We start from the raw sequence: 112276 nt of genomic DNA on the forward strand, positions 1-112276 counted from the left end.
ACGGCGGTGGCGCCTAGGCCGGCGTCCTACGTAGATGACAGCCGTGTCCGACAAGCAGCCTGCCCGGGGGACTATCCCGGCGCACTCGCGTCGCTCCGATAGTCCGGCCACGGCCCGGGTGGGCCGCAGCCAACAAGGAGCACAACCATGCTGAACAAACCCGTCCTGACCCTCGCCCTGGCCTCCGCACTCGTCGCCACGCTGGCGGCCACCAGCGGCTGCGCCGTCACACGCAACCAGGAAACCGTCGGCGCCTACGTTGACGACGCTGCGCTGACGACGCGCGTCAAGGCCAAGTTCGCTGCCGACCCGACGGTCAGCGCCATGTCCATCAGCGTCGAAACGCTCAAGGGCACCGTGCAGCTGTCGGGCTTCGCCAAGAACGCCGACGAGAAGGCCGTGGCCGAAAAGCTGGCCCGCGAGACCTCCGGCGTCGTCGCAGTGCGCAACGACATCGCCGTGCGTCCGTGACGGGCGCGGGCCTGGCGTCTCGGCGCCGGGCCCGGCATTCCGCCTAGGACAATTCCTACAGCGCAACGGCTTGCCCGCGCTGCCGGGCAGAGGCCGAAGCAGTTCATACTTGACCCCATCACGCCATACCGCTGCCGTCGGGCCATGCCAGTACTGAAAGCCTTCATCGTCGAGGACAGCCCGGTAATCCTGGAGAACCTGGTCGCCACGCTTGAAGAGCTGGCGCAGGTGGAGGTGGTGGGCTCCGTGGCCGACGAGGCCGGCGCAGTGCGCTGGATGAGCCGCGACCCCGACGCCAACGCAGACTTGTTCATCGTGGACGTCTTCCTGCGCTCCGGGACCGGGTTGGGCGTGCTGCAGGCCGCGCAGAAGCTCGGCGTGCGCGCGCGCCGCGTCGTCCTGACCAACTATGCGACCGAGGAGATGCGCCGGCGCTGCGCCAGCCTCGGTGCCGAACGCGTGTTCGACAAGAGCCGCGAGCTGGACGACCTCATCACCTACTGCGCCGAGCTGGCTGACGATGGCACTGCTCAACAGCCCGCTGCCGCAGCCAGCTGAGCGGCCTACGGTGCTGCGTCATCTGGACCCCTGGCTTGAAGGAGCCGCCCGCAACCGTGGCGTCGCCGTCGTGCTGGCGGCGGTGGCCGCCGCCGCCGTCATGGGCGTCAGCGAGGCCGCCTTCTGGGGCGCCGACCAGGCGCTCGCTCAGTCACAGGCCCGCCACGTCGCACGGGATGAAGGGCTGCGCCTGCGCGAGCTGCTGACCAACGCCGAGACCGCACAGCGCGGCTTCCTGCTGACAGGGCGCGACGACTACCTTGCCCCCGTCAAGCTGGCCGAGCGCGAACTGCCCGCCGTGTTGAAGAGCCTGCGCGGCCAGTACGAAAGCAGCGACTGGGCCGCGCTGGTGCAGGACGCCAGCCTGCGCGCCAACGAGAAGCTGTCGGAGCTGCAGTTGGTCATCAAGCTCTACCGCGAGGGCAACACGCCGGCCTGGCAGGGGCTGGTGGAAAGCGACATCGGCCGCGAGAAGATGCAGGCCGTGCGCGACGCGGTCGCCCAGCTGGACCGCCATGAGCTCGCGCAGATCGCGCAGGAACGGGACGCCGTCTACCGCTCGCTGACCTGGGGCCGCCTGGGCGTCCATGGGCTCACGCTGCTCAGCCTGTTCGGCCTGGCCATCTTCCTGCGCCGCAACGAGGCGCTGCACAAGGCGCGCCGCCAGCACGCCGACGAGCTGGCGCTGGAGCGCGACCGGCTGGACCGCGAGGTGGCCCGCCGCACCGCCGAGCTGACCGAGCTGGCCCGCCACCTGCAGACGGTGCGCGAGGACGAGCGCGCCCGCCTGGCGCGGGAGCTGCATGACGAGCTCGGTGCGCTGCTGACGGCCGCCAAGCTGGACGTGGCCCGTATCCGCCGCATGACGAAGACAGCCGTCGACATCGACGAGCGACTCAAGCACATGAGCGAGCTGTTGGACCAGGGCATCGCGCTGAAGCGCCGCATCATCGAGGACCTGCGCCCTTCGGCGCTGTCCAACCTGGGGCTGGTACCGGCGCTGGAGATCTTGACGCAGGAGTTCGAGCAGCGCTCGGGCCTGCAGCTCAGCCTGGAGCTCAACGACGCCCCGAGCGACGAGGCCGACCGGCTGGCGCTATACCGCCTCGTGCAGGAGGCGCTGACGAACATCCTGCGCCATGCCAAGGCCAGGCATGTCCGCGTGTCGCTGGGCGAGGCCGATGGCTGGCTGCAGCTGCACATCCGCGACGACGGCCAGGGCTTCAACCCCGAGGCCGTCGGCGCTGGACACCATGGCCTGCTGGGCATGCGCTACCGCATCGAGAGCCTGGGCGGCACGCTGCAGTTGCTGTCCGCGCCGGGCCGCGGCACGCTGGTGCTGGCCCGCCTGCCCTACCGGGCGCCACCGCCGGCCGAAGCCGCGGCCGCGCCCGACGCCGACACGCCCGCCTGAGCTCCTACACGCCGAGGCTGCTGGCGCCGACAGGCCGCCGCTAGGGCCGCCCTCACACTGGCGCACCGGGCCCGAGAGGGCGGCCCGGACCGTGAGCAAGGAGGGCCCCATGCAATTTCCGAAATCGCTGCACGCGGAGGGCTGGCATGCCCACATGCCGCATCTGCGCCTGTTCCACGCCCAGGGTGACGTCCGCTCCCCCCGCGAGCGCCACCGCTTGCGCCTGGTGCTGGCTGTCATCGCCGCGGGTGCACTGCTGGCCAGCGCCGGCGTGGCCGCCATCGACGATCCCCGACCGCTGGACCAGCAACTGAGCCTGGCCATGCAGGACGCCGGCGAGACGCTGCACGGTTGGCAGGATCAACTCTCTCGCGGCCTGCAGGTGTCGCTGCGGGCGGTAGCCGACGGCCGCGAGACGCCGGCGGTCTCCGAGCCAGACACCGCCCCCGTCGCGTTGCTGGCGGGCCCGTCCGCGAGCGCGGACCAGCAGCCGGCCCCCAGGGGCCGCTGAGCCGGGAGTCCGGCGAACGGGCCGCTCAGGCCGACGCCGACTCGTGCATCGCCAGCAGCGCCGCGACCGGCTCGGGCCGGTGCAGCAGGAAGCCCTGCACCTCGCCGACACCCAGCCGCACCAACTCCAGCAGCACGTCGGGCGTCTCGACGCATTCCGCCACCGTGGTCAGCCCCAGCGTCTGTGCCACGTCGACGAAGCTGCGCACGGCCACCTGGTCCAGCGGGTCGGTCATCAGCGCACGGACGAACTGGCCATCGATCTTCAGCAGGTCCACCGGCAGCGCCTTGAGGTAGCTGTACGAAGACGCCCCGGCGCCGAAGTCGTCCAGCGCCACGCGCGCGCCGAGTGCGCGCATCTGCGTGATGAAACGTGCCGCATCCGCCAGCCGCGTGATGACGGCCGTCTCGGTGATTTCCAGGCACAGCGCCGACGCGCGCTCGCGGCCCAGCTGCTGCAGCAGCGACCGGGCCTCGTCATGGAAGGCGGCGTCCTGCAGCGTCAGCCCCGACACGTTGACGGCCAGCGACGCGATCTCCACCGGCCCCTCGCGCTGTAGCAGCGTCACGGCCTGGCGCAGCACCCATCGGTCCAGCCGCGGCGCGATGTGGAAGCGCTCGGCGGCCGGCATGAAGGCGCCGGGCGGCACGCGCGTGCCGTCACGCTCGCGCAGCCGCAGCAACAGCTCGCCGCGCAGCCGGCCGTCGTCCTCGTCGCCCTGCGCCGGCATGACACGCTGCAGGTCCAGCTCGAAACGGTCCTCGTCCAGCGCCTGCTGCAGCCGCGTCGCCCAGCGGTGTTCGCTGCGGTGGGCGCGCAGCGTCGCATCGTCCTGCGACCACGCGCGCACCCGGTTGCGGCCCTGCTCCTTGGCCAGCATGCAGCAGGCATCCGCCTCGCGCAGCGCAGCCTCGGCCGACGGCCACCGGCCGTCCAACGGCGCCACGCCGATGCTGGCGCCAATGCGGAAGCTCTGAGCGCCGTCGCTGTAGCGATACTGGTCCAGCGCATCGCAGAGCTTCTGCGCGACATGCAGCGCCTCATCCGGCGAGCAGTTCTCCAGGATGGCGGCGAACTCGTCGCCGCCCAGCCGCGCCACCGTGTCGCGGCCGCGTACGCCAGCCTCCAGCCGCTGCGCGACCTGGCGCAGCACCTCGTCGCCGGCGGCGTGGCCACAGTGATCGTTGACAAGCTTGAAGCGGTCCAGGTCGAACGCCAGCACCGCGTGATGGCTGCCATCGCGCTTGGCTCGCTCAAAGGTGCGCGCCAGGCGCTGCCCGAACTCGACCCGGTTGACGAGACCCGTGAGGCCGTCGTGGCTGGCCCGCCAGCGGATCTCGTCGAACTGCCGACGCTGCTGCGTCACGTCGCGGAAGACGAGCACGGCGCCCAGTACCTGGCCCGCCTTGCCGCGGATGGGCGCGACTGAGTCGTCCACCGCGCGCAGCTCGCCTTCGCGGCTCAGCAGCATCGCGCCGGCCGGCAACTGCGCGGGCTGGCCGCTGGCCAGGCAGGCCTGCACCGGGTCGGGCAGCACGTCGCCATCGTCCTCGCGCCGCGGCACGAACACGAGGCCGGCCGGCTCGCCGCGAGCCTCGTCGGCCGACCAGCCGGTCAGCCGCTGCGCGACCGGGTTCAGCCAGGTGACTCGACCCTGCGCGTCAGTCGTCAGCACGGCGTCGGCAATGGATTGCAGCGTCACCTCCAGCAACTCGTGCTGCTCCTCCAGCTGCTGCTGCAGCCGGCGCTCCTCGCTGACGTCCCAGCAGACACCGGACAGACGCAGCGCCTGGCCATCGCCGTTGCGCAGCGCCCGGCCAGAACCGCGCATCACGTGGACCGTGCCATCGGGCCAGTCGATGCGCCATTCACCTTCGAACGGCGCACCGTCCCGCAGGGCGCCGCGCAGCACGCGCAGCGTCGCATGACGGTCCGCGTGATGCAGGCGCCGCCTCCAGCCGGCCACCGTCGCCCGCTGGCCGCGCGGCACCTCGCCGTGCAGGCGCCACATGGCATCGTCCCACGCCAGTTGACCGGTCGCGACATCGAGGTCCCACACGCCGATACCGCCGCCATGCGTCGCCAGCGCCAGTCGCTCCAGCGTGCGCTCCAGGTCTGCACGCAGGCCGGCGGCCTCGGTGATGTCCTGCATCACGACGTCGACACGGCGTGCGCCGCCGTCCCACTCACCGGCCACGCGCAACACCCGCGGCCCCTGCTCGTCGGCGTCACACGGCAATTCAACTTCCCAGCCCTGCCCCTCGGTGGCCGCAAGATGCAGCGCCGCGTCCAGCATGGCCGCCCCGTCCGGGCCGAAGCGCGCCAGCACGGCAGCCAGCGTCGGCACACGGCCAGCAGGCAACCCCAGCAGCTCGCAGGCCGAGTCCGACAACACCAGCGCGCCGGTGTCGACCTGCCATTCCCAGGCCCCGACGCCGGCCAGCCGGCTGCAGCGGTCCAGGAAACGCGCGTTCTGGGCCAGGGCCTGCTCGATGGCGGCCACGGGCTGGGGGTCGCTCATCGAAATACTCCAGGCCAAAGGTCGGCGACAGCTTGCCGGCTCGCCCCCCGCCGGTCGTGTAGGACGAGACCGCCTCTGCGATTTGTTACCGCGCGGGTGCCAACGACGACGGGGAGACCACGTTCAATTCACACCCATGACAACAAGGGGTCCCGCATGAACCGCCACCACACGTTCACCAGCCGCTGCATCGTCACCGCACTGCTCGGGTTGGCCACCCTGCCCGCGGCCCGTGCGGCCGACGTGGCCGTATCCATCGGCTTCAGCCAGCCAGGCGTCTACGGCCGCGTGGACATCGGCCGCTACCCGCAGCCGGTGCTGGTGGCGCAGCAGCCGGTCGTCATCGGCCGGCCCGTCTATCGCGAGCCGGTCTACCTTTGGGTGCCACCGGGCCACCGCCGCGACTGGCGCCACCAGTGCCAGCGCTACGGCGCCTGCGGTGCGCCGGTGTATTTCGTCGACGACGGCTGGTACCAGCGCAACGTCGTCGTACGCGCTGAACCCGGCTGGCGGGACGAGCCCGGGCGACATGGGCACGGGCACGGGCATGAACGCGACCACGGGCCCGGCCCGGGGCGTGGTCACGGGCATCACCATCACGACGACTGAACGGCGGACGCCAAGGCCGAACGAGGTCGTCCAGCAGCGCCGAAACGGCTAACGCTTGGGCAGCGGGTAGCTCGCCAGGCCCGCATAGCCCTTTTTTGACACCGCCTGCACGCCGAACACGACGTTGTCCTTGGAGATCGGCAACGTCGCCCGCGTGACGCGACCGACGTCCTTCGACTGCTGCCACGTGGCGGCGTCGGTATCGCGCCAGACGATGCGGTAGCCCGCCACCTCCGGGTCGTCGCTGGCGGTCCACTCCAGCGTCGAGTCGTTGGTGAGCCCGCTGGCGTCCAGCCGTACGCCCTTCGGCGGCGCAGGCGCCCAGGCCAGCGTGGCCAGGCCCGCGAGATTCGCTCGGGCCACGTCGGCCACATAGGCGAAGTCGACGAATTCGGGCAGGTCGCCGTAGACGGTGCCGCCTTCAGTCCTCGGGTTCTGATGCTGGTGCGCGAAGTTCTCGAACGGTTCGCTGAAACGCACCGCCGCGTAGCCGCGCTCCAGGAAGGGGATGTGATCGCCGCCGCGCAGGTAGCGGTCGCGGCGCTGGATAAGCTGCACCGTAAAGCCAGGCATCGCCGCCTCGGCCGCGGCCTTCAGGTGGCGGCCGAGTTGGTGCGTCGGCAGGTCCTCGTTGCCGCCGGCCTGCAACAGCGGCAGCAGCTCGGCCTGCATGGCGGCCAGCGTCTTCGCGTCAGCCGTGGGCCGGTTGGCCTGGGCCTGGGTCAGCAGGCGCACCAGCGGGTCGAGCCCGTCGGCGAACAGGCGCAGCCGCCTGGCGTCGTGCTGACCGGCATCGCCGCGCGAGCTGCCGATGATGTCGTTGGTGATCATGGCCTCGACATTGACGCCGGCCGCGCGCGCCTCGCGCGCCCATTGCGCGGCGCCGAGCAGGCCCTGCTCCTCGCCGGGCACGGCCATGAAGACGAGCGTCGCGTCGAACTGCCGGCCGGCCATCACGCAGGCCAGCTCCATGACCGCGGCAGTGCCGGAGGCATCATCGTTGGCGCCGGGCGCTTCGCCGAGCGAATCCATGACATCGCTGTTGCGCGAGTCGTAATGGCCACTGACGACCAGCGTGCGGGCCTTGCCGGCGCCGCGGCCGGGCAGCGTCGCGACGACGTTGACCAGCTCGGTGGCCTGCGGCACGCGCGGACCGGCAGGCTCGATGAAGCTCTGCTCCTCGACCTGCAGCCGGCCGCCGGAGGCCTTGGCGCATGCCTGCAGCTCGCTCGTGATCCAGCGCCGCGCGGCGCCGATGCCGCGAGTGTCGGACGCAATGTCGGACAGCGTGTGCCGCGTGCCGAACGACACCAGCTTGCGGATGCGCGCCTCGATGCGCGCGGGGCTGACCTCGGTCAGCATGGCCTGCAGGTCGTCGGGCTGGGCCCGGCTGGTGGTGGTGGCAAGCAGGGCGAGAAGGGCGCAGGCGAGGCGTTGCATGCGGATGATTCTGCCCTTGCTGGACACGGCGCAGTCCTCTACGCTGGCCACCTGCCACGAGGAGCGTCCGATGAGCGCTGCGAGCCTGGATTCACGAGTGGGCGCGATCCGCACGGTCGCGCTGGTCGGCCCGGCCGGCGCCGGCAAGACGTTGCTGTTGGAAGCCCTGCTGGCCCATGCCGGCGCCATCGCGCAGCCCGGCAGCATCGAGCGCGGCAGCACGGTCAGCGACCACGACCCGCTGGAAAGGCGCGTGGGCCATTCGCTGCAGTCCAGCCTCGCGCACTTCACGCACGGCGGCATCCGCGTGCACGCCATCGACACGCCAGGCGCGCCGGACTTCGTCGGCCAAGCCTTGCCGGCACTGGAGGCGGCGGACACGGCGCTGGTCGTCATCAACGCGCAGCACGGCATCGAGCTGATGGCGCAGCGCATGCTGACGGCGGCGGCCGGGCGCGGGTTGGCGCGACTCATCGTTGTCAACCGCATCGACGCCCCCGACTCCGACCTGCCCGGCCTGCTTGCGCAGATCCGCAACGTGTTCGGCAGGGAATGTCTGCCGCTGAACCTGCCGGCCGACAGCGCGCGGCGCGTGGCCGACTGCTTCTTCGCAGCGTCGGGGGCGGCTGATTTCTCGTCGGTGGCTGAAGCGCACCGCGCGCTGGTCGAGCAGGTTGTCGAGGTGGACGCTGGCTTCGTCGATCGCTACCTCAGCGAAGGCGACATCGACCCGCGCGAGCTGCACGCGCCGCTGGAGCAGGCGCTGCGCGAAGGCCATCTGGTGCCGGTGTGCTTCTGCTCGGCCAGGACGGGCGCCGGCATCGGCGAGCTGCTGGCGGTCATCGAGGCGCTGATGCCCAACCCGGCCGAGGGCAACCCGCCGCCGTTCCTGGAGGGCAAGGGCAGCGAGCCGCGGCCCTACCCCGCGCAGCCGGACCCTGCGCGCCATGTGCTGGCCCATCTCTTCAAGGTCGTCGCCGACCCCTACCTCGGCAAGATGGGTGTCATGCGCGTGCACCAGGGGCGCGTGGCCAAGGGCGGGCTGCTGTACGTGGGCCATGCACGCAAGCCGATCCGCGTGACGCATCTGTTCATGCTGCAGGGCGGCAAGCACGTGGACGTGGACGAAGCGCTGCCCGGCGACCTCTGCGCGATCGCCAAGGTGGACGACCTCGCCTTCGACGCCGTGCTGCACGACGCGCAGGAGGACGAGCACATTTATCTGAAGCCGCTGGACTTCCCCACACCGGTGCACGGCCTGGCACTGAGCCCCGCGCGGCGCGGCGACGAGCAGAAGCTGTGGGAGGTGCTGGCGCGGCTCGTCGACGAAGACCCCTGCCTGCGCATCGAGCAGGCAGGCGAGACTCATCAAACGCTGGTCTACGGCCTCGGCGAGCTGCACCTGCGCCTGCTGCTGGAGCGCGTAAAGGAGCTCTACAAGGGCGAGGTCGTCACCGAGCCCCCGCGCATCGCCTACCGTGAGACAGTTTCTCAAGCCGCCGAAGGCCATTACCGCCACAAGAAGCAGAGCGGCGGCGCCGGCCAGTTCGGCGAGGTCTACCTACGCGTGGAGCCGCTGCCGCGCGGTTCGGGCTTCGAATTCGTCGACGCGGTCAAGGGCGGCACCATCCCGGGCGCCTTCATGCCTGCCGTCGAGAAGGGCGTGCGACAGGCCTGCGCGCGCGGTGTCGTCGCGGGCCATCCGGTGACGGACCTGCGCGTGGTCGTCTACGACGGCAAGCACCACTCGGTGGACAGCAAGGAGATCGCCTTCGTCACCGCCGGCCGCCGCGCGCTGACCGAGGCGGTGCGGGCCGCGCAGCCGCTGGTGCTGGAGCCGGTGGTGCAGGTGGAGATCACCGCGCCGGAGCACAGCGTCGGCGACATCACTGGCGATCTGGCCTCGCGCCGTGGCCAGGTCAACGGCACGCGCACCGCCGTGCCCGGCAGCCTCATCGTGCAAGGCCTGGCGCCGTTGGCCGAGCTGGCGAACTACCAGACGCGGCTGAACGCGATGACCGCCGGCCACGGCCGTTACACGCTGCTGCTGTCGCACTACGAGGCCGTGCCGCCGAGCACCCAGGCCGCGCTGGTGGCCGCCTTCGGGGGCCACGACGAAGGGGACTGACCACCCCGCAGAACGGCGGGCAAGCCTCATTTATCATCGCCGTCCATGCCTGCCGCCCCCCGCGACGTCGCGCAGATCCGACTGGACAACGCGATGCGGCTGTTCGAAGAGTTCGTCAGCGCCACCGTCAAACACCCCGATGCCGCCACACTGCGTGGCCTGGAGCGGCGCTTTGCCGAGCGACTGCAGATCCAGCCGAGCTACTGGAGCCAGATCAAGGCCCGCTCGCGGCAGATCGGCGAACGGCTCGCGCGGCAGTTCGAGCAGCTGTGCCACAAGCCGGCCGGCTGGCTGGACCTGACGCATGATGCCCCCCTCGCCGCCCCGGCCGGCGCGGCTGCCACGGTACCTGCGGCAGAGGCGTCGCCGAGCGTTCCACAGGACGACGACGAGCGCTTCATCATCGGCCTCGTGCTGACGTATTACCGCCGCCATCCGCAGCGCGCGCGCACGCGGCTGCTGGACCTGCTCGGCGAGGTATTGACGCCCGAGCCCGCGCCGCCGCCCGCCCCCAGGCCCAAGGTGTCCGCGTCGCAGGCCGAACTGGACGAGTGGCGCAAGCTGCAGGCCGGTATCGCGCCGCTCAAGAGCAAGAAGCGCTGAAACTTGCGCGCAGCCGTCATTGGACGGCGTGCATCCTCCACCTTAGGGATGTTGGATAAAAGCCGCTTGCGCAAGAGAAACGTTTGTTTATCATTTGCGCAAGTTGTGACGCCGCAGTTCCCATCGTCGCGACGACGCCGCACCCCTGACTTCCCGACCTGCCCGGCCCGCTGGCCTCGAGCACCAGCCCCGGGCGACCTCTCTTCCACCGCAAACGCCGGCCCATCCGGGTCGAGCCGCTGCATGGCCCGCCGCCCCCGCGCGGCACTCACCGGAGCACCTCATGCCCCAGTTCACGTCCCCCCGCCCCTTGAAGCTCAACGTACGCAAACCGCGCAATCCGTTCGTCGCGCCGGCCCTGCAACGCCAGGCTGGCCGGCATCAACACCCGAGCGACGCCCACGCCCAGCGCCAGCAGGCGCGGCTCGAGTTGCGACGACTGCTGCGCGACCGCTTCCCCGACGACAGCCCCTGACACACCCGCGCCGGGCGCCCTCCCTCTGATCCATCTCATGAGGGCCGGCCGAGCGCACAAGGAGACCCTCATGAGATTGATCGAGTTGCGCGGCCCCGACGCCGCCGAAACCCACGCCGCCTGGGCCCTGCGCTGGCGGCGCATCAAGCGGGCCGCACGCGCCATCCGGCTGGTGCTGTCACCCGCCTACCGCCAGCGGGTGCGGGCACGCAGCCAGCTGGAGTTCTATGCCGAGGCCGGCGCGCCCGAAGGCGCGCTCTACATCGACGGACGGCTGACCGCCCAGCTGGACGGCATCCGCAGGCTGTGAATTGAGCCTCAAATGGGGGCCGCCTGGACAGACCAGGCGGCCCGCCTCCCTCTAGCATCGGGCCATGTCCGCCCGCCTGCGTCTGCAAACCCCGCCCGCCACGCTTGAAGCCTGGGTGAATGCCTTCGCCTCGGCCGAGATTCCTGTGCTGACGGAAACCGCCGAGTCGCTGGAGCACATGCGCGCCAGCGAGGACGACATGGACGCCCATGGGCTGGGCGAAATGATCGCGGCCGACCCGCTGATGACGCTGAAGGTGCTGGCCCACGCCAGCGAGCTGCCGCGCGGCCGTCTGATGGCCGACCCCGAGACCGTGACGGCCGCCCTGGTGCTGATGGGCATCACGCCGTTCTTCCGCGCGTTCGGCCCTCAGCCCACGCTGGAAGCCGTGCTGGCCGACCACGAAGACGCACTGCTGGGTCTGTCACGCGTCATGCAGCGCGCCGAGCGGGCCTCACGCTATGCGCTGGGCTTTGCCGCCCACCGGGCCGACCCGGATGCCGCCGTCATCCACAGCGCCGCGCTGCTGCACGACTTCGCCGAGATGCTGCTGTGGGTGCATGCGCCGGACCTGGCGCTGGCGATCGCCAACCTGCAGGACGCTGACCATGCGCTGCGCAGCGCTGCGGCACAGCGTCAGGTGCTGGGCATCGAGCTGGCCGACCTGGAACAGGCACTGATGAAGCGCTGGCATCTGCCGGACCTGCTGACGCGCATCACGAACGACAAGCATGCCAGCGACCCGCAGGTGCGCTGCGTGCACCTGGCCGTGCGCCTGGCGAGGCACACGGCCCGGGGCTGGGACGACGCCGGCGTGCCCGACGACCTGCACGAGATCGCCGAGCTGCTCAACCTCGGCGCCGAGCACACGCTGAAGCTACTTCACGAGTTCGACTGACGGCGGCGATACATCGCCACGAGGCCGAGACCGCCGAGCAGCAGTGCGGCGCTGGCCGGCTCGGGCACCGGCGTGGCGGTGAAGTTGGTGTTGTTTGGCGCGAAGTCCGAGATCGCCGCGACGCCGGCGAACGCCGTGTCCCGCGGCCACAGGTTCCAGGTGTAGTCAAGTTTGTTGGCAAAGCCGGTGCTGGGCAGCAGGCTGCCGCTCACCGTGGCGGTGATCGTCTTGCCGCTGACGACGACCGCGCCCACAGGCAGAGTGGCCTTGTCTGCAGGCAGTCCCGGCAGGCTGCCGGTGCCGTTGGGACGCAGCAGGATGACCTGGTCGAAGCGCACGCCGGCCAGGCCGAGGCTTTTCTCGAACCCGGCCGCGCCCTGGCCGCGGTTGACGCCCCAGACGTAGAGGCCGCTCTTCGTCGTGCCGACGTTGCCGTCCATCGTGGCGGTGAGCGTGAAGGTGTCGGTACCGGCGTTGTAGAACACGCTGGCGGCCAGTACGTCGAGGTCGGTGCTGGCGCTGCTGCCGGCAAAGGTGCCGAGGAAGTCGCCCTTGGCGTCGTCGATGCTGGCCAGTGCATGGCTGGCTAGCGGCGTGAGCAGGGCGAGGACGGCGGCGGAAGTCGCGAGAAGGCGCATGCGGAACTCCTGAGAATGGCGGAGGGAAGAGACGGCCCGCGGGCCGCGGTGGAAGAACCGGGACGCGGCGCCGGTGGCGCGGCGCGTCTTGACCGGTGAATCCCTCTTCCGCCAGGGAGGTTCAACGCACCCCTAGGTTGAAGGGTCCTAGACCGGTACCGCCGTCGTGTTCTTCAGCCGCTCCAGCACGAAGCTGGTCTTGCAGTCCTGCACGCTGGGGTGCATCAGCAGCGTGTCGCCGATGAAGCGGGCGTAGTGCTGCATGTCCTCGACGAGCACGCGCAGGAGGTAGTCCATCTCGCCGGTCAGCGCAGCGCATTCGACGACCTCGGGCCATGTCTGCACGGCAGCGCGGAACAGGTCGCGCGGGTTGCGCAGCGGGTTGTCGGTCTGCTTTTCCAGCCGCACATTGATGTAGGCGGTGAGGCCCAAGCCCACCCTCTGCGGCGCCACCAGCGCCACATAGCTCGTCACGACGCCGACGTCCTCCAGCCGGCGCACGCGCCGCAGCACCGCCGAGGCCGACAGGCCCACGTCGGCCGCCAGCGCGTCATAGGTGATGCGGCCGTCCTGCTGCAACGCACGCAGGATGCGGCGATCGATGGCGTCGAGATCAACCGGCTTGTCCACCTCTCGATTCTTGCAGGAATCCTGCGCTTCATGACGCAGCAGCGCCTGAGATTGCACGAAACCTGCGCCGGTCGCGCCGCAGAATTTCGCGTTCCACACCGAGGAGACTGCGCCATGGCCAAGTTCACCCCCTGGGACAACCCGATGGGCACCGACGGCTTCGAGTTCATCGAGTTCGCCGCGCCCGACCCGGCCGCGCTGGGCCGGCTGTTCGAGACCATGGGCTTTTGCGCAGTCGCGCGCCACCGGCACAAGGCGGTGACGCTGTACCGCCAGGGCGGCGTCAACTTCATCATCAACGCCGAGACGAACTCGTTCGCGCAGCGCTTCGCGCGCCTTCACGGCCCATCGATCTGCGCCATCGCCTTCCGCGTGCAGGACGCGGCGCTGGCCTACCAGCGCGCGCTGGAACTGGGTGCCTGGGGCTTCGACAACAAGGCCGGCCCGATGGAGCTGAACATCCCGGCCATCAAGGGCATCGGCGACTCGCTGATCTACTTCGTCGACCGCTGGCAGGGCAAGGGCGGCGCGACAGCCGGCGCCATCGGCAACATCAGCATCTACGACGTCGACTTCGTGCCGCTGTTGGACGCCGCCGGCCAGCCCGTGGACCCGAACCCGGTGGGCCACGGCCTGACCGAGATCGACCACCTGACGCACAACGTCTTCCGTGGTCGCATGAAGGAGTGGGCGGAGTTCTACGAGCGCTTCTTCAACTTCCGCGAGGTGCGCTACTTCGACATCGAGGGCAAGCTGACCGGCCTGAAGAGCAAGGCCATGACCAGCCCCTGCGGCAAGATCCGCATCCCGATCAACGAGAGCTCCGACGACAAGAGCCAGATCGCCGAGTACCTGGACCTGTACCACGGCGAGGGCATCCAGCACGTGGCGCTCGCCACCGGCGACATCTACGGCACCGTGCAGGGCATGAAGACGGCGGGCGTCGAGTTCCAGGACACGATCGAGACCTACTTCGACCTCATCGACAAGCGCCTGCCGCAGCATGGCGAGAAAGTGGCCGAGCTGCGCCGCCTGCGCATCCTCATCGACGGCGCGACGCACCTGGGCGCCGACAACGAGCTGCTGCTGCAGATCTTCACGAAGGAAGTGATCGGCCCGATCTTCTTCGAGCTGATCCAGCGCAAGGGCAACGAGGGCTTCGGCGAAGGCAACTTCCAGGCGCTGTTCGAGAGCATCGAGCTCGATCAGATCCGCCGCGGCGTGCTGAAGGAGGCCGCCAGCGCGGCCTGAAACAGCGTCCATACGCGCGGGTCGGCCACCAGGCCCACATGACCCACACCGTCCACGCGGTGGGCGGCCGCGCCCGGCTGCACCGCCGTCGCCGCGGGCATGACCAACTGGTCGCACGGCGTCCAGACGCAGGTCAGCCGTGGCAGCGGCGGCAACTCCGCCACCCAGTCGCCGCGATGGCGCATCTGGCGGGCATTGAAGGCCGGCGAGAACGCGGCCATCAGCGTGCCCGCGTGCGGCGTGCCGAGCGTGATGACCTGCGGCGCCTCGGCCGTGGCATGGCGCCGCCACCAGGCCCGCACCGCCAGCCCGCCCATGCTGTGGCAGACGATCAGCGGCGGCCGGCCAGTCAGCATCCGCAGCCGCTGCACCTCGGCTTCGATCGCATCGGCGTAGTCGTCGATGCTGCCGAACGGCGGCTCCAGGCTCGGCGCGATGAAAGCCACGCCGGGCTGGCCGCGTAACCGGGCCATCCAGCCATTCCAGAACGCCCGGTTGCAGCTGAAGCCATGCACCAGCAGCACGCCGGCCTCAGCGCCGGCGGGAAGGTGGTCCGGCTCGGCATGAGTGCGCCAGGGCTGCCGCCAGCCGAAGCTGCGCTCGCTGATCGCCACCTCCAGCACCCAGGCGCGCAGCAGCTCACGCCAGCGCGGACAGCCGGGCCCTCGGTTGACGCGGCGCAGCAGCGCGAACGACGGCAACAGCAGCAAGGGGTAAGCGAAGCACGCCGCCAGCCCCCAGCCCCAGCCGAAGCGCCACCCCAGCGCCAAGCCTCCAAGCCAGCGCACGAAGAACCAGATCCGTTGCAGCCTTGCATTCATCGGCCCAGTGTAGGAAGGCAGAATCGACCGGGCCGATGGACCCCGAAACCCTGCTGGCCGAATTGCGCCAGGTCGATGCCGAACGCGCCCGCCGCGCCGCTGATGCGGGCCTCGCCGAGCGCGTCCAGTCGCTGAAGGCCTACCAACAGCGGCGGTTCGCCAAGACCTACGCCGACCTGCTCGTCAGCACCCGCTATGCGGCGGCGACGCGCTTCTTCCTGCAGGAGCTCTATGGCCCTGGCGACTACCGCCAGCGCGATGCCCAGTTCGCCCGCGTCGTGCCCGCGCTGACACGGCTGTTCCCCGCCGAGGTGGTCGGCACCGTGGCGAAGCTTGCGCAGCTCCACGCGCTGTCGGAACGGCTGGACACGCGCATGGCCGAGCTGCTGGCCTCGCCGACGCTGTCTGCCGAGGTCTATGCGGCCGCCTGGAGGGCCTGCGGCGAGCCGGCGTCGCGCCAGCAGCAGATCACGCTGACGCTGGCCATCGGCACGTCGCTGGACCGGCTGACCCGCAAGCCGCTGCTGCGCCAGTCGCTGCGGCTGATGCGCGGCCCGGCCCAGGTGGCCGGCCTCGGCGCGCTGCAGGCCTTCCTCGAATCCGGCTTCGACACCTTCCGCGCGATGCACGGCGCCAGTGAGTTCCTGGCCACGGTCGGAGAGCGCGAGGAGGCACTCGCCCAGGCCCTCTTTCTCGGCGAAGTTGGGGCGTTAGGGCAACTCCCCTAGCGAGATGTAACAACGGCGACCACCATCGGGGACTTCATGTCGCGCCGCCCGGCGACACACAAGGATCTCCGATGACCGCAGTCCTCGCAGAAGCCGCGCCCGAAGCCCCGTCCTGCGCGCGCCCGTGGCTCACCAGCTACCCCGCGGGCGTGCCGGCCGGCGTGGAGCCCACCAGCTGCCCTCACCTCGTCGAGCTGCTGGAGGCGGCCTTCCGGCGGCACGCCAACCGCGACGCCGCGGTCTGCATGGGCCAGCGCCTGAGCTTTGCCGACCTGGACCGCCTCTCGGCCCGGCTCGGCGCCTGGCTGCAGGCCCAGGGGCTCAAGCCCGGCGATCGCGTGGCGCTGATGATGCCCAACATGCTGCAGTACAGCATCGCCGTCGCCGCCGTGCTGCGCGCCGGCTTCGTCGTCGTCGGCGTGAACCCGGCCTACACGCCGCGCGAGCTGGCGCACCAGCTCAAGGACTCCGGCGCGCGTGCCCTCATCGTGCTGGAGAACTTCGCGCGGACGGTCGCGGACGTCATTGACGCGACCGAGGTCCGGCACGTCATCCTGACGTCGGTCGGCGACCTGCTCGGCTGGTGGAAGGGGTCGCTTGCCAACTTCGCGCGGCGCCACGTCAGCAAGCAAGTGCCCGAGTTCCGCCTGCCCACGGGTGATGGCCGCACTGTTGTGCGCTTCAACGAGGCGCTGCGCCATGGCGAGCGCCTGCCGCTGCGCAAGCCCGCGCTACGCCCGGACGACGTCGCCTTCCTGCAGTACACCGGCGGCACGACCGGCGTGTCCAAGGGCGCAACGCTGCTACACCGCAACGTCGCCGCCAATGTGCTGCAGATCGAGGCCTGGTTCCGGCCGATGCTGGCGCGGCTGCCCGATCCGCACGCCCCGCTCACGACCGTCTGCGTGCTGCCGCTGCACCATGTGTTCGCGCTCACGGCGTGCCTGCTGCTCGGCGCACGCATGGGTCATCTCAATCTGCTGGTGCCGGACGCGGGCGACGTTCCCGGCCTCGTCGACACGCTGCGCGGCCACAAGCTGCACATCTTCCCGGGAGCCGAGGCGATATTCGGCGCGCTGCTGCAGACGCCGGGGTTCCACCGGCTGGACTTCTCCGAACTCGCCATCACCAGCGGCGGGGGCATGGCCCTGCAGCCGGCCACGGCCGAGCGATGGCTGCAGGCCACCGGCTGCCCGATCGTGGAGGGCTACGGCCTGTCGGAGACATCGCCGGCCGTGGCGATCAACCCGCTCGACCCGCGTGAGTTCAACGGCAGCGTCGGCCTGCCGCTGCCATCCACCGAGATCAGCATCCGCGACGACGACGGCCAGCAGTTGCCAGCGGGTGAGCCTGGCGAGATCTGCGTCCGCGGCCCGCAGGTCATGGCCGGCTACTGGCGGCGGCCCGAAGAGACGGCGCAGGCGCTGTGGCACGACGGCTTCTTCAAGACGGGGGACATCGGCGTCATGGACGAGCGCGGCTTCGTGCGCCTCGTCGACCGCAAGAAGGACCTGATCCTGGTCGGCGGCCTCCACGTCTATCCGAGCGAGGTCGAGCAGGTGGCCGGCCAGCATCCCGGCGTTCTGGCGTGCGCCGCCGTCGGTGTGCCGGAGCCGCGCGGCGGCGAGGCCGTCAAGCTGTTCGTCGTGCGGCGCGACGCGGCCCTCGACGAGGACGCGCTGGCCCGCCACTGCGCCCGGCAGCTGGCGGCCTACAAGCGGCCGCGGTTTATCGAGTTCTGCGCCGAATTACCAAGGAATGGCGTCGGCAAGATCCTGCGCCGCGAGCTACGGGCGCTGGATGCCTGAAACCGCCGGACCGCGTCAGAACGGGTTGTTCTTGGCGCGCGACAGGAACAGGTTGCCGATGTCCGTCTGCGCCTTCGGGCCCAGCAGCGTGTCGCCGGCCCACAGCCACTGCGACGGGATCGCGTCGGCCTTCAGCGTGTCGGTCGTGCAGTCCTGCGGCGCGACGTTGCTGAGGCAGGCGGCCTGCGTCGAATTGGAGAAGCCGAAGAGCGACGGGTAGCGCGTGTAACGCTGGATCGTCTCGTCGACCAGGGCCAGCCCGATCAAGTGGCCGTCGTTGATGATGTTCAGTCGCATCGCCGTGTTGAACGCGGCGCTGAGCTCATCGAGGAAGGCCGCGCGGTCGATGTCCGTCTGCTGCTCGCGCTCGCGCTGGCCGAAGGGCGTCTGGCCCACGTCGAAGATGGTGGCGATGACCACCCGGCCGTTGGCATTGGCGATGCGGTTGGCCTGGTCGGCCAGCTGCTTGCCGCGGGCCTTGGCCTCGTTGATGAGCGAGTCCTTGCTGACGGCCGGGTACTGGCGATACAGCTCAACGATATCGTTCACGCCAACCATGATGCCGACGATGTCCCTCGGGCCGAAACGGTCGTTGGCCAGGTGTTTGTCGATCTGGTCGCTCACGTCGACCACCTTGGCGCCGGCCGCCGCGTACATCAGGCCCTGCGGCAACGCGACGAAGGCCGAGTTGCACTGTGGGTAGACGAAGCCGAACCCGCCGGCCAGCGACTGGCTCCAGACGGGGCTCTGCGTGCAGTCGACCAGCTTGGTGGTGCTGTCCAGCCCGTTGACGGTGTACTTCTTGCCGCTGGAAAGAATGACGCCGCTCTCGTCGCCGAAGGCGATGGCGCGCGTCGGCGCGAACGGTTCGATCTGCGAGGTGCCCCCGCCGCCACAGCCGGCCAGCAGCGCGGCGGCGGCCAGCGAAGCCCAAGCGAGGCCGCGCTTCAATTTCTGGGAGACAACACGTTGCATGACGATCAACTCAGGGACAGGGAACTCAATCGGAGAAGGCGGCGGCGGCCCGGCTGAGCCGGTCGCGCACGCCATCCCATGCGGGGTCGGCCGGGGGCGCCTCGACCCAGATCTCACGGGCGCCGGCCGCGTCCATCGACCGCAGCACCGCGAACAATTCGTGGGCCGCCGCCGCCGGATCGGCCGGCAGGGCCTGCCAGCGCCAGGCCGGTAACCGGGCGCGTGAATATACCGCCACCCCCTCCAAGCCCCCGCTGGCGGCGGCGGTGGCGGAAAGTAAAGCCAGCCGGTCGGCCGTCATCAGCCGCACGCGCGCTGCCGGCGCGTAATGCGCCGCCAGCGTGCCCGACGCCTTGGGGGCGGTGGCGTCCGGCTCGGCTAGCGGCTCGCCCAACACGGCCTCGATGCGCTCGCGGCTGAGCAGCCCGGGGCGCAGCAGCGCCGGTCGCTCCCGGCTGCAGTCGACGATGCTCGACTCGATGCCCACCTCGCACGCGCCGCCGTCCAGCACCATCAGCCCGGGCCCGAACTCGTCGACGACATGCCGGGCCAGCGTCGGGCTGACGCGGCCGAAGCGGTTGGCGCTCGGTGCTGCCACGCCCGCCACGCCCAGCGCGCGCGCCGCCGCCAGCACGGCGCGGGCGACCGGGTGGGCTGGCGCACGCAGCGCGATGGTCGCCTGCCCGCCAGCGGCGCCGCTCGCCACGCCAGGGCGGCGCGGCACGATGACCGTCAGCGGCCCCGGCCAGAAGGCGTCCATCAGCCGCCGCGCGATGGCCGGCAACTGCCCGGCAAAGGGCTCGCCGCCAGCGGCGTCCAGCACGTGGACGATCAGCGGGTGGTCGCTCGGCCGGCCCTTGGCCGCGAAGATCTGCGCGACGGCGGCGTCATCGTCGGCGCGCGCCGCCAGGCCGTAGACCGTCTCCGTGGGCAGGCCCAGCAGGCCGCCCTCGGCCAGGCGCTGCGCGGCGGCCTGGATGGCGTCGGAATCGTTACCGGGCAGCAGCATCACGGCCGGTGCATCCGTGCCGCGTCAGGCCGACGATGAGCGTACAGAGCCGTCATGCCGTCAGAAGTCCACCGGAAGGCCGAGGATGGCTGCTGCCTGCCGCGCCACGTCGCGCGCCGCCTCGGCGGTGTCGGCCGTGATGTTGAGATGGCCCATCTTGCGGCCGTGCCGTGCCTCGGCCTTGCCGTACAGATGCAGATGCGTGCCGGGCAGCGCCAGCACGCGGTCCCACGGCGGCGGCGTCGGGCCGCCATCGGCGGAGAACCACAGGTCGCCCAGCAGGTTCAGCATGACGGACGGCGAATGCTGGCGAAGTTCAGGCAGCGGCAGCCCGGCCAGCGCACGCACCTGCAGTTCGAACTGCGAGGCATTGCAGCCGTTCATCGTCCAGTGGCCGGAGTTGTGCGGCCGCGGCGCCATCTCGTTGACCACCAGGCGCCCGTCGGCAAGCCAGAAGAACTCGATGCACAGCACGCCTACGTAGGCCAGCGCCTCGGCGACCTGGCGCGCGGCGGCGACGGCCTGCTGCTGGACAGCCACCGGCACGTCCGGCGCCGGCACCTGCGTGACGGCCAGGATGCCGCCGCGGTGCAGGTTCTGCTGCACCGGATAGCTGACGATCTGGCCGTCCGCGCCCCGTGCCAGCAGCACGCTCAGCTCGCGCTTCAGGGGCAGTAGCTGCTCCAGCACGCAGGGCACGCGCTTCAGGCCGTCCCAGGCCGCAGCCAGCTCAGCCTGCGTGTTGACGCGCACTTGGCCCTTGCCGTCGTAGCCCATGCGGCTGGTCTTCAGGATGCCGGGCAGCAGCGCCGGGTCCACGGCGGCCAGCTCGATGTCGTTCGTAATGACGGCATGCGGCGCGGGATAGACGCCGGACTGGGCGCCTGCGGCCTCAAAGTGCGCCTTCTCGACAGCGCGGTCCTGGCAGACGGCCACAGCCGCTGCTGCGGGCGCCACGGTGCGCATGCCCGCCAACGTCTCCAGTGCCACGGCGGGCACGTTCTCGAATTCGGTCGTGATCGCGTCACAGTCGCGCGCCAGCTGGGCCAGGCCGAAGGAATCGAGGTAGTCGGCCCGCACATGCTGCTCGGCCACGGCGCCGGCCGGGCTGATGGCGTCCGGGTCCAGCACGACGCAGCGGTAGCCCAGCGCCTGCGCGGCATGGACGAACATGCGGCCCAGCTGGCCGCCGCCCAGCACGCCCAGCGTCGCCTGACGGGACCCGCCCGGCGTCGTGGCCCCGGGGAGCAGCGCGCTCAACGCAGGTCCTCGGTCATCGCCTGCGCCACGGCCGTCTGGCGGGCGCGGAAGGCGGCCAGCTTCTGCAGCAGCGCGGCGTCGCCCGTGGCCAGCGTCGCCACGGCGAACAGCGCCGCGTTGGCCGCCCCGGCGTTGCCGATGGCGAACGTCGCGACGGGAATGCCCTTGGGCATCTGCACGATCGAATGCAGCGAATCAACACCCTGCAGATGGCGGCTGGCCACCGGCACGCCCAGCACGGGGACGGTGGTCTTGGCCGCCAGCATGCCCGGCAGATGGGCTGCGCCGCCCGCGCCGGCGATGATGGCCTTCAGGCCGCGTCCGGCCGCAGCTTCGGCGTAGGCGAACATCTCGTCGGGCATGCGGTGGGCCGACACGACCCGAGCCTCGAACGGCACGCCGAACTCGGTCAGAATCTCGGCGGCCTGCTTCATCGTTTCCCAGTCGCTGCTGGAGCCCATGACGATGCCGATGACGGCGTCGGGGTTCAAAGGGACTGACGTAGACAAGAGGCGCTCCGAGACTCAGGGAAGCCTTGAATTGTAGAAGCCGAGGCTCCAGCTACCTCCCGCCATGATCGACATCACCCTCCAGAACTTCGAAGCCGAACTCATCAACGCGTCGATGCGCCAGCCCGTGCTGCTGGACATCTGGGCGCCATGGTGCGGCCCCTGCCGCACGCTCGGTCCCATCCTGGAGAAGCTGGAGACGGCCTACGCCGGTCGCTTCGGACTGGCCAAGCTGAACAGCGACGAGGTGCCCGAGATCGCCGGCCAGCTGAGCCAGATGTTCGGCGTGCGCAGCATCCCGTTCTGCGTGATGTTCGTGGACGGCCAGCCGGTGGACGGTTTCGTCGGCGCGCTGCCCGAGTCGCAGATCCGCGAGTTCCTAGACAAGCACGTGCCCGCCGGCGAGGAGCTGGAGGCCGAGGCCGACGTGGCGGAAGCAGAAGACCTGATGGCCGAGGGCGACCTGGAAGCCGCGCTGGCCAAGCTGGCCCATGCCGTCGAGACCGACCCGGCCAACGACACCGCCCGCTTCGACTACGTGAAGGCGCTGCTGGAGCTGGGCCTGCTGGAGGATGCCCGCGCCGCGTTCGCGCCGGTGGCCGCGAAGGCGGCGGACACGATCACGCCGCACGCCCGCTTCGCCGCGCTGGCCGTCTGGCTGACCGCCATCGAAGACGCGGCAACGACCGACGCCGCCGAGCTCCAAGCCGCCATCGCCGCCAACAAGCGCGACTTCGACGCCCGCTTCACGCTGGCCCAGCACCATCTCGCCCACCAGCGTTTCACCGAAGCGATGGACGAGCTGCTGGAGATCATCATGCGCGACAAGACCTGGAACGGCGAGGCCGCACGCAAGGCCTATGTCGCCATCCTGGAGCTGCTGACGAAGCCAGCACCGAAGCCGACCACCGAGGCCAAGGGCGGCGGCACGCTGGAGATCGCCGGCAAGGCCGCCGTCGTGCAGAGCGACCCGCTGATCGACCAGTACCGCCGCAAGCTGTCGATGGCGCTGTTCTGAGCCGGCGCGGCCGAGCCGCTACGCCGCCTCGAAGAAGAACACCGCCTGGTCGCCCCGCCCCTCGCGGTTGAGCGCGCGGGCCCGGGTCCGCCATTGCTGCACCTGCTCGTCGCTGGCCTGGAACCGCGGGCCGCTGTAGCCGGGAGGCAGCAGCGTGGGGATACCGCGCCGGTATTTCTCGCTGACAAGGAACTGGTGCTCGTCCGAATCGCAGTACGACGCCACCCGCGCCAGGCCGCCCTGCTGCGCCAGACTTTGCATGCTCTTGCGCGTGTGCAGGTACAGGTGGCGCGGCGCGTCCAGCTGGAACCAGTCCACGCCGTACTCCTCCCAGGCGGCGCAGTCCGCGACCGGGATGCGCACCAGGGCCGTGCCGCCGGGCGCCAGCAGCGTCTGCAGCTTGCGGAACACCGCCCGCGGCGCCTCCATGTGCTCGAACGAGTGGTGCATCATGATCAGGTCGAACAGGCCATCGAGCGCTTCGAGGCTGCAGCGCTTGAAGCGCAGCGTGGCGTCCACCTGCCGCTCCTCGGGCAGGAAGGGGTCGATGCCCAGCAGACTGGTGAACCCGGCATTGCGCAGCCGGTACAGCAGTTGGCCGCCGCCGCAGCCCACGTCGACGATGCGGCTGCGCAGGCTGAGCCGCGGCACGCGCCGGATGGCGCTGTAGGCGGCGCGGAGCGAGGGCACCGACACCCGCAGCGGCAGCGCATCGCCGCCGGGGGCGAACAGCATGGCCTGGTCGCGCAGGCGGTTGAGCCAGTTCTTCAGGGGGTGGCGATAGGCGGCTTCATGGCCGCCGCGCAGGCTGTAGTAGTCGCCCCGGTAGTACGGACCCATGTCGGGCGGGATGGCGGCAATCTGCAGGCAGCCGCAGTTCGTGCACTGGAAATACTCGAACGGCTCGCGCAGGCCATACATCATCTCCCGCGCCACGAAGACCGGGTGGTGGCCATGGCTGTCGCAGACCCGGCAGGCATGCACGGCAGGGCCGCGCGCCGCAACGGGCGCCATGGGCGGGGAAACCAGCAAGGAATCGCCTGACGTCATACGCACCGCCGGAGGTGGAACTCCAGGGCAGTCTAGCGATCCGGGGTGACAAGGCGCTGCGGGGCACCCCCCCAATTTGTCAGCGCCCGCGGGCCGTCGCCAGGCAGCTCAGCGCAGGCTGCTGCGCTGCTCGCGGATCTCGCGCAGCTTCACACACTCGGGGTCATTGCGGAAGACTGGCTTCTCGCACTGACGGTCGATGCACCAGGCGCGCGCCAGCAGCACGCGGCCACCGCAGGCCTCGGAGGCGGTGCGGTGCTCGACGGCGGCCGGCATCGGCGCGGGCTCGGCCTGGGCGACCGGCGCCGCCGCCACCGGCTCCGGTGCGGCATAGACCGGGCTGCGCGGCACCGGGTGCGACTCGCCAGCCTTCTCGGCGCTCGCCGACCTGGCGGCTGTATCGCCGCGGCGCGCGGTGGACGCTCGCCCGGCGCCAGTGCCCGACACCGCCGTCGGCAACGGTTTGGCGGGCTGCGAAGCCGCCAGCGACACCACCGCACCGGCCGACTCGGAAGCCGCCGGTTCAGGCTCCAGCGGCACGGGCTCGACCCGGGCCGCGGACGCGGCGAGTTCGGCGGCTGATGCGGCCGACGCAGCCTCTGCGGCCGCTGCAGCAGAAGCCGCAATGGCAGCGGCCTCGGCCGCCTGCGCGTTCCGAGCCACGTTGTGGCGCCACTGCGCGATGACCAGCGCGACCAGCGCCACGCCCAGCACGGCCGCGGCCACCAGCCACACGACACCGGGCCGGCGCGAAGCGGTAGCGCCGGCCATGCGGCCTGGCAGCTCTTCCGGCGCGATCTGCACGGTGTCCGCGAATTCGATGTCCAGCTTCTCCGGCGGCGGCGGAGGCGGAGGCGGTGGAGGCGGGCGGCGGGACCGGCGCGACGCCCCCCTGGCCGGCGGCACGGTGGCGCGGCCCTCGATGGCGTCGCGCCATGCAGCAGCGTTCTGCGGACGCTGGTGCGGCGGCACGCGCAACGCCCAGTCGAGCGCCGCGAGGAACGTCGGCGAATAGCCCTCGATCGCCAGCGGTGTCAGTTCATCGGCCATAGCGCGGGCCGTGCACGGCGGCGGCGGACGGCCGATGAGCAACTCGTGCATGACCGCGGCCAGCGCATAGAAGTCGGTCCACGGGCCCTGCTTCAGGCCGTCCGCCTCGGCGTACTGCTCGATCGGCGCGAAGCTGGGCTTGAGGATGGCCGTGAAGACCTGCGTGCGATCGCTGATGGCCTGGCGCGCGGCGCCGAAGTCCAGCAGGATGGGCGAGCCGCCATCGGCCGGCAGGAAGATGTTGTCGGGCGCGACGTCGCGGTGCCAGACCTGTTGCGCATGCAGCGCCTCCAGGCCGCTGAGCACAGCGTCGAAGATGCGTCGCGTCCAGGCCTCGGGCGGCGGCGTGGCCTGCGTGTTGCGCGCCTCGCGCAGGTTCTGCCCGACCAGCCGGGGCATGGCCATGTAGGCCGTGCCGTTGGCCTCCCAGAAGCGGTAGACCTTCAGCAGCGACGGATGGTCGAACCGCGCCAGCAGACGCGCCTCGTTGACGAAGCTGCGGCGACCAAGCTCGAAGGTCTCGCGCATGGAGATGGAGCGCACCGAGACCTGGGACTGCCCGTCGCGCTGGGCGAACTGACTGGGCATGTACTCCTTGATCGCGATCTCGCGCTCCAGCGAGTGGTCAACCGCGAGGTAGACGATGCCGAAGCCGCCGACGCCCAGCGTGCCGAGGATCTCCAGCTCGCCGAAGCGCGTGCCACTGGGCAGGGCCAGCAGCGCGTGGTCGGCGGCGTCGGGGGGCACGGCGGTCATGGCGGGCGAGGGTAACGCAGCGATGGCGGGCGGACAGCCCCAAAAGCGGAACCCGGTGCGCCGGTTCGTGGAGGAAGTCTTGCCACTGCGCACCAGCTTGGGTGCGATTCGACCTTACTTTTGAGGATGCGCGAGGTCGGCGGCCCGCAGGCGCTCGGCCCAGTCGCGCCTCTGGGCAGCGTCCTGCGCCCAGGCCTCGGCGGCGGCTTCGGTCTGCGCTGCGGCCAAGGTCGCCTCACCCAGCTTGGCATACACCTGGGACAGCCGGGCGTGCAGCGTGGCGCGGTCGTCGATGTCGCAACCGGGCTGATCCTCGGCCAGCACCTCCAGCGCGGCCTGGTCAGCGAGCGCGCGGGCGCGCAGCGCCTCGCCCGTGTTGGCCCAGCACCACGCCAGGTCGGCCAGCAGGCTGCAGCCCAGCCGCGCGAGGCCCGTGGCCAGCGCCGCGGGCAACTGCGCTTCCAGCAGGCTGGCGGCCTCGGCATGGTCGCCCTGGACGGCCAGCAGCTGCGCACGCAGCAGCGGTGTGAGGTCGCCGCGGGCGGAGCCGCCGACGGCGTCGTCGTAGCGATCGATGGACTCGACGCTCAGCAGCGCGGCCGGGGCCTCGCCCGGCTCGCCCGACAGCGCGGCATGACGGATGCGCAGCGCGCGCTGCTGCGACTGGTTGTAGAGCAGCGCCGCCAGACCGGCGTCATCGCCTTCCGCAACGGCATGCTGGCGCGCCAGGGCCCACCAGGGCTGAGCGGCGGCCTCGCCCGCTGCCATGCTCCAGGCCGAGGCCAGGGCCGTCGCCACGCGGTAGGCAGCGCCGTGGTCGTCCGGCTTGAGCGCCGCCAGCGATGCCTGCGCATGGCAGATCAGGCCGTCGATGTCGCGCCCGACGAAATCCATCTGCGCGAGCCAGGCATCGGCCAGCGCCTGCAGCGACCGCAGGCCGGCGGCCCGCGCCATCACCTGCGCGCGTCGCACCCTGTCCCGTGCCCCGCCGCCGAAGCCCACGAAGTAGGCCATCAGCCCTTCGGCGAGATGCAGCCAGGCGGCCAGTTCGATGCGTGGGTGGACGAGGGTGCGGGCATGCAGCCGGTCCAGCTCCTCGCGGGCCTCGGCCTCGCGACCGTGGCGCAGCCACAGGATGGCGCGCTGCACCTGCAGCACGGCGGCACGGGCGGGCATGGCGCCGACGGCGGCGATCTCGCCGTCCAGGCGCTGGGCCAGCCGGCTGCGCAGCTTGACCGACCCGCCCGCTGCGCTCATGAGTGCACCCTCGGCGCGGCGCTCATGCCGTCAGCCGCTGCAGCGCTTCTTCGTATTTCTGCACCGTGCGGGCGATGACCTCGGGCGGCAGCGCCGGGGCGGGGGCCTTCTTGGGCCAGGGCTGGCCGTCGATGCGCACCGACTCCAGCCAGTCGCGCACGAACTGCTTGTCGTAGCTCGGCGGGTTGCTGCCCGGCGCATAGCTCTCGACGGGCCAGTAGCGCGACGAGTCGGGCGTCAGCACCTCGTCCATCAGCGTCAGTGTGCCGTCGGCGTCCAGGCCGAATTCGAACTTGGTGTCGGCAATGATGATGCCCTTGGTCAGCGCGAAGTCGGCCGCGCGCTGGTAGAGCTCGATGGAGATGTCGCGCACGCGCGTGGCGAGGTCGGCACCGATGATTTTCGCGGCCTGGTCGAACGTGATGTTCTCGTCGTGGTCGCCCATCTCGGCCTTGGTGGCGGGCGTGAAGATCGGCGCAGGCAGCTTGTCGGCATTGCGCAGGCCGGCCGGCAGCGCGACGCCGCAGACGCTCTGCGTCTTCTGGTACTCGGCCCAGCCGCTGCCCGCGAGATAACCCCGCACGACGGCCTCGATGGGCAACGGCTTCAGCCGCTTGACGAGCATCGCGCGGTCGCGCACCTGCTCGCGCTCCAGCGGCTCCAGCACGGCCAGCGGGTCCTCGCCGGTCAGATGGTTGGGCACGACGCCTTGCAGCTTGTCGAACCAGAACAGCGCCATCTTCGTCAGCAGCGCGCCCTTGCCAGGGATGGGCTCGCCCATGATGACGTCGAAGGCCGAGAGGCGGTCGCTGGCGACCATCAGGATGCGGTCGTCACCGACCGCGTAGTTCTCACGCACCTTGCCGCGGCCGAGCAGCGGCAGGGAGGTCAACTTGGATTCGTAGAGGGCTTGCGACATGGCCGCGGATTTTAGGTGCCGCCCGCGGCGAGGCAGGTCCGGACGCTTGCCGCGAAGCTGCGCACGTCGATCGGCTTGGCCAGGTAGCCGTCACAGCCGGCGGCGCGAAAGCGTTGCTCGTCGCCCTGCATCGCATAGGCGGTGAAGGCGATCAGCGGGATGCCGGCCAGGCCCGGATCGGCCTTGACGCCACGCACCAGCGTCAGCCCGTCGGTGCCAGGCAGCTGGATGTCGACGAGGACGAGCGCTGGCCGGCGAGCCCGCAGCCGTGCCCAGGCCTGCTCCACGTCGAGCGCGACGTCGACGGCGAAGCCGTCCGCCTCCAGCACGCAGCGCGCCAGCTCAAGGTTGAGCGGGTTGTCGTCGACGATGAGGACCGCTTCGCCCGCCATCGTCAGCGCCCCGGTTGCCGGCGGACGCGGCGCTGCTGGCGTGCGGCGCGCAGCAGCGCATCGCGGACCTCGGCCAGCGGCTGCGCCTCGTCGGCGCGGCCGGCGATGACCGCGGCCGAGCGCGCCAGCGCGTCGATGTCCGCAGCGCTCAGCGACAGCGCCGTCCAGACGATGACGGGCAGGTCGGCCCAGCGCGGCTGGCTGCGCAGCTCGTGCAGCACCTGGAACCCGTCCACGCCCGGCATCATCAGGTCCAGCACTATGGCGGCGGGCTCCAGCCGGGGCAGCGCGTGCAGCGCCTCGGCGCCGCCGGGCAGCGCCACGGCGTCGATGCCGCTGGCGGCCAGCGCCGCAACCATCAGCTCGCGCGAGGCGACTTCGTCGTCCACCACCAGCACCGGCCGGCCCGGCCCGAAGCGCTCGCGCAGCGGCACGAGCGCACGCGCCAGCGCCGAACGGCGCAGCGGCTTGGCCAGCACGTCGGCCACCGGGAAGGCGACGCCGCCGCCGTCCGCCGGCGTTAGCGCCAGCGCCTTGACGGCCGCGTGCATGGACGGCCCGCTGGCGCGCAGCTGGGCCAGCATCGCCAGGCCCGACGCATCGGGCAGGCCCAGGTCCAGCGCCAGCTCGGTGTAGCGCCGCACCCGTGCCAGCCGCAGCACCTCGGCGGCGCTGCCGGCTGTGTCCGCGGCGACGCCGGCATGCGACAGCTCGCGGGCCACGCCGTCACGCAACAGATGGTCGCGCATCGCGACGAGCTGCTGATGCGCCGGCCGTGGCGCGCCGGCCTCGGCATCGCCGGGTGCGCGCGGCAGCACGGCGTAGAAGCGGCTGCCCCGACCCGGCTCGCTGTAGACGCCGACGCGCCCACCCTGCGCCTCGACCAGCCGCCGCGTCAGCGCCAGGCCCAGCCCCGTGCCCTGGTGGCGTTTGGTGAGGCCGTCGTCGAGCTGCTGGAATTCGACGAACAACTGGTCCACACGGTCCGGCGGGATGCCGATGCCGCTGTCCTGCACCTCCAGCCGCCACAGCCGCGGCCCCTCGCCGAGCATGCGCAACTCGACATGGCCGCCGGCGGGCGTGAACTTGATTGCGTTGGACAGGTAGTTCAGCAGCACCTGCTTGAGCCGCGCCGGGTCCAGCACGAGACCGCGCAGCTCCGGCGCGATGGCCGACGACAGTTGCAGCCCGCGTTGCGCCGCCAGCACCGAGACCGTGGCCATCACGTCGTCGACCAACGCCGGCAGGTCCACCGGCTCGGGATGGAAGTCCATCTTGCCGGCCTCGATCTTGGAGAGGTCCAGCACGTCGTTGATCATGTTCAGCAGGTGGCGCCCGCTCGTGGCGATGTGCTGCAGCCACTGGCGCTGGCGTGGGCCGTGAGGCTCGTCGCCCATGTTCAGCAGGTCGGCGAAACCGATGATGGCGTTCAGCGGCGTGCGCAGCTCGTGCGACATGTTGGCCAGGAACAAGCTCTTGAGCCGGTTGTTCTCCTCCACGCGACGGTTCTCGGCGGCCAGCCAGACGGACTGCTGGCGGGCCTGCTCGGCGGTGCGCATGGCGGTCACGTCGGCGATGATGCCCACCAGCCGCGCCACGCCGGCGTCATCGTGCGCAACGCGGGCGTCCATGCGCAGCCAGCGGACGCCGTCGTCGGCCCCGAGGATGCGGAACTCGGCATGCCACGGCAACTGGCCCATGGCTGGGTCTTGCAAGGCGTTCAGCCCGGCCTCCACGAAGGCCCGGTCGTCGGCATGCACGGCCGCGAGCAGCCGTTCGCGGTCCCAGGGCGCGGTGGCATCGGCCAGGCCGAAGCACTGGTCGTAGCGACGTGAGCGGTGGATCAGGCCGGTGTCCAGCGCCATCTCCCAGTCGCCGATGGCAGCGGACTCCAGCGCGAAGCGCAGCCGCGCCTCGCTCTGTCGTAGCGCCGCCTCGATCTGGCGCTGGTGCGTGAGGTCGCGCGCCGAACTGATGCCACCGATGATGCGGCCCGCGGCATCGCGCAGCGGCGACACCTGGGCCGAGACCTCGATGCGCCGGCCGTCCTTGGCCACCCGTACGGTGCGGAACGGCGGCACCTGGCGGCCCTGCGCCAGGTTGGCGAGGATGCCCATCTCCTCGGCCTCGCGCTCCGGCGGGACGAGCATCTGCACCGGCTGGCCCACGGCCTCCTCGGCTGTGTAGCCGAACATCTTCTCGGCGGCCCTGTTCCAGTTCGTGATGCGCCCGTCCAGCGCCTTCACGACGATCGCATCGGCCGTCGATTCGACAACGGCCGCCAGCCGGCGTGCCTCGGCCTCGGCAGCGGTGAGCCGGCCCACGTCACGGAAGACGACCGCGATGCCGCGCGGGCGCCCGTCGGCATGCCGGGTGAGTTCGACATGGACCTCCACGGGCCGCAACACCCGGTCACGGCCGACGCACACCGCCTGCCGCTGGAAAGCGACATCCGGCGCCCCCTCGCCGACGAGCTCGACCGGATTGCGTCGCACCAGCGCCTCCGGGCGGCCCTCGTGGACGAAGACGTCCCACACCGAGCGCCCGAGGGCCTCGCCGGCCGGCCAGCCGGTGATGCGCTCGGCCACCGCGTTCATGCGCGTGACGCGGCCTTCACCGTCGGTCGTGATGTAGCCGGCGTCGATGGCACCCAGCGTCGCCGCCAGGCCCTGCTCGGCCTCCAGGCGTTCGTCCTCGGCGCTGCGGCGGCGGTGCATCTCGCGCGACAGCGCCTCGTTAGCGTCGCGCAGCTCCTGCGCCGAAGGCATGGACAGCCAGCGAGGCATCAGGCGCCAGGCGACGATGGCCGTCAGCACCGAGGCCAGCGCCGTGACGACCTTGGCCGCCGTCTGCAGCCCGTAGTCGGGCCGCCATATCGTCCAGACGTCCAGCAGATGCGTCGTTCCGCAGGCGAAGATGAACACCGCGAACAGCGTGGCCAGCCGGCCCAGGTTCACCTGCGGGCGCTGGCGCGCATAGCGGGCGATGACGAGCGGGATCGAGAAGTAGGCCGCGGCGATGGAAAGGTCGGACGCGACCATCGTCCACAACAACCCTGGCGACCATTGGAAGCAGTAGCCATGGGGCAGGAAGCCGGCCCGCGCGACAAGGCCTGTGAGCTCGTCCATGTCTCTCTCCCCCGCAAGTTCGTTGCGTTATGGAGGGATTCTGATCCTTTGGGCGCCGGCCGGCGCGTGGTTTTTCCGCCCGTCAACGCGGCGCCACCGCGCCGAACCCGGCGTAGCGGGCAATGAAGCGCGCCCGCCCCTCGCGCTCGAAGGCGTCGGCGTCCCAGTCGCCGGGGAGCAGCCGCTGGACGAAGGCCTCGCGGAAACGGTAGACCTGCGCCGGCAGCGTGCGGCCGTCGGCCAGGCTCACGACGACGTCGACGCGCTCGTACTCGTCGCCCTCGAAGGCGTCGAGCCGCTCCCAGGCCGCGGCATCCACGCCGCGGTAGAGCCGGCCGGCGACGACGCCGTCCGCCGCCGGACGCAGGCCGGGATAGTCCTGCCCACGCACCGGATGGCGGCGATGTCCGGCAAGCGACGCCGGCTCGCCAGTGAACTCACGCCCGCAGACGCGGGCCATGATGTCGGCCCACATCAGCGAGCCGTAGGTGAAGCAGGGCGCCGTGCTCACTGCACCCGTTGCGCCAGCTCGCCGCGCGCGTAGGCCGCGGCGATGTCGGCCAGCGTGCGGGCCTTGATCTTGCCGGCCTGGCCCTCACAGCCGAACTGCAGGTAACGCTCCTTGGCAATGGCTTTGGCGGCCTCGCGGGCCGGCTTGAGCCATTCGCGTGCATCGAACTTGTCGGGGTTCTCGGCGAGAAAACGTCGCACCGCGCCCGTCATCGCCAAGCGGATGTCGGTGTCGATGTTGATCTTGCGCACGCCATGCTTGATGGCCTCCTGGATCTCCTCGACCGGCACACCGAAGGTCTCCTTCATCTTGCCGCCGTACTGGTTGATGACGGCCAGCAGCTCCTGCGGCACCGACGACGAACCGTGCATCACCAGATGGGTGTTGGGGATGCGTGCGTGAATCTCCTTGACGCGGCCGATGGCCAGGATGTCGCCCGTGGGCTTGCGGCTGAACTTGTAGGCGCCGTGGCTGGTGCCGATGGCGATGGCCAGCGCGTCCAGCTGCGTGGCCTTGACGAACTGCGCCGCCTCCTCGGGGTCGGTCAGCATCTGCGCATGGCTGAGCTTGCCTTCGGCGCCGATGCCATCTTCCTCGCCGGCGTCGCCGGTCTCCAGGTTGCCCAGGCAGCCCAGCTCGCCCTCCACGGTGACGCCCACCTTGTGCGCCATCTCGACGACGGTGCGGGTCACGTCCACGTTGTAGTCGAACGAAGCGGGCGTCTTGCCGTCATCCCGCAGCGACCCGTCCATCATCACGGAGCCGAAGCCCAGGTCGATCGCGCCGGCACAGACCTTGGGACTCGTGCCATGGTCCTGGTGCATGACCAGCGGGATGTGCGGGTAGGCCTCGGTGGCGGCCAGGATGAGGTGCTTGATGAAGGGCTCGCCCGCGTATTTGCGGGCGCCGGCGCTGGCCTGCAGGATGACGGGTGCACCGACTTCATCGGCAGCGGCCATCACGGCCTGCACCTGCTCCAGGTTGTTGACGTTGAAGGCTGGGATGCCGTAGCCGTTTTCAGCGGCGTGGTCCAGCAACTGACGCATGGAGACGAGAGGCATGGGAGTTCCCCGGGAGAGTTGAAAAATGGGGCCGACTGCAGTTCCAACGTACTTGGTAACCGCTTCGTAACTGGTTGGGGATTCTATGGAGTCACGGGCATGCCCCACCCCCACGGATGAGAGTAGTCATCACAATGCGCGGTCATGACAAGACTGGTGTTCGACCACCTCACGACCTGGATCACCGCCGCCGCCGGTGAACACGCCCTCGATCTCGCCGCCCATGTCGAGGAACGCACCGGCGCCAGCCGGCGCGCCGCGATGTCTGCGCTCAAGCGCCTGGTCGATGCCGGGTGGCTGACGCGCTCGGGCACGCCGCGCCGGCCGGTATTTGCGCCTGGCGCGCTGCGCCAGGTCGTGCGCAGCTACACGCTGCACGGCCTGCAGGAGGACCTGCCATGGCAGCGTGACTTCGCGCCTCATTTCGCGCTGCCCAAACATGTCGAACGCATGGTGCAGCACGGCTTCACCGAGCTCGTCAACAACGCGGCCGACCACTCCGGCGGTACCAGCGTGACCGTGTCGCTGCGCCAGACGCCCACGCATGTGCAGCTGCTCGTCAGCGACGACGGCATCGGCGTGTTCGACAGGATCTGCACCGCCTTCAGCCTGGAAGACCCGCAGCACGCCATGCTGGAGCTGAGCAAGGGCCGGCTCACGAGCGCGCCCGACGCCCACACCGGCCGGGGCCTGTTCTTCAGCAGCCAGCTGGCCGATGTGTTCGACATCCACGCCAACAACACCGCCTACCAGCGCCGCGCCTGGGAAAGCGGCGGCTGGAAGAAGGGCCGGGCGCTGCCCCGACAGGGCAGCAGCATCTACATGGCGATCGCGCTGAACACGACGCGCACGCTGGACGGCGTCATGAACGCCTGGAGCCTGGCCGGCGACGGGATCGAATTCGACCAGACGCGTGTGCAGTTGCGCCTGCTGGTCAGCGAGGGCCAGGCACTGGACTCCCGCGCCGCGGCGCGCCGCGTCGGCTCACGCCTGACGACGTTCAAGCGCGCCGAAATCGACTTCGACGGTGTCACCGACGTTGGCCACGGCTTCACGGACGAGCTGTTCCGCGTGTTCGCCAAGGCCAACCCGGGCATCGAGCTGGTGGCGACGAACATGACGCCGCGGATCGCGGCGCTGGTGAAGAGCGCGCGCGCCGCCTAAGGCTTGCGCAGCGCCGGCACCGGCGGCACCGCGATGCGCGGGCCGACATAGCCCTTCACGACACCGAACCGCCCGCCGTCCTCGCGCGCCCAGTCCTGCGCCCAGGCGGTCATCTCGGCCGGGTCGCGGCCAACGAAGTTCCACCACAGCAGCGGCGGCGTGGCCCAAGGCTCGCCGCCGAGCAGCAGCAACCGTGCGGGGCCGGCGCTGCGCAGTTCGACAGCCTCGCAGCCCGGGCCGACGTAGAGCAGCGTGCCGGGGGCCACGGTCTCGACGACGTCATGGCCCGTCGGCGCGACGTCGATCTCGCCTTCCAGCGGCATGACGCCGTATTCGAAGCCGCGCCGCAGCCGCAGCACGGCGTCCACCGGCCCGTCGCATGCGAGGTCCACACCGAGCAGGGGCGTGAAGCTGGGCACCGGCGAGCGGCAGCCGTCCAGCTCGCCGACCAGCAGCGTCGCGTCCCAGCCGCCCAGGCCCAGGCGCGGCAGCTCGGGGAAATGCTGGAAGCTCGGCGCGCGCTCGCGCTCGGCGTCGGGCAGCGCGATCCACAGCTGCGCGAGGTGGATGCGGTCGGTCAGCGATTCCTCGCTGTGCGAGATGCCGTGGCCGGCCGTCATCAGGTTGACCTGGCCGGGCCGCAGCACCTGCTCGGAGCCCAGGCTGTCGCGGTGCAGGATCTCGCCCTCGATCATCCAGCTGAACGTGGACAGGCCCGTGTGCGGATGCGGGCCCACGTTCATGCGCTTGGTGGTCGTGGCCGGGCCGGCATGGTCGGCAAAGCACCAGGCGCCGATGGTGCGCCGCGCCTTGTTGGGCAGCGCGCGCTGGATGGGCAGGCCACCGACGTCGCCGACGTGGCTGGCGATGCGCTCGACGAACGGCGCGCTCATGCGGCCACCCGCTTCTGCACGAAGGCCGCAAAGCCCTGCATGAACTGCTGCAGCTGGCCGCGGACCTTGTCGTCGACCAGCGCGCCGTCGGCGTCGAACACCTGACCGGCATGCGACACCATCAGCCGGCCGGCCATCCAGAAGTCGCTGCCGAACGTGCGCAGCACGGACAGCAGCGCGTCCTGCGACTGCACGGTGCCGAAGCCGCCGGGCGTCGCACCGATGAGGCCGGTGGGCTTGCCGCCGAACAGCTTGGCGCCCTCGCCGCTGGGGCGGGACAGCCAGTCCAGCCCGTTCTTCAGCACGCCCGGAATGGAGTTGTTGTACTCGGGCGTGCCGATCAGCAGCGCGTCGGCGGCGCGGACGGCTTCGCGCAGCGTCGTGACGGCCTCCGGGATGCCCTGGGCCTCCACATCGCCGTCGTACAGCGGGATGCCGTGCAGCGTGCGCAGTTCCACTGAAACGCCGGCGGGCGCCAGATCGACGGCGGCGCGCAGCAGCGCCGTGTTGTAGGAGGCGCGGCGCAGCGAGCCGCTGAGGGCGATGATCTTCATGACGGCGTGGTTGAACGGGAGCTTTCCATCATGCCAGGGCGCCAGCGGCTCAGCAGCAAGGCATTGCTGACGACCGACACGCTGGACAGCGCCATCGCCGCGCCGGCCAGCACCGGCGTCAGCCCGCCAAGCGCCGCCAGCGGGATGCCGACGACGTTGTAGGCCAGCGCCCAGAACAGGTTCTGGTGGATCTTGGCGACGGTGCGGCGCGAAATGTCGAGCGCGTCGGCCACCAGCCGCGGGTCGCCGCGCATCAGCGTGATGCCGGCCGCGGCCATCGCGACTTCCGTGCCGGTGGACATCGCCAGACCCACGTCGGCCGCGGCCAGCGCTGGCGCGTCGTTGAGGCCGTCGCCGACCATGCCGACGCGGCCCTCAGCCTTCAGCCGCATGACGTGGCCAGCCTTGTCCTCGGGCAACACCTCGGCGTGGACCTCGGTGATGCCCAGCCGCCTGGCCACCGCCTCGGCCGCCGCGCGGTGGTCACCGCTGATCAAGACGGTGCGCAGGCCTAGCGCCTGCAAGCGGGACACCGCTTCGGCCGCCGCCGGCTTGATCTCGTCACCGAAGGCCAGCCAGCCCAGCACTTCGGGCCGTTCGCCCAGCCGCGCCAGCCACGACAGGCTGTGGCCTTGGCCGCGCTGCACCTCGGCAGCCGGGTCGTCCGGCAGCGTGAGGCCCAGGCTCACCAGCCACGCGGCGCTACCGAGCACGTGGGGCTGGCCGTCCACGTCGCCGCGCATGCCGCGGCCAGGCAGCGACTGCAGCGCGAGCGCTGGCGCCACGCCGGGCGCCGCGTCACGCACCGCGCGAGCCAATGGATGCTCGCTGCCAGCCTGCAAGGCAGCAGCGAGATTCAGCGGCGCGCTGTACGCGACGAGCCGTGGGCGACCCTCGGTCAACGTGCCCGTCTTGTCGAAGGCGATAAGGGCTAGGCTGCGCGCCAGCTCCAGCGCCAGCGCGTCCTTGATGAGGATGCCGTGCCGGGCCGCGGCGCCCATGCCGGCCATCAGCGCCGCTGGCGTGGCCAGGCCGAGTGCACACGGGCAGGCGATGACGAGCACGGCCACCGCGTGGATGACGGCCGCGCCCCAGTCGCCACGCGCGAGCCCCCAGCCCAGCAGCGTGACGGCGGCGATGCCGACGACCGCCGGCACGAACACGGCGGACACGCGGTCCACCAGTCGCTGGATGGGCGGCTTGGCGCCCTGGGCCTCTTCGACGAAGCGGGCGATGCGCGCCAGCCGCGACTCCGCGCCCAGCGCCGTGCAGCGCACCGTCAGCAGCCCATCGCCGTTGACGGCGCCGCCGGTGACGGCATCACCCGCGGCCTTGGGCACCGGCAGGCTTTCGCCGGTGATGAGGGACTCGTCGACCGCGCTGTGGCCCTCGGTGACGACCCCGTCCACCGGCAGCCGCTCGCCGGGGCGCACGCGGACGAGGTCGCCCATGCGCAGGGCCGAGATGGGCAGCTCCTGCTCGGCGCCATCACGCAGCACGCGGGCCGTCTCCGGCTGCAGCCGGGCCAGCGCGCGGATGGCGGCGCCGGTGGCGCGCTTGGCGCGCGCCTCCAGCCATTTGCCCAACATCACCAGCGTGATGACGACGGCGGCGGACTCGAAGTACAACGCATGCTCGCGACCTTGCAGCAGCTCGAAGATCGACAGGCCGAAGGCGGCGCTGGTGCCCAGCGCCACAAGCAGGTCCATATTGCCGGCGCCATCGCGCAGCGCACGCCAGCCACCCGCGTAAAACCGCGCGCCGAGCACGAACTGCACCGGCGCCGCCAGCATCAGCTGCCACAGGCCGGGCAGCATCGCGCCATGGCCCAGCAGCATCGGCGCCACCAGCGGCAGGCTCAGCAGCACGCCGGCCAGCACAGCCCAGCCGCTGTGGTCCCACGGCGTCGCGGTCTCGGGGGCTGCCGGGCGGTCGAGGGTCGCGGGGTAGCCGGCCTTGGCAAGGGCCGCCAACAGTGGCGCCGTGTCGGCACCGTCGGCCAGGCCGACGCGGGCCGTCTCCAGCGCCAGGTTCACCTCGGCCGACAGCACGCCCGGCTGCTTGCGCAACGTCTTCTCGACGCGACCCACGCAGCTCGCGCAGCTCATGCCAGATACCTTCAAGCTCACGGAGGACATGGGCAGATTGTCAGGACTAGGATGCTTGCCAGTGTTGATTTGCAGCAGCAACCCCACCATGCACAAGTTCACCCTGCCCGACATGAGCTGCGGCCACTGCGTCGCCGCCATCACCGAAGCGCTGAAGGACGCAGATCCGCATGCGCGCGTCGAGATCGACCTGCCGACGAAGACGGCCCAGGTGGACAGCGCGCAGGCGCGCGACAGCCTCGCGCACGTGCTGGCCGAGGCGGGCTACCCGCCCGCCCCGGCCGCCTGAACGCCGCTCAGGCGAAGCTGAACGGCAACTCGCGCTGGCGCTTGCCCGTCAGGCGCGCGACGGCATTGGCCAGCGCCGGCGCCAGCGGCGGCAGGCCGGGCTCGCCCATGCCCTTGGGCGGGTCATTGCTCGGCACGATGCTGACGGTCATGACCTTGGGCGCATCGGGCATGCGAGGCATGGCCACGTCGTAGAAGTTGCTCTGCTCAACGACACCGTCCTTGAACGTAATGCGGTGCGTGGGCATCGTCGTGGCCAGCGCCATGATGGCGGCGCCCTGCACCTGCGTCTCGACAGCGCGCGGGTTCACGCACAGGTTGCAGTGCACGCCGGCGTGCACCTCCTCCAGCACAGCCTGGCGGTCCTTGCCCCTGCCCTTCACGCTGGCGACGACGACGTAGGCGACGACGGACTCGAAGCTCTCGTGCACCGCCACGCCCCATGCCTGGCCAGCCTTCAGTTTGCGCTTGCCGTAGCCGCTCTTGTCCACCGCCGTCTGAAGTGCGAGGCGGTGACGCTCGGCCTTGGCGTTGCCGTCCATCAGCTTGAGACGATAGGCGACCGGGTCCTGCTTGGTGGCGAACGCAATCTCGTCGACCAACGTCTCCATCACGTAGGCCGTGTGCGTGGAGCCCACCGAGCGCCACCACAGCACCGGGACGTTGACGTCCGGATGGTGCACGCTGAGGTTCATCGGGATCTCGTAGGGCTCGCGCATGCCCTCAACGGTCGTGTTGTCCACACCCTTCTGGTAGCCGAAGCCCTCCAGCGGCGAGCCCTTCAGGATGCTCTGGCTGGCGATGCGGTGCTGCCAGCCGAGGATCTTGCCGGTGGCGTCGAACCCGATCTCGGCGCGGTGCACGGTCATGGGCCGGTAGTAGCCGGACTTCATGTCGTCCTCGCGGCTCCAGATCACCTTGACCGGCATGCGCTGGCCGGCCTGGGCCAGTGCCACGGCGACGGCCGCGGCCTCGCGCGGCCATTCGGTCGCCGGCGTGGCGCGCCGGCCGAAGCCGCCACCGGCCATCTGCACGTTGATCTGCACCTGCTCGGGCTTCAGGCCGACGGCCTTGGCCAGCGCCATCGCGTCCAGGCCCGGCATCTGCGACGCGAAGTAGACGTCGCAGCGGTCGGCCTTCAGGTCCACGGTGCAGGCCAGCGGCTCCATCTGCGCATGGTTCAGATAGGGCAGCACATAGTCGGCAACGATCTTCTTCGGCGCCTGGCTCCAGGCACTGACGTCGGCCTGGAATTCGGGCTTGGGCGCGGGCGTGCCGGGCGTCTTGACCAGGGCCAGGTACTGCGCCGTCAGCGCCTTCGTGTCGGGCTTGGGCACTCCGGCCAGATCCCAGTCGATCTTCAGCGCGTCGCGGCCCTTCTTGGCGGCCCAGTAGCCGCTGGCGACGACGGCGACACCCTGGCCGCCCCGGTCCAGCGTCACCGGCAGCACGGCCTTGACGCCCTTGACCTTCAGCGCCGCGCTGCTGTCGAGCTTGGCGACCTTGCCGTTGAACACCGGCGGCCGCTGGATGACGGCCACCGCCATGCCGGGCAGCTGCACGTCCATGCCGTAGGCCTGCTGGCCGGTGGACTTGGCCTGGCTGACCGTCAGCGTGGTCGGCTGGCCGATGCGCTTGAACGTCGACGGGTCCTTCAGCGTGATGGCCTCGGGCACGGGCTGCTTCATCGCCGCGTCGAAGAGCTCGCCGTAACCGGCGCTCTTGCCGCCGCCGGAGACGACGCCGTTCTCGGCCTTCAGCGCCGATGCCGGCACGCCCCAGCTCTCGCTGGCGGCAGCGATCAGCATGGCCTTGGTGCGCGCGCCCAGCTCGCGGTACTGCTGGTAGCTGTTCTTGATGGAGTTGGAGCCACCGGTCAGATGCATGCCGAACCGGGGGTCGACATATTGCGGCTTCTGGTCACCGAAGCCGGTGCGGACCTTGGACCAGTCGGTGTCCAGCTCCTCAGCGCAGATCATGGCCAGGCCGGTCTCGATGCCCTGGCCCATGTCCATGCGGTTGCACAGGATGGTGGTGGTGCCGTCGGCCGCGATGGTGACGAAGGCGACGGGCTGCTCGGTCGGCTTGCTACCGGGCTTGGCCGGCGCGCCCTGGGCCAGCGAGATGCCAGGCAGCAGCGCCAGGCCGACGGCACCGCCGACGGTGGTGGCGACGAAGCTGCGGCGGGACAGGCCGACCGGGCCCTCGGTCAGCAGCTGGTCGATGCGACGCGGGTTGAGCATGGCTGTCTTCCTCAGGCGAGCGCCGCGGCGGCGGCATGGATGGCCGCACGGATGCGGGTGTAGGTGCCGCAGCGGCACAGGTTGCCAGCCATCGCGGCATCGATCTGCGCATCGGTGGGCTTCTTGTTTCCCTTGAGCAAGGCCACGGCGCTCATGACCTGGCCGCTCTGGCAGTAGCCGCACTGCGCCACGTCATGCGCCACCCAGGCGGCCTGCACCGCTTGTCCGACCTTGTCGCTCGCGACGCCTTCGATGGTGGTCACCTGCGCACCGGCCACCGAGGAGATGGGCGTCATGCAGGCGCGCACCGGGGCGCCCGCGACGTGCATCGTGCAGGCGCCGCACTGGGCCGCGCCGCAACCGAACTTGCTGCCGGTCAGCTGCAGCTCCTCGCGCACCGCCCACAGCAGCGGCATGTCGGGGTCGGCGTCGAGCGAGACAGCGCGACCGTTAACGGTCAGATCGATCATGAGGGCCTCCTTGAAACCGCGGCGACTCTAGCGGCTGCGAACATCCCTGGCCGCCAGTCAGGCATTGGCCGGGGCCTTGGCGGGTGGTCAGGCCACCCGCGCTCACATCCGGGCATAGCGGGCCAGCGCCTGCAGCAGCGCGGCCAGGCTGAGCGGCTTGGTCAGATGGGCGTCGCAGCCGGCGGCCAGCGATTGCTGCACGTCGGTATCGAAGGCATTGGCCGTCAGCGCGACGATGGGCGTGCGCGACCGGCCCTCGGCCGCCTCGATCTCGCGCCACTCGCGCGTGGCGGTCAGGCCGTCCTTCACGGGCATCAGCATGTCCATCAGCACCAGGTCGAACTGGCCCGCACGCAGCGCCTCCACGGCCTCGCCGCCATGTCGGACCCGCGTGATGCGGTGGCCCAGCGGCTGCAGCATGCCTTCGATGACGAGCACGTTGACATCGTTGTCCTCGGCCAGCAGCAACTGCAGCGGCCGGCTCGGCGCTGGGCGTTCGGCGCGTACGTCGCCCGGCTCGGCCAGGTGGGCGTGAGGCGGCGGCGCGTCAGGCAGCGCCAGCGTGACCTCGAAGCAGCTGCCACGCCCGGGTTCGCTCCGCACGGTCACGTCACCGCCCATCAGCCGCGCGAGGCTGCGCGTGATGGACAGGCCCAGGCCGGTGCCGCCGAAGTCCCGCGCGATGTCGGCGTCCGCCTGGGCGAACGGCTGGAAGATGCGCTCCAGTTGCTGCGGCGCGATGCCGATGCCCGTGTCCTGCACGCGCATGACCACCAGGCCCGCGTCGTTGCGCGACAGCTCCACCGTCACACCACCGGCCTTCGTGAACTTGACGGCGTTGCCGACCAGGTTGGTGACGATCTGCGCGACGCGCTGCGCGTCGCCCACCACCCAGCCCGTAGCCTCGGTGCGGGCGAATACGCGCAGCCACAGGCCCCGGCCCTGCGCGCGCTCGCGCAGCAGTTCCAGCTGCAGCTCCACGAGATCCACCAGGTTGAACGGATGCGCCGTCAGCTCCAGCCGGCCGCTTTCGATACGGGCGTTGTCCAGCAGGTCGTTGATCAGTGCAAACACCTGCCGGCCGGCATGGCCCAGCACCTCGACGTAGTGGGCCTGCTCCGGCTTCAGTGGCGAGCGGGCCAGGATGTCCGAGAAGCCCAGCACCGCATTCATCGGCGTCCGCATCTCGTGGCTGACCTGCGCGAGCAGCTCCGTCTTCGCGCGGCTGCGCGCCTCGGCCAGTTCGCGCTCGCGCGTCAGCTCGCGCTCGCGCTGGCGGGCGAGTTGCAAGCGCTCGGCCGCGGTGGCTGCCAGTGCCAGGCTGGTCAGCAACAGGCCGGCCGCCGGCGCGCCGAGCAGACCCGCCTGCATGCCGCCCCAGGCCAGCACGCCGATGCCCGCCAGCGACAGCGCCGCAGCCACGACCTGGCGGCTCAGCAACAGCGGCAGCGCGCCAAGAGCGAACAGCCCCAGGTTGAGCGCCAGCACCGCCCCGCCTTGCGCACGCAGCACGGGCGACGGCTCGGCGCCCAGCGCCTCGAAGACGGCGGCATTCAGCTCGACGCCGGCGCGGCGGCCCTGCGGCGTCATGACCTCGTCGGCAAAGAAGGCACTGCTGCCAACGAAGACGCTGCGCCCCGCGAGCGCCTCGGCCAGCGCAGGGTCATCGGCCTGGCCCAGCGCGGCGCGCATCAACCGCTGCCAGCTCAGGCGCGGCGGGTCACCACCCGGCAGCGCCAGCCGCAGACGGGCCTGCGCATCGACCGGCCAGCGGCGCTGGCCGGCAACAAGCTGGCCGTCCTCCAGCCGCCAGCCCGGTGCGCCATCGGCCCGCAGTCGCGCCGCCAGCGCCAGGCTGGGCAGCGCATGGCCGTGCACGTCGTGCAGCAGCGGCAGCTCGCGCAGCACGCCGTCATCGTCGAGCGCGACGGAGACGACGCCCAGGCCGCCCGGCGCCTGCAGCGCGGCCAGCAGCTCGTCGGAGGGCGCGGTGAGCCCGGCCCAGCGCAAGCCGGCCGGCGCGCCGCCCAGCCGCTGCAGCGCGGCCTGCTCGGCGGGCGACGGCGGCGTCAGCTCGATAGCCGCGCGCTGGCCCGGCGCCAGGCCCGCCGCGGCCAGCACGACCGGCGGCGACGCGCCGAGCGCCGCGGCCAGCCGGGCATCCCCGTCACGCGGGCCGGCGAAGACGATGTCGAGGACCACCAACCGGGCGCCGGCCTGGCGCAGGTAGTCCAGCATCAGCGCATAGACGTCGCGCGGGTAGGGCCAGTCGCCCAGCGGTTCGCGCAGCGCGCGCAGCGAGGCGTCGTCGATATCGACGATGACGCTGCCGCCCAGCGTCGCGGCGGGCGCAGCGGCCCGCACGAGCGGGTCGGCCAACGCACGGTCCAGCCGCGACTGCACGCCCAGCGCGCTGAGGGACGCCCACAATACCAGCGCCCCGGGCAGCGCGAGCCAGCGGCCCGCCATCAGAACAGCGGCACGAGCAGCAAGGGCAGCAGCCACAGCCAGCGCGGGTAGGGCACGTCGATGCGCTGCGTCTGCCCCCAGGGGCTGGCGGCACCGGCGGCATTGAAGGCGCGGGCGCGTAGGAAGTAGGTGCCCGCCGACGGCTTGGGCAGCGCGATCGCGGGCTGGTCGGCACTGAAGCGCTGCACCTCGGCGCCGTCGAACGCATCGGTGCGGGCCCACTCCAGCTCGTAGCGCACGACGCCCTGGTCCGCGCGCCAGCGCAGCTGGATCTGGTCGCCGCTCAGGTCCGGCTCGGCCGGCGGGGGCGCGGGCGGCGGCGGCCGGATCTCGAAGCGCTGCGCGTCACCGAACGGCCCGGCCCGGCCTCCGGCCTCGACGGCCGCGATGCGCCAGTGATAGGCACCGTCCGGCAGCCGGACCTCGTGGCCGGCGGCATCCAGCGGCGGCGTCTGCAGCGCAATGTCCTTGAACTCGGTGTCCCTGGCGATCTGCAGCTGCACGGCCGGCGCCGCGGTGTTGCGCGTCCAGGCGAAGGCCATGCCACCGGCGTAACTGACCGCGCCATCGACGGGCGCCTGGATGAACGGCGGCTCCGGCCGCGCCTGCAGGTGCACGTTGGCATCCGCCGCGGCACCCTCCTGGCCGCGGGCGTCGATCGCGCGCACGCGCAGCGTGTAGTCGCCATCGGGCAGCTCGCGGGCCTCGGGCCACGCTGCCACGGGCTCGGTGACGCGGGCGTCCAGCATCAGCCGGTCGAAGTCTCCGCGGGCGTAGAGCTGCGCGCGCCAGGCCTGCGCGCCGGCGGGCGATGCCGCCCAGCCCAGCCGCAGCGGCAGCCGTTCGGATGTGGCCGGCACCGCCGCCAGGTCCGGCGCGGGCAGCAGCGGGCCGACGCTGCGCGCCTTGCCCTCGGCCAGCAGACCCTGGCCCGGCGTGACGTCAGCGGCCAGCCCGTCGGCATGCACGGCGCCCGAGATGACCTGCATGCGGCTGGCGCCGCCGGCAGTCTGCACGCGGAACTCGGTGCCCCGCACGCCGAGGTTGACGTGCGGCGTGTTGACTTCGTACAAGGGCACGCGCTGCGGGTTGGGCTGCACGCGATGGTCGGCCCCGCCCTGCCCTACGCCCACGCGCACGGCCGGCAGCGCGCCGCGGCCTAGCACGAGCAGCTGCTCCAGCGTCACCTCGCTCTGCGGCGGCACGAGCAGCCGTGAGCCGTCCGCGAACCTGACGCTGACGCTGGCCTGCGGGCCGGTGCGCAGGCGGTCACCGCTGAGCAGCGTGGTGCCGGCCGCCAGCGGCTCTGCTGTCGCGCCGCGCTGCCGCTGCACCTCACCCTTGACGAACACGGCCTCGGCGACACTGGCCTCGCGCCGCAGCCAGGCCACGGGCATGCGCAGCGTGCGGCCGGGCATCAGGTGCAGCGGGTCGGCCACGCGGTTGAGCTGCTGCAGATCGCGCCAGCCGCGCGGCGGGGCGAGCCAGGATTGCGTCAACGTAATCAGTGTGTCGCCCGGCTGCACGCGATACCGCCAGTCGGCGTCCGCCGCCTCGGTCTGGGCAAACGCCCAGCCACTCCACCACAGCAGCCCGGCTGCGAGCCAGGTCTTTCGCGCGTTCATGTCGCCTCCTACTCCCTTGCAGGAAGAGCCATCCTAGCGATGTCCGAGAATGCCGCGGGCTTTTGGTGCCCGACCCCGAACCACAAGCGCGGCACGCGCCACAAGCGCTGCGCCCGACACGACAAGACCCGAGGAGACCCCATGCCGGTGCTGACCACGCAGCTCACCCCCCGCTCGGCCGATTTCCAGGCCAACGCCGAGGCGATGCGCGCGCTGATCGACGACTTGAACGCCAAACTGGCGCAGATCGCCCAAGGCGGCGGCGAAGCTGCCCGCGCCAAGCACACCGCCCGCGGCAAGCTGCTGCCGCGCGACCGCGTCGAGCTGCTGCTGGACCCCGGCACGCCCTTCCTGGAGATTGCGCCGCTGGCCGGACTGAATCTCTACGACAACGCCGCGCCGGGCGGCGGCGTGGTGGCCGGCATCGGTCGCGTGTCGGGCGTGGAGTGCATCATCGTGTGCAACGACGCCACGGTGAAGGGCGGCACCTACTACCCCATCACCGTCAAGAAGCATCTGCGCGCGCAAGAGATCGCCGCGCAGAACCGGCTGCCTTGCATCTATCTTGTGGACAGCGGCGGCGCCAACCTGCCCAACCAGGACGAGGTCTTCCCCGACCGCGACCACTTCGGCCGCATCTTCTTCAACCAGGCCAACCTCAGCGCCGAAGGCATCCCGCAGATCGCCGTCGTCATGGGCTCGTGCACGGCCGGCGGCGCCTACGTGCCGGCGATGAGCGACGAGACCATCATCGTCAAGGACCAGGGCACCATCTTCCTGGGCGGCCCGCCGCTGGTGAAGGCGGCCACCGGCGAGGTCGTCTCGGCCGAAGACCTCGGCGGCGGCGACGTGCACACGCGCCTCTCGGGAGTGGCCGACCACCTCGCCAACAACGACACGCATGCGCTGGCCATCGCGCGCCAGTCCGTCGCACGCCTGAACTGGACCAAGGCCAACCCGCTGCTCGTCCAGGAACCCAAGGCCCCGGTCTTCGACCCGGCCGAGCTGCACGGCGTGATCCCGACCCAAGATGGGAAAACTGGGCGCAAGCCTTTCGACGTGCGCGAGGTCATCGCCCGCATCGTCGACGGCAGCGAGTTCGACGAGTTCAAGGCCCGCTACGGGGCAACGTTGGTGTGCGGCTTCGCGCACATCGAGGGCATGCCCGTGGGCATCGTCGCCAACAACGGCATCCTGTTCGCCGAGAGCGCCAACAAGGGCGCGCACTTCATCGAGCTGTGCTGCCAGCGCAAGATCCCGCTGGTGTTCCTGCAGAACATCACCGGCTTCATGGTGGGCCGCAAGTACGAGAACGAGGGCATCGCCCGCGCCGGCGCCAAGATGGTGACGGCCGTCGCCTGCGCCCAGGTGCCCAAGTTCACCGTCATCATCGGCGGCTCGTTCGGCGCCGGGAACTACGGTATGTGCGGCCGTGCGTACTCGCCGCGCTTCCTGTGGATGTGGCCCAACGCGCGCATCTCGGTGATGGGCGGCGAGCAGGCCGCCAGCGTGTTGAGCACGATCCGCCGAGATGCGATCGAGGCCAAGGGCGGTAGCTGGTCCGCTGACGAGGAGGAAACCTTCAAGGCCCCGCTGCGCCAGCAGTACGAAGCGCAGGGCCACCCCTACTACGCGTCGGCCCGGCTGTGGGACGACGGCGTCATCGACCCCGCCGACACGCGTCGCGTGCTGGCGCTGGGACTGAGCGCTTCGCTGAACGCGCCCATTCCCGATACTAAGTTCGGCGTCTTCCGGATGTGAGGGCAATGATGTGGCGCTTGCTCACCGCCGGGGCGGCGACGCGGTACGACCTGGCTCAGGTGGACGCCTCGCTGCGCCGCGTCGCCGCCCCGCTGGCCCCCGCCTGTGGTAGACCCGCTCCATGAAACACCTGCATCGCATCATCGCCCCGGCGCTGCTGGCCGCCGGCCTACACGGCACTGCCCACGCCAAGCTCGTCGAACAGCAGTTCGACCTCCCGGTGCACGTCGCCAACGCCTGGGGCAAAGTGGTGGAGCAGCCCATCCGCGTGACCGTCTACTTCAACGACGCGACGCCGGCGCCGCGCCCCATCGTGCTGATCAACCATGGCCGGGCCGTGGACGCCGACGGCCGGGCCGCGCTCGGGCGGGCTCGCTTCCCCGAGGCGTCGCGCTGGTTCGCCGAACGTGGCTTCCTGGTCGCCGTGCCCACGCGCATCGGCTACGGCGTCAGCGGCGGCGAGGACGTCGAGGACTCCGGCAGCTGCAACAACCGCCTCTACCCGCCCGTCTTCCGCGCCGCGGCCGACCAGAGCCTGCAGCTGCTGGACGTGCTGCGCCAGCGCGACGACGTCGTGAAGGACCGCACCGTACTGCTGGGCCAGTCGTTCGGTGGCGCGACCACCGTCACGCTGGCGTCGCTGAACCCGGCCGGCGTCGTCACCGCCATCAACTTTGCCGGCGGCGGGGGCGGCGACCCCAAGGCCCACCCGGAGCAGCCCTGCTCGCCCGTGCAGCTCCGTCGCATGTTTGCCGGCTATGGCCAGACGGCGCATGTGCCCATGCTGTGGGCGTACACCGAGAACGACCGCTTCTTCGGCGCCACGCTGCCGCGCGAGTGGGTGCAGGCCTTCCGCGACGCCGGCGGGCAGGCCGAGTTCAAGCAGTTCCCACCTCACGGCGAGGACGGCCACCTGCTATTCGCCAAGTTCCCGCAGGTCTGGCAGCCCGTCGTCGCCGACTTCCTGCGCCGCCAGGGCTTCGACATCAAGGACTGAGCATGCCCACCATCCGCCCGCTGGCCGCCAGCGACTGCCTGACCGAGCTGACGGCGCTGCTGCACGCGTCCTACGCATCGCTGGCCGCGCAGGGCTGGAACTTCACGGCCGTCGACCAGCCCGTGGACGTCACCCGCGACCGGCTGGCCGGCGCGCAGGGCTTCGTCGCCGAGCGGGGCGGCCGCCTCGTCGGCACCATCGCCGTCCGCGGCCCCAAGCCGGCGGGCGAGGCCTACATCGGCGACCCGTCGCCCCCGCTGTTCACGACACCCGGCACGGCCATCCTGTCGCAGCTGGCCGTGCATCCGGACTGCCGCGGCCTCAGGCTGGGCGAGCGCCTGCTCGACGCCGCCGAGGCCTGGGCTCGCGCCCAGGGCCTTACGCAGATCGCGCTGGACACCGCCGAACCCGCAACCGCGCTGCGCCGCCGCTACGAGCGCCGCGGCTATGTCACCGTGGGCAGCGTGCAGTGGCGAGGCAAGACCTATGCGTCGGTGTTGATGGCCAAGCCGCTGGCACCCGCCGAGCGACGCGAAGCATAAAATGTGTCTGAAATCCGCATTTCGCACACATCATGCGCACCAACATCGACATTGACGACGACTTGATGGCCGCCGCGATGAAGGCCGGGCCGTACAAGACCAAGAAGGAAGCCGTGGAAGCCGGCCTGCTGCTGCTGAAGCGGCAGGCGGCCTACCGCGAGATCCTGAAGTTCCGCGGCCAGCTGCAATGGGGCTGGGGCGACGAGGCGGAGGAGGCGAACGACGCGCCCGCGGCCGCCGAGCCCGCCAAGGCCCATCGCGCGGCTGCGGCCAAGCCCAAGGCGGAGAAGGCCCGTGGTCGTCGTTGACAGCGGCGTCTGGATCGACCTGCTGGCCGGTCACGAGAACTCGGCCAGCGACGCGCTGGCGCGGCTGCTGCACCATGGTGAGACCGAACTGGTGCTGCCGGACCTGGTGCTGTTCGAGGTGCTTCGCGGGTTCCGGCAGGAAGCCGACCTGCGCACCGCGCGCGCGCTGTTCGCTGCCCTTCCGGTCGCGTCGACCGGTGGCGAAGAGATCGCCTTGCGCGCCGCGGAGCACTATCGCCAGCTGCGGCGGCTGGGCATCACGGTGTGCAGCGCCATCGACTCGCTGATCGCCAGCTTCTGCATCGAACGGGGCCACGCGCTGTTACACCGCGACCGTGACTTCGATCCCTACGCCACCCACTTCGGCCTGCAGGTCTGGCCGCACCTGAGCTAGCCCATGGCCGCACTGCAAGTCACCGACGACGGTCGCATCGCCCGCGTCACGCTGAACCGCCCCGAGGTCCGCAACGCGTTCAACGAAGCGTTGATCGCGGAGCTGACCGCGACCTTCACCCGGCTCGGCCAGCGCCCAGAGCTGCGCGCCATCGTCCTCGCCGCCGAGGGCAAGGCCTTCTGCGCTGGTGCCGACCTGAACTGGATGCAGGCGATGGCCGGTTACTCGTGGACCGAGAACCACGCCGACGCGACGCGGCTGGCCGACATGCTGTGGGCGATCTACAACTGCCCGGTACCGGTCCTCGCCCGCGTGCAGGGCGACGCCTACGCCGGCGGCGTGGGGCTGGTGGCCTGCGCCGACATTGTCGTGGCCGCGGACACCGCAGGCTTCTGCCTGTCGGAGGCCAAGCTGGGCCTGCTGCCGGCCACCATCGGCCCCTACGTCGTGAAGGCGCTGGGCGAGCAGGCCTCGCGGCGTTACTTCGTGACGGCCGAGCGGTTCAGCGCCGCCGAGGCGCATCGCCTGGGCCTAGTGCACGAGATCGTGACGGCCGACGCGCTGGACGCCAAGGTCGGCGAACTCTTGACAGCCATCACCGCCAACGGTCCTGCGGCCGTGCGTGCCTGCAAGCGGCTCGTCAAAGACGTCGCCGGCCGCGACATCACTCCCGCGCTGCGCGACGACACTGCCCGGCGCATTGCCGACATCCGCGCCAGCGACGAGGGGCGCGACGGCGTGCAGAGCTTCCTGAGCAAAGCCAGGCCCTCGTGGCTGCCCGGATGAACCTCGACGCCGTTCACCTGCTCGCCCTCGCCGCCGCGCTCGGCTGGGCCAGCGGGCTTCGGTTGTACCTGACCGTGCTGCTGGTCGGCATCGCCGGGCATTGGGGGTGGATCGCGCTGCCGCCGGGGCTGCAGGTGCTGGCATCGCCACTGGTGATGGCCTGCGCCGCCGCGCTCGCGTTCGTCGAGTTCCTGGCCGACAAGATCCCGCTCGTCGACAGCGCCTGGGATGCGCTGCACACGCTGATCCGCGTCCCCGCCGGGGCGGCGCTCGTGGCCGGGCTGGTCAGCGGCTGGGCCGGCGATGGCGGCCAGGCCTGGGGCGTTGTCGCCGCACTCGTCGGCGGCGGCCTTGCAGCCACGGCGCATGCCGCCAAGGCCAGCACGCGCGCCGCGGCCAACACCTCGCCCGAGCCGTTCTCCAACCTCGGCCTGTCACTGGCCGGCGACGTGGCGGTGCCGGCAATGCTATGGCTGGCCTGGGCGCACCCATTCGTCTTCTTTCCGCTGCTGGCGTTGGCGCTCGTCTTCATGGCCGCGCTGATCTGGTTCTGCTTCCGTTTCTTGCGTGCACTCGTCCGCCGCGTGCGCCGCACCGCTCCCGCATGACTTCTCTCCAAGACCGCAGCCGCACGGCTGTCTGGCACCCCTGCACGCAGATGGCCCGCCTCGTCGACGTGCCGCCGCTGCCCATCGCCCGTGGCGAGGGACCCTGGCTGTTCGACACCGACGGAAATCGCTACTTCGACGCCAATTCGTCGTGGTGGGTCAACCTGTTCGGCCACAGCGACAAGCCGCTGCACGACGCCATCAAGGCGCAGCTCGACACGCTGCCGCATGTGATGCTGGCCGGCTGCACGCACGAGCCCGCCGTGCGGCTGGCCGAGCGACTGTCGGCACGCACCGGTGGTGCGCTGGGCCACACCTTCTTCGGCAGCGATGGCGCCAGCGCCGTCGAGATCGCGCTGAAGCAGAGCTTCCACAGCTGGAAGAACCGCGGCCGGCCAGACAAGCGCGAGTTCGTCTGCCTGAAGAACAGCTATCACGGCGAGACGCTGGGCGCGCTCAGCGTGACCGACGTGCAGGTCTTCCGCGACGCCTACGACCCACTGCTGATGCGCGCCCACATCGTCATGTCGCCCGACGCGCGGCTGGGCAACGAGGCGGAGGCACTTGCGGCGATGCGGACATTGCTGGCCGAGCGGCATGACCGCATCGCTTGCGTCATCGTCGAGCCGCTGATCCAGGGCGCGGCCGGCATGGTCATGTACTCGCCGGCCTACCTGAAGGGCCTGCGCGAGCTGACGCGCGAGTTCGGCGTGCACCTGATCGCCGACGAGATCGCCGTGGGCTGTGGACGCACCGGCACATTCTTTGCGTGGGAACAGTCGCAGGCGGATTGGCCCGACTTCGTCCTGCTGTCCAAGGGCATCACCGGCGGCACGCTGCCGCTGTCGCTGGTGCTGACGACCGACGATGTGTTCGCCGCGTTCTGGAGCGAGGACGTCACGCGCGGCTTCCTGCACTCGCACTCCTACACCGGCAACCCGCTGGCCTGTGCCGCGGCGAACGCGGTGCTGGACCGCTTCGACGCCGGCCAGCTCGACGACAACCGCCAGCAGGCCGACCGCTTGGCCCGCGCCTTCGCACCCTTGGCCTCGCGTGTGAGCCATCTGCGCCAACGCGGCATGATCCTCGCCTTCGACGTGCCGGAAGCGCCGTCGCGCTTCGCCGAACGCTTCCACCTCGCGGCGCGCGCACACCAGTTGCTGATCCGGCCGATCGGCGCGACTGTCTACCTGATGCCTCCCTACCTGATCGACGACGCGACCGCGGCCTTCCTGGCCGATGCCGTGGCGCAAACGTTGAACGATGTGCTGAACGATGTCCTTGCTTGATCACCTCAGCGCCAAGCTCGCCGCCCTATCGGCGCAGAGCCTGACGCGCCAACTGCGGACCGCCGACGACGGCACCGCACCGCGCCAGCGCGTCAACGGCCGCGAGCTGCTGATGTTCTGCTCCAACGACTACCTGGGCCTGGCGGCAGAGCCGGCCATTGCCGACGCGCTGGCCGAAGGCGCCCACCGGTGGGGCGGTGGCTCCGGCGCATCGCCGCTCGTCAGCGGGCACAGCGCCGCGCACGAGGCCGTGGCCGACACGCTGGCGGGGTGGTTTGCGCCGCACATCCCGCAGGCGCGCGCCCTCGGCTTCTGCACCGGCTACATGGCCAACCTGGCCGTCGTCACGGCGCTGGGCGACGAGCACACCGAGATCTTCTCGGAGCAACTGAACCACGCGTCGCTGATCGACGCGGCGCGCCTGGCCAAGGCCAAGGTCACGCGCTTCCCGCACGTCGACCTCGACGCGCTGCGCACTGCGCTCGCAGCCAGCACGGCCAAGGTCAGGCTGATCGTGACGGACGCCGTCTTCAGCATGGACGGCGACCTCGCGCCGCTGCCCGGTCTGCTGGCGCTGGCCGAGGAGTTCGACGCCTGGCTGGTCGTCGACGACGCCCATGGTTTCGGCGTGCTCGGCGCCACCGGCCGCGGCGCGCTGGAGCACTTCGGGCTGCGCAGCGAGCGGCTCATCCTCGTCGGCACGCTCGGCAAGGCCGCCGGCCTCGCAGGGGCCTTTGTCGCAGCGCACACAACCGTCGTCGAGTACCTGCTGCAGGCCGCTCGCAACTTCATCTTCTCGACCGCGTCGCCGCCGGCCATCGAGCACGCGCTGCTGACCAGTTTCGCGCTCATCGACGGCCCGGCCGGCGCCCAGCGCCGTGCGAATCTCGTCGCACTGCAGGTCCGCCTGCGCGACGGCCTGATGGCGCTGATCGACCGCCACCCCCGCCTGGGCTGGTCGCTGACGGATTCGTCCACGCCCATCCAGCCGCTCATCGTCGGCGGCAATGCCGAGGTCATGGCGCTTGCCGCCGCACTCGAAGCCGCCGGCCTGCGCGTGCCGGGCATCCGCCCGCCCACCGTCGCGGCCGGCAAGGCGCGGCTGCGCATCACGCTGTGCGGCACGCATACCGCCGCCGACGTCGACACGCTGCTGGCGGCGCTGGGCCGTGCGGCTGCCGCTCAGGAGCAAGCGGCATGAGGGGCTTCTTCATCACCGGCACCGACACCGAGATCGGCAAGACCGCCGTCACCGCGGGGCTCGCGCAGGCGTTCGCGCTGTCGGGGCGCCGCGTCGCCGCGCTCAAGCCCGTCTCTGCCGGGCAGGAGTTCATCGACGGCGACTGGCTCAACGACGACGTCGAGCGCCTGCGCGCTGCATCCAACCTCGGCCTCACGTCGGCTGAGGTCGGCGCGCTGCAGCTGCGCACGCCCTGCGCACCACACATCGCCGCTCGTATCGAGAACGAAGTCATCGCCCGCGTGCCACTGCTGCACGCGTTGCGCACCGTCGGTGGTCGCGCAGACGTCGCGCTGGTGGAAGGTGTCGGCGGCTTCCGCGTGCCGCTGACCGACACTTGGGACACCGCCGACCTGGCCGTTGACCTGGGCCTGCCGGTCATCCTCGTTGTCGGCTTGCGCCTGGGCTGCATCAACCATGCGCTACTGACGGCCGAGGCCATCCGCGCGCGCGGGCTGATGCTCGCCGGCTGGGTCGCCAACACGGTGGACGAGCGTCAGCCCCATGTCACCGACAATCTGCAAGCTTTGCAGTCGGGCCTGCAGGCCCCCTGCCTCGGCCATGTGCCGCGCCTGGCCCACGCCGACCACGCGACGATGGCGCGCCACCTGTCGCTCGAACCTCTGCTCGAACATCTCGCCGCATGAATCCCAACCAGATCAACACCCTCACGCCCACGACCGCCGCCGACCGCCGCCAGGCCAAGCCCTGGACCGTCGACGAGGTGGCCGCCCTGTTCGAGCTGCCGTTCAACGACTTGCTCTACCGGGCGCAGACCGTGCACCGCGAGAACTTCGATGCCAACGCGGTGCAGCTGTCAACGCTGCTGTCCATCAAGACCGGCGGCTGCGAGGAGGACTGCAAGTACTGCCCGCAGTCGGCCCACTTCGACACCGGCCTGAAGGCCGAGAAGCTGATCCCTCTGGAAGAAGTCATGGAAGCCGCCCGTGCCGCCAAGGCCAACGGCGCGACTCGCTTCTGCATGGGCGCTGCTTGGCGCAGCCCCAAGCCGCGTCACCTGGAAGCCATCGGCACGATGATTTCCGAGGTCAAGGCGCTGGGCCTGGAGACCTGCCTGACCGCCGGCATGCTGGAAGACGGCCAGGCCGAGCAGCTGAAAAGCGCCGGCCTGGACTACTACAACCACAACCTCGACACGTCGCCCGAGTTCTACGGCCAGATCATCACGACCCGCACCTACCAGGACCGCCTGGACACGCTGGACCGCGTGCGCCAGCAGGGCATGAAGGTGTGCTCGGGCGGCATCGTCGGCATGGGCGAGACGCGCCGCCAGCGTGCCGGCCTGCTGGTGCAGCTCGCCAACCTGGATCCTTACCCCGAAAGCGTGCCCATCAACAACCTCGTGCAGGTGGAAGGCACGCCGCTGGCCGGCACCGCGCCGCTGGACCCGCTGGAGTTCATCCGCACGATCGCGGTGGCCCGCATCACGATGCCGCGCGCCATGGTGCGCCTGTCCGCCGGCCGCGAGGAGATGCCCGAGACCATGCAGGCGCTGTGCTTCCTCGCCGGCGCCAACTCGATGTTCTACGGCGACAAGCTGCTGACGACGAGCAACCCGCAGGCCGAAAAGGACCGCGCGCTGCTGGCGCGGCTGGGCATGCGCTGCGCGACCGAGGCCGAGCTGACGCCGTCGCAGGCCGCGGCAAAGGTGCAGGTCTGCACGCACTGAGATGAGGATCGCTGCGCTGCTCCTCTCGCTACTGGCACTCTCGGGCTGCGCCGTGGTCTACGACTACGTTCAGGACGCGGCCCAGGCCCAATGCGCCAGCAACAACAGCTCCCCCCAGGACCGCCGTGCCTGCGAGAAGCGCAATGCGCCGGCCTATAACGACTACGAAGCGCGCCGCAAGCGGCTGCAGGAAGGCAAGCCAGACTGATCACGGCCCGCGCCCGCTCATTCGCCAGTGATCCTGGCCCAGCGAACAAGCCTGTAGAAGGTTCACAAGACCGGAGACAAGAGAGATGTTCAAGAAGATCCTCATCGCCAACCGGGGGGAAATCGCCTGCCGAGTGGCGGCCACCGCACGGCGCCTGGGTATGCAGACGGTGGCCGTCTATTCAGAGGCCGATGCCAACGCCCGGCACGTGAAGGCCTGCGACGAGGCCGTGCTGATCGGCGGCCCGGCGCCGCGGGACTCCTACCTGCAGTGGGAGCGCATCCTGGCCGCCGCCAAGGCGACCGGCGCCGAAGCCGTCCACCCCGGCTATGGCTTCCTGTCGGAGAACGAGGCTTTCGCCCAGGCTTGCGCCGACGCCGGCGTCGTCTTCATCGGCCCGCCGCCCAGCGCCATCAGGGCCATGGGACTAAAGGCCGAATCCAAGCGGCTGATGGAGGCCGCGAAGGTTCCGCTGGTGCCGGGCTATCACGGCGCCGACCAGGACCCCGCGCTGCTGAAGCGCGAGGCTGGGCGCATCGGCTATCCCGTGCTCATCAAGGCCAGCGCCGGCGGCGGCGGCAAGGGCATGCGCGCGGTCTACAGCGACGACGAGTTCGACGCCGCGCTGGCCTCGTGCAAGCGCGAGGCCATCAACAGCTTCGGCGACGACGCGGTGCTGATCGAGCGCTACGTGCAGAAGCCGCGCCACATCGAGATCCAGGTCTTCGGCGACTCGCAGGGCGACTGCGTCTACCTGTTCGAGCGCGACTGCTCCGTGCAGCGCCGCCACCAGAAGGTGCTGGAAGAGGCGCCCGCGCCGGGCATGACCGCCGAACGCCGTGCACAGATGGGGGAGGCCGCTGTTGCCGCCGCCAAAGCAGTAGGCTACGTAGGTGCCGGCACGGTGGAGTTCATCGCCGAGCAGGACGGCCGCTTCTACTTCATGGAGATGAACACGCGGCTGCAGGTGGAGCACCCGGTCACGGAAGCCATCACCGGTCAGGATCTCGTCGAGTGGCAGCTGCGCGTCGCGTCGGGCGAGCCGCTGCCGCTCAAGCAACACGAGCTGCGCATGCGCGGCCACGCCATCGAAGCCCGCATCTGCGCCGAGAACCCGGACGGTGGCTTCCTGCCCGCCACCGGCACGCTGGACGTGGCGCGCTGGCCGTCGCACGTGGCTTTCCAACAGGGTGACGTTCGCATCGACGCCGGCGTCCGCGAGGGTGACGCGATCAGCCCGTTCTACGACTCGATGATCGCCAAGCTCATCGTCTGGGGCGAGGACCGTGCGCAGGCGCTGGCGCGCCTCGATGCCGCGCTGCGCGACACGCACATCGTCGGCCTCCACACCAACGTGGCCTTCCTGCGTCGCTGCGCAGCCACCGCTTCGTTTGCCGGCGCCGATCTCGACACCGGCCTCATCGAGCGCGAGAAAGCCCAGCTGTTCGACCAACCAGGCCTGCCGCTGCGCATCAGCGCCGCCGCCGTCGTGGCCCACACGCTGGCCCTCGAGGCGGCGGCGCAGGATGCCGACCCGTGGAGTGCCCGTGATGGTTTCCGCCTGTTCGGCGCCGCGTCGCGCCGCTTCGACCTCGACGCCGGCGGCATGCACCACGAGGTGCGGCTGTCCCGCCACCACCGCGGCGGCATGACGCTGACCGTTGGAGGCGAAACCATCGAGTTCGCTGTGCAGTCGCTGGATGCCGAGACGCACGAACTCTTTCTCGGCACCGACCGAGTTCGCGTGAAGACCTACGCCCAGGGCGAGCGCGTCGCCGTCTTCGCCCCGACTGGCTCAGCCGTGTTGACCGAGGTGGACCTGATCGCCCACGCCGGCGACGGCCCCCCGGAAGGTGGTCGCCTGACCGCACCCATGCCCGGCAAGCTGATTGCCTTCCTCGCGCAGGCCGGCGACACCGTCACCCAAGGCCAGCCGCTGGCCGTCATGGAGGCAATGAAGATGGAACACACCATCAGCGCGCCGCGCGACGGCAAGGTGGCGGAGCTGCTGTTTGCCGTGGGCGACCAGGTGACGGACGGCGCGGAACTCTTGCGCCTCGAGGTTTGACCATGAACCTGCCCACCTACGTCAAGATCCTCGACGTCGGCCCGCGCGACGGCCTGCAGAACGAGAAGGCCAACGTCGCCACCGAGCACAAGGCCCGGCTCGTCGCGATGCTGCAGGACGCCGGGCTGCGCGAGATCGAGGTCACCAGCTTCGTCAGCCCGAAGTGGGTGCCGCAGATGGGCGACAACGTCGCCGTCATGGCCGCCATCGCGCGCCAGCCGGGCGTGCGCTACTCGGTTCTGGTGCCCAACCTCAAAGGGCTGGATTCGGCGCTGGCATCCAGGCCCGACGAGATCCTCGTCTTCACGGCGGCCAGCGAGGCCTTCACGCAGAAGAACATCAACTGCTCCATCGCCGAGAGCCTGGAGCGCTTCGCGCCGGTCATCGAAGGCGCCCATGCGGCCGGTGTGAAGGTGCGCGCGGCGCTGTCCTGCGCGTTGGGCTGCCCGTACGAGGGCGACATCACAGCGGATCAGGTGGAGGCCGTCGTCAGGCCGCTGCGCGAATTGGGCGTGGATGCCATCGACATCGCCGACACCATCGGCGTCGGCACGCCGGCCAAGGTGCAGGCGGCGATGGAGCGGGCGCTGAAGCACTTCCCGACGGCCGAGGTGTCGGGCCACTTCCACGACACCTACGGCCAGGCGCTGACCAACATCTACGCCAGCATGGAACTGAGCGTGAACAGCTTTCACGCCAGCGTGGCCGGCCTGGGCGGCTGCCCCTACGCGAAGGGTGCGACGGGCAACGTGGCGACCGAGGACGTCGTCTTCATGCTGGACGGCCTCGGCATCGAGACCGGCATCGACCTCGACAGGCTGGTCGACGCCGGCGCCTACATCTCCGGCGTGCTGGGCCGCGAGCCGGTATCCCGCGCGGCACGCGCGCTGCTGGCCCGACGCGCGGGCTGATCCCGCGTGTTGCTTGTCACGCTCGGGGCGGCGACCCCGGGCACGAGCGCGCGAGAAAGCCGGCTGTAATCCGCCCCACCATAAAACCCGGAAATGTTGGGACGGTCGGGGCGCTCGCCTGCCGAGCTGACCGTGACCGACGCACGCCCATGAGCTTCGAGCCGCTGAGCCAGCACCGCAACCGCTTCGAGGTGGGCAAGCCCACGCCGTTCAGCATCTACGACGTCGGCGGCCGGTTGCTGCTGGCCCACGGCCACCAGTTCGACAGCATCGAGCAGCTAGAGAAGCTGATCGACCGCGACGCCACCGTGGACGTGCGCGAAATGGAGGACCCCGCCAAGCGGATCGCCAACGCGCGGCGCGACCAGTTGCCCGCCTTCTGGGACGCGAGCATGGGCGAGGTCGGTCGGCTGCTGCGCGCCAGCCCCATAGGCGACTTCACCCACTCGCTGGACCATGCCTCCAGGCCGCTGATGGCGCTCATCGAACGCGACCCGGACCTTGCCATCCTGCAGGCGGTGCGGGCCGAGGCCGTTGACAGCGGAGCCTCGTCCTACGCCAGCCGCCACGCGGTCCACACCGCCACCGCTGCCTGCCTGGCCGCCACACGGCTGGGCTGGTCGGTCGAGCAGCGGCAATGCGTGCTGCGCGTGGCGCTGACAATGAACCTCGCGATGGCGGAACTGCAGAACAAGCTCGTCACGCAGCTCTCTCCCGTTACGACGCTGCAGCGCGCGGAGATCCAGTCCCACCCCGAGCGCAGCGCCGCGATGCTGGAGATGGCCGGCGTCACCGACACCGACTGGCTGGAGGCCGTGCGCCAGCACCACGAGGAGCCCGACGGCAGCGGCTACCCGCGCCGGCTCAAGCCCGTGCTCGACGTGGCCATGCTCGTGCACCACGCCGACTGCTTCACCGCCAAGCTGAGCCCGCGCCTGAAGCGCCAGCCGCTGCTGGCCGACGCCGCGGCCCGCCTGCAGTACCAGACGGGCAAGGGCGACCCGATGACCGCCGCACTCATCAAGGAGTTCGGCCTCTACCCGCCTGGCTGCGCGGTGCGGCTGAAGTCCGGGGAAGTGGGCATGGTGATGCGTCGTGGCGAGACGGCCAGCACCCCCATCGTCGCGGTGCTGACCGACCGGGGTGGCCTGCTGCTGCCGGAGCCGGCGCGGCGCGACACCGCGCGGCCCGAATACGCCATCGTCGCCGTCATTCCGCAGTCAGGGCTGAAGCTCCGCGTCGGGCTGGAAAAGCTGATCCAGGCGATGCCCGCATAACCCAGCGGTGAGCACCCGGGTCAGCCGGCCACCTGGGCCACGCGCTCGCGGAAGAGCTGCGCCCGGTCGGCGCTGGCCGCGGCCTCGATGCGCGCCGACGCCTCGGCCATCCACACCAGGAAGCGCGACTCGCTGTCCACCACCCGGGCGCTGGCCCGCAGCTCGGCGTCGCGCCCGGCGAGCATGCGGCTGGCCAGGTCCAGCGCAAACATCTTGGCGCGCATCAGCCGGCGCAGGTCTGCGGCCGGATCGGCCGCTGGCGCTGCAACCGGGGGCGCGACAGGAGCCGGTGCGGGCGCGGTCGCCGGAGGTGCCGCATCAGGCCGCGGCGCGGCGGCGCGCCGCCCGGTGATCAGGCCGTCACGATGCAGCGTCTCCAGCGCCTCGTCAGCCAACCCCAGCGAATGGGCCAGGCGCCGGAGTTCGTCCAGACCACGTCGGCCGTCCACGTTGATCAGCAGCATGCGCAACGGCGCGCTGAGGCCGCCTCGGGGCCCCGCCAGCAGCTGGCGGGCGGCGTCAGTCTTGGCAGGGACGAAGGCAGGCGCTGTGGGATACGGCATGGCGTCGGCTCCAGTCGGGCTCCGCCATGGTGGCCGGCAGACGTGACGTCATGATGATGGCCGGCCTGGCCGTGTCAGGCGCTGGCTCAAGCGCGGGTCACAGGGTTGCGCAGGCGCTGGCTGAACCACCACAGATGGCCGTCCGGGTCCACGCAGGCATAGGTTCGGTCGGTCCAGTGATCGGGGCCATAGTCGTTGTCCGCCAGCGGCTCCGTCACGCGGGCACCGGCGGCCCGCGCCCGCGCGCAGTGAGCGTCCACGTCGTCGACATAGATGAACAGGTTCTGCGTGTTGACACCGCCCACGACCCGCGGTGCATGGCCCGGCACGCCGAAGCGCGCGGTTTGCGACGCGCTGCCCTCGCTGACCATGATCATGGCTTCGCCGAAGCGCAGCTCGCTGTGCCGGATGCTGCCGTCAGGCGCATCGACGACCATCTCGACCGTGAAGCCGAAGGCGCGCTGGTACCAGGCGATCGCCTCACGCGCGTTCTCGCAATAGATGGCCGTGGACAGGCGCGGCCAGCCGGGTGGGGTGGGTTTCATCTGAAGACTCCGAAGCGGCGATGCCGTGCAATCCTGGCACTGCCACGCTCAGCGCACCACCCTATGAAGGCCATCGCCTGCCTGCTGACCCTGCTCTGCACTCTGGCCTCCCACGCGCAGGAGGCGCCGGCCTACGACGCTGCCAAGGCGCAAGCCTGGGGAGCCACCGGCACCGGCATGCGGGCTTACACCTTCGTACTGCTGAAGACCGGCCCGAAGCGCATGCCCGACGGAGCGGCGCGCGACGAGATGTTCAAGGGCCACTTCGCCAACATGGCGCGGCTGGCCAAAGAGGGGCTGCTCGTCTACGCGGGCCCGCTGGATGGCGTAGACGGCATGCGCGGGTTGTTCATCTTCGCCACGGCCGATCTCGACGCCGCCCGCCGAGCCGTCGACACCGACCCGGTCATCATCAACGGCGAAATGGTGGCCGAGCTGCACAAGCACTACGGGTCCGCTGCGCTGCTGGCCGTCAACGAATGGCACCCACGGCTGGTGAAGCCGCAGCCCTAGCAGTGCCCCCTCGGCGGGTGGGCTAAGCTGCCGCCCGTTTCCACAAGAGGCCTCTCCATGATCCTGGGCATCGACCTGGGCACCACGCACAGCGCGGCGGCCGTGTTCCGCGACGGCGCTCCGGTGCTGATCCCCAACGCCCACGGGGACTTCCTGACGCCTTCCGCCGTCAGCCTCGACGAGCAGGGCCACACGCTGGTGGGTCTAGCGGCCCGGGAGCGCGCCGGCCTGCACGCCGAGTCCACGGCGCTGGCCTTCAAGCGCTGGATGGGCAGCGACAAGCTCATCTCGCTGCGCACCGGTGCGCACAGCAAGCAGTTGCGCGCCGAGGAGCTGTCGGCGCTGGTGCTGCAGACGCTGAAGGCCGACGCGGAAGCCTTCCTCGGCGAGCCCGTCACCGAGGCCGTCATCACCGTGCCGGCCTACTTCAACGAGGCGCAGCGCCGCGCCACGCGCACGGCAGGCGAGATCGCCGGGCTGAAGGTCGAGCGCCTGCTGAACGAGCCCACCGCCGCGGGCCTGGCGTATGGCCTGCAGCAGCGGCCCGAGCACAGCAGCTTCCTCGTCTTCGACCTGGGCGGCGGCACGTTCGACGTGTCGGTGCTGGAGTATTTCGAGGGCGTCGTCGAGGTGCGGGCCAGCGCCGGCGACACGCGGCTGGGCGGCGAGGACTTCAGCCGAGTCATCGCCCAGCTCTTCGCCAGAAAGGCCGAGGGCCTGGCCGGCGACGACCGCGCCGCCTGGCTGGCCAGCGAGACGTGGTGGCGCCTGGCCGAGCAGGCCAAGCGCGACCTGGGCGAGCGCGACCATGCCGAGTTGCGCACCGTCTGGCGCGACCGGCCACTGACGGCGACGTTGACACGCGCCGACTTCGAGACAGCATCGGCCGAGCTGCTGCAGCGGCTACGCCGGCCCATAGAGCGTGCGCTGGCCGATGCGCAGCTGGACCCGGCCGGCCTCGCGGAGGTCGTGCTCGTCGGCGGTGCCACGCGCATGCCCATGGTCCGCCAGCTCGTCACACGGCTGTTCCAGCGGCTGCCGCTGCGCAACCTCGACCCCGACCTCGCCATCGCGATGGGCGCCGCCGTGCAGGCCGGCCTGAAGGCGCGCGACGCCGCGCTGGAAGATGTCGTGCTGACCGACGTGATGCCGTATTCGCTCGGCATCGTCGCGGCCAGCCAGGTGGCCGGTCGCATGGTGACGGACCGCTTCTCGCCCATCATCGAGCGCAACACGCCGGTGCCGGTGTCGCGCGTCGAGCGCTACCACACGGTGGCCGATGGGCAGAAGCAGATCCTCATCGACGTGCGCCAGGGCGAATCGCCCGTGGGCTCGGAAAACCTGAGCCTGGGCAAGCTGGAGATCGAGGTGCAGCCCGCCCCCGCCGGCCAGGCCGGTGTGGAGGTGCGTTTCACGTATGACGCCAACGGTCTGCTGGAGGTGGAAGCGCGCGAGACGCCCGGCGGCCAACGCCACGAGCTGGTCATCGAGAGCCAGGGCGCGCGCCTTAGCGCTGCCGAGATCGCCGCGACGCGAGAGCGGCTGCAGGCGCTGAAGCGCCACCCACGCGATGAGCAGGACAACCGCTACCTGATCGAACGCGCCAAGCGCCTGTTCGAAGACCGCCTGGGCAACGACCGCGTGATGCTGCAGGACTGGCTGGCGCAGTTCGAGGCCGTGCTGCAGACGCAGGACGCGCGCTCCATCCGCACCGCGCGCCAGCAGTTCAAGGACGCGCTGGACAGCATCGACAACACGTTCAAGTTCTGAGGCGCGGCATGTGGGACGAGGACTGGGCGCGGCTCGGCATCGAGCCGACGACCGAGCTGGCGGCAATCAAGAAGGCGTATGCGTTCAAGCTCAAGAGCACGCGCCCGGACGATGACGCCGAGGCGTACCAGGCGCTGCGCGGCGCATACGAGCGCGTGCAGCAGTGGCTGAAGTGGCAGCAGCTGGAGGCCTCGCAGCGAAGCGACACGCCCGCCGACACGCCGGCCAGCACTCCTGACGACACACCGCAACTGGCGGATCAGCCGGCCGAAGCGACAACTACCCGCGAGCCAGCGCCGCAGCCCATGCCGCCTGTGGCAGAAGAGGCTGCCGACGTGCTGCAGGCGCCGCGCGTGCAGCCCCTCGACCTCATCGACGAGCTGGAACTCCGCTGGCGCCGCGCGGGCGAGGCGGCGCTGTTGGACGCTTGGGCCGAGACCCGACGCGAACTGGATCAGCAGCCGCTGAACCGGCAGGCCGAGTTCTCGGCCGCCTTCGCGCAATGGGCGCTGGCGCTGCCGGCGTTGCCGGACGACTTCCTGAAGGCGCTGGATGCGCACTTCGGCTGGCTGCATGACTTCCGTACCGAACGGCTGCTGGGCGCCGAACTGGCGCAGGCCCTGCACGAGGCGCTGGACGAGCGGCTGCGGCCGCGGCCCATCGACCCGGCCGTGCGCGCCGTCGGCGCGCCGCTGCTGCGGCTGCAGGCCTGGCGGCAGGCTGGTGGCGGATGGCTGAAGCTGCAGTGGCTGTGGCTGCTGCTGCAGCCGGTGCTGGCACGCAACCAGGCGATGCTGGGCGCGCAATGGCTGCGCACGCTGGGGCTGGACCTGGAGGACCAGCGCTGGCTGCGCGACGGCGTCAAGCGCGGGCTGTGGCTGCGCGCAGGTGCCGCGGCGCTGGCCTATGTGGTTGTGGCGATGCCCGTGTTCGGCGACCCGGTCATCGCCATCGCGCATGGGCTGTTGTGGCTCGCCATGACGGTGCTGCTACTTGTGTTCGGCCTCGCCGGCGGGCGCGTGCTGGGGCTGCGGCTGGAGGCGATCACGCCATCGGCCCGCCGGCTGCCACTGCGCCTGCCGGTCTGGTGCCGGGACATCAACGGCGCCGCGCTGGGGCCGGTCTGGCTGCTGTTCGCCGCGGGGCTGTTCTACATCGATGCGCAGCCCGGCCCTCGCGCGAACGGTTCACTGCTGGCCCTGCTGCCCGACGCCGCCGTCACGTACGCCGCCTGGGCCTTCGCCCTCGGCGGCATCGCGATGGCCCGGCCGCGCCACGGCCTCGTCCATGGTGTCGTCATGGCGCTGGCGCCTCTGGTGGTCTATCTGGCCGTGCAGGTGCTGGGCGCGTGGTTGCCGCTTGAGGCCTGCATCGCCGTCGGCATCGCCTGGCTGCTGGCGGGTGCCGCCGCGCATGAAGAGCGCCTGGGTCGCCCGCCAGCCACCCCGCTGCAGTGGGTGCTGCGCCCCGTGCTCAACACGCTGGCGCTGGCCGACCGGTGGACGTACGGCGTCGCGATGACACCACCGGCGGTGGCGATGGCCTATGTGACGCTGGTCGACGGCGAGGTGCACCCGCTGCGGCTGTTCGCCTGCTGGGTGGTCGCCATCCTGGCGGTGGGCTGGCTGCAGTCCCGAGCCGATGCGCTGGGCCAGCGCCAGCTTCCCGAACTGGCCGAGACGTCGTGACCGTCAGCCGCGGTTGAGCACCTTGGGCACGGGGTTGGGCCGCAGCCGGAAAGCATCCGGCAGCTTTGAGCCCAGCAACGGCCTCAGGTAGAGCCGGAAGGCATCGGTCACGTCGGTGCCGGCCCCGTTGATGAACACGTCTTCCATCGTGCGCGTCTTGCCGGCCACGGCCGCCAGCGGCAGCAGCTCGTAGTCCACCGAGTAGTAGCCGACGCGCTTGATGGCCACGGACCCGTCCCGGTCGCCGTGGAAGGCGTATTGCACGGCCTTCTCGCCGACCTCGCGCGCCTCGCGCTGGTCAACGTCGCTCACGCAGCCCAGGAAGCTGCGCTGCAGATAGCCGAAGGTGTCGCCGCGCACGCGTTTGATGCCAAGCTTGGCCTTGATCTCCTCGCACAGCAGGTCGGCCAGCGCGCCGGTGCCGCTGAGCTGCACGTTGCCATGGGCGTCGCGCTCCAGGTCGCCGGCGAGCCTGGACAGCATGGGCGCGCCGCTGGCGTCATGGATGCCCTCGCTGACCGCGATGACGCAGCGGCCGTAGCGCTCGTGGGTGGCCTTCACGTCGCGCAGGAAGGTCTCGATGACGAAGTCGCGCTCGGGCAGGTAGATGAGGTGGGGGCCGTCGTCGTCAAACTTCTTGCCGAGTGCCGCAGCGGCCGTCAGGAAGCCGGCATGCCGGCCCATTACGACGCCGACATAGACGCCGGGCAACGCCGCGTTGTCGAGGTTGGCGCCGGCGAAGGCCTGGGCCACGAAGCGCGCGGCGGACGCATAGCCCGGCGTGTGGTCGTTGCCGACGAGGTCGTTGTCGATGGTCTTGGGGATGTGGATGCAGCGCAGCGGGTATCCCGCGGCCTGCGCCTCCTCGGACACGATGCGCACGGTGTCGGACGAGTCGTTGCCGCCGATGTAGAAAAAGTGCGTGATGCCATGCGCCTTCAGTACCGTGAAGATCTCGTGGCAGTAGGCGGCATCGGGCTTGTCGCGCGTGGAACCGAGCGCTGACGCGGGCGTGTTGGCCACCAGCTCCAGGTTGTGGCTGGTCTCCTGAGTCAGGTCGACGAAGTCCTCGTTGACGATGCCGCGCACGCCGTGCCGCGCGCCGTAGACCTTGCCGACACCGGGCTGCCGCCGCGCTTCCAGCACGACGCCGACGAGGCTCTGGTTGATGACGGCGGTGGGGCCGCCACCTTGGGCGACGAGGATCTTCGCGAGACTCATGAACGCTCCAGGGTCGACAGTGACGGGCCAGTTTAGGGGGGCCGGCACGCGGGGCGTCTAGGGGCTAATGCGGCGTCCGCGGCGGCTCAGGCCTGCAGCCATGCCTCCAGCTGCGCGGCCTCCATCGGCCGGGCGAACAACCAGCCCTGGCCCTCGTGGCAGCCAAGGCCGATGAGGTACTGGCGCTGCTCCTCGGTCTCTATGCCTTCGGCAATGACGGTCAGGCCCAGGCCGCGGCCGAGGTTAATGACCATCTGCGCGATGGTGGAGCCGGCCGTCGACGACTGAGCCTCCTGCACGAAGGCACGGTCGATCTTGAGCCGGTCCACCTGCAACTGGCGCAGTTGGCTCAACGACGAGAAGCCGGTGCCGAAGTCGTCGATGGCCACGCTCATGCCCAGCCGCTTGATGTCGGCCAGCACGCGCAGCACGAGGTCGGCGTCATCCATGGCCATGGACTCGGTGATCTCGAGCTCCAGGTTGCCGCCCTGCGCGCCGGTGTCGCGCAGCGCGCGGCCCAGCATGTCGATGAAGCCGGGATGCCGGAACTGCGCCATCGACACGTTGACTGCCATGCGGAAGCCGACATGCCCGAGCGCAACCATCTTGCGCAGTTGCATGCAGGCCGTGCGCATGACGAACTCGCCGATAGGGATGATGAGGCCGCTCTGCTCGGCCAGCGGGATGAACTGGTCCGGCGGGATGAAGCGTCCGTCGGACGTGCGCCAGCGCAGCAGCGCCTCGGCGCCGATGACGTGGCCGTCCGTCAACTCCACCTGCGGCTGGTAGACGACGAAGAGCTGGCTTTCCTCGAAGCCGGCACGCAGACCCTTGAGCAGCTTGAAGCGCTCGCGCGCGTCGTTGCCCATGGCCGCGGAGAAATATTGGGATGAGCCGCGCTGGTGCTGCTTGGCGCGCTTGAGTGCGATCTGCGCATCCAGCAGCAGCTCCGAGCCGATGGCCGTGGATTCGCCCAGCCGCACGAGGCCGGTCGTGGCCGACAGCTGCAACCGCTCGCCGGCAACGAGGAAAGGTTCGGCGAAAACGGCCTGCACGCTCTGCGGGCAGACCTGCACGTGCTCGCCCAGCACGCCGAACGTGTCGGCCCCCACGCGGGCCATGGCCGTGTTGAGCCCGAGCATCTCGCTCATGCGATGCACGACAGCCTGCAGCACCAGGTCACCGAAGTGGTGGCCGAAGGCGTCGTTGATGTCGGAGAAGTCGTCGATGTCGATCAGCGCGAGTGTGACGCCGGACGGGTCCTTCAGGTTCTTGTCGAGCAGCTCGACGAAGCGGTTGCGGTTGGGCAGGCGCAGCAGCGGGTCGTTGTAGGCCTGGTCGAGCAACTGGCTGTAGAGCAGCACGTTCTCGAAGCCGACGGCGATGTTGGAACAGAAGGCGCGCAGCAGCTGCTGGTCCAGCTCGTCGAGGTGGCGGCCGACGTCCACCAGCGCGGCCATCGCGCGGCCATTTCCCATGCCGAAGTACAGGACGGTGCCGTCTTCGTAGATGTTGCGCTGCTCGCGCAGGCAACGCTCCAGCCTCTCGCGCACCGAGGGGATCTTGACCTGCGTGAGCGGCCGGTCGATGAGGCTGCTGTACTGGCCCGCCGCTGCCACGATGCGGATCTCGTCGGGGGACTCGCCATTGAACTGCGCACAGACCAGGCCCTCGGGCAGGATGCCCAGCAATGCACACAGCTGCGTGACGACGCCTTCGGCGAACCGCGACAGCCCGCGCATGCGCGACAGCGCGGTGCTGCTCTCGACGATCATCTCCAGGCCGCGCCGGTTAGCCTCCAGCGCGCAGATCTGGCGGTAGGAGCGCACCGCCGCCGTCAGCACCGTGTAGAGCCGCGTCCGTGTCAGCTCGGACTTGGTCTTGTAGTCGTTGATGTCATAGGCCTGCACCGTCTCGATCTCGGGGGCGTACCCGGGCTGGCCGGTGCGCAGCACGATGCGCAGCGCCTGCAAACCCAGCTCCTCGCGGATGTGCCGGACGAGCTGCAGGCCGGCGTCCTCGCTCTCCATGACGACATCGAGCAGCACGACGGCCAGGTCGTCCTCGCTGGCCAACAGCTGCCGCGCCTGGGCTGCCGAGGCGGCATGCAGAAAGATGAGCGGCTGGCCCTCGACGGTGAGCCCCTGCATGGCCAGTTCGGTGGCCTTGTGCACGTCGCCATCGTCATCGACGATGAGGATGCGCCACGGCCGGTCATGGAGGCGGAGCTCCGACTCGGCGTGCTCGGGCTCGTCGATCAGTTCGAGCAGGTCATCGTCAACGGCGCGCGTTGTGGCTTGCATGAGGGCGGAGGCTCCAGGCACGGGCGGCGCGGACGCGACAGCCTCGTCGATCAGGACACGCTAGCGTAGTGCATCCGCAGGCGCACCGCCACGGCAATGGTGGTCAAAAGACCGTCAGTTCAGCTCATCGTTTTCCGGGTTTGCCCGGACGTGCCACGGCACTGCGAACACCGCCATGCACGCGGGGCGGCAGGCCGGTGTGCTGCGTGAGGACCTGGCCCTTGCGCGGGGCGGCCGTCTTCGTGGGTGCCGGCTTGGCCACGGTCGAGTTCTTGCGCCGCGCGCTCTCGTAGCTTCCGTCAGTCGCCGGCTGGTAGGTCGGGATCAGGTGGTGCTTGCCGTTGCCGATCAGGTCGGCACGGCCCATGGCCTTCAGCGCCTCGCGCAGCAGCGGCCAGTTGTTGGCATCGTGATAGCGCAGGAAGGCTTTGTGCAGCCGGCGGCGGCGTTCGCCACGCACGATATCGACTTTCTCGCCGCGGCTCTCGTCACGGCTGATGCCCTTGAGCGGGTTGCGGCCGGAGTGGTACATGGCCGTCGCCGTCGCCATGGGGCTGGGGTAGAAGGTCTGCACCTGGTCGGCGCGGAAGCCGTTCTTCTTCAGCCAGACGGCGAGGTTCATCATGTCCTCGTCGCTGGTGCCCGGGTGGGCGGCGATGAAGTACGGGATCAGGTACTGCTTCTTGCCGGCCGCAGCACTGGCCGCCTCGAACATCTGCTTGAAGCGATCGTACGTGCCGATGCCCGGCTTCATCATCTTGGACAGCGGCCCGCTCTCGGTGTGCTCGGGCGCAATCTTCAGGTAGCCGCCGACATGGTGCGTGACGAGCTCCTTGACGTACTCGGGCGACTGCACGGCCAGGTCATAGCGCAGGCCGGAGCCGATGAGGATCTTCTTGACGCCCGGCAGCGCACGCGCGCGGCGGTACATCTTGATCAGCGGATCGTGGCTGGTGTTCAGGTTCGGGCAGATGCCCGGGTAGACGCAGCTGGGCTTGCGGCAGGCGGCCTCGATCTCGGGGCTCTTGCAGCCGATGCGGTACATGTTGGCCGTCGGGCCGCCGAGGTCCGACACGATGCCGGTGAAGCCCTTGACCTTGTCGCGCATCTCCTCGATCTCGCGGATGACGGAGTCCTCCGAGCGGCTCTGGATGATGCGGCCCTCGTGCTCGGTGATGGAGCAGAAGGTGCAGCCGCCGAAGCAGCCACGCATGATGTTCACGCTGAAGCGGATCATCTCCCACGCGGGGATCTTGGTCGCGCCGTCGTGGCTGCCGTGCTCGTCCGCGTAGCTCGGATGCGGGCTGCGCGCATACGGCAGGTCGAAGACGTGGTCCATCTCCGGCGTGGACAGCGGGATGGGCGGCGGGTTGATCCAAAGGTCGCGCTCGATGCCGTTGAAGTCGTAGCGCTGCACCAGCGCGCGAGCGTTGCCGGGGTTGGTCTCCAGATGCAGCACGCGGTTGGCGTGGGCATAGAGCACCGGATCGCTCTTGACCTGCTCGTAGGCCGGTAGCCGCACCACCGTGCGCTCGCGCGGCGGCATGCTGATGCGGCCGGTCTTGTGCACCGTGATCGGCTTGGGCGCGTCGGGTTCGGTCTCGCAGGTTTCCTGCTTGATCTCCTGATACGGGCTGATCAACTCGTCGATGCGCCCGGGGCGGTCCACCTCGGTCGAGTCAAGCTCGAACCAGCCATCTGCACTCGGATCGTCGCTGCGGCGCATGAAGGCCGTGCCGCGGATGTCGGTCAAGGCCTCGACGGGCTCACGGCGGGCCAGCCGGTGCGCGATCTCGACGATGGCGCGTTCGGCATTGCCATAGACCAGCAGGTCGGCCTTGCTGTCCACCAGGACGGAGCGACGCACCTTGTCCTGCCAGTAGTCGTAGTGCGCGATGCGGCGCAGCGAGGCCTCGATGCCGCCGATGATGACAGGTACGTCCTTGAACGCCTCCTGACAGCGCTGCGTGTAGACCAGCGTCGCACGGTCGGGGCGCTTGCCGCCCTCGCCGCCAGGCGTGTAGGCGTCGTCGCTGCGGATCTTCCGGTCCGCCGTGTAGCGGTTGATCATCGAGTCCATGTTCCCGGCCGCGACGCCGAAAAACAGGTTGGGCTTGCCCAGCGCCTTGAAGGCGTCGGCGCTGTTCCAGTCGGGCTGCGCGATGATGCCCACGCGAAAGCCCTGCGCCTCCAGCGTGCGGCCGATGACGGCCATGCCGAAGCTCGGGTGGTCGACGTAGGCGTCGCCCGTGACGATGATGATGTCGCACGAGTCCCAGCCGAGCTGCTCCATCTCCTGCCGGCTCATCGGCAGGAAGGGCGCGGGACCGAAGCGCTTGGCCCAGAACGGGCGATAGCCGGTCAGGGGTTTGGCGGCCGAGGCCTTGGGCGGGGTGACGGACAGCGCGGACATAGCCTTCAATTGTCGTGGGAGCGCCCCTGAAAAGCACAAAGCCCGCTCAATGAGCGGGCCATGCATCGGGGCAATGTGATTTACAGCGCGCGGATGTTCGCGGCCTGCAGACCTTTGGGGCCCTGCTTCACTTCGAACTCGACCTGGGCGCCTTCGGCCAACGTGCGGAAGCCGCCGTTGTTCTTGATTTCGCTGTGGTGAGCAAAGAGGTCCTTGCCGCCGTCGGCGGGGGTGATGAAGCCGAAGCCCTTGCCGTCGTCAAACCACTTGACGATGCCGGTCTGCTGGGTGCTCATGAAATTTCCTTCAGTTGTCGTGCAATGCGGCCCGCCGCGAGCGGCTGCAAAGACACAACGACTTCGGGCTAGGGACCAGCAAAAAAACGGCGCCACTCCTGGCGCCGGATTGCATTCTAGCGGCCTGCCCCGCAGGCTCAGGCGGCCATCAGCGCCTTGGCGGCGACGGCCATGCCGCGCGCCACCGGCGCGCCGCCTTCCACACGGCTTTCGTCGAACACCGCGCAGGCGCAGGCGTGGCAGGCGCCGCAGGCCGTGGCCACGCGCAGGTCATCCTGCAGCGTTTCAAAGTCCGGGCAGCCGGACGCCGCCGCAATGGCGATGTCCCGGTCGGAGACGCGATGGCAGACACAAACAATCATGGAAAGAAGAATAATGCGAATCGCTCTCATTTGCAAATAGACTGGTTTTGCCGGAGGGCATTCCCTGCCGATACTCCGGGAAGTTGTCACAAACCCAGGAGGACTCCATGAAGGGCGACCCACAGGTCATTGCTCATCTCAACCAGCAGCTGAAGCTGGAACTGACCGCCATCAACCAGTACTTCCTGCATGCCCGCATGCTGAAGAACTGGGGCCTCAACAAGATGGCCAAGCACGAGTACGAGGAGTCCATCGAAGAGATGAAGCACGCCGACAAGCTCATCGAGCGCGTGCTGACGCTGGACGGCCTGCCCAACCTGCAGGACCTGGGCAAGCTGCTGATCGGCGAGAACGCCGTCGAGACGATGAGCTGCGACCTGCAGGTGGAGAAGGCCTCACAGGTGCACCTGAAAGAGGCCATCGCCTACTGCGAGGGCGTGCGCGACTACGTGTCCCGCGAGCTGTTCGTCGAGATCCTCGACGACACGGAGGAACACATCGACCACCTGGAGACGCAGCTGGAGCTGGTCAACAAGGTGGGCGAGCAGAACTACCTGCAGAGCCAAATGGGCGATCTGAGCTGACCCCAGCTCAAGCTGTCCGTCAGGCAGCGTCCAGCATCGCGCTGAAGAACTTCTCGCCGCTGACGCGCGGCCGGTAGGCCGACACGGCCTTGGCGATGGCAGCGATGTGGTCGGGCGTCGTGCCACAGCAGCCGCCGGCGATGTTCAGGAAGCCGGCCTGCGCGAACTCGCCCACGAGGCGCGCTGTCACGTCCGGCGTCTCGTCGAAGCCGGTGTCGCTCATCGGGTTGGGCAGGCCGGCGTTGGGGTAGCAGCTGACCGCCACGTCGCCCGCCACCTTGCTCAGCTCCTCGATGTAGGGCCGCATCAGCGTGGCGCCCAACGCGCAGTTCAGGCCGATGGCAATGGGCCGGGCGTGTCGCACCGAATGCCAGAAGGCCGTGACCGTCTGGCCGGACAGGATGCGGCCAGACGCGTCCGTCACCGTGCCGGAGATGATGACCGGCAGCCGCTCGCCGGTGTCTTCCATCAGCTCGTCGAGCGCAAAGATGGCAGCCTTGGCGTTCAACGTGTCGAAGATCGTCTCGACGAGGAAGACATCGGCGCCGCCGTCCAGCAGCCCCTTGGCCTGCTCGTAGTAAGCGGCGCGCAGCGTGTCGAAGTCGATGTTGCGGGCACCCGGGTCGTTCACGTCAGGGCTGATGGACGCCGTGCGCGGCGTCGGGCCGAGCGCGCCGGCCACGTAGCGTGGCTTGTCGGGCGTCGCGTACTTGTCGCAGGCGGCGCGCGCGATCTGCGCGGCCACGAGGTTCAGTTCGTAGGCGAGCTCGGGCAAACCGTAATCCTCCTGCGCGACGGACGTGGCGCCGAAGGTGTTGGTCTCGATGAGGTCGGCCCCGGCCGCCAGGTACTGCTCGTGGATCTCGCGGATCACGTCGGGCCGCGTGAACAGCAGCAGCTCGTTGTTGCCCTTCAGGTCGGTCGGGTGATCCTTGAAGCGCTCTCCGCGGTAGTCTGACTCGGTCAGCTTGTAGCGCTGGATCATCGTGCCCATCGCGCCGTCGAGCACGGCGATGCGTTGCTGGAGCAGGGCCGGCAGGCCGGCGGCGCGGGTGTAGGCGATGGGCTTCATCATGCTATTTTCGCAGGGCGAACCGGTGTCCCTCAAAGCGTCCGGGACAATGGCCCCCATGACGACCTCCCGCCTCGCCCTGGCGGCGCTTCTGGCCCTCGCCGCGCCGACGGCCGCGCTGGCCCAGGGCAAGCCGCTGATCTACTGCGCAGACGCCAGCCCCGAGGGTTTCGACCCCGGCATGTGGGACAGCGCCAGCACCAACACTGTCAGCTACCAGCTGTTCGACGGGCTGTTGGGCTTCAGGCGGCCGACGACGGAACTCGCGCCCAAGCTCGCGACGAGCTGGGAGATCTCGCCGGACGCGAAGAGCTTCACCTTCCACCTGCGCGAGGGTGTGAAATTCCACACCACGCCGTGGTTCACGCCGACGCGGGACTTCAACGCCGACGATGTGATCTTCACGTTCCAGCGCTTCATCGATCCGAACGCTGACTTCAACAAGGCCTTCCCGGTCAACTTCGTCTACCCCAACAACCTGGGACTGGCCAGGCTGATTGCCGGTATCGACCGGCTGGACGACCACACCGTCCGCTTCCGGTTGCACCAGCCCAACGTCACCTTCCTCGCCAACTTCGCGTTCGCCTGGGCCGGCATCCAGTCGGCCGAGTACGCCGCGCAGCTGTTGAAGGGCGGCAAGGCCAGCCAGATCAACGTGAAGCCGGTCGGCGCCGGACCCTACCAGTTCAAGAGCTATGCGAAGGACGACGTCCTGCGCATGCGGCCGCACCCTGGCTACTGGGGCGGCAGGCAACTGAACTCGGCGCTGGTGTTCAGCATCAGCCGCGAACCCAACGTGCGCGTGCAGAAGGTGGCCGTGGGCGAATGCCAGGTGGCCGCCGCGCTGCGCGACGTCGACGTGGGCGTGCTGACCGGCAACCCCAACGTGCGCATCGACAAGATCCAGGCGCTGAACATCTCTTACCTGAGCTTCAACCTGAAGAAGCCGCCCACCGACCGGCGAGAGGTCCGCGAGGCGCTGGACATCGCCATCGACCGCAATGCCATCTTCAAGGCGCTGTTCCCGCGTGGCGATGCCACGCAGGCCGTGAGCGCCTTCCCGCCGTCGGTCCCCGGCTACAACAAGGCGCTGAAGAACGAGTTCGACCCGGCACGTGCCAAGGCCTTGCTGGCGCAAGCCGGCTACCCCAACGGCTTCGACATCGACCTCTGGGCCCTGCCCGTCGCCCGGCCCACCAACCCCAACGGCCAGCTGATGGCCCAGCTCATCCAGCAGGACTGGGCACGCATCGGCGTGCGGGCCCACATCAAGACCTACGAGTGGGGCGAATACCTCAAGCGCGCCAACAACGGCGAGCACAACGTCTACATGAGCGGCTGGAGCGGCGACACCGGCGACGCGGACGACTTCCTGACGCCCAATCTCAGCTGCGCCGCCAACAAGACCGGCGTGAAGTTCTGCAACGCCGAGTTCGACAAGCTTATCGACGAGGCCCGCGCGACGCCCGATCAGGCCCGGCGCATCGCCCTTTATGAACAGGCGCAGGCCATCTTCAAGCGCGAGCGGCCGTGGATCACGATGGCGCACTCGACCGTCTACATCCCGGTGCGCAAGGACGTTGTCGGGTTCAAGATGGCGCCGAACGGCAGCGTCGACTTCGAGGGCGTGTACAGAAAATGACCCTGATGGCCATCGTGCATGCATGGGCCGAGCGCCGGGCCGCCCCAAGCCGGCCCCTCGGGGGGCAGACCAGCGCTCACACCGGGCCGGGGGCTGACAGGTGCGTCTGAGGCACATCGAGGTCTTCCACGCCATCATGCAGGCCGGCAGCATCAGCGGCGCGGCGCAGTTGCTGCACATCTCGCAGCCCGCCGTGACCAAGGTGCTGCAGCACGCCGAGCTGCAACTGGGTATGCCGCTGTTCGACCGTGTGCGCGGCAAGCTCTATCCGACGCCCGAGGCGCAGCGGCTGTTTGTCGAGGTCGACAAGCTCACGCGCGATCTCGTCGGCATCCGGCGCCTGGCGGCCAACCTGAAGAGCGGCGAGAGCGAGCATGTGCGGCTCGTCGCCACGCCGGCTGTCGCAATGGCGCTGCTGCCAGCGGCGATGACACCCTGGTGCGCGGCCCACCCCAAGGCGCGCTGCTCGCTGGCCACGCACCACACGCGCGAGATTGTCTCTGCGCTGCTGCTGGGCGATGCCGACCTGGCGCTGTCGCTGCAGGACCCGCGCCACCCCGGCATCAAGACCGAAATCATCGCCAGCGGCGCGATGGTGGCGCTGTGCCCGCTCGGCAGCCCCGAGGGCCGCGCCATCGGGCCCCTGCGGCTGACCGACCTGCGCAGCGAAGTCATCGGCCTGCCGCCCGACGACCCGCTGGCCGGCCTGCTGCACCATGCCGCCGAATCGCTCGACGATGGAGACGCCGCTCCGCTCGCCGGCCGCCTCACCGTGCAAACCTACCAGCTCGCCCGCGGGCTGGCCGAGGCGGGCGTGGGCGTCGCGCTGGTGGACCCTTTCACCGCCGCCAGTGCCGACCCGGCACGCGTCCGACTGCGCCCGCTGGAGCCGACGCTGACCGTGCACCTCCACCTGCTCACCGCCGCCAGCGCCCCGCTCGCGCAGGCGGCGCGCCGCCTCGTCAAATGCCTGCAGACGGCGGCACAGGCCCACCTCGCCCAATTGCCATGATCGCCATCGAGGACATCGCCGCTCACCCCGACTTTCGCCACCTCGCCAGCCTGCCACATGGCATCGACATCGACCTGCGCTACGCCACCGCCGACAACTTCGTCGGCCATCCTGTCTATGCCGGCATCGACTGCGCCTGGCTGCGTCGCGAGGCCGCCGCCGCGCTTGAGCAGGCTGCCGCGTGGCTGCAGGACCGCCGCCCCGGCTACCGCCTGCGCGTGCTCGATGCCCTGCGCCCGCAGCGCGTGCAGCAGCGCCTGTGGGACGAACTGCAGGGCACACCGCTGACGCTGTACCTCGCCCACCCGGACCGCGGCTCCATCCACAGCTTCGGCATGGCGGTGGACCTGACACTGCTGGACCCGCAGGGCCGCGAGGTCGACATGGGCAGCGGCTTCGACGAGATGACGCTGGCCAGCCACCCCGACCACGAGGCCGAGCACCTGGCGCTGGGCGTGCTGACCGCACAGCAGCTCGTAGAACGCGGCTGGCTGCGCGCGGCGATGCGCGAGGCGGGCTTCCACGGCATCGCCACCGAGTGGTGGCACTTCGACTTCGGCGACCGCGTGGCGGTCAGGCGGGACTTGCCGCGGGTGGTGTGAGGCGCAGCGGCTTCTGCATGAAGACGCTCAGCGGGTGGTCCGGATAGCTGCCGTAGGGGCCACGCCGTTCGAAGCCGCAGGCCGCGTACAGGCCCAGCGCCTCGGTCTGGTGGGGGCCGGTCTCCAGCATCAGCCACCGGCAACCACGCGACGTGGCCGCGGCTTCAAGCGCGAGCAGCAGCCGTCGGCCCAAGCCCCGGCCTCGGGCAGCCGGGCTGACGAACATGCGCTTCAGTTCCCCGAACTTTTCGCCAACGACGACCGCGCCGCAGGCCGCGGCGCGACCATGTTCGTCGCGCGCCACGGCAAACAGCACGTCCGGGTGGCACAGCGCAGCGAGGTCCAGCGCATAGCGGGCCTCAGGCGGATAGAGGGTGTCCTGATAGGCGTCAAGCTCGGCGATGAGCGCGACGACGTCCGGCTGGTCCGGCGATTCGAAGGCGATGTCCATCGAGCTCAGCATGCCACGTGCAAGGCGGCTCAAAGCGTGTCGAGCTGCTGCTGCAGGCGATCCAGCACGCGATGGACGCCAGCACCTTCACTGATCTGCGGATTCGAATAGCCGTCGCTCTTGCCCGCCGCTTTCTCGCGCTGGTCGATGAGCAACCGCGCCTTCGCATGCGCCTCGGTGAAGGACCGCGTCTCGCGCAGCGCGTCCACATACATCGCACGGCCGAAAAAGGTCAACTCCGAGCGCTTGCCGCAGCCATAGGACGTGTGGTCGGCATCCGCGGCCGTCATCACCAGCGTGCCGTCGCCGGCCAGCGGCGCGATCCAGCTGCCGGAGTAGCAAGCCGACACCGAGATCACGCGCCAGCGCACGCCCGCCTCGTCCAGCCACTGCTTGAGCTGGGCCGGCGTGACGGGTTCGGTCCTCAGCGGCTCCGTGTCGTTGGCCAGGTGGCCATCGCGCCCGCCGTGCGACGTGAGGTGCAGGAGCAGCACGTCGCGGTCGCGGTCCATCACCGCCGCCATGCGGGCGATCGTCGCTCGCAGGTGGGCCGGCGTGGCCCAGGGCAGCGTGTCGGTCGTCGCGCGGTTGGCTACCAGCTGCACCGTGCGCCCGCCCGCGCCGAAGCGCTCTCGCATCGTGGCGGCCACGGCCGCGCTCTCGCGCATGAACACGTTCTCCGACGCATTGGGCGCATAGGTCACCGCGTAGACGTTGACTCGGCCCCGCTGCGGCGGCTTCAGGTCACGCAGCGCCGTGGCGAGCAGCTCGGCCTGGCGCACGATGGTGTCGTCGGTGAGTGGCAGGCCGGTGTCGGACTCGTCGTCTGCCCCGGCCTGCGCGTCGGCGGCGGGCCTGGCCGGCGGCTCGGGCCACCAGAACACCACCGGCGCGAGCAGCCCGCCCACCGCCAACGGCACGACCATCAGCAGCGTCGTCGCGACCCGCGTCAAACCCGGCCCGGCCACACGCCCCAGCAGCACGGATTGCGCCACCCACGCCCAGCCGAATGCGGCACCCCAGGTGGCCCAGCTTGCCGTGGTGGGCCACTCCTGCACCGGTCCGACGGACAGCCGCAGTACGCCCCACAGCGCCGATTGCGCCACCGTCAGCACGAGGCTCGCCGCCATGGACACCGCCAGCAGCGTGCCGGCCCGCTCCGCCGCGCCGCAAGCCCGCGCCGCCAGCCAGCACAGCCACGCCGTCCAGGCCAAGCCCAGCCACCCGCTGAGGATGCCGTTCCACAGGAAGCGCGGCTCGCCGCCCATCAGGCTGCGCTGCATGACCAGCGCCAGCGCATAGCCGGCGAGCACCAGCCACGCCAGCATCCACGGCGTGGCGGCAAGCCCAGCCCAGCGCGGCGGCTGCAAGACCAGCACACGGGCGCCCTCGCGCAGCCACGCCACGCCGCCGCGGTCAACCTGCGCGGGCACCGGCTCACCGGCCTGCTCGTCCGCCGGCAGCGGCGTTGCGGCCTCTTCTGCTTCCATCGGTTGGTCCTCCCGCGGCCATGCTAGCCGCGGCTCAGGCAGCGGCCGCTAGGCGATGCGCTCGAACCGCTGGCGCTGCACGCCGTGCACGACTACGGTGCCGGTGAACATCTCGTAAGGCCGCACCCACCAGCCGCTGTCGTTGTAGAGCGGCCGGTAGACGACGACCGGCTCCAGCGTCTCGCTGTGGCGGGCGACGGCGATTACGTCGTAGTCGCCGCCCTTGTAGTGGCGGTAGTGGCCGGGGGCCAACGGCGGAAGGGTGGGGAGATCGGCATCCATGCACGCATTGGACCTCAGCGACACTGCCCCGACTCACCTCGCCCCATGCTGCCATGACGACCTCCCGCCGCCACCTGCTGCAACTCGGCACCGCCGCGAGCCTGCTGTCCGCGCCCGCCGCCCGAGCCGCAACGCCCGGCACGCTGCTGGCGCCGCGGCTGCGCCCCGGCGACACGCTGGGCCTCGTCAGTCCGGCCAATGCGACCTTCGAGCGCGAGCCGCTGCAGATGGCCGTCGAGGCACTGCAGGCGCTGGGCTTCAAGGTCAAGCCGGGCGCCCATGTCGCCGCGCGGCGCGGGCCGTTCGCGGGCACCGACGCCGAGCGGGCGGCCGACATCAACGCGATGTTCGCGGACGATGGCGTCTCGGGGCTCATCGCGTTGACCGGCGGCTCGGGCTGCAACCGCATCGTCGACAAGCTCGACTACGAGCTCATCCGCCGCCGACCGAAGTTCTTCGGCGGCTTCAGCGACCTGACCAGCCTCGTCAACGCCATCCACCGCCAGACAGGGCTTGTCACCTTCCACTGCCCGGTGGCCGGCTCGGAATGGAACGACTACTCCGTGCAGAGCTTCAAGGCCGTCGCGATGAACGCCGAGGCCGCCATGCTTCGCAACCCCACGCCGGCGACCGGTGACGACCTCGTACAGCGTGAGGAGCGCATCACGACGCTGTGCGCCGGCCGGGCACGCGGCCGGCTGGTGGGCGGCAACCTGACCGTCCTGGCGTCATTGGCGGGCTCGGCGTACTTCCCCGACTGCCGCAGCGCGATCCTTTTCCTGGAGGACATCAACGAGTACATCTACCGCATCGACCGCTGCCTCTCGACGCTGCGGTTGGCCGGCGCCCTGGGGTCGCTGGCCGGCGTCGTGCTGGGCCGCTTCACAAAGTGCGAGCCGGGCGACGGCTATGGCAGCCTGACGCTGGACGAGGTGTTCGACGACTACTTCGGCCCGCTGGGCGTGCCGGTGTTCCGCGGCGCGGCCATCGGCCACATCCGGCGCAAGCTGACCGTGCCGGTGGGCGCCATCGCGGAGATGGACGCGGACGCCGGCACGATCCGGCTGCTGGGCGCCGCCGTGGCGTGACCGGCCAGCGCAACGACTCAGACGTTGCGGTGCTTGAAGAAGGCGTTCATCGTCAGCCGGCCGTCGCCCGACAGGTAGCGCTCGGGCTGCCAGCAGATGTGGCCGGAGTGCTCGATGCCGCCGTCGTAGAAGATCGCACGGTTCCAGCGCGCGGGCACATGGCCGATGCGCCGGAAGTACCGGTTGCCTTCGGTCATGTAGCCGGGCCCGATGCCGTATCTGGAGGCGAAGCCCGGGTCGTCGAGGGCGCCGGCGTCGCGGCGGAACTGCGCCAGCTCGGTCGGGCTCATCAGCGGCTGGAAGAACACGGTGCCGCCAAGCGCCTCGTCGTGGAAGAGGTAGTGCACGAGCGCCGATACCGAGTGGCCGGGCTCCACGCCGGTGTCGTCGCGGTGGCACACGCGCTGGCGCGCGTCCAGCCGGGCCGGGTCGGTCGTCACGCGTGAGAAGCGGGCGTACATGCCGACCGGATGCCGCGCCCCCAGGAACTCCCGACAGTGCTGCTGGAAGTGGTCGTCGATCTGCTGAGCCAGGCCGTCGGGTAACAACAGCTGCGGGCCGGGATAGGGATGGCCCCTGGGCGCATCGAACGCGGACGCGTGCGCCCGCGCCAGCGCCACCAGGTCCTCGGGGTTGTCGAGGAAGTCGTCGATGACGAAGACGCGTTCGCCGGTGTCGAACTTGACGGTCTCGACGCGCGCGGCGAGGTTGAACCGCAGCGACATTCCTGGTGCGCTGGCCGCGACCGGAGCGTTAGGCCGCGGCATCGGCGCATCGCGCTGCGGCTCGGCCTTGCAGTACCGGTCGATGAAGGCCTGGTGCCGGGGCAGCTTGATGAGCTTGCGGGCCACGTCCTTGCGCACCTCGCCGAGGAAGTCCGACAGCGCCGCGTCGCTCATGTTGCGCGTGATCGGATGGTGGGCCTGGGGCGTGATGCCCTGGCCCATCATGACCTGCACCCAGGAGTTCTCGCCAAACAGTTCGCCCGGCCGGTTGACGAGCCGGCCCGTGTCACGGAACTGGTCGATGCGGTGCTGGAGGCTCGCGGGGACGTCCATCTCGCGGCAGGTGTTCCAGAAGGTACTGTCGCTGCGGTTCGTCACCTTGTAGTGCAGGATGATGAAGTCGCGGATGTCCTCGATGACGTAGCGCGCCTGCTGGTTGTATTCGTCGATGTCGCTCTGGCTGATGCCGTTGCAGGGAAAGAGTTCGACGAGGCGCAACGCGCCCTTCTGGATCAGATGGATGCTGGTCGATTCAAGCGGCTCCAGGAAGCCGCTGGACAGACCGATGGCCACGCAGTTGCCGCGCCAGACGTCCTCGCGCTGGCCGGGCGTGAAGCGGATGAAGCGCGGCTCGCGCAGGACCTCGCCCTGCACATTGGCCAGCAGCGCGGCCTTGGCGTCGTCCGGCGAGAGGTGCTTGCTGCTGAATACCAGACCGTTGCCGACGCGGTGCTGCAGCGGGATGCGCCACTGCCAGCCCCAAGGGTGGGCGATGGAGCGCGTGTACGGGACCGGCTCGCCGACGGCCGCGGTCTGCACCGCGACCGCGGTGTCGCACGGCAGCCAGTGGTGCCAGTCCTCGTACCGGACGCCCAGCGTCTCGCCGAGCAGCAGGCTGCGGATTCCGGTGCAGTCGACGAACAAGTCGCCCTCGATCAGGGTGCCGTTCTCCATCGCGAGGCCCGTGATGAAGCCGCTGGACGGGTCGGTGCGGACCTGGCCGATCTTGCCCTCGATGCGCTGCACGCCGAGTGCCTCCGAGTACCGACGCAGGAAGCGCGCGTAGAGCGTGGCGTCGAAGTGATAGGCGTAGCTGACGAGGCTGCGATCACGGTCGGTCGCGAAGCGCTCGGCAAGGCCGGCGCGCAGTTCCAGGCAGTAGTCGCCGTAGTCGCTGGCCAGCCCGCGGCGCCTGCCCTCCAGCCAGAAGTGCTGGAAGCCGGCGGACCAATGCGACTGGCCGGTCTTGCCGAACGAGTGGAAGTAGTGCTCGTTGACGTTGCGCCAGTTCTCGAAATGGATGCCCAGCTTGAACGTGGCCTGCGTGGCGCGGAGGAACTCCGGCTCCTCGATCTCCAGCACATCGTGCAGCAGCATCAGCAGCGGGATGGTGGCTTCACCGACGCCGACGGTGCCGATCTCCTCGGACTCGACAAGCCGGATGTCGACCTGCCGGCCCAGGCATTTGGCGAGGACCGCCGCGGTGATCCAGCCCGCGGTGCCGCCGCCAGCAATGACGACGCGCCTGACTGGCGTGCCAGGGAGCTTGGAGGGCTGGGCAGCTTGCATGGGCGGGCAGGCGTCTGACGATGGGGCGTTCGAGTAGAACGGATCGGAGAAATCTCGAGTTGCTCCTGGTCAAAGAGCCTTGCTCGCCGCACGCAGGTGCGGGTGCGCGATTTGCCGAATAGGTCTCCCCCAAAAGCAAAACCGGCCGCGAACGGCCGGTTTTGCAGGAGAGCCGCTGGGCGACTATGGGCCGCAGGCGCCCCGCTCGGATGGGCGAGTCGCCTGGGTCACCAGCGGCGACGGTCAGAAGCGATAGCGAGCGCCAACCAGGTAACGGCGGCCGGTCTGGATGGCCGAAATGATTTCGTTTTTGCTCCGGCCATGCTGGCGGATGTAGCCGTCGTTCAAGTTCAGCAAGTCGGCCTGCAGGGTCAGGTTCTTGCCAATCTTGTAGCCGATGGACGCATCGACCTGACCATAGGCCTCGGTGTACCGCGGGTTGTTGCCGTTGTCGTCACGTGCCGCCAGGAAGCCACCGCGCCAGTTGTAGGCCGCGCGAACGGACCACTGGTCGTTCTCGAAGAATCCCACGAGGTTGGCGGAATTGCTGATCCCCACCAAGCCCGTCTGCACATCGGTCGTGGCAGCGTTGTTGTTGAACTCCAGTCCGCTCTTGACGTACGTGTAGTTCCCCGAAACGCCAAAGCCGGTTGTGCCGAACACGTGCGAGAAGTTCAACTCCACGCCCTTGATGTTGTCGCCATCGCCGTTGGACGGGGTCGAGATATCGAATACCAGCGGCTTGGTGCCCGGGACGGAGCCCAGGATGTCGCCCTTCAGGAAGGTCGGGTCGGAAGCGTCCGTGATCTTGACACCCGGCTGGCCGTTGTAGTTCTTGAGGATGTAATTGCGCAGCAGTTTGGGACTGTCGGCGGGAATGCCGGACGCCCGGGCGGCGTCGTAGTACGTGCCACTGGCGGGCTGATTCAGCCCGGCGAAGGTCGCCTGAACGACCTTCGTGCTGAAGAAGTCCGTCACCTTCTTGTAGAACAGGCCGGCGGCCACGTACGAGGACTTGGTGTAGTAGTACTCCGCCGACAGGTCGAGGTTCTTGGACTTCAGCGGCTTGAGTGCCGGATCACCGGTCGAACCACTGCCGTTGATGTTGTAGCGCCCTGAGTTGGCGTTCAGTTGGATGCCACCCAGCATGTTCGAGAACGCCGGGCGGCCGATGTTGACACCGTAGCTGGCACGGACCTTGAGTTTGTCGGTGACGTCCATGTCCCAGTCGATGCTCGGCAATACATAGCTGTACTTGCCCGTCTTCGTCCCGAACGTGGTGGTATCACCGGTCAGCTTCACCTCGTTTTCGGCATACCAGACGGTGCCCGTGTACGAGGTGACTTGTGACGTCGAATCCACCTTGGTGCGCTCGTAGCGCAGGCCCACCGACACGTTCATCGGCATCTCGGTGTCAAAGGCGTGGTCCCACTGGCCGTAGATCGATGTGGACTTCTCGGTGGTGCGCCAGTCGTTGCCGTGGCTGAAATCCGTATACGGCGAAAAGTACGCTTCGGCTTCCGCCGCGCTCAGCGGCGCGCCATCACCGAGCGACGTCGGGCGATACGACTGAGCGTTCTTGACGGCCTGCGCACGCAGTGCATTGAAGTCGGGCACAAAGAACGTCTGGAACTGGCGCGGGTCGTCGTGGCCGGGGATCCGGTTGAAGAAACCGGGCAGGCTGTACTGCGCCACGGGCACGTCCTTGAACGAGCCTTGGGGACCAATGCCGCCCCAGTCGCCGTGGAAGTTGTTGGAGCCGGCCGAACGGTTCTTCAGCTTGGTGAACCCCAGGCCGGCGAGCAGTTTGTCCGCGGCGTTCAGGCGGTACGTGCCGCTCAGCTGGACTTGGTCGACGTCCTGATCGGCAATGTTGTTCTCGAACTGCGAACCCGTAACAGTGGTCTTGCCGGAGTTGTACGCCAGGGTCTTGGACTCCATGACCGGGAACTTCTGGTCGTAGTACATCGTCGTGTTGCCCTGGTTGAACAGCGCCAGGTCGATGATGTTGCCGGAGCCGTAGGGGCTGTCAGGGCGGGTCCTGGACTTCGACGAGTGCGCATCGAAGTCGATGTTCAGCGCCTCGCTGACCTTCCATGCGGCATTGAGGCCGGTGGAGTTCAGCTTGGTCTTGTTCGCGAACTGGGCTGCGTACATCGCGTAGTCATGCGTGCCGTCCCAGGTGGCGGTCTGAATGATCGGGTCGGAGACCTGCCCGGTCGTGACGAACGTGGAGGGCGGTGAGCTACCCAGGGCGCCCGAGAACGACGGGCCGAACCACGCGGAGTTTTCGATGGCCTTCGACTTGGTGGTGTTGATGGCCAGCGTGTGGTCCAGCGTGAACTTCAGGTCCTTCGAGGGCGCGAACTGCAGTACGGCCTGACCGTTGATGCGCTCACGCTCCAGGTCGGTCACGCGGTAACGCACGTCGTTCGTGTGCGTCACGTAGCCGCTGGTGGGGTAGTTCTTGAGGCCGTCGATCGGGCCAATCCATGATCCGTCCGGGCTCGATTTGGCCCATGCGCTCCCCGGCTTGTTCCAGGCCGTCGTCTCCCAGCCATTGCCGGTGAACGCGTTGTTGGAGCCTGAGTTGCGCTTGGAGTAGTTGCCGCTGATCGCGATGCCGATCGTGTTGTTCGCGAGCGCGGTGCTGTAGATGCCGGAGACTTCCGGCGTGGTCTTCGAGCCCGCGATCTCGCTCGGCAGGCGGCCGATCGATTCGTCGTAGTTCATCTTCACGCCGACGCTGGCGAGCGTCTCACGCTGGTCCAGCGGGCGGGCCGTCTTGACATTGATGGTCGCACCGATGCCGCCGGTCGGCGACGAGGCCCGGGCGGTTTTGTACACCTCCAGCGCGGAGACGGCATCCGAGGACAGGTTGGCGAAGTCGAAGGCCCGCGTGCCGCCGGCAGACGTCGGCATCTGCCGACCATTCAGCAGCACCATGTTGAATTCAGGGCCGACGCCGCGAACGGTGACGCGCGAACCTTCGCCGCTGGCGTTGCGGTCGATCGACACGCCAGCGATGCGCTGCATCGACTCGGCCAGGTTGGTATCGGGGAACTTGCCAATGTCTTCAGCGACGATGCCGTCCACCAAGCCGGTGGCGGTGCGCTTCAAGTTGGTCGTGGTCTCCAGCGACTTGCGGATGCCGGTGACGACGACTGTTTCCAGCGATTGCGTGGCCTGCTGGGCCTGCGCGGCCGTGGCGCCGCACATCGCCACGGTCATGTGGCAGGCGATGACGATAGGGCGGTGGCGACGGCGGCTGGCGCCAAGCCTCTGCAGTTTTTCAGAAGTCATATGTCTCCTCGTTGAGGCAATTGATTTAAGGTTTCAGGCGGAATGAAATCGCTGCGAAAACAGCCAGCGAGATGCCTGCGGCAGTTGCAGCCGCCGGTCGATCGAGGTCGGTCATTCCCCAGCGCCTCGATAGACACCGCTATCAAATCTAGTGGGAAGCCCAAAGCCACGTCCTGCGGGTTTGCCCCTTGGGCAAGCGACAAGTGTGGTACCGCTACCTTAGGACAAACACCAGGCGATCTTCGTTTTGGAATGCATAAGTGCGCTGCCATGCCTCCCGGTTATCACTTCAACGCAGATATCGCTAACATGAGGCTGGTCCGGCGTCAGGCTGCGTCCGCGCCGACCTGCGAGACGCCCGAGAGCTAAGCGCCGCGCACCGTTTCATATATGTCCCGACAAGGCGCTGTATTCGGATTGCTTGCATGGGATGTGGCCAATAACCTACTGCAGGGTTTTCTATATATTTACAGAACAGAAACGTGCAAATAAGTGATCGACCGTAGTTTTCACAATATCCGGCAACGTCGTTCCGCGCGTCTCGTCGCCGACTGCCTGGAGGCTTGACGGGCACACCGCGGAGGCCCACGCGGCCTGCCGTGGTTATCCTGCCGCCCCATGTACGCGCCCTTCTTCGGCCTGAAACAGCCGCCGTTCTCGATCGCGCCGGACCCGCACTACCTGTTCATGAGCGAGCGCCACCGCGAGGCGCTGGCGCACCTGCTGTACGGGCTGGACGGCGGCGGCGGCTTCGTGCTGCTGACCGGCGAGATCGGTGCGGGCAAGACGACCGTCTGCCGCTGCTTCCTGGAGCAGATCCCCGCCACCTGCAACGTCGCCTACATCTTCAATCCGAAGCTGACCGTGGCGGAGTTGCTGCAAGGCATCTGCGACGAGTTCCATGTCCCGGTGCCACCGGGCGCGCGGACGGTGAAGGACTATGTCGATCCGCTGAACGCCTTCCTGCTGGGCCAGCATGCCGCGGGCCGCAACAACGTGCTCATCATCGACGAGGCGCAGAACCTGTCTGCCGACGTGCTGGAGCAGCTGCGCCTGTTGACGAACCTGGAGACCAGCGAGCGCAAGCTGCTGCAGGTCGTTCTGATCGGCCAGCCCGAGCTGCGCGGCATGCTGGCCCGCCCGGAGCTGGAACAGCTGGCGCAGCGCGTCATCGCCCGCTTCCACCTCGGCGCGCTGTCCGAGGCCGAGACGGCGCAGTACATCCGGCACCGGCTGACGGTGGCCGGCCTCAGCGGCGCGCTGCCCTTCGACCGCGCCGCGCTGCGGCTCATCCACCAGCTCACGCGCGGCGTGCCTCGGCGCATCAACCTGTTGTGCGACCGCGCGCTGCTCGGCGGGTACGCGAGCGGCCAGGCGCAGATCACGCCGGCCATCGTCCGGCGCGCGGCGGCCGAGGTATTCGACACACCCGGCACGCCGGCCCGGCGCGCCCGCTTCACGCCGGTGGGCGTCGGCCTGGGCGTGCTCGCCGCCGCGGCCGCCGGTGCCGGCCTGACGTGGGCGCTGCAGCAGCCCGCGCGACTGGCACCGGCGACCCCTGCCAGCCGCCCGGGGGCCGAACGGCCGGCCTCCGCGCCCGCCAGCGCGCCGCCCACCACCGCCGTGGCCAACGCCGCTTCAGCCGCGGCCTCCGCGGCCAGCAGCGCCGCACCCGCTGCCGAGCCGCTGAGCCTGGCCGATTGGGCGCCACTGGAGGGCGACGCGTGGCAAGCGCTGGCACAGCGCTGGGGCCTGCCGTTGCCAGCCGACGCCGACCCCTGCGCCACCGCCGCGCAGCGTGGCCTGCAGTGCTACCGCAGCGGCGCCGGCAGCCTGTCGCTGATCCGCCTCATCGACCGCCCGGTGGTGCTGACGCTGCTGCGCCCCGGCCAACCGCCCGCGCTGGTCGCGTTGGTGGGGCTGGATGGCCCGCAGGCCACGCTGTTGGTGGACGGCCGGCCCCGGCGCGTCGCCGTGGCGGAGCTCGCCACCGTGTGGCGTGGCGAGTTCACGACCTTCTGGCGCATGCCGCCGGGCTATGCGACCCGCGCAGAGAACATGGCGCCGCTGCGCGCCTGGCTGGCCGAGCAACTCGCCGCCGTGCCCGGCCTCGCGCCCGCCGGCCGCGCAGCGTCGGCGGCACGACCAGGGGCTTGGGCGGAGCTGACGCGCCAGCTGCAGGCCTTCCAGGCCAGCCAGGGCCTGCAGCCCGATGGCCGCATCGGTCCCGTCACGCTGATGCAGCTGAACCGGGCGACCGGCGTGGCCGAGCCGCGACTGGACGTGGCCCGCTGAGCCCGAGAACCGAACCACCGAAACGCCATGTCCTACATCCTCGATGCCCTGCGACGGGCCGAAGCCGACCGCGAACGCGAGCGCGGCCAGGTGCCGGGCCTGCACACCCAGCCGCCGTCGGGCAGCGACGCCACGCCGTCCGCGCCACGACGCGCCTGGCTGCCCTGGGTGGGCGGCGGCCTGCTGTTGGTCGCGGGCGTGGGCGCCGGCAGTTGGTTCGCCGCCAGCCCCGGCAACAGCCCGGCACCGGCCACGCCTGCGACCCCCCCTCCGGCCACCGTGCCCCAGCCCGCCGCGACGGCGCCACCTGCGCCAGCGACGGTGGCATCCGCCTCACCTTATCTGCCGCCCGCACCACCGCCGGTGGCCATCGCGCCGGCTCCCGCACCGGTTTCACCGCCGCTTGCGCCAACCGCCGAAGCCCCCATCCCGCGTCTGGCGGAGCTTCCCGACAGCCTGCGCCGCGAGCTGCCCAAGCTGGCCATCAGCGGCTCGGTCTATTCCGACGATCCGGCCGGTCGCTTCGTCATCATCAACGGCGACGTACAGCGCGAAGGCGCCCGACTGGGCGCGGACCTCGTGCTGGAGCAGATCCGTCCGCGCGAGCTGGTGCTGCGCTTCAAGGGCCAGCGATTCCGCCAGGCGGTCTGACATCAACGCTGCGCGGCCACCCAGTCGACGAGCGCATCCAGCACCGGCCGCCCCTTGGCGGCGGCCTCGGGATGATTCACGAATGCGACGAACACCCACGGTCGCCCGGTAGCGTCCGGCACGAAGCCGGCCAGCGCCACGGCGTCGCGCAAGGTCCCGGTCTTCAACCGCGCCTGGCCCGCCGCCAGACTGTTCTTCAGCCGGCGCGACAGCGTTCCGTCTACGCCCGCCACAGGCAGTGCGGCTAGCAGGTCGGGCGCATGGGGGCCGGCCTGGCTGGCGCGCAGCACGCCGGCCAGCTGCGCCGGGCTGATGCGCTCGGTGCGTGACAGGCCGGAGCCGTTGTCCAGCACGAGGCCGCGGTCGTCCAGCCCATGGGCGGCGAACCACTGCCGCACGACGCGCCCGGCCGCCGCCAGCGTCGCCTCGCCGGGCTGCGCCGCCTGGGCTCCCAACTGCAGGTAGATGAGTCGCGCCAGCGCGTTGTCGCTACGCTTCATGACGCCGCGCAGCACCTCGGCCAACGGCCGGCCCGCGTGGGCCGCCAGCACGACGGTGCCGGGCGGCGTGGCGGCTTCACGGTCGCCAGAGCCCATCGCGCCGCCGAGCTCCGCCCACAGCTGTCGCACGGCGTGCGTCACCAGCCATTGCCGGTCGACGAGCTGCAGCGCCACGCGCTGCCGGCAACCAGCCGGGAAGGCACCATGCAGGGCCAGCCGCCAGCCGTCACCCTCGGGCGTGGCCGTGGCGGGCTGCCACACCTCGTCCCAGTCCTTGCAGGCGCGCGAGGCCAGCGCCATCTCGCGCGTGTCGATGCGCAGGCCCTGCCAGGCGGGCACGCTGCGCGCGGCCACGCCGGCATCGGCGGCCTGCAGCACCAGTTCCAGCAGGCTGCCGTTGAGGTGCAGCGCATCGGGGATCACGTTGTAGGGGAACTCCGGCGCCTCGTCGAAAGGCGGCTGGCCGATGTCCAGGCGCGTGGGCTGGAACAGCGAGCGGTCAACGACGAGGCCACCGCGGATGTCGCGCACGCCGGACTCCCGCAGCTCGCGCAGCAGCCCCCACAGCGCCGGCCAGTCGAGGTCGGTGTCGGCACCGCCGCGCAGGATCAGCGGACCGTCGATGACGCCGTCCTTCGGCGGCATGGCCGCCAGCAGCTCGGTGCGGCCACGCTGGTTGGGCCCCAGCACATCGAGCGCCACTGCCGCCGTGACAAGCTTCATCGCAGAACCCGGCGCCAGCGGCTCGTCGGCGCGGCGGCCCCGTGGCGCGCGCGAGCCGTCCAGCGGCTGCAGCACGAAACCCAGGCTGTCGGCCGGCAGCCCCGCGCGGTCCAGCGCCTGCTGCACCGGCGGCGGCACGGCAGTCGTCGCGCAGCCGGCCAGCAGGCAGGCCAGCACCAGGAAGGCGGGGGCGAACAGGCGAGAAGCGCGAGGTGACATCGGGTTCCACGGATGGGGCACGGCCGCACTGTAGAAGGGCCGCGCCGCACCGCCGCGTGCTTTCTCGGTGGCACGCATTCCCGCAGGTTATGTGCCGTGCACAAGCATTCATTGCGCGACACGCAACAACGCGGGCGCGCCCCCTGGGCGGGTCGGCGCGCGGCGGCGAACATGGCCGCAAAGACAACAGGAGTCGTTGCGATGACATTGAATCGTCTGGTGGCCCACCTCGCCCTGCTCGGCCTCGCGGCCCATACCGGCGGTACGCTGGCTCAGGAAGCCGGCGCCAAGCTCGAACGCGTGGAGATCACCGGCTCCAGCATCAAGCGCCTGGCCGACGAAGGTGCACTACCGCTGGAAGTCATCACCGCCGATGACGTGAGGCAGAAAGGCCTCACCAGTGCGGAGGACGTGCTGCGCAGCCTGTCCGTCAATGCGGCCAATGCCAACAACGCGGTGTCCAGCAACAGCGTGTTCGGCCAGGAGGGCGACCGCCTCGCCGGCGGCGGGGCCTACGCCAACCTGCGCGGCCTCGGCCCCACCGGCACGCTGGTGCTGCTGAACGGCCGGCGGCTGTCCAACCAGGGCACATCCGGCGGCTCGGTGGACCTCAACGCCATCCCGCTTGAAGCCATCGACCGCATCGAGGTGCTGAAGGACGGCGCCTCGGCCGTCTACGGCACCGATGCCATCGGCGGCGTCATCAACTTCATCCTGAAGCGCGAATACCGCGGCGTGCAGGCCAGCGCCACCTACAGCACACCGCTGGACTGGGGTGGGGGCCAGCAGCGCAAGGTCAACCTGACGGCCGGTTGGGGCGACCTGACGGCCAACGGCTTCAACGTGCTCGGCAGCATCACGCACAGCAGCAACGTCATCCTGCGCGGCGTGGACCGCCCCTGGGCGCTGGGCTACCAGCCAGAGCGAGGCCTGGCGCCCGACACATCCAGCTCGCCCTTCTTCGCCAACATCCTGGGCCAGGCCAACAGCGCCCTGCCTACCGCCGGCACGACCGTCGGCGCGACGGACCCGACCAAATACACCGTGCTCAACGCGCTGGCCCTCAACAGGCAGTGCGCCGCCGTGCCGTTCGGCGTGAGCCAGCTGGCCAACGCGACGGTGCTGTCGGGCCTGGGCTACAACGCCGCCAACAGCACCTACCGCTGCGGCACCGACTACGGCCGCCAGTTCATGCTGACGCCACCGAGCCAGACGACCAGCGGCGTCGTGCGTGCGAACTTCGCCGTCGGCAAGGACGCAACGGCCTTCGTCGAGTTCATCGGCTCGCGCTACTACTCGCTGGGCGAGTTCACGCCCTTCCAGTTCAGCACCTCGTCGCTGCCGCAGAACGCGACGGTCAACGGCAAGACCTACCCCGTCGGCGCCAACTATCCGGTGGGCGGCCCGTACTACGTCAACATGAAGGCGCTGTACGGCGCCAACCAGTTCGACCCCACGAAGTCCATCGCGTACCGGCTGCGCATGTGGGACTGGGGCTATCGCACGCTCGGCAACGAGTCCATCAACGACCGGCTCACGGCCGGCATCGAAGGCTCGTTCGGCAGCTACGACTACCGCGTCTCGCTGGCCCGCGGCCAGGCCAAGGGCTACCAGGAGATGGTGGACGGCTATGCCGATGCCAACAAGCTGGTCGACCTGCTGGCCAGCGGTGTCTACAACCCCTTCTTGATGCCTGGGCAGACGCAGACGCCCGAGGCAATGGCGGCGGTGGAGGCCACCAAGGTGCACGGCCGGCTGGCCAGCGGCAAGACACGCGTGGACCAATTCCTCGCCAACGTGTCGGGCCCGCTGATGAAACTGCCGGCCGGTGACCTGTCCTTCGCCGTCGGCACCGACCTGCGTCGCGAGTTCTATGGCTACAGCGGCACGCGGAACTACGGCTGCGTCAGCACGTTCACGCCGGCCAACCTGCAGGCCACCAACCCGGTCATGGGCTGCCCGGGCAACGGCACCGCGCCGGACTCGACGCGCAAGGTCGGCGCCGTGTACGGCGAGCTGCTGATCCCGGCGCTGCGGAACCTCGAGTTCAGCCTGGCGCTGCGCTATGACCACTACCAGGAGATTGGCAGCACGACGAACCCCAAAATCGGCTTCAAGTTCACGCCGAACAAGGACCTGCTGCTGCGCGGCTCCTACAACACGGGCTTCCGCGCACCGACGCCGCAGCAGCTGCATCTCGCTACGGTGCTGCTGGCCACCACCGGCACCTTCCCCGACCCGGTGAAGTGTCCCAACCCGACCGGCAACAACGACCCGTCCTGCCAGCTCAACAGCATCCCCTACCTGTCGGGCGGCAACCCGGACCTGAAGCCCGAGAAGTCGCACCAGGGCTCGCTGGGCGTCGTGTTCTCGCCGGCTCGCGACGTGACGGCGTCCGTGGACTACTGGCAGATCAAGATGATCGACCGCATCCACAACCTGACGCCCACGCAGGAGCTGCAGAACTACAGCGTCTTCGCCGACAACTTCCTGCGCGATGAAAACGGCAACCTGGTCGGCATCCGCGCGGGCTGGATCAACGCCGGCGGCAGCATGACCAAGGGCGTGGACTTCACCGCCAACTGGGTGACGACGCTGGACGGCAACCGGCTGACGACGACGCTGTCGGCCACCAAGATGATCAGCGCCAAGGAGCAGCTGATCGACACGACGCCCATGATCCAGTACCTTGGCCAATGGACCAACACGACGCTGTACCTGCCGTGGAAGGCCGCACTCAGCGCCACCTACAAGATGCCGGTGCTGACGACCACGCTGTCGGCCAATTACTCCTCTGGCTACCAGGACGAGGACCACACCACCGCCACCAACGTGGTGGAGTTCCAGCGCCGGAAGGTCTCGCCCTACCTGACGTTCAACCTCGTCGGCACCTTCACCGGCGTGAAGGACCTGACGCTGGGCGTGGGCGTGCTGAACCTGTTCAACCGCCAGCCGCCCTTCACCTGGCACAACGTGGACAACGCGGTCGGCACCGGCTGGGACCCGCGCGTGGCCGACCCGCGTGGCCGCACCGTCACGTTCACCGCGAGCTACAAGTTCCTGTGATCCGCACGCGCGGCCTACGTGCCGCGGGTCACGGAACTGGCCCCCGATCCAGCCAGTGCAGCACCCGCGCATACAGCAGGTCGGGGTCCACCGGCTTGACGATGAAGTCGTTCATGCCGGCCTGCAGGCAGGCATGGCGGTCTTCCTCGAAGGCGTTGGCCGTCAACGAGATGATGGGCATCGTGGCGCCGAGGGCACCGCGGAGCTGCCGGCTGGCCTCCAGGCCGTCCATGCCAGGCATCTGCATGTCCATCAGCACGAGGTCGTAGACACGCTGGCCGGCCAACGCCAGTGCCGCGTGGCCGTCGTCGGCCAGCTCCACCTGCAGCCCGGCCTCGCCCAGCAGCTCACGCACGATCTCCTGGTTGACCGGGTTGTCCTCGGCCAGCAGCACGCGGCGGCCGGCGTGGCGCAGCCGCAGCAGCCGCTCGGCATCGCCGGCAGCCAGCACCGGCGCGGGGGCCTCCGGCGGCGTTGGAATCGCGCGGTTGACGAGCACCTCGATCAGCGCGTCGTGCAGCGACGAGGGGCTGACCGGCTTGGCGAGCGTCAGTGCGGCCCCCTTGGCGGCCCGCGCCGCCTGCGCCTCCGGCGGCGGCACCTCGTCGTCCGTCACCAGCAGCACGACCGGCGGCAGGCAACCCTCGAACGCCTGGAGGAGTGCGTCGCTCCACGCCGCCTCAGCCACGAGCAGCACGTCGCAGCCGCGGCCGCTGCGCGCATCCGCCGCGGCCTGCGCCAGACCGTCGGCGCTGCCATCCAGGCCCTGGGCCTGCAATCCCAGGCTGTCCAGGCTGCCACAGATGGCGGCCCGCGACTCCGCCAGATCGTCCACCACGCCGACCTTCAGATGGCGCAACGCCGCCGGCATCGTGAGCCGTCCCTGAGGCCGCGCCGCACGGCCCAGCCAGGCGGTGAACCAGAAGCTGCTGCCCTCGCCCGGCACGCTGTGCACGCCGGCCTCGCCGCCCATCAGCGATGCCAGATGCTTGACCAGCGCCAGCCCGAGACCGGTACCGCCGTGCTGGCGGGCGATGGAGGCGTCTGCCTGCTCGAACTTGGAGAACAGCCGCGCCTGGTCTTCCAGCGCGATGCCGGGGCCGGTGTCGCGCACCTCGAACCGCACCTTCAGGCGTGAGTCATCCTCGGCCAGCACCTCGGCGGCCAGCCGCACCCAGCCGCGCTCGGTGAACTTCACCGCGTTGGCCAGCAGGTTGATCAGCGCCTGCGACAGGCGCTTGGCGTCGCCGTGCAGTTCGCTGGGCAGGTGGTCGACGTCCAGCACGAGCTCCAGCTGCTTGGCGTGTGCGGCTTCCGACACCATCGCCAGCGCGCCGGACAGCAGCGCGTCACGGTCGAAGTCCAGCCGCTCCAGCGTCAGCTTGCTGGCCTCGATCTTGGACAGGTCCAGGATGTCGTTCACCAGTGCCAGCAGGTGCCGCGCGGCATCGCTGACCTTGGCCAGGCGCTGGCGCGCCATCGGCTCATGCACATCGCGATGCACCATGCGCGTCAGGCCGATGATGGCGTTCAGCGGCGTGCGGATCTCGTGGCTCATGTTCGCCAGGAAGATGCTCTTGGCCTGGCTGGCCTGGCGAAGCGCATCGTTGCTCTGCGCCAGCTCGTCGTCCTTGGCCACCATCGCCTCCAGCGCCTGTTCGCGCTCGCGCCAGGCCTTCACCATCGCCCGGTGCAGCGCCAGCGCGAAGCCGCCGCAGGCCAGCACGAAGGCCGCCACCGCCAGGGCCTGCCGTCGCCAGTCCGCGAGAATGTCGTCGCGCGACATGCTGACCAGCACATAGAGCGGAAAGCCCTCGACCTTGCGGAAGGCCACCAGCCGCGCCACGCCGTCGATGGAACTGCGCACGGTCTCGTAGCGGGCCTCTTCGAGGCCCCGGGCAAGCGTCTCGACGGTTTCCGGGGCGTCGAAGCGCCACACCTGCTCGTCCTGGCGTACAGGCAGTTCGGGTTGGCGGAAGTAGATGCGGCGGTCGGCGTCGAACAGGGCGGCACTGCCGCGCGCCCCGGTGTCGACGCGGCGGAAGGCCTGCGCCAGCCGCGTCAGGTCGACGTTGATCCACACCACGCCGCCGAAACTGCCGTCTGCACGGCGCAGCGTGCGAACCACGGGCATCACCCACTCGCCCGTCACGCGGGAGCGCAGCGGCAGACCGATGACCTTCTCGCGGCCGGCCAATGCATCAAGGAAGAACTGGCGCGAGGCCACGCTCAGCGGCGGCCCCTTGGGCACGCTGGCCCCGTAGCGCACCCAGCCGTTATCGTCGCTGCCGCGCAGTCCGGACGTTCCGGGCACCAGGTTCTCCAGCAAGGCCAGCTGGCTCGTGAAGGCGGCCGCGTCAACCTGGCCGGCGCCAACGGCCGGGGCCACCGCGCGATAGGCCTCGGCAGCGCGCGCCAGCACGCGGTCGGCCGACTCCATCTGCCCACGCACGTACTGGCCCAGCGTGAGCGTCAGGTTGCCCGCCTGTGCATTCGCGTTGTGCAGCGTGCTCCGGTAGCTGTTCCACAGGTCGTAGCCGGCGAGCATGCAGATCGCCAGCAAACTGACCCACAGCCCGAACTGCCAGAGCGCCTTGTCACGCATCGAGCGCTGCTCTTGCGTCACTGCTGGCCCCCTCCCCGAGGATGTCAGGGCGCCGACCGGTCGCCCCGCCAAATAATCATAAATGATCAACCATCGATCAGATCCTGCGTGATTGGCAGCGGCGGGTCAACCATGCAATCCCCACTGCCGCACAGCTCGCAGCCGCGGCCCTTCACCGCCCCAGACCGTCCAGCGGCAACGGGCTGGCTTGGCCCGACACGAGTGCCGCGACGATATCGGCTGTTGCGAACGAGAACGTGAAGCCCAGCGCGCCATGGCCCACGTTGAGCCACAGCCCCGGCACGCCGCTGGCGCCGACGATGGGCGCGCCGCCAGGCGTGGCGGGGCGCAGGCCGGCCCAGGGCACGGCGCGGTCGTAGTCGGCCGCGTGGGGGAAGGTCGCATCCACCGAGCGACGCAGCGAGGCCAGGCGGCGCGCATCCAGCGTCAGGTCGTCGCCGACGAGATCGGCCATCGCCGCCACGCGCAGCTCGGCACCGATCCGGGCGTAGAGGATCTTCTTCTCGAAGTCGGTGACGCTGACCTCCGGCGGCCGGTGCTGCGACCCGATGGGCGCCGTCAGGCTGTAGCCCTTGAGCGGGTAGAGCGGCAGCTCGACACCCACGCTCGCGGCGAGCGAACGGCTGTGCAGACCCGCGGCCAGCACGACAGCGTCCGCGGTGAGCGCCCCTTGCGTCCCCTGCACCATCCGCACGCCGACGACCGCCCCTCGCGCATCGCGCTCGAAGGCCCGAACCGGCGACGCCAGCCGGCCGCGGAAACCGCCGTGCGCGCTCATCCGCGCGAACAGCGAATCGCAGAACGCGCGGCAATCCGCCACCGCCTCGCCGTGCGTGAAGATGCCGCCCGCCAGCTGCCCCCGGGCCTGCGCCAGCGCGGGTTCCAGCGCGAGGCAGTCGTCATGCGACAGCGCCTGCTCCGCAGCGCTGCCCCGCACGCGGGCCGCCGCGCGCGCGAACTCGGCCGGCCGGCGGTAGAAGACCAGCTTGCCCGGCGCGCGCAGCGCCATCGCGTCGCCCAGCCCGGCCTCGGCCTGCAGCCGCGCAAAGGCTGCCTGGCTATGCGCACCCAGCGCCAGCAGCCGCTCGGTCGTGCGGCGGTTCACCGGCCCACGACAGTGCCGCAGGAAGTCCCACAGCCAGCTCCACTGCGCCCAGCTCGCCTCCGGCCTGAAGCGCAGCGGCCCGTCTGGGTCCAGCAGCCAGCGCAGCGCCTTCAGCGGCACGCCCGCGTCGGCCAGCGGCGACACGTAGCGGTAGCTCAGCTGGCCGCCGTTGGCGTGGCTCGCGCCCTGGGCCACGGCCGCCTCGCGTTCGACCAGCGTCACGTCATGGCCGCGCTGCAGCAACGCCCAGGCCGTCGTCAGCCCGACGACGCCGCCGCCGATCACCATGCAATGCTTCATCCTGCCGCTGAGCTGTTCATGCAGCCGGCAGGTTAAGGACGTCGGGCGCGCACCGCCAATGAAAGCGGCGGCGCGGGCCATGAGTTGCCGTTATGAGGCCAGCACGGCCGCGAAGGCCTCGGCCGTCGCGTCGACGTTGCGGGTGTTGAGCCCGGCGACGCACATGCGGCCCGAGCGCAGGATGTAGACGCCGAACTCTGTCTTGAGCCGCTCGGCCTGCTCGGCGCTCAGCCCGGTGTAGCTGAACATGCCGCGCTGCGTCAGGAAGTAGCCGAAGTCCCGTCCCGGCACGCGGGCCGCCAGCACGTCGTGCAGCTGCCGGCGCATCGCCTGGATGCGCACGCGCATCTCGGCCACCTCGGCCTCCCACATCGCGCGCAGCTTGGGATCGGTCAGCACCTTGGCGACGATCTGGCCGCCGTGCATCGGCGGGCTGGAGTAGTTGCGGCGGATCGTGAACTTCAGCTGGCCCAGCACGCGCTCGGCCTCCTCGGCGGTGGCGCAGACGACGCTCAACGCGCCGCCGCGCTCGCCGTACAGGCTCATGCTCTTCGAGAAGCTGTTGGCGATGAGGAAGGAAAGCCCCTCTTCGGCCAGCAACCGCGGCGCGAACGCATCCTCCTCGATGCCGTCGCCATAGCCCTGGTAGGCCAGGTCCAGGAAGGGCAGCAGCTCGCACTCGCGCAGCACCGGCACCAGCGCGCGCCACTGGTCGTGCGTCAGGTCCACACCGGTCGGGTTGTGGCAGCAGGCATGCAGCACGACGATGCTGCGCGGCGCCAGGCCCCGCAGCCGCTCCAGCATCGCGTCGAATCGCAGGCCGCCGGTGGCGGCGTCGTAGTACGGGTAGGTCTCGCAGACGTGGCCCGAGCCTTCAAAGACGGCGCGGTGGTTGTCCCAGGTCGGATCGGACAGAACAACCCCGCTGTCGGGGAAGTAGCGCTTGAGGAAATCGGCCCCCACCTTCAGGCCGCCGCTCGAGCCCACGCCCTGAATGGTGGCGATGCGGCCGGCCTTCAGCACCGGGTGCCCGGCGCCGAACAGCAGCGCCTGCACGGCCGCGCGGAAGTTGGCCGCACCTTCCATCGGCAGGTAGGGCCGCGCGCCGGCGGCCTCCACGACGGCCAGCTCGGCTGCGCGCACGGACGGCAGCATCGGGATGCGGCCCTCGTTGTCGAAATAGATGCCGATGGACAGGTTGATCTTGCCGGCGCGCGGGTCCTTCTGGAACGCCTCGTTGAGGCTGAGGATGGGGTCGCCAGCGTAGGCATCGACGTGTTCGAACATGGACGGGCTCCTTGGGGAGCGGGGATTATCCGAGCGGTGCCGAGTCGGCGGTCGGCCCTGGGTTCAAAGCCAGTGCACCCAGCGGCCGTGCGGGTGGCTCCAGGCCAATGCCCGCTCCTCGCCGCGCAGGCGCAACGTCCACAACGTCAGCGACGACGCCGCCTCGTCGGCCGGCAGCACCGGCTCGGGCGGCACTGCAGCCTGCCGCGCACTGAGCCGGGCCAGGTCGCCGCAGATCCAGGCCAGGCCGTGGCGCTGCGACAGCCGGTCCACCGTGGCGTGCAGCCGCGCGAGGTCGGCGTCGCCCAGGTAGTACAGCACCCAGCTCGTCACCAGCACCGGCTGCACACCGGCCGGCAGGCCCGACAGCCACGGTTCGATGGCGGCGATGCAGTCGTCCGACCGCTGCAGCCGGTGCGGTAGCGCCTGCAGCCGACGCGCCGCACGGGCCAGGCGCTCGCGTCGGGCCGCGTCGTGCGGCCACAGGCAGGCCTGCAGCCAGCGCAGGCCGGCCCGGTCGTTCACGTCAATGGGCGCGGGGTCGATACCGTCGCGCACGGTCAGCCGCCAGACGGCAGGCCCGGGCAGCGGCGCCGGGCCCAGCCAGCGCGCATCGACCTCGGCGTGCTCACCATCGCGCGACACGCCGCGGTCATGGGCGGCGCCATCGGCCGTGCGGTAGCGCAGCGCCACCTGGTCCACGCCCAGGTTCAGCCCGGCGCTGCAGCCGAAGTCCAGCAACGCCAGCTCGCGCGCGCCCGTCGCCGCGGCCACGGAGCCAAGCGCCGGCCACAGCACGGCGGCGCGGCCGACCTCGTTGGTCTGCGTCGCACCGTGGCGCAGATGCTGCACGAGGGCAGGCCACTGCTGCCGCAGGCAGGCCGTCAGCGCGGCCGGGAGATCGGCATCCGGCGCCCGCCGCCCACCGACGCTCGGGTAGTAGGCCGCCAGCGCGGGTGCCACACCGGCCAGCACGCGCTCGTGCAGCGCGGCCAGCAGCAGGTTGGCCTTGCGCTGCTCGGGCGGCGCCTCGGCCAGCAGCGCCAGCGCGCGGGCGTCGTCGGCGGCCACGTCGCACAACGCGGCGTACAGCGGTTCCAGCGCGCAATCCTCGCGACCGAAGCGGCGCAGCAGGTGGGGCAAGTCGTCGAGATACATGCGGCCAGCATAGGGACGCGGCGACAGCCCTTGTGTCGGCCAGCCGACAATGCGGCGATGCACGATGACGTGGTGCGGCAACTGATCACCGCGAACTTCCCGGGCCTGGCGGTGCCGGCCAGCGTGGCGGCGCGCCTGCCGGCGCTGCTGCCGCGCCGGCGGCTGGCGGACGGCCGCAGCCTGTTCGTCCAGGGCCAGCGGCCGTCGGCTTTCTACGCGGTGGCGGCTGGCGCGATCGAATCGCGCTTCACGGGCGCGGACGGCCGGGTGTCGGTGATCGGCCAGGTGTCGCCGCCGCAGTTCTTTGGCCTCGCCGCCTTCGCCGCGCGCCAGCCGGCGGAGTACGAATCCGTGGCCCGCGGGGCGACCGAGGTGTGGGTCGTCGGCCGCGAGGCCTATGCACTGCTGATGGACGAGGTACCCGGCTTCGCCCGAGAGCTGCTGGCGGAGTTCGCGCGCCGTTTCGACGGCACGCTGCGCCAGTTGCAGGCCGCCCGCCACCACGATGCCGCCGAGCGCTTCAACTTGGCGCTCGCGCAGCTGGGCCAGGAGCGCGGCCGACCCGCCGCCGGCGGCTGGATGGAGGTACGGGCCACACAGGCGGAACTGGGCCAGCTGGCCCATGTGTCGCGCCAGACGGCCAACGAATTGCTTGCCGCCGCCGAGCGCGCCGGGCAGGTACGGCGTGGCCGGTCGCACTGGCTGTGGCGGCCGGCGCCTCCGCCGCGGCGGTGACAGCCATCCGCGCTCGGGGAGGCATGCCTTAGGGGTGCCGATCCGGCGTTCGACCGCCCAGAATGCTTGCGCCGCCACCTTGAGCACCGCCACCATGAATACGTTGCGCCTCCTCGCCCTGGCTCTGCCGCTGGCGGCAGCCATCACGCCGGCCCACGCCGTCAAGTTCACGTTCGACAGTGACGACGAGGGCTGGCGGGCGACTCACGGCGGCACGCAGGTCTGGCACAGCACCGGCGGCAACTCCGGCGGCTGGATCGAGACCGCCGACACGGACGACGGGGACGACTACGTCGTCGGTGCGCCGGCATCCGCGCTTGGCAACTGGTCGCACCTCATGGGCGGCACGCTGTCGTTCGACGTGCGCAACGTCAACGGTGCCGCGCCGAACTGGGCGCCGTTCGGCACGGTCTCGATCAGCGGCGCGGGAAGGACTCTTTCGGCCGACATCGTCGCACCGGACAACCCGCCGGCCGACGGGCTGTGGCACACCTACACCGCCACCTTCAACACGGCCACCTGGGGGGCCGACCTGCCAACGGTGCTGGGCCAGGTGACGAGCTTCCAGCTGAAGCTGGAATCGCACGCGGGCGCCAGCGAAATCAACGGGCTCGACAACGTGACGTTCAGCGCCGCCGTGCCTGAGCCCACATCGGCCGTGCTTCTTGGCCTGGGGCTGGCCGCGCTCGCCTGGCGCCGTCGCCGGGCGGCCTGACCGGCGGGCCGTCCGTTCAGGCTGCGGCCAGCGCGGCCTCGATGTCGGCGCGAAGCTTTTCCGGTGGGTCGTTCGGCGCGAAGCGCTTGACGACCTGGCCATCGCGCCCGACAAGGAACTTCGTGAAGTTCCACTTGATCGCCTCGGTGCCCAGGAAGCCGGGCTTCTCGCTCTTCAAGAACTTCCACAGCGGGTCGGCATCGCCACCGTTGACCTTGATCTTGCCCATCATCGGGAAGCTGACACCGTAGTTCAGCTCGCAGAAGCTCGCGATCTGGTCGTTGCTGCCGGGGTCCTGGCCGCCGAATTCGTTACTCGGGAAGCCGATGACGACAAGGCCGCGCGGACCGTAGTCCTGCCACAGCTGCTCCAGGCCCTTGAACTGCGGCGTGAAACCGCATTCGCTCGCCGTGTTGACAATGAGCAGCACCTTGCCGCGCTGGGCGGCGAGGTCCGCGGGCTCGCCGCGGATGGAGGTGGCCTGGAAGTCGAAGACGCTCTGGCTCATGGGCAAGTCCTCCCTAGAAGAGACGATCATGCTACCGCTGGGGACTCTCGAGGGTTTGTAGCATGGCGGCCGTCGCGCGGCTGGCCTTCCAATCGCGCGAACTTCGCGGCTCCCGCCCCGGGGAGCGCCGGCCCCCAAAACACCATCCCCCATGTCCATGGACCACCTGGCTTGCTACACCCCGGCTGACCTGGCCGGCCGCACCCCGCCCGACCTGGGGCAGTTCCGCTGGAAGCTGCTGGCCCAAGGCGACTCCTGGTTCTCGAACGCCCGAGACAAGCTCAACGCCCATGCGAACCTGCTGCAGGAGCTGGTGTTCAAGGAAAAGGCGGCCGCGGTGAACTGCGCCGGCACCGGCAATGCGCTCTCGCACATGGTGGACCTGGAGTCCGCCGCCGACTTCGTACGGTTGCTGGTGGGCGCCGACGCGCCAGCCTGGGACGGCGTGCTTCTGTCCGTCGGCGGGAACGACCTCATCGCCGCAGCCCGCACACCGGCGCAGGACGGCCATGGCCAACCCGTGCCACTGGAACTGCGTCTGCTGCGCCGCCAGACCGAATGGGGACCGCCCTCGGCCGGCGTCGCGCGCTACTTCTCCGAGCCCGGCTGGGCGACGTATGCGGACTACCTGCGGGCCAACGTGAAGCACCTGCTGTCGCTGCGCGACCAGGGCGCGTCGGCCGGCAAACCGGTCTTCATGCATTGCTACGCTGTGCCTATGCCGCGACCGGCCGGCGCGGAGCATGGCGACGAACTGGGCACCAGCGGCCCCTGGCTCTACCCGGCGCTGAAGGCCTACGGCGTGCCGGCAGCGGACTGGGCGGCGGTCAGCCGGCTGATGGTGTTCCACCTGGCGCAGCTGCTCAAGGGCATGGCGGCCGACAAGGACGGCTTCCCAGGCCTGTTCGTGTTCGACTCGACCGCCGTGCCGCTGGCGCTGGCCGCCCCCGGCTCCACCGGCATCAGCGGCGACTGGCACAACGAGATCCACCTGAACCACAGCGGCTGCTTCAAGATCGCCCGCGCCTGGAGCGAGGCGATCGAGTTGGTGCTGGAGGGCAAGCACCTGATTCCGGCCCCCACCGGCCGCAAGGGCCGGGGCTCCAGCAGCAACAGCTGATCAGCGGTCGACGGGCTTCAGGTCGTCGGAGCGCGCCAGGTCGAGCAGATGCTCGACCTCTTCCTTGTGCTCAATGAGGTTGCGCTGGTGCCAGCGGCGGATCCACCACATCGTGGCTGCCACGGCGACGCCGAAGATGGTGATCGCGCCAAAGGCAGACAGGCCGAAGCGCGTCATCGCCGTGTAGAAGGCGCCCAGCCCGAGGATGCAGGCCTGCTCGTTGAAGTTCTGTACTGCGATGCTGCGGCCCGCCCCCATCAGGTTGTGGCCGCGGTGCTGCAGCAGCGCGTTCATCGGCACGACGAGGTAGCCACCGATGGCGCCCAGGAAGATCAGGAATGGCGCCGCCACCCAGACGTTGTGGATACCGTTCATCAGGATGACGGTCACGCCCATGATGACACCCAGCGGGATGACCGAGGTGGCCCGGTCCAGCCGGCAGTACATCGACGCAACGACCGCCCCCACCGCCGTGCCGATGGCGACGACGCCCACCAGCGACGACGCCTGCTGCGTGCCATAACCCAGCGCCGCGGCGGCCCAGGCCAGCACGATGTAGCGCAGGTTGCCGCTCACGCCCCAGAACAGTGTTGTCGTGGCCAGCGAGATCTGGCCCAGCTTGTCCTGCCAGAGGCGGCTGTTGCAGGCGGAGAAGTCGCGCACCAGGCCGGTCAGGCTGTGGGCGAAGGGCTGCAGCGGCGCCTCGGTGCGCGGGATGCGCAGGTTGAACAGCGCCGCCAGCACGTACAGGCCCACGAGGCTGGCGATCGCCGCCTCGGACGGCGTGTCGATGCCGGTGTCGATCAACGGCATGTCCACCATCAGCAGCATGTGAGAGATGCGGTCGCCGATGAGCTGGCCGCCCAGCAGCACGCCCAGGATGATGGACGCGATGGTCAGCCCCTCGATCCAGCCGTTGGCCTTGACGAGCTGCGACGGCGGCAGCAGCTCGGTCAGGATGCCGTACTTGGCCGGCGAATAGGCCGCCGCCCCCAGCCCGACGATGGCATAGGCCGCCAGCGGGTGCGTGCCGAACAGCATCATCAGGCAGCCCACGACCTTGATGCTGTTCGAATAGAACATCACCTTGCCCTTGGGCACTGCGTCGGCAAAGGCGCCGACGAAGGGCGCCAGCACGACGTAGAAGAGGGCGAACATCGGCACGAGGGCCGCGCGCTGCCACTCGGCGGCGCCGGAGGCCCGCAGCAGCTCGACGGCAGCGACGAAGAGCGCGTTATCAGCCAGCGAGCTGAAGAACTGCGCCGACATGATGGTGTAGAAGCCGCGTTTCATCGACCGGAGTGCGATCCTGACAGGGAAGCCATGTGCAAAAGAGGCCGACAAAGGACGGGCGGCGCGGGTTTATAGCACGCACCCCTTTTGCCGACGACTGGCCGACGGGCGCGCAGAATCGCGGGTTCATGACGCCCTCACGCTCCTGCCTGTCGCTGCGCCCCGCGGGGGCGCAAGCGCGTCCCGGGCGGTCGAGCCTTCCCTGATATGCCCCGTCCGATCGAAGCCCTCGTCCATACCGACGCCCTCGCCCACAACCTGGCCCGCGCCCGCGCGCAGGCCCCCAACGCCCGGGTCTGGGCGGTCGTCAAGGCCAATGCCTATGGCCATGGCATCGAGCGCGCCTTCGACGGCTTGCGCGCCGCCGACGGCTTCGCGCTGCTGGACCTGGCCGAGGCCGAGCGGCTGCGCGCGCTGGACTGGCGCGGCCCCATCCTGCTGCTTGAGGGGGTGTTCGAGCCACGCGACCTGGAGTTGTGCTCGCGGCTGAAGCTGTGGCATGCGGTGCACTGCGAGCAGCAGATCGACTGGTTGGCCATGCACAAGACGCATGAGCCGCACCGCGTCTTCCTGAAGCTGAATTCGGGCATGAACCGCCTCGGCTTCACGCCGGCCGCCTTTCGCGCTGCCTATGCCCGGCTGGAGGCGCTGCCGCAGGTGGACGAGATCGGCCTGATGACGCATTTCTCGGACGCCGACAGCCTGCGCCGCGGCGCCGACGGCATCGCCCACCAGCTCGCCGCCTTCCAAGCGGCGACCGAGGGCCTGGCCGGTGAGCGCACCATCGCCAACAGCGCCGCGACGCTGCGCCACGCGCCGCGCACGACCGAGGACTGGGTGCGCGCCGGCATCATGGTCTACGGCGGCGTGCCGGACTTCCCCGAGCACGACGCCGCCCACTGGGACCTGCGGCCGGCGATGACGCTGCGCTCGCGCCTCATCGGCGTTCAGCAGCTGCAGCCGGGCGACACGGTGGGCTACGGCAGCGCCTTCACGGCCGAGCAGCCGACGCGCATCGGCGTCGTCGCCTGCGGCTATGCGGATGGCTACCCGCGCCACGCCCCCACCGGCACGCCGGTGCTGGTGGACGGCCAGCGCACGCGCACGCTGGGCCGCGTGTCGATGGACATGCTGGCCGTGGACCTGACCGCCCTGCCCGCCAGCGGCTGGGGCAGCGAGGTGACGCTGTGGGGCGAGGGGCCGCGCGGATCGCGCCTGCCGATCGACGAAGTCGCCCAGGCCGCAGGGACGATCGGCTACGAGCTCATGTGCGCCGTCGCGCCCCGCGTTCCCGTCCGCTGTGCCTGACTTCCGCTGGACGCCCCGGCCCGGCGAGATTGCGTTCGACGCCATCCGCGCCAGCGGCCCGGGCGGCCAGAACGTCAACAAGGTCAGCAACGCCGTCCACCTGCGCTTCGACATCCGCGCGTCCAGCCTGCCCGATAACGTGAAGGCCCGGCTGTTGGCCTGGCCCGACCAGCGCATCAGCGCCGACGGCATCGTCGTCATCAAGGCGCAGGACTCGCGCAGCCTGGAGCGCAACCGCGCCGACGCGCTGGCGCGCCTCGTCGAGCTGGTGCAGGCCGCCGCGCATGTGCCCAAGGCGCGGCGCGCGACGAAGCCGACCTACGGCTCGCAGCAGCGGCGGCTGGCCGGCAAGTCCCGCCGAAGCGAGGTCAAGGCCGGCCGCCGCAGCGGCGACTACTGAGCCGGCTTGTAGGCCATGCCCAGCTGGTCGAACAGGAAGGCGTAGATGTCGGCCTGTTGGTTCACGCGGATGGACAGCGAACTGCCCATGCCGTGGCCGGCGTGCGCGTTGATGCTCAGCAGCACCGGCCGGCCGGAGCCGGTGGCGGCCTGAAGCCGCGCGATCATCTTGCGTGAGTGCATCGGGTTCACACGGCCGTCCGTCTCGCCGGTGGCCATGAATATCGCCGGGTACTTGGCGCCGCTCTTGACGTGGTGGTAGGGCGAGTAGGCGTACAGGGCCTTCAACTGCGCGGGGTTCTTCACGCTGCCGAACTCGGTGACGTTGAAGGCGCCGTTCGGATCCAGCTCCACGCGCAGCATGTCGTAGATGCCCACCGTCGACACGACGGCGCGGAACAGATCCGGGTGCTGCGTGAACGTGGCGCCCATCAGCAGGCCGCCGTTGCTGCCACCGATGGCGGCCATGCGCGCCGGCGCCGTGTAGCCCTTGTCGACCAGGTAGCGGGCCGATGCAGCGAAGTCGTCGAAGACGTTCTGCTTGTTCGTCAGCGAGCCCTGGGTGTGCCAGGTCTCGCCGAACTCGCCGCCACCGCGGAGGTTGGCAACGACGAAGATGCCGCCGCCGTCCAGCCACAACCGCGTCGCCGCACCGAGGAAGCGCGGCACCATGCTGACGCCGTAGCCGCCATAGCCGTTCAGCAGCAGCGGGTGGCTGCCGTCGAGCTTCGTGCCCTTCTTGCGGACGATGTTCAGCGGCACGCGCGTGCCGTCCTTGCTCGTCGCGAACTCGCGCACGACCTCCACGTCGTCGAAGGCCAGCGGGCTGGTCTGGCGCAGCGCCGTCGGCGCGGCCTGGCCGCTGGCCTCGTCGAAGCGCACGAAACGCGCCGGCTCCAGATAAGTCTTCACGGCCACGAGCAGGCTGCCGTCGTCCAGCGCCTCAACCTCGTCGACCGTCGCCACGTCCGGCAGGGGCAACTGGCCGCGCTGCGTGCCGTCATGGCCGTAGATGGCCACACGTGACGGGCCGCCAATGATCTCGCGCAGGTAGATCGCCGTCTTCGTGACGGTGATGTTGGCCGCGCCGAACTCGCCGCCCGGCTCCAGCGCCGCCTCGGACTCCGGCACCAGCGTCTGCGCCTTGGCCAGCGTCAGGTCGCCCAGCGGCAGCTTCAGCAGCTTGCCGCGCGGCGCGCCCTGGCGGGAGATCAGGTAAAGCGCATCGGGCCCCAGCGCCGCGGCGACGACCTTGTCCTCGAAGCGGGTGATCTGCGTCGTGCGGCCGTCCTTGCCGATCAGGTAGTGCGCGAACTCGCCGCCATCGCCGTTGGCCACAGCGACGATGACGCCGGCCGTGCCCGGCCGCGCGTCCAGCGCGATCTCGGCCACGCGCGGGAAGTCCTGCCCCAGCACGTACGCGTCCTTGGCGGGGTCGTCGCCGATGCGGTGGTAGTAGACCTGCTCGTAGAAATGCCGGCGCTCGGCCGGTGCATCGGCGCCGGGGTAGCGCGTGTACCAGAAGCCGCTGCCGTCCTCGCGCCAGGCGACGCTGCCGCCGCCGGTCGGGTACTGCACGTTTGGAATGACGGCGTCGACTTCCCGGCCAGTAGTCACGTCGACGATGTGCAGCGAGCCGTCCTCGCTGCCGTTCTCGGACATCGAAACCGCCACCAGCTTGCCCGTTGGCGACGGCACGTACCAGTCGATGGCCGTCGTGCCCTTGGCGTTCAGCGCGTTCGGGTCCAGCACGATGCGCGCCTTCGCCGGTTCGGCGTCCTGGCCCATCACGGCCAGCATGGGCTGTTGTTTGGGGGGCTGGTTGTAGAGCGCGAACAGCTGGCCGCCAGCCGCCTTCAGGTCGTAATAGGCGCTGGAGCTGGCCGCGGCCTGCTTCATCAGCCAGTCGGCCATGGGTTGGCGTGCCGGCAACTGGTCGAGATAGCCGCGGGTGCGCGCGTCCTGCGCGGCGCTCCAGCGCTGGACCTCCGGCGTGCCGGCCTTCTCCAGCCAGCGGTAGGGGTCGGTGACCGCGAGGGCGCCATAGCGGTCGGTGACGGGCTTGACCGCAGTCGGCGGCGCACCCTTGTCGGCAGCGTGAGCCAGCAGCGTGACGCTGGCGAGGAGGCAGGCGCCGGATAGGCGCTTCAGGGCGGAATGCCAGGGCATGTGAACTCCCAAAGAACGGAGCCGCAAGCGTACGCTCCGCCGCGCCAGCGCCCTCAGGCCGCCCGCGCGCGCCGGCCGAACAGCATCGGCAGCGCCAGCAGATAGCCCGCCGCGGCGACGACCCAGACGCCGCCGGCCCAGGTGGACTGCGTGGCCGAGAACGCAGCCGTCACCACCAGCGGCCCGGCGATGCCGATCAGGCTGGTGAGGCTGGCCAGCGTGCCCTGCAGCTGGCCTTGGTGCTGCTCGCCGACCTGGCGCGCGAGCAGGGCTTGCAGTGCCGGCAACGCCAGGCCGCCGGCGGCGAACAGCGGCAGCAGCGCGAACGGCATCCAGCCCGATGTCGCCATGCCCATGCCGACAAAGCCGAGGCCATCGGCCGCCATGCCGACCAGCAGCGCGCGCCTCTCGCCGAGCCTGGCCACCAGCGGCCCGGTGACGAGTGCCTGCGACACGGCATGCAGGCCGCCATAGCAGGCCAGGGACAGGCCGGCCACCCAGGCGCTCCAGCCATAGCAGTCCTGGCCGTAGAGGATCCACAGCGAGCCTGGCACCTGGGACACCAGCACGACGACGGCGAACACGCCGACCAGCGGCATCAGCGCCGGCCGCCCCTGCAGTCGGTGCAGCGCCGAGAAGGCATTGAGCTTGCTCATCTCCAGCCGCGACGTGCGGTGATGGTTGGATTCCGGCAGTGCGAACCAGGCCAGCACGAGGTTCAGCCCGTTCATCACCGCCGCAGCGACGAACGGGGCGCGCAGCGACCACTCCCCGAATGCGCCGCCGATCAGCGGCCCGGCGACGAAGCCCAGCCCCATGGCCGCGCCCATCTGGCCGAAGCGCCTGGCGCGGTCCGCCTCCGGTGTGATGTCGGTCACGTAGGCGGTGCCCACGGCCATGCTGGCGCCCGTGATGCCGGACAGCACGCGCCCGACGTACAGCCAGGCCATGCTGGGCGCCAGCGCCATCAGCACGTAGTCGGCCGCGGCACCGGCGAGCGACAGCAGCAGCACGGGCCGGCGGCCGAAGCGGTCGCTGAGCGCCCCCAGCACCGGCGAGAACAGGAACTGCATCGCCGCATAGACGGCAAGCAGCGCGCCGTAGTGGCGCGTGGTGGCGTCTGCGCCGGCCAGCTCGCGCAGCAGGCCGGGCAGGATGGGAAAGATCAGGCTCATGCCCACCGCGTCCAGCAGCAGCGTCACGAGAATGACTGTCAACGCTCGATTCAAGGCAACCTCCCTATCAACGATAGAGAGCATTGTGCCTGACGATCCCTATCATTGCTAGAGACATGAACGCCGACCGCCCTGCCCGACTGAATCGCGACGACGTGCTGCGCGCCGCGCTGGCGCTGCTCAACGAGATCGGCATCGATGCCCTCAGCACCCGCAAGCTGGCAGAGCGGCTGGGCGTGCAGTCACCGACGCTGTATTGGCATTTCAAGAGCAAGGCGGCGCTGCTGGATGCGATGTCGCAGGCTCTGATGCTGGAAAGCCGGGCACGCGAGGCGCCGGCACCGCACGAGCAATGGCAGGACTGGTTGATGGCAGACGGCCGGAGCTTTCGGCGTGCGCTGCTGACCTACCGCGATGGCGCGCGCCTGCATGCAGGCACCCGGCCCGGCGAGGCGCAGCGCGCGACCATCGAGGCGCGGCTGCGGCTGTTGTGCGCTGCCGGGTTCGAGCCGGGGCCGGCGACCCTGCTGCTGATGTCGGTGGGCCGCTTCGTCGTGGGCTGGGTGCTGGAAGAGCAGTCCGCCCAGGCGTCCGATGCGCCGCCTTCGGCCGCGCTGGACGGGCCGGATGCCTCGCAATACCCGCTGCTGGCGGCCGGCTGGCGCGCGACCGTGGGCAGCGACGCGGACGCGGTGTTCGACGCGGCGCTGCGGTTGCTCATCGATGGCGCTAGGCCGGCCGCGTCGCCACCCACAGGCTGACGAGACACAGCGCCATGCCGCCGACGGCCAGCGGCGTCACCCGCCAGCCCTCGAACACCGCCGAGATCACCAACGCGATGACCGGGATGACCACGCCGGTCAGCGCCGCATGCGCCGGGCCACGCGCCTGCGCGAGCCTGAAATACAGCACAAAGGCAATCACCGAGCCGGCCACCGCGAGGTACAGCAGGCTCAGCACATAGGGCAGGCGCAGGTCGAAGTGCAGGCCCTGGCCGCTGGCCAGCGACACGCCGACGAGGAACACCGCGCCATAGCCCATGCTCCAGGCCAGCACCGGCACCAGCGGCAGGCCGCGCCGGGTGAGCGTCAGGGTCAGCACGTTGCCGATGCAGGCAACGAGCACGGCGAACAGGCCCAGCCCCAGGCCCAGCAGTGCCGTGGGGCGCGCACCGGTGGCGGCTATCTCCGGCCAGAAGATCAACACCACGCCCAGCACGCCACCACTGGCCGAGGCCAGGAAGCGCCGCGTGACCGCCTGGCCGAAGAACAGGCGACCCGACAGCGCATTGCCATAGACCATCAGGCAGAACAGCACCGCCACCAGGCCAGACGGGATGTGCCGCTCCGCCTGGTAGACCGACAGGTAGTTGCCGCTGTACTGCACGATGCCGGTAGTCAGCATCAACAGGTGGGCGCTGCGCGGCAGCCGCAACGACAGGCCCTGCCCGCTGGCCAGCAAGGCCAGCAGCAGCGCGGCCAGCCCGAAACGCCAGGCCACCGAATTGAACAGCGGCACATCCGAATCGAGCTGGTAGAGGATGACGTGCCAGGTGCTGGCCCAGATCAGCGTGGGCCCCCAGAACAGCCAGCGGCTGGGCGATGCAGTGGACATGGGAAAGCAGAGAGACGCCGCCGCGGTGCGGCAGGTTCGGATCAACGGTTCATGCGGGCCGAGCGCCGGGCCGCCCCAGGCCGGCCCGTGTTGGCGATGTGCCTGGCGGTCAACTCGCCGGGCATCGCCGCCCCCTCGGGGGGCGGTCAACGCTGCCGGCGTTCAGCCGGTGCAGCGCCCGGCGGGGGGCGTCCATTCAGGCGTGGCGCTTGACGCTGGCGAGAAGCGCGCCGGCCACGACGAACAGCGTGCCGAACACGCGGTTCATGACCCGGATGTGATGCGCGCTCTTCAGCGCCGCGAGCACGCGGGCGGCCAGCGCCGTGTAGCCGCCCATGACGACCAGGTCCGTGAACGACAGCGTCGCGCCGATGACGAGGTACTGCGGCGCCAGCGGCGCGTGCAGATCCAGGAACTGCGGCACGATGGCCAGCAGGAAGACCGTGCCCTTGGGGTTGACCGCATTGATCCCCCAGCCGCGCAGCACGAGCTGTCGGCGCGTGACCTGCACCGGGCCGTCGTCCGCGGCCACGAGCGGCTTGGCCGGCGCCCGCCACTGCTGCACGCCGAGCCAGATCAGATAGGCCACGCCGGCCCACTTGATGGCGGCGAAGGCCGTCTCCGACGCGGCGATCAGCGCGCCCAGCCCAGCGCTGACGAACAACACCTGCGTCAGGATGCCTAGGATGAGCCCGAAGGTCATGAAGTAACCGCGTTTGAAGCCATGGCTGAGCCCGGCGCTCATGGCCGCCACCGCGCCGGCACCGGGCGACAGGCTGATGGCCCAGCAGGCGGCGAAGAGGGTCAACCAGGTGGTGAATTCCATGCGGGGCTCCGAGCGCATCGCGACAACAACAGGCCGGCCAGTGTGCCCGAGGTCGTCCGGCGGCGCCGGTCGTCATGGCGCGGCGTCAGAATCGCCGCCCATGTCCGCCACGCCCTCCGTCGAGCGCCAGATTCTGCAGACCCGCCGCTGGCTGAAGGCCCACCGCTGGTTGCGGCTGCATGTGGGGCTGATCGCGCTGTGCTGCCTCGCCTGCCTGTGGGCGAGCGGCGCGCTGCTGCGCCATGCGGGTGTGGCCGCCCTGTCACTACGTTTCGGCCTGAGCCTGGCCGTCAGCTACGGCGCCTACCTGCTGTTGCTGCGGCTGTGGGCCGCGTATCTGCTCAGCCGCGAGGACGCCGATGCCAGCGACGTGCTCGACATCGCCGTCGACGTGGCCGACTGGAGCGGAGGCCTGGGAGACGCCGCGGGCACGGCCCTCGATGCTGCCTCGGCGGCCGATGAGGGCGCTCTCGTGCTGCTGCCGATTGCCGCCGTCATCGGCATGGTGCTGCTGCTGGCCACGGTGCTGGGCGCGGGCGTGAGCCTGCTGTTCGGCGTGGAGGTGCTGATGGCCGTCTCGGTCGAGGTGGCGCTGGCGGCCTTCGCCGCCGGCCTGGCCTGGCGCCACCAGCGCCAGTTCCAGCGCGGCGGCTGGCTGCGCTGCGCACTGCATCACACCTGGGCCGGTGCGCTGGTGTTCCTGATGGCCGGCGTGGCGCTGGGTGCGGCGCTGGACCATTGGGTGCCGCAGGCCGAGTCGCTGCCGCATGCGGTGCGGCTGTTGCGCGCGCACTGACGACAATGGCCGCATGGCCACGAGCAAAAGCATCTACACCTGCACCGAATGCGGCGGCACCAACGCCAAGTGGCTGGGCAAATGCCCGCACTGCGGCGCCTGGAACACGCTGACCGAGACCGTCGCTGAAGCCCCGGGCGGCGGCAAGAACCGCTACCAGGCGCTGGCCAAGAGCCAGCCAGTGGCCACGCTGAGCGATATCGAGGCCAGCGACTATGACCGCACGCCCACGGGCCAGGAGGAGCTGGACCGCGTGCTGGGCGGCGGCATCGTCGCCGGTGGCGTCGTACTGATCGGCGGTGACCCGGGCATCGGCAAGTCCACGCTGCTGCTGCAGGCGGTGGAGTCGCTGTCGCAGACGGTCAAGGTGCTTTACGTGACCGGCGAGGAATCGGGCGCGCAGGTCGCGATGCGCTCGCGGCGGCTGGGCCTGGCCGGCGACAAGGTCCGCGTGCTGGCGGAGATCAGCCTGGAGAAGATCCTCGCGACGCTGGAGGCCGAGGCGCCAGACTTCTGCGTCATCGACTCCATCCAGACGCTGTACTCCGAGCAGTTGGCGTCCGCGCCCGGCTCGGTCGCTCAGGTGCGCGAATGCGCCGCGCAGCTGACGCGCACCGCCAAGGCCAGCGGCTGCGCGATGGTGCTGGTGGGCCACGTGACGAAGGAAGGTGCACTGGCCGGCCCGCGCGTGCTGGAGCACATCGTCGACACGGTGCTGTATTTCGAGGGCGACACGCACTCCAGCTTCCGCCTCGTGCGCGCCATCAAGAACCGCTTTGGCGCCGTCAATGAGATCGGCGTGTTTGCGATGACGGAGAAGGGCCTCAAGGGCGTGGCCAACCCGAGCGCGATCTTCCTGTCCACGCATGCCGAGCCAGTGCCGGGCAGCTGCGTGCTCGTCACGCTGGAGGGCACGCGGCCTCTCCTGGTGGAGCTGCAGGCGCTGGTGGACAGCGGTGGCGTCAGCCCGCGGCGGCTGTCCGTCGGCCTGGACCGCGACCGGCTGGCGATGCTGCTGGCCGTGCTGCACAGGCACGCGGGCGTGGCCACGGGTGACCAGGACGTGTTCGTCAACGCCGTGGGTGGCGTACGCATCAGCGAGCCTGCGGCCGACCTGGCCGTGCTGCTGGCCATCCAGAGCTCGCTGCGCGGCCGGGCGCTGCCCAAGGGCTTCATCGCCTTCGGTGAAATCGGCCTGGCCGGCGAGGTGCGACCCGCGCCGCGCGGGCAGGAGCGGCTGAAGGAGGCGGCCAAGCTCGGCTTCAGCATCGCCGTCGTGCCCAAGGCTAACGCGCCCAAGAAGGCCATCGACGGCCTGACCATCCATGCTATCGAACGCGTGGAGCAGGCCATCGACGTGCTGCGCGGCCTAGGCTGACCGAAGGTTTCCGACTGCACGGCGGCACAAACTCTGCGTACGATGGCGGCGTCCAACGGAGGAACCCTTTCATGTCCGACCCCTCAGATCTCCGCCAGCACGCCCGCACCGATTTCCTGGCCGCCCAGCTGGATGCCGACTCGCTGCCTGGCTGGGTCTTCAAGCCGGTGCAGTTCAGTCAGGGCCCCGCCGGCCTGGTGCTGAACATGAGCGA

The 112276-nt window shown here is 70.1% G+C and carries 99 protein-coding genes (1 of these 99 only partly in view); 51 read left to right on the forward strand and 48 right to left on the reverse strand.

The window, feature by feature from the left end; translation table 11 throughout:
* Window positions 1–147 precede the first annotated feature (147 nt).
* The 4 genes from LXT13_RS22940 (at window position 148) to LXT13_RS22955 (ending at window position 2954) form a co-directional block, all read left to right on the forward strand.
* The gene (locus tag LXT13_RS22940; RefSeq protein WP_233374641.1) at window positions 148–471 is read left to right on the forward strand and encodes a BON domain-containing protein; all 324 of its coding nucleotides are present in this window, start codon (window positions 148–150) and stop codon (window positions 469–471) included.
* Window positions 472–615: 144 nt separating this feature from the next.
* Complete coding sequence (locus LXT13_RS22945) at window positions 616–1029, forward strand: response regulator transcription factor (RefSeq protein WP_233374642.1); 414 nt, start codon at window positions 616–618, stop codon at window positions 1027–1029.
* A complete protein-coding gene (locus tag LXT13_RS22950) occupies window positions 992–2443 on the forward strand; it encodes a CHASE3 domain-containing protein (RefSeq protein WP_233374643.1) in 1452 nt (483 codons plus the stop codon). Before LXT13_RS22945 ends, LXT13_RS22950 begins: the two co-directional genes overlap by 38 nt.
* Before the next feature lie 109 nt (window positions 2444–2552).
* A complete protein-coding gene (locus LXT13_RS22955; RefSeq protein WP_233374644.1) occupies window positions 2553–2954 on the forward strand; it encodes a hypothetical protein in 402 nt (133 codons plus the stop codon).
* A gap of 25 nt (window positions 2955–2979) precedes the next feature.
* On the opposite strand, the gene LXT13_RS22960 is transcribed toward LXT13_RS22955, so the two are convergent.
* Window positions 2980–5475 (reverse strand): EAL domain-containing protein, encoded by a 2496-nt coding sequence (locus tag LXT13_RS22960; RefSeq protein ID WP_233374645.1) that lies wholly within the window; start codon window positions 5473–5475, stop codon window positions 2980–2982.
* Between the two features lie 156 nt (window positions 5476–5631).
* On the opposite strand from LXT13_RS22960, the gene LXT13_RS22965 reads away from it, so the two are divergent.
* Window positions 5632–6084, forward strand: coding sequence for a hypothetical protein (locus LXT13_RS22965; RefSeq protein WP_233374646.1), 453 nt, complete (start codon window positions 5632–5634; stop codon window positions 6082–6084).
* A gap of 48 nt (window positions 6085–6132) precedes the next feature.
* Here the strand turns inward: LXT13_RS22965 and LXT13_RS22970 are convergent, their stop codons facing one another.
* Window positions 6133–7524 carry a M28 family metallopeptidase gene (locus tag LXT13_RS22970; RefSeq protein ID WP_233374647.1) on the reverse strand — a complete coding sequence of 464 codons (1392 nt, stop codon included), beginning with the start codon at window positions 7522–7524 and terminating at the stop codon, window positions 6133–6135.
* 70 nt (window positions 7525–7594) lie between these two features.
* Here LXT13_RS22970 and fusA point away from each other — a divergent pair, with 70 nt between their 5' ends.
* From fusA to LXT13_RS22995, 5 genes are all read left to right on the forward strand, one after another.
* A complete protein-coding gene (gene fusA, locus LXT13_RS22975; RefSeq protein ID WP_233374648.1) occupies window positions 7595–9652 on the forward strand; it encodes an elongation factor G in 2058 nt (685 codons plus the stop codon).
* 45 nt (window positions 9653–9697) lie between these two features.
* Window positions 9698–10255, forward strand: a complete 558-nt coding sequence (locus LXT13_RS22980) for a hypothetical protein (protein ID WP_233374649.1) — start codon at window positions 9698–9700, stop codon at window positions 10253–10255.
* A 283-nt stretch (window positions 10256–10538) separates the two neighbouring features.
* The gene (locus LXT13_RS22985) at window positions 10539–10730 is read left to right on the forward strand and encodes a hypothetical protein (protein ID WP_233374650.1); all 192 of its coding nucleotides are present in this window, start codon (window positions 10539–10541) and stop codon (window positions 10728–10730) included.
* Between the two features lie 70 nt (window positions 10731–10800).
* Entirely contained in the window at window positions 10801–11040 is a 240-nt protein-coding gene (locus tag LXT13_RS22990; protein WP_233374651.1) for a hypothetical protein, read from the forward strand.
* A 64-nt stretch (window positions 11041–11104) separates the two neighbouring features.
* The gene (locus tag LXT13_RS22995) at window positions 11105–11938 is read left to right on the forward strand and encodes an HDOD domain-containing protein (protein ID WP_233374652.1); all 834 of its coding nucleotides are present in this window, start codon (window positions 11105–11107) and stop codon (window positions 11936–11938) included.
* Here the strand turns inward: LXT13_RS22995 and LXT13_RS23000 are convergent.
* Window positions 11923–12576: a PEP-CTERM sorting domain-containing protein gene (locus tag LXT13_RS23000; RefSeq protein WP_233374653.1), complete on the reverse strand. Its 654-nt coding sequence runs from the start codon at window positions 12574–12576 to the stop codon at window positions 11923–11925. The genes LXT13_RS22995 and LXT13_RS23000 overlap by 16 nt on opposite strands.
* A gap of 147 nt (window positions 12577–12723) precedes the next feature.
* Complete coding sequence (locus LXT13_RS23005) at window positions 12724–13206, reverse strand: Lrp/AsnC family transcriptional regulator (protein WP_233374654.1); 483 nt, start codon at window positions 13204–13206, stop codon at window positions 12724–12726.
* A gap of 114 nt (window positions 13207–13320) precedes the next feature.
* On the opposite strand from LXT13_RS23005, the gene hppD reads away from it, so the two are divergent.
* The gene (gene hppD / locus LXT13_RS23010; RefSeq protein WP_233374655.1) at window positions 13321–14457 is read left to right on the forward strand and encodes a 4-hydroxyphenylpyruvate dioxygenase; all 1137 of its coding nucleotides are present in this window, start codon (window positions 13321–13323) and stop codon (window positions 14455–14457) included.
* Here hppD and LXT13_RS23015 read toward each other — a convergent pair.
* A complete protein-coding gene (locus tag LXT13_RS23015) occupies window positions 14412–15278 on the reverse strand; it encodes an esterase/lipase family protein (RefSeq protein WP_233374656.1) in 867 nt (288 codons plus the stop codon). The genes hppD and LXT13_RS23015 overlap by 46 nt on opposite strands.
* 35 nt (window positions 15279–15313) lie before the next feature.
* On the opposite strand from LXT13_RS23015, the gene LXT13_RS23020 reads away from it, so the two are divergent.
* Together LXT13_RS23020 and LXT13_RS23025 are read left to right on the forward strand one after the other, a co-directional pair.
* On the forward strand, window positions 15314–16006 hold the full coding sequence (locus tag LXT13_RS23020; protein WP_233374657.1) for a DUF8198 family protein: 693 nt from the start codon (window positions 15314–15316) through the stop codon (window positions 16004–16006).
* A gap of 71 nt (window positions 16007–16077) precedes the next feature.
* On the forward strand, window positions 16078–17814 hold the full coding sequence (locus LXT13_RS23025) for an AMP-binding protein (RefSeq protein WP_233374658.1): 1737 nt from the start codon (window positions 16078–16080) through the stop codon (window positions 17812–17814).
* A 15-nt stretch (window positions 17815–17829) separates the two neighbouring features.
* Here the strand turns inward: LXT13_RS23025 and LXT13_RS23030 are convergent, their stop codons facing one another.
* Genes LXT13_RS23030 through purE form a run of 4 tightly spaced genes read right to left on the reverse strand, consistent with a single transcriptional unit; the run spans window position 17830 to window position 21519 of the window.
* Window positions 17830–18789: an SGNH/GDSL hydrolase family protein gene (locus LXT13_RS23030; protein ID WP_233374659.1), complete on the reverse strand. Its 960-nt coding sequence runs from the start codon at window positions 18787–18789 to the stop codon at window positions 17830–17832.
* 25 nt (window positions 18790–18814) lie between these two features.
* Window positions 18815–19798 carry an L-threonylcarbamoyladenylate synthase gene (locus LXT13_RS23035; RefSeq protein WP_233374899.1) on the reverse strand — a complete coding sequence of 328 codons (984 nt, stop codon included), beginning with the start codon at window positions 19796–19798 and terminating at the stop codon, window positions 18815–18817.
* A gap of 60 nt (window positions 19799–19858) precedes the next feature.
* Window positions 19859–21058, reverse strand: coding sequence for a 5-(carboxyamino)imidazole ribonucleotide synthase (locus LXT13_RS23040; protein ID WP_233374660.1), 1200 nt, complete (start codon window positions 21056–21058; stop codon window positions 19859–19861).
* On the reverse strand, window positions 21055–21519 hold the full coding sequence (purE, locus tag LXT13_RS23045; protein ID WP_233374900.1) for a 5-(carboxyamino)imidazole ribonucleotide mutase: 465 nt from the start codon (window positions 21517–21519) through the stop codon (window positions 21055–21057). The genes LXT13_RS23040 and purE overlap by 4 nt, the downstream gene beginning before the upstream one ends.
* 112 nt (window positions 21520–21631) lie before the next feature.
* Here purE and LXT13_RS23050 point away from each other — a divergent pair, with 112 nt between their 5' ends.
* On the forward strand, window positions 21632–22585 hold the full coding sequence (locus tag LXT13_RS23050; RefSeq protein ID WP_233374661.1) for a tetratricopeptide repeat protein: 954 nt from the start codon (window positions 21632–21634) through the stop codon (window positions 22583–22585).
* An 18-nt stretch (window positions 22586–22603) separates the two neighbouring features.
* Here LXT13_RS23050 and LXT13_RS23055 read toward each other — a convergent pair whose 3' ends face one another.
* From LXT13_RS23055 to fba, 8 genes are all read right to left on the reverse strand, one after another.
* On the reverse strand, window positions 22604–23599 hold the full coding sequence (locus LXT13_RS23055) for a class I SAM-dependent methyltransferase (RefSeq protein ID WP_233374662.1): 996 nt from the start codon (window positions 23597–23599) through the stop codon (window positions 22604–22606).
* Between the two features lie 144 nt (window positions 23600–23743).
* A complete protein-coding gene (locus tag LXT13_RS23060; protein ID WP_233374663.1) occupies window positions 23744–25441 on the reverse strand; it encodes a serine/threonine protein kinase in 1698 nt (565 codons plus the stop codon).
* A gap of 114 nt (window positions 25442–25555) precedes the next feature.
* The gene (locus LXT13_RS23065) at window positions 25556–26698 is read right to left on the reverse strand and encodes a hypothetical protein (RefSeq protein WP_233374664.1); all 1143 of its coding nucleotides are present in this window, start codon (window positions 26696–26698) and stop codon (window positions 25556–25558) included.
* A 22-nt stretch (window positions 26699–26720) separates the two neighbouring features.
* Window positions 26721–27617, reverse strand: a complete 897-nt coding sequence (locus LXT13_RS23070) for a phosphoribosylaminoimidazolesuccinocarboxamide synthase (protein WP_233374665.1) — start codon at window positions 27615–27617, stop codon at window positions 26721–26723.
* An 11-nt stretch (window positions 27618–27628) separates the two neighbouring features.
* The gene (locus tag LXT13_RS23075; protein ID WP_233374666.1) at window positions 27629–28009 is read right to left on the reverse strand and encodes a response regulator; all 381 of its coding nucleotides are present in this window, start codon (window positions 28007–28009) and stop codon (window positions 27629–27631) included.
* Window positions 28010–28011: 2 nt separating this feature from the next.
* Complete coding sequence (locus tag LXT13_RS23080; RefSeq protein WP_233374667.1) at window positions 28012–31137, reverse strand: PAS domain S-box protein; 3126 nt, start codon at window positions 31135–31137, stop codon at window positions 28012–28014.
* Window positions 31138–31219: 82 nt separating this feature from the next.
* Complete coding sequence (locus tag LXT13_RS23085) at window positions 31220–31648, reverse strand: gamma-glutamylcyclotransferase family protein (protein ID WP_233374668.1); 429 nt, start codon at window positions 31646–31648, stop codon at window positions 31220–31222.
* A complete protein-coding gene (gene fba, locus LXT13_RS23090) occupies window positions 31645–32709 on the reverse strand; it encodes a class II fructose-bisphosphate aldolase (protein WP_233374669.1) in 1065 nt (354 codons plus the stop codon). The genes LXT13_RS23085 and fba overlap by 4 nt, the downstream gene beginning before the upstream one ends.
* Before the next feature lie 144 nt (window positions 32710–32853).
* Here fba and LXT13_RS23095 point away from each other — a divergent pair, with 144 nt between their 5' ends.
* A complete protein-coding gene (locus LXT13_RS23095) occupies window positions 32854–33873 on the forward strand; it encodes an ATP-binding protein (protein ID WP_233374670.1) in 1020 nt (339 codons plus the stop codon).
* On the opposite strand, the gene LXT13_RS23100 is transcribed toward LXT13_RS23095, so the two are convergent.
* From LXT13_RS23100 to LXT13_RS23110, 3 genes are read right to left on the reverse strand one after another with little or no spacing between them, the layout of a single operon-like run.
* The gene (locus LXT13_RS23100) at window positions 33870–34766 is read right to left on the reverse strand and encodes a pirin family protein (RefSeq protein ID WP_233374671.1); all 897 of its coding nucleotides are present in this window, start codon (window positions 34764–34766) and stop codon (window positions 33870–33872) included. The genes LXT13_RS23095 and LXT13_RS23100 overlap by 4 nt on opposite strands.
* A complete protein-coding gene (locus LXT13_RS23105) occupies window positions 34763–35320 on the reverse strand; it encodes an NADPH-dependent FMN reductase (RefSeq protein WP_233374672.1) in 558 nt (185 codons plus the stop codon). Before LXT13_RS23105 ends, LXT13_RS23100 begins: the two co-directional genes overlap by 4 nt.
* Window positions 35317–37458 (reverse strand): heavy metal translocating P-type ATPase, encoded by a 2142-nt coding sequence (locus LXT13_RS23110; protein ID WP_233374673.1) that lies wholly within the window; start codon window positions 37456–37458, stop codon window positions 35317–35319. The genes LXT13_RS23105 and LXT13_RS23110 overlap by 4 nt, the downstream gene beginning before the upstream one ends.
* A 58-nt stretch (window positions 37459–37516) precedes the next feature.
* Here LXT13_RS23110 and LXT13_RS23115 point away from each other — a divergent pair, with 58 nt between their 5' ends.
* A complete protein-coding gene (locus LXT13_RS23115; RefSeq protein ID WP_233374674.1) occupies window positions 37517–37717 on the forward strand; it encodes a heavy-metal-associated domain-containing protein in 201 nt (66 codons plus the stop codon).
* A gap of 7 nt (window positions 37718–37724) precedes the next feature.
* Here the strand turns inward: LXT13_RS23115 and LXT13_RS23120 are convergent, their stop codons facing one another.
* The 4 genes from LXT13_RS23120 to LXT13_RS23135 form a co-directional block, all read right to left on the reverse strand.
* The gene (locus LXT13_RS23120; protein ID WP_233374675.1) at window positions 37725–39959 is read right to left on the reverse strand and encodes a xanthine dehydrogenase family protein molybdopterin-binding subunit; all 2235 of its coding nucleotides are present in this window, start codon (window positions 39957–39959) and stop codon (window positions 37725–37727) included.
* Between the two features lie 11 nt (window positions 39960–39970).
* Window positions 39971–40429, reverse strand: coding sequence for a (2Fe-2S)-binding protein (locus LXT13_RS23125; RefSeq protein WP_233374676.1), 459 nt, complete (start codon window positions 40427–40429; stop codon window positions 39971–39973).
* Window positions 40430–40531: 102 nt separating this feature from the next.
* Window positions 40532–42898 carry a hybrid sensor histidine kinase/response regulator gene (locus LXT13_RS23130; protein ID WP_233374677.1) on the reverse strand — a complete coding sequence of 789 codons (2367 nt, stop codon included), beginning with the start codon at window positions 42896–42898 and terminating at the stop codon, window positions 40532–40534.
* The gene (locus tag LXT13_RS23135; protein WP_233374678.1) at window positions 42898–44523 is read right to left on the reverse strand and encodes a FecR domain-containing protein; all 1626 of its coding nucleotides are present in this window, start codon (window positions 44521–44523) and stop codon (window positions 42898–42900) included. The genes LXT13_RS23130 and LXT13_RS23135 overlap by 1 nt, the downstream gene beginning before the upstream one ends.
* A gap of 141 nt (window positions 44524–44664) precedes the next feature.
* On the opposite strand from LXT13_RS23135, the gene LXT13_RS23140 reads away from it, so the two are divergent.
* From LXT13_RS23140 to LXT13_RS23210, 15 genes are all read left to right on the forward strand, one after another.
* Window positions 44665–46284, forward strand: coding sequence for a carboxyl transferase domain-containing protein (locus tag LXT13_RS23140; protein ID WP_233374679.1), 1620 nt, complete (start codon window positions 44665–44667; stop codon window positions 46282–46284).
* A 121-nt stretch (window positions 46285–46405) separates the two neighbouring features.
* Complete coding sequence (locus tag LXT13_RS23145; protein ID WP_233374680.1) at window positions 46406–47281, forward strand: dienelactone hydrolase family protein; 876 nt, start codon at window positions 46406–46408, stop codon at window positions 47279–47281.
* Between the two features lie 2 nt (window positions 47282–47283).
* A complete protein-coding gene (locus LXT13_RS23150; protein ID WP_233374681.1) occupies window positions 47284–47823 on the forward strand; it encodes a GNAT family N-acetyltransferase in 540 nt (179 codons plus the stop codon).
* Between the two features lie 32 nt (window positions 47824–47855).
* Window positions 47856–48131 carry a type II toxin-antitoxin system VapB family antitoxin gene (locus tag LXT13_RS23155; RefSeq protein WP_233374682.1) on the forward strand — a complete coding sequence of 92 codons (276 nt, stop codon included), beginning with the start codon at window positions 47856–47858 and terminating at the stop codon, window positions 48129–48131.
* Complete coding sequence (gene vapC, locus LXT13_RS23160) at window positions 48118–48525, forward strand: type II toxin-antitoxin system VapC family toxin (protein ID WP_233374683.1); 408 nt, start codon at window positions 48118–48120, stop codon at window positions 48523–48525. Before LXT13_RS23155 ends, vapC begins: the two co-directional genes overlap by 14 nt.
* 3 nt (window positions 48526–48528) lie before the next feature.
* On the forward strand, window positions 48529–49311 hold the full coding sequence (locus LXT13_RS23165; protein ID WP_233374684.1) for an enoyl-CoA hydratase/isomerase family protein: 783 nt from the start codon (window positions 48529–48531) through the stop codon (window positions 49309–49311).
* Window positions 49308–49919 carry a DUF4126 domain-containing protein gene (locus tag LXT13_RS23170; protein ID WP_233374685.1) on the forward strand — a complete coding sequence of 204 codons (612 nt, stop codon included), beginning with the start codon at window positions 49308–49310 and terminating at the stop codon, window positions 49917–49919. Before LXT13_RS23165 ends, LXT13_RS23170 begins: the two co-directional genes overlap by 4 nt.
* Entirely contained in the window at window positions 49916–51208 is a 1293-nt protein-coding gene (gene bioA / locus LXT13_RS23175; RefSeq protein ID WP_233374686.1) for an adenosylmethionine--8-amino-7-oxononanoate transaminase, read from the forward strand. Before LXT13_RS23170 ends, bioA begins: the two co-directional genes overlap by 4 nt.
* A complete protein-coding gene (locus LXT13_RS23180; protein WP_233374687.1) occupies window positions 51195–52409 on the forward strand; it encodes an 8-amino-7-oxononanoate synthase in 1215 nt (404 codons plus the stop codon). The genes bioA and LXT13_RS23180 overlap by 14 nt, the downstream gene beginning before the upstream one ends.
* The gene (gene bioD / locus LXT13_RS23185) at window positions 52406–53095 is read left to right on the forward strand and encodes a dethiobiotin synthase (RefSeq protein WP_233374688.1); all 690 of its coding nucleotides are present in this window, start codon (window positions 52406–52408) and stop codon (window positions 53093–53095) included. The genes LXT13_RS23180 and bioD overlap by 4 nt, the downstream gene beginning before the upstream one ends.
* The gene (gene bioB, locus LXT13_RS23190; protein ID WP_233374689.1) at window positions 53092–54138 is read left to right on the forward strand and encodes a biotin synthase BioB; all 1047 of its coding nucleotides are present in this window, start codon (window positions 53092–53094) and stop codon (window positions 54136–54138) included. Before bioD ends, bioB begins: the two co-directional genes overlap by 4 nt.
* Before the next feature lies 1 nt (window position 54139).
* The gene (locus LXT13_RS23195; RefSeq protein ID WP_233374690.1) at window positions 54140–54346 is read left to right on the forward strand and encodes a hypothetical protein; all 207 of its coding nucleotides are present in this window, start codon (window positions 54140–54142) and stop codon (window positions 54344–54346) included.
* An 85-nt stretch (window positions 54347–54431) separates the two neighbouring features.
* On the forward strand, window positions 54432–56414 hold the full coding sequence (locus LXT13_RS23200; protein WP_233374691.1) for an acetyl-CoA carboxylase biotin carboxylase subunit: 1983 nt from the start codon (window positions 54432–54434) through the stop codon (window positions 56412–56414).
* Window positions 56415–56416: 2 nt separating this feature from the next.
* Complete coding sequence (locus LXT13_RS23205) at window positions 56417–57325, forward strand: hydroxymethylglutaryl-CoA lyase (RefSeq protein ID WP_233374692.1); 909 nt, start codon at window positions 56417–56419, stop codon at window positions 57323–57325.
* Window positions 57326–57474: 149 nt separating this feature from the next.
* A complete protein-coding gene (locus tag LXT13_RS23210; RefSeq protein ID WP_233374693.1) occupies window positions 57475–58602 on the forward strand; it encodes an HD-GYP domain-containing protein in 1128 nt (375 codons plus the stop codon).
* Between the two features lie 20 nt (window positions 58603–58622).
* Here LXT13_RS23210 and LXT13_RS23215 read toward each other — a convergent pair whose 3' ends face one another.
* Together LXT13_RS23215 and LXT13_RS23220 are read right to left on the reverse strand one after the other, a co-directional pair.
* The gene (locus tag LXT13_RS23215; RefSeq protein ID WP_233374694.1) at window positions 58623–59165 is read right to left on the reverse strand and encodes a hypothetical protein; all 543 of its coding nucleotides are present in this window, start codon (window positions 59163–59165) and stop codon (window positions 58623–58625) included.
* A gap of 86 nt (window positions 59166–59251) precedes the next feature.
* Window positions 59252–59710, reverse strand: a complete 459-nt coding sequence (locus LXT13_RS23220) for a VOC family protein (RefSeq protein WP_233374695.1) — start codon at window positions 59708–59710, stop codon at window positions 59252–59254.
* A 63-nt stretch (window positions 59711–59773) separates the two neighbouring features.
* Here LXT13_RS23220 and LXT13_RS23225 point away from each other — a divergent pair, with 63 nt between their 5' ends.
* From LXT13_RS23225 to LXT13_RS23235, 3 genes are read left to right on the forward strand one after another with little or no spacing between them, the layout of a single operon-like run.
* Window positions 59774–60223, forward strand: a complete 450-nt coding sequence (locus LXT13_RS23225; protein ID WP_233374696.1) for a YciI family protein — start codon at window positions 59774–59776, stop codon at window positions 60221–60223.
* A 57-nt stretch (window positions 60224–60280) separates the two neighbouring features.
* Complete coding sequence (locus tag LXT13_RS23230; protein WP_233374697.1) at window positions 60281–61993, forward strand: Hsp70 family protein; 1713 nt, start codon at window positions 60281–60283, stop codon at window positions 61991–61993.
* A gap of 8 nt (window positions 61994–62001) precedes the next feature.
* The gene (locus LXT13_RS23235; RefSeq protein ID WP_233374698.1) at window positions 62002–63681 is read left to right on the forward strand and encodes a hypothetical protein; all 1680 of its coding nucleotides are present in this window, start codon (window positions 62002–62004) and stop codon (window positions 63679–63681) included.
* A gap of 3 nt (window positions 63682–63684) precedes the next feature.
* Here LXT13_RS23235 and LXT13_RS23240 read toward each other — a convergent pair whose 3' ends face one another.
* From LXT13_RS23240 to LXT13_RS23260, 5 genes are all read right to left on the reverse strand, one after another.
* Complete coding sequence (locus LXT13_RS23240; RefSeq protein ID WP_233374699.1) at window positions 63685–64902, reverse strand: 6-phosphofructokinase; 1218 nt, start codon at window positions 64900–64902, stop codon at window positions 63685–63687.
* An 86-nt stretch (window positions 64903–64988) separates the two neighbouring features.
* On the reverse strand, window positions 64989–67205 hold the full coding sequence (locus LXT13_RS23245) for a putative bifunctional diguanylate cyclase/phosphodiesterase (RefSeq protein ID WP_233374700.1): 2217 nt from the start codon (window positions 67203–67205) through the stop codon (window positions 64989–64991).
* 124 nt (window positions 67206–67329) lie between these two features.
* Complete coding sequence (locus LXT13_RS23250) at window positions 67330–69618, reverse strand: YgiQ family radical SAM protein (RefSeq protein ID WP_233374701.1); 2289 nt, start codon at window positions 69616–69618, stop codon at window positions 67330–67332.
* 80 nt (window positions 69619–69698) lie between these two features.
* Window positions 69699–69914 (reverse strand): cold-shock protein, encoded by a 216-nt coding sequence (locus tag LXT13_RS23255; RefSeq protein WP_233374702.1) that lies wholly within the window; start codon window positions 69912–69914, stop codon window positions 69699–69701.
* Between the two features lie 137 nt (window positions 69915–70051).
* The gene (locus LXT13_RS23260; protein WP_233374703.1) at window positions 70052–70306 is read right to left on the reverse strand and encodes a (2Fe-2S)-binding protein; all 255 of its coding nucleotides are present in this window, start codon (window positions 70304–70306) and stop codon (window positions 70052–70054) included.
* A gap of 77 nt (window positions 70307–70383) precedes the next feature.
* Here LXT13_RS23260 and bfr point away from each other — a divergent pair, with 77 nt between their 5' ends.
* Window positions 70384–70860 (forward strand): bacterioferritin, encoded by a 477-nt coding sequence (bfr, locus tag LXT13_RS23265; protein WP_233374704.1) that lies wholly within the window; start codon window positions 70384–70386, stop codon window positions 70858–70860.
* Window positions 70861–70879: 19 nt separating this feature from the next.
* Here the strand turns inward: bfr and LXT13_RS23270 are convergent, their stop codons facing one another.
* Window positions 70880–71935 (reverse strand): homocysteine S-methyltransferase family protein, encoded by a 1056-nt coding sequence (locus tag LXT13_RS23270; protein WP_233374705.1) that lies wholly within the window; start codon window positions 71933–71935, stop codon window positions 70880–70882.
* Between the two features lie 55 nt (window positions 71936–71990).
* Between LXT13_RS23270 and LXT13_RS23275 the strand changes: the two genes are divergently transcribed.
* The 3 genes from LXT13_RS23275 (at window position 71991) to LXT13_RS23285 (ending at window position 75188) form a co-directional block, all read left to right on the forward strand.
* Window positions 71991–73574, forward strand: a complete 1584-nt coding sequence (locus tag LXT13_RS23275; protein ID WP_233374706.1) for an ABC transporter substrate-binding protein — start codon at window positions 71991–71993, stop codon at window positions 73572–73574.
* 100 nt (window positions 73575–73674) lie between these two features.
* Complete coding sequence (locus LXT13_RS23280; protein ID WP_233374707.1) at window positions 73675–74586, forward strand: LysR family transcriptional regulator; 912 nt, start codon at window positions 73675–73677, stop codon at window positions 74584–74586.
* Window positions 74583–75188: a M15 family metallopeptidase gene (locus LXT13_RS23285; RefSeq protein WP_233374708.1), complete on the forward strand. Its 606-nt coding sequence runs from the start codon at window positions 74583–74585 to the stop codon at window positions 75186–75188. Before LXT13_RS23280 ends, LXT13_RS23285 begins: the two co-directional genes overlap by 4 nt.
* On the opposite strand, the gene LXT13_RS23290 is transcribed toward LXT13_RS23285, so the two are convergent.
* The 3 genes from LXT13_RS23290 to LXT13_RS23300 are packed head-to-tail and all read right to left on the reverse strand — an operon-like array spanning window position 75160 to window position 77411.
* A complete protein-coding gene (locus LXT13_RS23290) occupies window positions 75160–75639 on the reverse strand; it encodes a GNAT family N-acetyltransferase (protein ID WP_233374709.1) in 480 nt (159 codons plus the stop codon). The two genes, LXT13_RS23285 and LXT13_RS23290, sit on opposite strands and share 29 nt — an antisense overlap.
* A gap of 29 nt (window positions 75640–75668) precedes the next feature.
* Window positions 75669–77129, reverse strand: a complete 1461-nt coding sequence (locus tag LXT13_RS23295; protein ID WP_233374710.1) for a C13 family peptidase — start codon at window positions 77127–77129, stop codon at window positions 75669–75671.
* Window positions 77130–77177: 48 nt separating this feature from the next.
* A complete protein-coding gene (locus LXT13_RS23300) occupies window positions 77178–77411 on the reverse strand; it encodes a DUF1653 domain-containing protein (protein WP_233374711.1) in 234 nt (77 codons plus the stop codon).
* 53 nt (window positions 77412–77464) lie between these two features.
* Between LXT13_RS23300 and LXT13_RS23305 the strand changes: the two genes are divergently transcribed.
* The gene (locus tag LXT13_RS23305; RefSeq protein ID WP_233374712.1) at window positions 77465–78499 is read left to right on the forward strand and encodes a S66 peptidase family protein; all 1035 of its coding nucleotides are present in this window, start codon (window positions 77465–77467) and stop codon (window positions 78497–78499) included.
* 17 nt (window positions 78500–78516) lie between these two features.
* On the opposite strand, the gene LXT13_RS23315 is transcribed toward LXT13_RS23305, so the two are convergent.
* Together LXT13_RS23315 and LXT13_RS23320 are read right to left on the reverse strand one after the other, a co-directional pair.
* Complete coding sequence (locus tag LXT13_RS23315) at window positions 78517–80793, reverse strand: DUF6445 family protein (RefSeq protein ID WP_349254860.1); 2277 nt, start codon at window positions 80791–80793, stop codon at window positions 78517–78519.
* Between the two features lie 243 nt (window positions 80794–81036).
* Window positions 81037–84096: a TonB-dependent receptor gene (locus LXT13_RS23320; protein ID WP_233374713.1), complete on the reverse strand. Its 3060-nt coding sequence runs from the start codon at window positions 84094–84096 to the stop codon at window positions 81037–81039.
* 618 nt (window positions 84097–84714) lie between these two features.
* On the opposite strand from LXT13_RS23320, the gene LXT13_RS23325 reads away from it, so the two are divergent.
* Both LXT13_RS23325 and LXT13_RS23330 read left to right on the forward strand, forming a co-directional pair.
* Window positions 84715–86391 carry an ExeA family protein gene (locus LXT13_RS23325; protein WP_233374714.1) on the forward strand — a complete coding sequence of 559 codons (1677 nt, stop codon included), beginning with the start codon at window positions 84715–84717 and terminating at the stop codon, window positions 86389–86391.
* 27 nt (window positions 86392–86418) lie between these two features.
* Window positions 86419–87042: a general secretion pathway protein GspB gene (locus tag LXT13_RS23330; RefSeq protein WP_233374715.1), complete on the forward strand. Its 624-nt coding sequence runs from the start codon at window positions 86419–86421 to the stop codon at window positions 87040–87042.
* Window positions 87043–87044: 2 nt separating this feature from the next.
* Here the strand turns inward: LXT13_RS23330 and dacB are convergent, their stop codons facing one another.
* Window positions 87045–88484, reverse strand: coding sequence for a D-alanyl-D-alanine carboxypeptidase/D-alanyl-D-alanine endopeptidase (gene dacB / locus LXT13_RS23335; RefSeq protein ID WP_233374716.1), 1440 nt, complete (start codon window positions 88482–88484; stop codon window positions 87045–87047).
* A 201-nt stretch (window positions 88485–88685) separates the two neighbouring features.
* Between dacB and LXT13_RS23340 the strand changes: the two genes are divergently transcribed.
* Entirely contained in the window at window positions 88686–91550 is a 2865-nt protein-coding gene (locus LXT13_RS23340) for a TonB-dependent receptor domain-containing protein (protein ID WP_233374717.1), read from the forward strand.
* Window positions 91551–91578: 28 nt separating this feature from the next.
* Here the strand turns inward: LXT13_RS23340 and LXT13_RS23345 are convergent, their stop codons facing one another.
* The 4 genes from LXT13_RS23345 to LXT13_RS23360 all read right to left on the reverse strand — a co-directional run bounded on the left by LXT13_RS23345 (window position 91579) and on the right by LXT13_RS23360 (window position 98026).
* Window positions 91579–94155 carry a hybrid sensor histidine kinase/response regulator gene (locus tag LXT13_RS23345; RefSeq protein WP_233374718.1) on the reverse strand — a complete coding sequence of 859 codons (2577 nt, stop codon included), beginning with the start codon at window positions 94153–94155 and terminating at the stop codon, window positions 91579–91581.
* A 172-nt stretch (window positions 94156–94327) separates the two neighbouring features.
* Window positions 94328–95662 (reverse strand): D-amino acid dehydrogenase, encoded by a 1335-nt coding sequence (locus LXT13_RS23350; protein WP_349254861.1) that lies wholly within the window; start codon window positions 95660–95662, stop codon window positions 94328–94330.
* Window positions 95663–95671: 9 nt separating this feature from the next.
* Window positions 95672–96868, reverse strand: a complete 1197-nt coding sequence (locus tag LXT13_RS23355) for an amino acid aminotransferase (RefSeq protein ID WP_233374720.1) — start codon at window positions 96866–96868, stop codon at window positions 95672–95674.
* Between the two features lie 63 nt (window positions 96869–96931).
* Complete coding sequence (locus LXT13_RS23360) at window positions 96932–98026, reverse strand: DUF2332 domain-containing protein (RefSeq protein WP_233374721.1); 1095 nt, start codon at window positions 98024–98026, stop codon at window positions 96932–96934.
* 57 nt (window positions 98027–98083) lie between these two features.
* Between LXT13_RS23360 and LXT13_RS23365 the strand changes: the two genes are divergently transcribed.
* Together LXT13_RS23365 and LXT13_RS23370 are read left to right on the forward strand one after the other, a co-directional pair.
* Window positions 98084–98761: a Crp/Fnr family transcriptional regulator gene (locus LXT13_RS23365; protein ID WP_233374722.1), complete on the forward strand. Its 678-nt coding sequence runs from the start codon at window positions 98084–98086 to the stop codon at window positions 98759–98761.
* A gap of 79 nt (window positions 98762–98840) precedes the next feature.
* A complete protein-coding gene (locus LXT13_RS23370; RefSeq protein ID WP_233374723.1) occupies window positions 98841–99476 on the forward strand; it encodes a PEP-CTERM sorting domain-containing protein in 636 nt (211 codons plus the stop codon).
* 16 nt (window positions 99477–99492) lie between these two features.
* Here LXT13_RS23370 and LXT13_RS23375 read toward each other — a convergent pair whose 3' ends face one another.
* On the reverse strand, window positions 99493–99984 hold the full coding sequence (locus LXT13_RS23375; protein ID WP_233374724.1) for a glutathione peroxidase: 492 nt from the start codon (window positions 99982–99984) through the stop codon (window positions 99493–99495).
* Between the two features lie 151 nt (window positions 99985–100135).
* Between LXT13_RS23375 and LXT13_RS23380 the strand changes: the two genes are divergently transcribed.
* Entirely contained in the window at window positions 100136–101104 is a 969-nt protein-coding gene (locus LXT13_RS23380; RefSeq protein ID WP_233374725.1) for a hypothetical protein, read from the forward strand.
* Here the strand turns inward: LXT13_RS23380 and lplT are convergent, their stop codons facing one another.
* Entirely contained in the window at window positions 101105–102397 is a 1293-nt protein-coding gene (lplT, locus tag LXT13_RS23385; RefSeq protein WP_233374726.1) for a lysophospholipid transporter LplT, read from the reverse strand. It abuts the gene before it with no gap.
* A 207-nt stretch (window positions 102398–102604) separates the two neighbouring features.
* Between lplT and alr the strand changes: the two genes are divergently transcribed.
* Complete coding sequence (gene alr, locus LXT13_RS23390) at window positions 102605–103705, forward strand: alanine racemase (protein ID WP_233374727.1); 1101 nt, start codon at window positions 102605–102607, stop codon at window positions 103703–103705.
* Window positions 103698–104105 (forward strand): alternative ribosome rescue aminoacyl-tRNA hydrolase ArfB, encoded by a 408-nt coding sequence (arfB, locus tag LXT13_RS23395; protein WP_233374728.1) that lies wholly within the window; start codon window positions 103698–103700, stop codon window positions 104103–104105. Before alr ends, arfB begins: the two co-directional genes overlap by 8 nt.
* On the opposite strand, the gene LXT13_RS23400 is transcribed toward arfB, so the two are convergent.
* A complete protein-coding gene (locus LXT13_RS23400) occupies window positions 104099–106273 on the reverse strand; it encodes a prolyl oligopeptidase family serine peptidase (RefSeq protein ID WP_233374729.1) in 2175 nt (724 codons plus the stop codon). The genes arfB and LXT13_RS23400 overlap by 7 nt on opposite strands.
* A 53-nt stretch (window positions 106274–106326) precedes the next feature.
* Window positions 106327–107532 carry a Tet(A)/Tet(B)/Tet(C) family tetracycline efflux MFS transporter gene (gene tet / locus LXT13_RS23405; protein ID WP_233374730.1) on the reverse strand — a complete coding sequence of 402 codons (1206 nt, stop codon included), beginning with the start codon at window positions 107530–107532 and terminating at the stop codon, window positions 106327–106329.
* Window positions 107533–107564: 32 nt separating this feature from the next.
* Here tet and tetR point away from each other — a divergent pair, with 32 nt between their 5' ends.
* Window positions 107565–108209: a tetracycline resistance transcriptional repressor TetR gene (tetR, locus tag LXT13_RS23410; protein ID WP_233374731.1), complete on the forward strand. Its 645-nt coding sequence runs from the start codon at window positions 107565–107567 to the stop codon at window positions 108207–108209.
* Here the strand turns inward: tetR and LXT13_RS23415 are convergent.
* Window positions 108178–109062 (reverse strand): DMT family transporter, encoded by an 885-nt coding sequence (locus LXT13_RS23415; protein ID WP_233374732.1) that lies wholly within the window; start codon window positions 109060–109062, stop codon window positions 108178–108180. The two genes, tetR and LXT13_RS23415, sit on opposite strands and share 32 nt — an antisense overlap.
* 196 nt (window positions 109063–109258) lie before the next feature.
* Window positions 109259–109888, reverse strand: coding sequence for a LysE family transporter (locus LXT13_RS23420; RefSeq protein ID WP_233374733.1), 630 nt, complete (start codon window positions 109886–109888; stop codon window positions 109259–109261).
* Window positions 109889–109988: 100 nt separating this feature from the next.
* Between LXT13_RS23420 and LXT13_RS23425 the strand changes: the two genes are divergently transcribed.
* The 3 genes from LXT13_RS23425 to LXT13_RS23435 form a co-directional block, all read left to right on the forward strand.
* Entirely contained in the window at window positions 109989–110684 is a 696-nt protein-coding gene (locus tag LXT13_RS23425; RefSeq protein ID WP_233374734.1) for a hypothetical protein, read from the forward strand.
* Between the two features lie 13 nt (window positions 110685–110697).
* A complete protein-coding gene (radA, locus tag LXT13_RS23430) occupies window positions 110698–112062 on the forward strand; it encodes a DNA repair protein RadA (RefSeq protein WP_233374735.1) in 1365 nt (454 codons plus the stop codon).
* A 71-nt stretch (window positions 112063–112133) separates the two neighbouring features.
* On the forward strand, window positions 112134–112276 hold the beginning of the coding sequence (locus tag LXT13_RS23435) for a hypothetical protein (protein WP_233374736.1). The gene runs 289 nt beyond the window's last position; 143 of the gene's 432 nt are visible here — the first part of the coding sequence; the start codon lies at window positions 112134–112136; its stop codon lies beyond the right edge, outside the window.

The organism is Pelomonas cellulosilytica (genome assembly GCF_021353265.1).
Taxonomy (GTDB): Bacteria; Pseudomonadota; Gammaproteobacteria; order Burkholderiales; family Burkholderiaceae_C; genus Pelomonas; species Pelomonas cellulosilytica.

Coding starts and splice junctions, on each gene's coding strand:
- LXT13_RS22940 (WP_233374641.1), top strand. CDS start 148: ATGCTGAACAAACCCGTCCTGACCCTCGCCCTGGCCTCCGCACTCGTC.
- LXT13_RS22945 (WP_233374642.1), top strand. CDS start 616: ATGCCAGTACTGAAAGCCTTCATCGTCGAGGACAGCCCGGTAATCCTG.
- LXT13_RS22950 (WP_233374643.1), top strand. CDS start 992: ATGGCACTGCTCAACAGCCCGCTGCCGCAGCCAGCTGAGCGGCCTACG.
- LXT13_RS22955 (WP_233374644.1), top strand. CDS start 2,553: ATGCAATTTCCGAAATCGCTGCACGCGGAGGGCTGGCATGCCCACATG.
- LXT13_RS22960 (WP_233374645.1), bottom strand. CDS start 5,475: ATGAGCGACCCCCAGCCCGTGGCCGCCATCGAGCAGGCCCTGGCCCAG.
- LXT13_RS22965 (WP_233374646.1), top strand. CDS start 5,632: ATGAACCGCCACCACACGTTCACCAGCCGCTGCATCGTCACCGCACTG.
- LXT13_RS22970 (WP_233374647.1), bottom strand. CDS start 7,524: ATGCAACGCCTCGCCTGCGCCCTTCTCGCCCTGCTTGCCACCACCACC.
- fusA (WP_233374648.1), top strand. CDS start 7,595: ATGAGCGCTGCGAGCCTGGATTCACGAGTGGGCGCGATCCGCACGGTC.
- LXT13_RS22980 (WP_233374649.1), top strand. CDS start 9,698: ATGCCTGCCGCCCCCCGCGACGTCGCGCAGATCCGACTGGACAACGCG.
- LXT13_RS22985 (WP_233374650.1), top strand. CDS start 10,539: ATGCCCCAGTTCACGTCCCCCCGCCCCTTGAAGCTCAACGTACGCAAA.
- LXT13_RS22990 (WP_233374651.1), top strand. CDS start 10,801: ATGAGATTGATCGAGTTGCGCGGCCCCGACGCCGCCGAAACCCACGCC.
- LXT13_RS22995 (WP_233374652.1), top strand. CDS start 11,105: ATGTCCGCCCGCCTGCGTCTGCAAACCCCGCCCGCCACGCTTGAAGCC.
- LXT13_RS23000 (WP_233374653.1), bottom strand. CDS start 12,576: ATGCGCCTTCTCGCGACTTCCGCCGCCGTCCTCGCCCTGCTCACGCCG.
- hppD (WP_233374655.1), top strand. CDS start 13,321: ATGGCCAAGTTCACCCCCTGGGACAACCCGATGGGCACCGACGGCTTC.
- LXT13_RS23015 (WP_233374656.1), bottom strand. CDS start 15,278: ATGAATGCAAGGCTGCAACGGATCTGGTTCTTCGTGCGCTGGCTTGGA.
- LXT13_RS23020 (WP_233374657.1), top strand. CDS start 15,314: ATGGACCCCGAAACCCTGCTGGCCGAATTGCGCCAGGTCGATGCCGAA.
- LXT13_RS23025 (WP_233374658.1), top strand. CDS start 16,078: ATGACCGCAGTCCTCGCAGAAGCCGCGCCCGAAGCCCCGTCCTGCGCG.
- LXT13_RS23030 (WP_233374659.1), bottom strand. CDS start 18,789: ATGCAACGTGTTGTCTCCCAGAAATTGAAGCGCGGCCTCGCTTGGGCT.
- LXT13_RS23035 (WP_233374899.1), bottom strand. CDS start 19,798: ATGCTGCTGCCCGGTAACGATTCCGACGCCATCCAGGCCGCCGCGCAG.
- purE (WP_233374900.1), bottom strand. CDS start 21,519: ATGGGCTCCAGCAGCGACTGGGAAACGATGAAGCAGGCCGCCGAGATT.
- LXT13_RS23050 (WP_233374661.1), top strand. CDS start 21,632: ATGATCGACATCACCCTCCAGAACTTCGAAGCCGAACTCATCAACGCG.
- LXT13_RS23055 (WP_233374662.1), bottom strand. CDS start 23,599: ATGGCGCCCGTTGCGGCGCGCGGCCCTGCCGTGCATGCCTGCCGGGTC.
- LXT13_RS23060 (WP_233374663.1), bottom strand. CDS start 25,441: ATGACCGCCGTGCCCCCCGACGCCGCCGACCACGCGCTGCTGGCCCTG.
- LXT13_RS23065 (WP_233374664.1), bottom strand. CDS start 26,698: ATGAGCGCAGCGGGCGGGTCGGTCAAGCTGCGCAGCCGGCTGGCCCAG.
- LXT13_RS23070 (WP_233374665.1), bottom strand. CDS start 27,617: ATGTCGCAAGCCCTCTACGAATCCAAGTTGACCTCCCTGCCGCTGCTC.
- LXT13_RS23075 (WP_233374666.1), bottom strand. CDS start 28,009: ATGGCGGGCGAAGCGGTCCTCATCGTCGACGACAACCCGCTCAACCTT.
- LXT13_RS23080 (WP_233374667.1), bottom strand. CDS start 31,137: ATGGACGAGCTCACAGGCCTTGTCGCGCGGGCCGGCTTCCTGCCCCAT.
- fba (WP_233374669.1), bottom strand. CDS start 32,709: ATGCCTCTCGTCTCCATGCGTCAGTTGCTGGACCACGCCGCTGAAAAC.
- LXT13_RS23095 (WP_233374670.1), top strand. CDS start 32,854: ATGACAAGACTGGTGTTCGACCACCTCACGACCTGGATCACCGCCGCC.
- LXT13_RS23100 (WP_233374671.1), bottom strand. CDS start 34,766: ATGAGCGCGCCGTTCGTCGAGCGCATCGCCAGCCACGTCGGCGACGTC.
- LXT13_RS23105 (WP_233374672.1), bottom strand. CDS start 35,320: ATGAAGATCATCGCCCTCAGCGGCTCGCTGCGCCGCGCCTCCTACAAC.
- LXT13_RS23110 (WP_233374673.1), bottom strand. CDS start 37,458: ATGTCCTCCGTGAGCTTGAAGGTATCTGGCATGAGCTGCGCGAGCTGC.
- LXT13_RS23115 (WP_233374674.1), top strand. CDS start 37,517: ATGCACAAGTTCACCCTGCCCGACATGAGCTGCGGCCACTGCGTCGCC.
- LXT13_RS23120 (WP_233374675.1), bottom strand. CDS start 39,959: ATGCTCAACCCGCGTCGCATCGACCAGCTGCTGACCGAGGGCCCGGTC.
- LXT13_RS23125 (WP_233374676.1), bottom strand. CDS start 40,429: ATGATCGATCTGACCGTTAACGGTCGCGCTGTCTCGCTCGACGCCGAC.
- LXT13_RS23130 (WP_233374677.1), bottom strand. CDS start 42,898: ATGGCGGGCCGCTGGCTCGCGCTGCCCGGGGCGCTGGTATTGTGGGCG.
- LXT13_RS23135 (WP_233374678.1), bottom strand. CDS start 44,523: ATGAACGCGCGAAAGACCTGGCTCGCAGCCGGGCTGCTGTGGTGGAGT.
- LXT13_RS23140 (WP_233374679.1), top strand. CDS start 44,665: ATGCCGGTGCTGACCACGCAGCTCACCCCCCGCTCGGCCGATTTCCAG.
- LXT13_RS23145 (WP_233374680.1), top strand. CDS start 46,406: ATGAAACACCTGCATCGCATCATCGCCCCGGCGCTGCTGGCCGCCGGC.
- LXT13_RS23150 (WP_233374681.1), top strand. CDS start 47,284: ATGCCCACCATCCGCCCGCTGGCCGCCAGCGACTGCCTGACCGAGCTG.
- LXT13_RS23155 (WP_233374682.1), top strand. CDS start 47,856: ATGCGCACCAACATCGACATTGACGACGACTTGATGGCCGCCGCGATG.
- LXT13_RS23165 (WP_233374684.1), top strand. CDS start 48,529: ATGGCCGCACTGCAAGTCACCGACGACGGTCGCATCGCCCGCGTCACG.
- LXT13_RS23170 (WP_233374685.1), top strand. CDS start 49,308: ATGAACCTCGACGCCGTTCACCTGCTCGCCCTCGCCGCCGCGCTCGGC.
- bioA (WP_233374686.1), top strand. CDS start 49,916: ATGACTTCTCTCCAAGACCGCAGCCGCACGGCTGTCTGGCACCCCTGC.
- LXT13_RS23180 (WP_233374687.1), top strand. CDS start 51,195: ATGTCCTTGCTTGATCACCTCAGCGCCAAGCTCGCCGCCCTATCGGCG.
- bioD (WP_233374688.1), top strand. CDS start 52,406: ATGAGGGGCTTCTTCATCACCGGCACCGACACCGAGATCGGCAAGACC.
- bioB (WP_233374689.1), top strand. CDS start 53,092: ATGAATCCCAACCAGATCAACACCCTCACGCCCACGACCGCCGCCGAC.
- LXT13_RS23195 (WP_233374690.1), top strand. CDS start 54,140: ATGAGGATCGCTGCGCTGCTCCTCTCGCTACTGGCACTCTCGGGCTGC.
- LXT13_RS23200 (WP_233374691.1), top strand. CDS start 54,432: ATGTTCAAGAAGATCCTCATCGCCAACCGGGGGGAAATCGCCTGCCGA.
- LXT13_RS23205 (WP_233374692.1), top strand. CDS start 56,417: ATGAACCTGCCCACCTACGTCAAGATCCTCGACGTCGGCCCGCGCGAC.
- LXT13_RS23210 (WP_233374693.1), top strand. CDS start 57,475: ATGAGCTTCGAGCCGCTGAGCCAGCACCGCAACCGCTTCGAGGTGGGC.
- LXT13_RS23215 (WP_233374694.1), bottom strand. CDS start 59,165: ATGCCGTATCCCACAGCGCCTGCCTTCGTCCCTGCCAAGACTGACGCC.
- LXT13_RS23220 (WP_233374695.1), bottom strand. CDS start 59,710: ATGAAACCCACCCCACCCGGCTGGCCGCGCCTGTCCACGGCCATCTAT.
- LXT13_RS23225 (WP_233374696.1), top strand. CDS start 59,774: ATGAAGGCCATCGCCTGCCTGCTGACCCTGCTCTGCACTCTGGCCTCC.
- LXT13_RS23230 (WP_233374697.1), top strand. CDS start 60,281: ATGATCCTGGGCATCGACCTGGGCACCACGCACAGCGCGGCGGCCGTG.
- LXT13_RS23235 (WP_233374698.1), top strand. CDS start 62,002: ATGTGGGACGAGGACTGGGCGCGGCTCGGCATCGAGCCGACGACCGAG.
- LXT13_RS23240 (WP_233374699.1), bottom strand. CDS start 64,902: ATGAGTCTCGCGAAGATCCTCGTCGCCCAAGGTGGCGGCCCCACCGCC.
- LXT13_RS23245 (WP_233374700.1), bottom strand. CDS start 67,205: ATGCAAGCCACAACGCGCGCCGTTGACGATGACCTGCTCGAACTGATC.
- LXT13_RS23250 (WP_233374701.1), bottom strand. CDS start 69,618: ATGTCCGCGCTGTCCGTCACCCCGCCCAAGGCCTCGGCCGCCAAACCC.
- LXT13_RS23255 (WP_233374702.1), bottom strand. CDS start 69,914: ATGAGCACCCAGCAGACCGGCATCGTCAAGTGGTTTGACGACGGCAAG.
- LXT13_RS23260 (WP_233374703.1), bottom strand. CDS start 70,306: ATGAGAGCGATTCGCATTATTCTTCTTTCCATGATTGTTTGTGTCTGC.
- bfr (WP_233374704.1), top strand. CDS start 70,384: ATGAAGGGCGACCCACAGGTCATTGCTCATCTCAACCAGCAGCTGAAG.
- LXT13_RS23270 (WP_233374705.1), bottom strand. CDS start 71,935: ATGATGAAGCCCATCGCCTACACCCGCGCCGCCGGCCTGCCGGCCCTG.
- LXT13_RS23275 (WP_233374706.1), top strand. CDS start 71,991: ATGACGACCTCCCGCCTCGCCCTGGCGGCGCTTCTGGCCCTCGCCGCG.
- LXT13_RS23285 (WP_233374708.1), top strand. CDS start 74,583: ATGATCGCCATCGAGGACATCGCCGCTCACCCCGACTTTCGCCACCTC.
- LXT13_RS23290 (WP_233374709.1), bottom strand. CDS start 75,639: ATGGACATCGCCTTCGAATCGCCGGACCAGCCGGACGTCGTCGCGCTC.
- LXT13_RS23295 (WP_233374710.1), bottom strand. CDS start 77,129: ATGGAAGCAGAAGAGGCCGCAACGCCGCTGCCGGCGGACGAGCAGGCC.
- LXT13_RS23300 (WP_233374711.1), bottom strand. CDS start 77,411: ATGGATGCCGATCTCCCCACCCTTCCGCCGTTGGCCCCCGGCCACTAC.
- LXT13_RS23305 (WP_233374712.1), top strand. CDS start 77,465: ATGACGACCTCCCGCCGCCACCTGCTGCAACTCGGCACCGCCGCGAGC.
- LXT13_RS23315 (WP_349254860.1), bottom strand. CDS start 80,793: ATGCAAGCTGCCCAGCCCTCCAAGCTCCCTGGCACGCCAGTCAGGCGC.
- LXT13_RS23320 (WP_233374713.1), bottom strand. CDS start 84,096: ATGACTTCTGAAAAACTGCAGAGGCTTGGCGCCAGCCGCCGTCGCCAC.
- LXT13_RS23325 (WP_233374714.1), top strand. CDS start 84,715: ATGTACGCGCCCTTCTTCGGCCTGAAACAGCCGCCGTTCTCGATCGCG.
- LXT13_RS23330 (WP_233374715.1), top strand. CDS start 86,419: ATGTCCTACATCCTCGATGCCCTGCGACGGGCCGAAGCCGACCGCGAA.
- dacB (WP_233374716.1), bottom strand. CDS start 88,484: ATGTCACCTCGCGCTTCTCGCCTGTTCGCCCCCGCCTTCCTGGTGCTG.
- LXT13_RS23340 (WP_233374717.1), top strand. CDS start 88,686: ATGACATTGAATCGTCTGGTGGCCCACCTCGCCCTGCTCGGCCTCGCG.
- LXT13_RS23345 (WP_233374718.1), bottom strand. CDS start 94,155: ATGCGTGACAAGGCGCTCTGGCAGTTCGGGCTGTGGGTCAGTTTGCTG.
- LXT13_RS23350 (WP_349254861.1), bottom strand. CDS start 95,662: ATGGCCCGCGCCGCCGCTTTCATTGGCGGTGCGCGCCCGACGTCCTTA.
- LXT13_RS23355 (WP_233374720.1), bottom strand. CDS start 96,868: ATGTTCGAACACGTCGATGCCTACGCTGGCGACCCCATCCTCAGCCTC.
- LXT13_RS23360 (WP_233374721.1), bottom strand. CDS start 98,026: ATGTATCTCGACGACTTGCCCCACCTGCTGCGCCGCTTCGGTCGCGAG.
- LXT13_RS23365 (WP_233374722.1), top strand. CDS start 98,084: ATGCACGATGACGTGGTGCGGCAACTGATCACCGCGAACTTCCCGGGC.
- LXT13_RS23375 (WP_233374724.1), bottom strand. CDS start 99,984: ATGAGCCAGAGCGTCTTCGACTTCCAGGCCACCTCCATCCGCGGCGAG.
- LXT13_RS23380 (WP_233374725.1), top strand. CDS start 100,136: ATGTCCATGGACCACCTGGCTTGCTACACCCCGGCTGACCTGGCCGGC.
- lplT (WP_233374726.1), bottom strand. CDS start 102,397: ATGAAACGCGGCTTCTACACCATCATGTCGGCGCAGTTCTTCAGCTCG.
- alr (WP_233374727.1), top strand. CDS start 102,605: ATGCCCCGTCCGATCGAAGCCCTCGTCCATACCGACGCCCTCGCCCAC.
- LXT13_RS23400 (WP_233374729.1), bottom strand. CDS start 106,273: ATGCCCTGGCATTCCGCCCTGAAGCGCCTATCCGGCGCCTGCCTCCTC.
- tet (WP_233374730.1), bottom strand. CDS start 107,532: ATGCTCTCTATCGTTGATAGGGAGGTTGCCTTGAATCGAGCGTTGACA.
- tetR (WP_233374731.1), top strand. CDS start 107,565: ATGAACGCCGACCGCCCTGCCCGACTGAATCGCGACGACGTGCTGCGC.
- LXT13_RS23415 (WP_233374732.1), bottom strand. CDS start 109,062: ATGTCCACTGCATCGCCCAGCCGCTGGCTGTTCTGGGGGCCCACGCTG.
- LXT13_RS23420 (WP_233374733.1), bottom strand. CDS start 109,888: ATGGAATTCACCACCTGGTTGACCCTCTTCGCCGCCTGCTGGGCCATC.
- LXT13_RS23425 (WP_233374734.1), top strand. CDS start 109,989: ATGTCCGCCACGCCCTCCGTCGAGCGCCAGATTCTGCAGACCCGCCGC.
- radA (WP_233374735.1), top strand. CDS start 110,698: ATGGCCACGAGCAAAAGCATCTACACCTGCACCGAATGCGGCGGCACC.